The sequence below is a fragment of the Salinibacter grassmerensis genome (genome assembly GCF_947077765.1).
GTDB lineage: Bacteria > Bacteroidota > Rhodothermia > Rhodothermales > Salinibacteraceae > Salinibacter > Salinibacter grassmerensis.
This window is the reverse complement of sequence record NZ_CAMTTF010000007.1, coordinates 1-114,372: the sequence shown is the minus strand read 5'-3', so window position 1 is coordinate 114,372 and position 114,372 is coordinate 1. Positions and strand designations below refer to the sequence as shown.

At 65.4% G+C, this 114,372-nt stretch carries 100 protein-coding genes, 1 tRNA gene and 2 pseudogenes (1 of these 103 only partly in view); 56 read left to right on the top strand and 47 right to left on the bottom strand.

Going from position 1 to position 114,372, the window contains the following annotated elements; all coding sequences use genetic code 11:
* A protein-coding gene (locus OJB03_RS13605) for a sodium-translocating pyrophosphatase (RefSeq protein WP_263788380.1) crosses the window boundary here: on the bottom strand, positions 1–413 show its 5' end (the start). Its footprint begins 1,717 nt before the window's first position; only the first 413 of its 2,130 coding nucleotides appear in the window; it begins with the start codon at positions 411–413; the stop codon falls past the left edge of the window.
* 358 nt (positions 414–771) lie between these two features.
* Here OJB03_RS13605 and sucB point away from each other — a divergent pair, with 358 nt between their 5' ends.
* Together sucB and mscL are read left to right on the top strand one after the other, a co-directional pair.
* Positions 772–2,592: a 2-oxoglutarate dehydrogenase, E2 component, dihydrolipoamide succinyltransferase gene (gene sucB, locus OJB03_RS13600; protein WP_263788377.1), complete on the top strand. Its 1,821-nt coding sequence runs from the start codon at positions 772–774 to the stop codon at positions 2,590–2,592.
* Between the two features lie 60 nt (positions 2,593–2,652).
* On the top strand, positions 2,653–3,126 hold the full coding sequence (gene mscL, locus OJB03_RS13595) for a large conductance mechanosensitive channel protein MscL (RefSeq protein ID WP_263788415.1): 474 nt from the start codon (positions 2,653–2,655) through the stop codon (positions 3,124–3,126).
* Between the two features lie 126 nt (positions 3,127–3,252).
* Here mscL and OJB03_RS13590 read toward each other — a convergent pair whose 3' ends face one another.
* Entirely contained in the window at positions 3,253–5,037 is a 1,785-nt protein-coding gene (locus OJB03_RS13590; RefSeq protein WP_272507333.1) for an SLC13 family permease, read from the bottom strand.
* Positions 5,038–5,384: 347 nt separating this feature from the next.
* On the opposite strand from OJB03_RS13590, the gene OJB03_RS13585 reads away from it, so the two are divergent.
* From OJB03_RS13585 to OJB03_RS13575, 3 genes are all read left to right on the top strand, one after another.
* Entirely contained in the window at positions 5,385–6,245 is an 861-nt protein-coding gene (locus tag OJB03_RS13585) for a hypothetical protein (RefSeq protein ID WP_263788372.1), read from the top strand.
* Between the two features lie 40 nt (positions 6,246–6,285).
* A complete protein-coding gene (locus tag OJB03_RS13580; RefSeq protein WP_263788370.1) occupies positions 6,286–7,164 on the top strand; it encodes a mechanosensitive ion channel family protein in 879 nt (292 codons plus the stop codon).
* 123 nt (positions 7,165–7,287) lie between these two features.
* On the top strand, positions 7,288–7,968 hold the full coding sequence (locus OJB03_RS13575; protein ID WP_263788368.1) for a transporter: 681 nt from the start codon (positions 7,288–7,290) through the stop codon (positions 7,966–7,968).
* Between the two features lie 153 nt (positions 7,969–8,121).
* Here the strand turns inward: OJB03_RS13575 and OJB03_RS13570 are convergent, their stop codons facing one another.
* From OJB03_RS13570 to OJB03_RS13545, 6 genes are all read right to left on the bottom strand, one after another.
* The gene (locus OJB03_RS13570; protein WP_263788366.1) at positions 8,122–9,195 is read right to left on the bottom strand and encodes an OprO/OprP family phosphate-selective porin; all 1,074 of its coding nucleotides are present in this window, start codon (positions 9,193–9,195) and stop codon (positions 8,122–8,124) included.
* A gap of 157 nt (positions 9,196–9,352) precedes the next feature.
* Positions 9,353–10,147, bottom strand: a complete 795-nt coding sequence (locus OJB03_RS13565; protein WP_263788365.1) for a mechanosensitive ion channel family protein — start codon at positions 10,145–10,147, stop codon at positions 9,353–9,355.
* 47 nt (positions 10,148–10,194) lie between these two features.
* The gene (locus tag OJB03_RS13560; protein WP_263788364.1) at positions 10,195–11,433 is read right to left on the bottom strand and encodes a hypothetical protein; all 1,239 of its coding nucleotides are present in this window, start codon (positions 11,431–11,433) and stop codon (positions 10,195–10,197) included.
* A 74-nt stretch (positions 11,434–11,507) separates the two neighbouring features.
* Entirely contained in the window at positions 11,508–12,080 is a 573-nt protein-coding gene (locus tag OJB03_RS13555; RefSeq protein ID WP_263788363.1) for a hypothetical protein, read from the bottom strand.
* Positions 12,081–12,197: 117 nt separating this feature from the next.
* Positions 12,198–13,280, bottom strand: a complete 1,083-nt coding sequence (corA, locus tag OJB03_RS13550; RefSeq protein WP_263788362.1) for a magnesium/cobalt transporter CorA — start codon at positions 13,278–13,280, stop codon at positions 12,198–12,200.
* 87 nt (positions 13,281–13,367) lie between these two features.
* Entirely contained in the window at positions 13,368–14,432 is a 1,065-nt protein-coding gene (locus tag OJB03_RS13545) for a calcium/sodium antiporter (protein ID WP_263788361.1), read from the bottom strand.
* Between the two features lie 363 nt (positions 14,433–14,795).
* Between OJB03_RS13545 and OJB03_RS13540 the strand changes: the two genes are divergently transcribed.
* Positions 14,796–15,743 (top strand): site-specific integrase, encoded by a 948-nt coding sequence (locus tag OJB03_RS13540; RefSeq protein WP_263788360.1) that lies wholly within the window; start codon positions 14,796–14,798, stop codon positions 15,741–15,743.
* A 66-nt stretch (positions 15,744–15,809) separates the two neighbouring features.
* Here the strand turns inward: OJB03_RS13540 and OJB03_RS13535 are convergent, their stop codons facing one another.
* The gene (locus tag OJB03_RS13535; protein ID WP_263788357.1) at positions 15,810–16,712 is read right to left on the bottom strand and encodes a universal stress protein; all 903 of its coding nucleotides are present in this window, start codon (positions 16,710–16,712) and stop codon (positions 15,810–15,812) included.
* Positions 16,713–17,063: 351 nt separating this feature from the next.
* Here OJB03_RS13535 and secA point away from each other — a divergent pair, with 351 nt between their 5' ends.
* Both secA and recN read left to right on the top strand, forming a co-directional pair.
* Positions 17,064–20,546, top strand: coding sequence for a preprotein translocase subunit SecA (gene secA, locus OJB03_RS13530; RefSeq protein WP_263788356.1), 3,483 nt, complete (start codon positions 17,064–17,066; stop codon positions 20,544–20,546).
* 140 nt (positions 20,547–20,686) lie between these two features.
* On the top strand, positions 20,687–22,405 hold the full coding sequence (gene recN, locus OJB03_RS13525) for a DNA repair protein RecN (RefSeq protein ID WP_263788354.1): 1,719 nt from the start codon (positions 20,687–20,689) through the stop codon (positions 22,403–22,405).
* Between the two features lie 68 nt (positions 22,406–22,473).
* On the opposite strand, the gene lat is transcribed toward recN, so the two are convergent.
* Both lat and OJB03_RS13515 read right to left on the bottom strand, forming a co-directional pair.
* Positions 22,474–23,862 carry an L-lysine 6-transaminase gene (lat, locus tag OJB03_RS13520; protein WP_263788352.1) on the bottom strand — a complete coding sequence of 463 codons (1,389 nt, stop codon included), beginning with the start codon at positions 23,860–23,862 and terminating at the stop codon, positions 22,474–22,476.
* 82 nt (positions 23,863–23,944) lie between these two features.
* A complete protein-coding gene (locus OJB03_RS13515) occupies positions 23,945–25,660 on the bottom strand; it encodes an amidohydrolase (RefSeq protein ID WP_263788350.1) in 1,716 nt (571 codons plus the stop codon).
* A 255-nt stretch (positions 25,661–25,915) separates the two neighbouring features.
* Here OJB03_RS13515 and OJB03_RS13510 point away from each other — a divergent pair, with 255 nt between their 5' ends.
* From OJB03_RS13510 to OJB03_RS13495, 4 genes are all read left to right on the top strand, one after another.
* Positions 25,916–26,470, top strand: coding sequence for a GNAT family N-acetyltransferase (locus OJB03_RS13510; protein ID WP_263788348.1), 555 nt, complete (start codon positions 25,916–25,918; stop codon positions 26,468–26,470).
* A gap of 248 nt (positions 26,471–26,718) precedes the next feature.
* Positions 26,719–27,717, top strand: a complete 999-nt coding sequence (lipA, locus tag OJB03_RS13505; protein WP_263788346.1) for a lipoyl synthase — start codon at positions 26,719–26,721, stop codon at positions 27,715–27,717.
* Between the two features lie 434 nt (positions 27,718–28,151).
* A complete protein-coding gene (locus tag OJB03_RS13500; protein ID WP_263788344.1) occupies positions 28,152–29,126 on the top strand; it encodes a DUF4097 domain-containing protein in 975 nt (324 codons plus the stop codon).
* 96 nt (positions 29,127–29,222) lie between these two features.
* Complete coding sequence (locus OJB03_RS13495; protein ID WP_263788342.1) at positions 29,223–30,083, top strand: DUF4097 domain-containing protein; 861 nt, start codon at positions 29,223–29,225, stop codon at positions 30,081–30,083.
* Here OJB03_RS13495 and OJB03_RS13490 read toward each other — a convergent pair.
* Together OJB03_RS13490 and OJB03_RS13485 are read right to left on the bottom strand one after the other, a co-directional pair.
* Entirely contained in the window at positions 30,080–30,454 is a 375-nt protein-coding gene (locus OJB03_RS13490; RefSeq protein ID WP_263788339.1) for a hypothetical protein, read from the bottom strand. The genes OJB03_RS13495 and OJB03_RS13490 overlap by 4 nt on opposite strands.
* A gap of 68 nt (positions 30,455–30,522) precedes the next feature.
* Positions 30,523–31,083, bottom strand: a pseudogene (locus OJB03_RS13485) (ABC transporter ATP-binding protein); the annotation flags it as partial.
* 1,177 nt (positions 31,084–32,260) lie between these two features.
* Between OJB03_RS13485 and OJB03_RS13480 the strand changes: the two are divergent.
* The 10 genes from OJB03_RS13480 to OJB03_RS13435 all read left to right on the top strand — a co-directional run bounded on the left by OJB03_RS13480 (position 32,261) and on the right by OJB03_RS13435 (position 45,244).
* Positions 32,261–33,046, top strand: coding sequence for a glycogen/starch synthase (locus OJB03_RS13480; RefSeq protein ID WP_263788335.1), 786 nt, complete (start codon positions 32,261–32,263; stop codon positions 33,044–33,046).
* Positions 33,047–33,256: 210 nt separating this feature from the next.
* Positions 33,257–34,594 (top strand): hypothetical protein, encoded by a 1,338-nt coding sequence (locus tag OJB03_RS13475; RefSeq protein ID WP_263788331.1) that lies wholly within the window; start codon positions 33,257–33,259, stop codon positions 34,592–34,594.
* Positions 34,595–34,642: 48 nt separating this feature from the next.
* Entirely contained in the window at positions 34,643–35,986 is a 1,344-nt protein-coding gene (locus OJB03_RS13470; RefSeq protein WP_263788329.1) for an outer membrane protein transport protein, read from the top strand.
* A 134-nt stretch (positions 35,987–36,120) separates the two neighbouring features.
* Positions 36,121–37,476 carry a tetratricopeptide repeat protein gene (locus OJB03_RS13465; RefSeq protein WP_263788326.1) on the top strand — a complete coding sequence of 452 codons (1,356 nt, stop codon included), beginning with the start codon at positions 36,121–36,123 and terminating at the stop codon, positions 37,474–37,476.
* Between the two features lie 260 nt (positions 37,477–37,736).
* Positions 37,737–39,026, top strand: coding sequence for a phosphopyruvate hydratase (eno, locus tag OJB03_RS13460; RefSeq protein WP_263788324.1), 1,290 nt, complete (start codon positions 37,737–37,739; stop codon positions 39,024–39,026).
* A 15-nt stretch (positions 39,027–39,041) separates the two neighbouring features.
* Complete coding sequence (locus OJB03_RS13455) at positions 39,042–39,338, top strand: FtsB family cell division protein (protein ID WP_263788322.1); 297 nt, start codon at positions 39,042–39,044, stop codon at positions 39,336–39,338.
* A gap of 88 nt (positions 39,339–39,426) precedes the next feature.
* Positions 39,427–40,410 (top strand): ROK family protein, encoded by a 984-nt coding sequence (locus tag OJB03_RS13450; protein WP_263788320.1) that lies wholly within the window; start codon positions 39,427–39,429, stop codon positions 40,408–40,410.
* Positions 40,411–40,500: 90 nt separating this feature from the next.
* On the top strand, positions 40,501–43,416 hold the full coding sequence (locus OJB03_RS13445) for a putative LPS assembly protein LptD (protein WP_263788318.1): 2,916 nt from the start codon (positions 40,501–40,503) through the stop codon (positions 43,414–43,416).
* Positions 43,417–43,627: 211 nt separating this feature from the next.
* Positions 43,628–44,293 carry an SAM-dependent methyltransferase gene (locus OJB03_RS13440; protein ID WP_263788315.1) on the top strand — a complete coding sequence of 222 codons (666 nt, stop codon included), beginning with the start codon at positions 43,628–43,630 and terminating at the stop codon, positions 44,291–44,293.
* A 48-nt stretch (positions 44,294–44,341) separates the two neighbouring features.
* Positions 44,342–45,244 (top strand): universal stress protein, encoded by a 903-nt coding sequence (locus tag OJB03_RS13435; RefSeq protein ID WP_263788312.1) that lies wholly within the window; start codon positions 44,342–44,344, stop codon positions 45,242–45,244.
* A 346-nt stretch (positions 45,245–45,590) separates the two neighbouring features.
* Here OJB03_RS13435 and OJB03_RS13430 read toward each other — a convergent pair.
* The 10 genes from OJB03_RS13430 to OJB03_RS13385 form a co-directional block, all read right to left on the bottom strand.
* A tRNA-Arg gene (locus OJB03_RS13430) sits at positions 45,591–45,665 on the bottom strand.
* 157 nt (positions 45,666–45,822) lie between these two features.
* Positions 45,823–46,260, bottom strand: coding sequence for an NUDIX domain-containing protein (locus tag OJB03_RS13425; RefSeq protein WP_263788310.1), 438 nt, complete (start codon positions 46,258–46,260; stop codon positions 45,823–45,825).
* Positions 46,261–46,307: 47 nt separating this feature from the next.
* Positions 46,308–46,919: a class I SAM-dependent methyltransferase gene (locus OJB03_RS13420; RefSeq protein WP_263788307.1), complete on the bottom strand. Its 612-nt coding sequence runs from the start codon at positions 46,917–46,919 to the stop codon at positions 46,308–46,310.
* Positions 46,920–47,044: 125 nt separating this feature from the next.
* Positions 47,045–47,884 carry a sulfite exporter TauE/SafE family protein gene (locus OJB03_RS13415; RefSeq protein WP_263788306.1) on the bottom strand — a complete coding sequence of 280 codons (840 nt, stop codon included), beginning with the start codon at positions 47,882–47,884 and terminating at the stop codon, positions 47,045–47,047.
* A 61-nt stretch (positions 47,885–47,945) separates the two neighbouring features.
* On the bottom strand, positions 47,946–49,604 hold the full coding sequence (locus OJB03_RS13410) for a S41 family peptidase (RefSeq protein ID WP_263788303.1): 1,659 nt from the start codon (positions 49,602–49,604) through the stop codon (positions 47,946–47,948).
* Positions 49,605–49,646: 42 nt separating this feature from the next.
* Complete coding sequence (tatC, locus tag OJB03_RS13405) at positions 49,647–50,507, bottom strand: twin-arginine translocase subunit TatC (RefSeq protein ID WP_263788301.1); 861 nt, start codon at positions 50,505–50,507, stop codon at positions 49,647–49,649.
* A 57-nt stretch (positions 50,508–50,564) separates the two neighbouring features.
* Positions 50,565–51,173: an orotate phosphoribosyltransferase gene (locus OJB03_RS13400; RefSeq protein WP_263788299.1), complete on the bottom strand. Its 609-nt coding sequence runs from the start codon at positions 51,171–51,173 to the stop codon at positions 50,565–50,567.
* 97 nt (positions 51,174–51,270) lie between these two features.
* On the bottom strand, positions 51,271–52,569 hold the full coding sequence (gene glyA, locus OJB03_RS13395) for a serine hydroxymethyltransferase (RefSeq protein ID WP_263788296.1): 1,299 nt from the start codon (positions 52,567–52,569) through the stop codon (positions 51,271–51,273).
* A gap of 150 nt (positions 52,570–52,719) precedes the next feature.
* Positions 52,720–53,046, bottom strand: coding sequence for a DUF4359 domain-containing protein (locus OJB03_RS13390; protein ID WP_263788294.1), 327 nt, complete (start codon positions 53,044–53,046; stop codon positions 52,720–52,722).
* A gap of 52 nt (positions 53,047–53,098) precedes the next feature.
* Positions 53,099–53,791, bottom strand: coding sequence for a DUF4159 domain-containing protein (locus tag OJB03_RS13385; protein ID WP_263788292.1), 693 nt, complete (start codon positions 53,789–53,791; stop codon positions 53,099–53,101).
* Positions 53,792–53,934: 143 nt separating this feature from the next.
* On the opposite strand from OJB03_RS13385, the gene OJB03_RS13380 reads away from it, so the two are divergent.
* The 6 genes from OJB03_RS13380 to OJB03_RS13355 all read left to right on the top strand — a co-directional run bounded on the left by OJB03_RS13380 (position 53,935) and on the right by OJB03_RS13355 (position 57,562).
* Positions 53,935–54,123, top strand: a complete 189-nt coding sequence (locus OJB03_RS13380; protein ID WP_263788290.1) for a hypothetical protein — start codon at positions 53,935–53,937, stop codon at positions 54,121–54,123.
* 41 nt (positions 54,124–54,164) lie between these two features.
* Positions 54,165–54,350, top strand: coding sequence for a zinc ribbon domain-containing protein (locus tag OJB03_RS13375; RefSeq protein WP_263788288.1), 186 nt, complete (start codon positions 54,165–54,167; stop codon positions 54,348–54,350).
* Positions 54,351–54,407: 57 nt separating this feature from the next.
* Entirely contained in the window at positions 54,408–55,592 is a 1,185-nt protein-coding gene (locus OJB03_RS13370; RefSeq protein ID WP_263788286.1) for a ribosomal protein uL16 3-hydroxylase, read from the top strand.
* A gap of 36 nt (positions 55,593–55,628) precedes the next feature.
* Positions 55,629–56,189 (top strand): DinB family protein, encoded by a 561-nt coding sequence (locus OJB03_RS13365; RefSeq protein WP_263788284.1) that lies wholly within the window; start codon positions 55,629–55,631, stop codon positions 56,187–56,189.
* A gap of 111 nt (positions 56,190–56,300) precedes the next feature.
* Positions 56,301–56,864 carry an LOG family protein gene (locus OJB03_RS13360; RefSeq protein ID WP_263788282.1) on the top strand — a complete coding sequence of 188 codons (564 nt, stop codon included), beginning with the start codon at positions 56,301–56,303 and terminating at the stop codon, positions 56,862–56,864.
* A 41-nt stretch (positions 56,865–56,905) separates the two neighbouring features.
* The gene (locus OJB03_RS13355) at positions 56,906–57,562 is read left to right on the top strand and encodes an alpha/beta hydrolase (RefSeq protein WP_263788281.1); all 657 of its coding nucleotides are present in this window, start codon (positions 56,906–56,908) and stop codon (positions 57,560–57,562) included.
* 28 nt (positions 57,563–57,590) lie between these two features.
* On the opposite strand, the gene OJB03_RS13350 is transcribed toward OJB03_RS13355, so the two are convergent.
* A complete protein-coding gene (locus OJB03_RS13350) occupies positions 57,591–58,781 on the bottom strand; it encodes a M20 metallopeptidase family protein (RefSeq protein ID WP_263788279.1) in 1,191 nt (396 codons plus the stop codon).
* Between the two features lie 195 nt (positions 58,782–58,976).
* Between OJB03_RS13350 and OJB03_RS13345 the strand changes: the two genes are divergently transcribed.
* Positions 58,977–60,434, top strand: coding sequence for a sodium-dependent transporter (locus OJB03_RS13345; protein ID WP_263788277.1), 1,458 nt, complete (start codon positions 58,977–58,979; stop codon positions 60,432–60,434).
* Positions 60,435–60,437: 3 nt separating this feature from the next.
* A complete protein-coding gene (locus OJB03_RS13340; protein WP_263788275.1) occupies positions 60,438–60,764 on the top strand; it encodes a DUF8026 family protein in 327 nt (108 codons plus the stop codon).
* Between the two features lie 79 nt (positions 60,765–60,843).
* Here OJB03_RS13340 and OJB03_RS13335 read toward each other — a convergent pair whose 3' ends face one another.
* Positions 60,844–61,692 (bottom strand): ParA family protein, encoded by an 849-nt coding sequence (locus OJB03_RS13335; RefSeq protein WP_263788273.1) that lies wholly within the window; start codon positions 61,690–61,692, stop codon positions 60,844–60,846.
* 165 nt (positions 61,693–61,857) lie between these two features.
* Here OJB03_RS13335 and OJB03_RS13330 point away from each other — a divergent pair, with 165 nt between their 5' ends.
* Both OJB03_RS13330 and OJB03_RS13325 read left to right on the top strand, forming a co-directional pair.
* Positions 61,858–62,472 (top strand): Maf family protein, encoded by a 615-nt coding sequence (locus tag OJB03_RS13330; protein WP_263788271.1) that lies wholly within the window; start codon positions 61,858–61,860, stop codon positions 62,470–62,472.
* A 178-nt stretch (positions 62,473–62,650) separates the two neighbouring features.
* Positions 62,651–63,436 (top strand): type 1 glutamine amidotransferase, encoded by a 786-nt coding sequence (locus OJB03_RS13325; RefSeq protein WP_263788269.1) that lies wholly within the window; start codon positions 62,651–62,653, stop codon positions 63,434–63,436.
* Positions 63,437–63,443: 7 nt separating this feature from the next.
* On the opposite strand, the gene folB is transcribed toward OJB03_RS13325, so the two are convergent.
* From folB to OJB03_RS13305, 4 genes are all read right to left on the bottom strand, one after another.
* Positions 63,444–63,890 carry a dihydroneopterin aldolase gene (folB, locus tag OJB03_RS13320; protein WP_263788267.1) on the bottom strand — a complete coding sequence of 149 codons (447 nt, stop codon included), beginning with the start codon at positions 63,888–63,890 and terminating at the stop codon, positions 63,444–63,446.
* 59 nt (positions 63,891–63,949) lie between these two features.
* Positions 63,950–64,888, bottom strand: a complete 939-nt coding sequence (locus OJB03_RS13315; protein ID WP_263788264.1) for a PfkB family carbohydrate kinase — start codon at positions 64,886–64,888, stop codon at positions 63,950–63,952.
* A 249-nt stretch (positions 64,889–65,137) separates the two neighbouring features.
* Positions 65,138–67,372 carry an ATP-binding protein gene (locus tag OJB03_RS13310; protein WP_263788262.1) on the bottom strand — a complete coding sequence of 745 codons (2,235 nt, stop codon included), beginning with the start codon at positions 67,370–67,372 and terminating at the stop codon, positions 65,138–65,140.
* A gap of 342 nt (positions 67,373–67,714) precedes the next feature.
* Positions 67,715–68,113 (bottom strand): hypothetical protein, encoded by a 399-nt coding sequence (locus tag OJB03_RS13305; RefSeq protein WP_263788259.1) that lies wholly within the window; start codon positions 68,111–68,113, stop codon positions 67,715–67,717.
* Positions 68,114–68,413: 300 nt separating this feature from the next.
* On the opposite strand from OJB03_RS13305, the gene OJB03_RS13300 reads away from it, so the two are divergent.
* The gene (locus tag OJB03_RS13300; RefSeq protein ID WP_263788258.1) at positions 68,414–69,076 is read left to right on the top strand and encodes a DUF3267 domain-containing protein; all 663 of its coding nucleotides are present in this window, start codon (positions 68,414–68,416) and stop codon (positions 69,074–69,076) included.
* Positions 69,077–69,412: 336 nt separating this feature from the next.
* The gene (gene bioB, locus OJB03_RS13295) at positions 69,413–70,492 is read left to right on the top strand and encodes a biotin synthase BioB (RefSeq protein ID WP_263788256.1); all 1,080 of its coding nucleotides are present in this window, start codon (positions 69,413–69,415) and stop codon (positions 70,490–70,492) included.
* A gap of 65 nt (positions 70,493–70,557) precedes the next feature.
* On the opposite strand, the gene OJB03_RS13290 is transcribed toward bioB, so the two are convergent.
* A complete protein-coding gene (locus OJB03_RS13290) occupies positions 70,558–70,875 on the bottom strand; it encodes a hypothetical protein (RefSeq protein ID WP_263788254.1) in 318 nt (105 codons plus the stop codon).
* 258 nt (positions 70,876–71,133) lie between these two features.
* Here OJB03_RS13290 and OJB03_RS13285 point away from each other — a divergent pair, with 258 nt between their 5' ends.
* The 7 genes from OJB03_RS13285 (at position 71,134) to OJB03_RS13255 (ending at position 78,526) form a co-directional block, all read left to right on the top strand.
* The gene (locus OJB03_RS13285) at positions 71,134–71,343 is read left to right on the top strand and encodes a hypothetical protein (protein WP_259117817.1); all 210 of its coding nucleotides are present in this window, start codon (positions 71,134–71,136) and stop codon (positions 71,341–71,343) included.
* A 226-nt stretch (positions 71,344–71,569) separates the two neighbouring features.
* Positions 71,570–73,783, top strand: a complete 2,214-nt coding sequence (locus OJB03_RS13280; protein WP_263788248.1) for a TonB-dependent receptor — start codon at positions 71,570–71,572, stop codon at positions 73,781–73,783.
* Positions 73,784–73,873: 90 nt separating this feature from the next.
* Positions 73,874–74,716: a tetratricopeptide repeat protein gene (locus OJB03_RS13275; protein ID WP_263788246.1), complete on the top strand. Its 843-nt coding sequence runs from the start codon at positions 73,874–73,876 to the stop codon at positions 74,714–74,716.
* Between the two features lie 43 nt (positions 74,717–74,759).
* The gene (locus OJB03_RS13270) at positions 74,760–75,722 is read left to right on the top strand and encodes an ABC transporter ATP-binding protein (protein WP_263788244.1); all 963 of its coding nucleotides are present in this window, start codon (positions 74,760–74,762) and stop codon (positions 75,720–75,722) included.
* Positions 75,723–75,808: 86 nt separating this feature from the next.
* A complete protein-coding gene (locus tag OJB03_RS13265) occupies positions 75,809–76,546 on the top strand; it encodes an ABC transporter permease (RefSeq protein ID WP_263788241.1) in 738 nt (245 codons plus the stop codon).
* A gap of 43 nt (positions 76,547–76,589) precedes the next feature.
* Positions 76,590–77,729: a sensor histidine kinase gene (locus tag OJB03_RS13260; RefSeq protein ID WP_263788240.1), complete on the top strand. Its 1,140-nt coding sequence runs from the start codon at positions 76,590–76,592 to the stop codon at positions 77,727–77,729.
* A 50-nt stretch (positions 77,730–77,779) separates the two neighbouring features.
* Complete coding sequence (locus OJB03_RS13255; protein ID WP_263788238.1) at positions 77,780–78,526, top strand: LytR/AlgR family response regulator transcription factor; 747 nt, start codon at positions 77,780–77,782, stop codon at positions 78,524–78,526.
* Between the two features lie 42 nt (positions 78,527–78,568).
* Here the strand turns inward: OJB03_RS13255 and OJB03_RS13250 are convergent, their stop codons facing one another.
* From OJB03_RS13250 to OJB03_RS13235, 4 genes are all read right to left on the bottom strand, one after another.
* Positions 78,569–79,099 carry an RrF2 family transcriptional regulator gene (locus OJB03_RS13250; RefSeq protein WP_263788236.1) on the bottom strand — a complete coding sequence of 177 codons (531 nt, stop codon included), beginning with the start codon at positions 79,097–79,099 and terminating at the stop codon, positions 78,569–78,571.
* 73 nt (positions 79,100–79,172) lie between these two features.
* Entirely contained in the window at positions 79,173–80,681 is a 1,509-nt protein-coding gene (locus OJB03_RS13245) for a nitronate monooxygenase (RefSeq protein WP_263788234.1), read from the bottom strand.
* A gap of 48 nt (positions 80,682–80,729) precedes the next feature.
* On the bottom strand, positions 80,730–82,112 hold the full coding sequence (gene hemN / locus OJB03_RS13240) for an oxygen-independent coproporphyrinogen III oxidase (protein ID WP_263788232.1): 1,383 nt from the start codon (positions 82,110–82,112) through the stop codon (positions 80,730–80,732).
* A gap of 43 nt (positions 82,113–82,155) precedes the next feature.
* Positions 82,156–82,860 carry a hemerythrin domain-containing protein gene (locus tag OJB03_RS13235; protein ID WP_263788230.1) on the bottom strand — a complete coding sequence of 235 codons (705 nt, stop codon included), beginning with the start codon at positions 82,858–82,860 and terminating at the stop codon, positions 82,156–82,158.
* A gap of 227 nt (positions 82,861–83,087) precedes the next feature.
* Here OJB03_RS13235 and OJB03_RS13230 point away from each other — a divergent pair, with 227 nt between their 5' ends.
* The 4 genes from OJB03_RS13230 (at position 83,088) to OJB03_RS13215 (ending at position 86,291) form a co-directional block, all read left to right on the top strand.
* Positions 83,088–84,563 carry a phytoene desaturase family protein gene (locus tag OJB03_RS13230; RefSeq protein ID WP_263788228.1) on the top strand — a complete coding sequence of 492 codons (1,476 nt, stop codon included), beginning with the start codon at positions 83,088–83,090 and terminating at the stop codon, positions 84,561–84,563.
* A gap of 38 nt (positions 84,564–84,601) precedes the next feature.
* Positions 84,602–85,651 carry a Brp/Blh family beta-carotene 15,15'-dioxygenase gene (locus tag OJB03_RS13225; protein ID WP_263788226.1) on the top strand — a complete coding sequence of 350 codons (1,050 nt, stop codon included), beginning with the start codon at positions 84,602–84,604 and terminating at the stop codon, positions 85,649–85,651.
* Positions 85,652–85,715: 64 nt separating this feature from the next.
* Entirely contained in the window at positions 85,716–85,934 is a 219-nt protein-coding gene (locus tag OJB03_RS13220; protein WP_263788224.1) for a hypothetical protein, read from the top strand.
* Positions 85,935–85,979: 45 nt separating this feature from the next.
* Complete coding sequence (locus OJB03_RS13215; RefSeq protein ID WP_263788223.1) at positions 85,980–86,291, top strand: 2Fe-2S iron-sulfur cluster binding domain-containing protein; 312 nt, start codon at positions 85,980–85,982, stop codon at positions 86,289–86,291.
* 8 nt (positions 86,292–86,299) lie between these two features.
* On the opposite strand, the gene OJB03_RS13210 is transcribed toward OJB03_RS13215, so the two are convergent.
* The gene (locus OJB03_RS13210) at positions 86,300–87,181 is read right to left on the bottom strand and encodes a fructosamine kinase family protein (RefSeq protein ID WP_263788221.1); all 882 of its coding nucleotides are present in this window, start codon (positions 87,179–87,181) and stop codon (positions 86,300–86,302) included.
* Positions 87,182–87,271: 90 nt separating this feature from the next.
* Entirely contained in the window at positions 87,272–87,796 is a 525-nt protein-coding gene (locus OJB03_RS13205; RefSeq protein ID WP_263788219.1) for a low molecular weight protein-tyrosine-phosphatase, read from the bottom strand.
* Positions 87,797–88,040: 244 nt separating this feature from the next.
* Between OJB03_RS13205 and xseA the strand changes: the two genes are divergently transcribed.
* Positions 88,041–89,270, top strand: a complete 1,230-nt coding sequence (gene xseA / locus OJB03_RS13200; protein WP_263788217.1) for an exodeoxyribonuclease VII large subunit — start codon at positions 88,041–88,043, stop codon at positions 89,268–89,270.
* A 288-nt stretch (positions 89,271–89,558) separates the two neighbouring features.
* Entirely contained in the window at positions 89,559–90,635 is a 1,077-nt protein-coding gene (locus tag OJB03_RS13195) for a YjbQ family protein (protein ID WP_263788214.1), read from the top strand.
* Between the two features lie 9 nt (positions 90,636–90,644).
* Here OJB03_RS13195 and OJB03_RS13190 read toward each other — a convergent pair whose 3' ends face one another.
* On the bottom strand, positions 90,645–91,418 hold the full coding sequence (locus OJB03_RS13190) for an SDR family NAD(P)-dependent oxidoreductase (protein WP_263788211.1): 774 nt from the start codon (positions 91,416–91,418) through the stop codon (positions 90,645–90,647).
* 177 nt (positions 91,419–91,595) lie between these two features.
* Here OJB03_RS13190 and xseB point away from each other — a divergent pair, with 177 nt between their 5' ends.
* Positions 91,596–91,799 (top strand): exodeoxyribonuclease VII small subunit, encoded by a 204-nt coding sequence (xseB, locus tag OJB03_RS13185; RefSeq protein WP_263788210.1) that lies wholly within the window; start codon positions 91,596–91,598, stop codon positions 91,797–91,799.
* Between the two features lie 110 nt (positions 91,800–91,909).
* Here xseB and OJB03_RS13180 read toward each other — a convergent pair whose 3' ends face one another.
* On the bottom strand, positions 91,910–92,356 hold the full coding sequence (locus OJB03_RS13180; RefSeq protein WP_263788208.1) for a PEGA domain-containing protein: 447 nt from the start codon (positions 92,354–92,356) through the stop codon (positions 91,910–91,912).
* A 1,041-nt stretch (positions 92,357–93,397) separates the two neighbouring features.
* Between OJB03_RS13180 and OJB03_RS13175 the strand changes: the two genes are divergently transcribed.
* On the top strand, positions 93,398–93,592 hold the full coding sequence (locus tag OJB03_RS13175) for a type II toxin-antitoxin system Phd/YefM family antitoxin (protein ID WP_263788207.1): 195 nt from the start codon (positions 93,398–93,400) through the stop codon (positions 93,590–93,592).
* 50 nt (positions 93,593–93,642) lie between these two features.
* Here OJB03_RS13175 and OJB03_RS13170 read toward each other — a convergent pair whose 3' ends face one another.
* Complete coding sequence (locus OJB03_RS13170) at positions 93,643–94,242, bottom strand: biotin transporter BioY (protein WP_263788206.1); 600 nt, start codon at positions 94,240–94,242, stop codon at positions 93,643–93,645.
* Between the two features lie 281 nt (positions 94,243–94,523).
* Between OJB03_RS13170 and OJB03_RS13165 the strand changes: the two genes are divergently transcribed.
* Together OJB03_RS13165 and hisG are read left to right on the top strand one after the other, a co-directional pair.
* Complete coding sequence (locus OJB03_RS13165) at positions 94,524–94,787, top strand: phosphoribosyl-ATP diphosphatase (protein WP_263788205.1); 264 nt, start codon at positions 94,524–94,526, stop codon at positions 94,785–94,787.
* Positions 94,788–94,904: 117 nt separating this feature from the next.
* On the top strand, positions 94,905–95,756 hold the full coding sequence (gene hisG, locus OJB03_RS13160) for an ATP phosphoribosyltransferase (RefSeq protein WP_263788204.1): 852 nt from the start codon (positions 94,905–94,907) through the stop codon (positions 95,754–95,756).
* A 27-nt stretch (positions 95,757–95,783) separates the two neighbouring features.
* Here hisG and OJB03_RS13155 read toward each other — a convergent pair whose 3' ends face one another.
* The 3 genes from OJB03_RS13155 to OJB03_RS13145 form a co-directional block, all read right to left on the bottom strand.
* Positions 95,784–97,133, bottom strand: coding sequence for a TolC family protein (locus OJB03_RS13155; RefSeq protein WP_263788203.1), 1,350 nt, complete (start codon positions 97,131–97,133; stop codon positions 95,784–95,786).
* A gap of 109 nt (positions 97,134–97,242) precedes the next feature.
* Positions 97,243–100,383 carry an efflux RND transporter permease subunit gene (locus OJB03_RS13150; RefSeq protein WP_263788202.1) on the bottom strand — a complete coding sequence of 1,047 codons (3,141 nt, stop codon included), beginning with the start codon at positions 100,381–100,383 and terminating at the stop codon, positions 97,243–97,245.
* 121 nt (positions 100,384–100,504) lie between these two features.
* Complete coding sequence (locus OJB03_RS13145; protein ID WP_263788201.1) at positions 100,505–101,620, bottom strand: efflux RND transporter periplasmic adaptor subunit; 1,116 nt, start codon at positions 101,618–101,620, stop codon at positions 100,505–100,507.
* A 359-nt stretch (positions 101,621–101,979) separates the two neighbouring features.
* Between OJB03_RS13145 and OJB03_RS13140 the strand changes: the two genes are divergently transcribed.
* The 4 genes from OJB03_RS13140 (at position 101,980) to OJB03_RS13125 (ending at position 105,810) form a co-directional block, all read left to right on the top strand.
* The gene (locus OJB03_RS13140) at positions 101,980–103,362 is read left to right on the top strand and encodes a TIGR01777 family oxidoreductase (RefSeq protein ID WP_263788200.1); all 1,383 of its coding nucleotides are present in this window, start codon (positions 101,980–101,982) and stop codon (positions 103,360–103,362) included.
* Positions 103,363–103,814: 452 nt separating this feature from the next.
* A complete protein-coding gene (locus OJB03_RS13135) occupies positions 103,815–105,068 on the top strand; it encodes a protoporphyrinogen/coproporphyrinogen oxidase (protein ID WP_263788198.1) in 1,254 nt (417 codons plus the stop codon).
* A 10-nt stretch (positions 105,069–105,078) separates the two neighbouring features.
* A complete protein-coding gene (locus tag OJB03_RS13130; RefSeq protein ID WP_263788196.1) occupies positions 105,079–105,513 on the top strand; it encodes a hypothetical protein in 435 nt (144 codons plus the stop codon).
* 45 nt (positions 105,514–105,558) lie between these two features.
* Positions 105,559–105,810: a hypothetical protein gene (locus tag OJB03_RS13125; RefSeq protein WP_263788193.1), complete on the top strand. Its 252-nt coding sequence runs from the start codon at positions 105,559–105,561 to the stop codon at positions 105,808–105,810.
* Positions 105,811–105,869: 59 nt separating this feature from the next.
* Here the strand turns inward: OJB03_RS13125 and OJB03_RS13120 are convergent, their stop codons facing one another.
* From OJB03_RS13120 to OJB03_RS13100, 5 genes are all read right to left on the bottom strand, one after another.
* Entirely contained in the window at positions 105,870–108,437 is a 2,568-nt protein-coding gene (locus tag OJB03_RS13120; RefSeq protein WP_263788191.1) for an ATP-dependent helicase, read from the bottom strand.
* Between the two features lie 96 nt (positions 108,438–108,533).
* Positions 108,534–110,087: an HAL/PAL/TAL family ammonia-lyase gene (locus OJB03_RS13115; RefSeq protein ID WP_263788188.1), complete on the bottom strand. Its 1,554-nt coding sequence runs from the start codon at positions 110,085–110,087 to the stop codon at positions 108,534–108,536.
* Positions 110,088–110,501: 414 nt separating this feature from the next.
* Positions 110,502–111,014 (bottom strand): single-stranded DNA-binding protein, encoded by a 513-nt coding sequence (locus tag OJB03_RS13110; protein ID WP_263788186.1) that lies wholly within the window; start codon positions 111,012–111,014, stop codon positions 110,502–110,504.
* 170 nt (positions 111,015–111,184) lie between these two features.
* Positions 111,185–111,703, bottom strand: a complete 519-nt coding sequence (locus OJB03_RS13105) for a 3'-5' exonuclease (RefSeq protein ID WP_263788185.1) — start codon at positions 111,701–111,703, stop codon at positions 111,185–111,187.
* A gap of 234 nt (positions 111,704–111,937) precedes the next feature.
* Entirely contained in the window at positions 111,938–112,759 is an 822-nt protein-coding gene (locus OJB03_RS13100; RefSeq protein WP_263788183.1) for an uS10/mL48 family ribosomal protein, read from the bottom strand.
* Positions 112,760–113,440: 681 nt separating this feature from the next.
* Here OJB03_RS13100 and OJB03_RS13095 point away from each other — a divergent pair.
* Positions 113,441–114,372 (top strand): annotated as a pseudogene (locus tag OJB03_RS13095) (methyl-accepting chemotaxis protein); the annotation flags it as partial.

Here is a 114,372-nt window from a genome sequence, read left to right as displayed (position 1 = left end):
GAGAAACCCATTGTGGAGCCGCCCGAGTAGGCGATATTCAGCGCCTTGGCGAAACTAGTCTGCGCGGCGTGGGCCGTGCGCCCGTTCGACTTGGTAGCAATCCACATGCCGATCCATCCGGCCAATCCCGAGGCCACCGTTCCGACGAGAAACCCGATCGTCGTTGGGAGTCCGGTCTCCGGCATGGAGTACAGCACCACCGCCACGACGACGGCAAAGATGCCCAGGTACCGGAACTCACGGGTCATGAACGTTTTGGCTCCAGCCTGAATGTCGCGGGACAATTCCTGAACGCGATCGTTTCCGGCATCTTGGCGGAGAATATACCGGACGAGATAGAAGGCAAAGGCGAGTGCAAGGAGCGATGCAATGCCCGCAACGAGAGGGGCGTTGGCGACGACAAGCTGCTTCACGACAAAAGAGAGACTGTGATCGGTTTTCGAACAAGGCTAAGGGCTAAGCCTCTGGACCACGTCCGGAGGCCCCACGACAGACACGGAAGCGCGATGCTTGCACCCCGAACATACGGACAATGCTGTACGGCAGTAACGCTTCTTAGGATCTTTGCTGGCGACGAAGAACGCAACCGACAGCACTGATTCTTCCGTTTTTTGCCATCGTTTCTTTCCGTGCCCTCCCATTTTCCACATACCCCAGAACCGTCCCACTATTTGATTCGTGGGCCTCATTCCCTACATTGGAAGTCCTTCCATGCGGCGTCTCCCCTGACCGCCCCCACACATTCTCACTGCACGGCACACGACCGAAATCATGGCACAAGTTGACGTTGAAATGCCCAAGATGGGCGAAAGCATCACCGAAGGCACCGTCATTGCCTGGCACAAGCAGCCCGGCGACGAGGTGGAGCAGGACGAGATTCTGCTTGAGATCGGGACCGACAAGGTCGATACGGAGGTGCCCTCCCCCAAGGGCGGCGTGCTTACGGAGACGCTCGTCGAGGAAGGCGACACGGTGGAGGTTGGAACCATCATTGCGACGCTAGACACCGAGACGGAGGCCGCCGAGGTGGACGCCAGCGACGAGCCCCCCGCCGAGGCACCGGCCGAAGAAGAGGCGGCCGGGGCGGAGACCGGCGCCTCCACGGCGGTCGCTGAGGAGGAAGACGGAGAGACCGCTCCGAAGACGGGCTCGGAAGAAGCCCCCTCTCCGGCCCCCTCCGGCGACGAGGTCGAGGTCGTGATGCCCAAGATGGGCGAAAGCATTACCGAGGGCACCGTCGTCGCCTGGTACAAGGACATCGGCGAGGAGGTGGTCATCGACGAGATCCTCCTGGAGATTGGCACCGACAAAGTGGACACGGAGGTGCCCTCCCCCGCCGAAGGGGTGCTCACCGAGAAGCTCGTCGACGAGGGAGAAACCGTCGAGGTCGGCACGGTCGTCGCCCTCTTGGCCTCGGAGGCGGAAGCCGGGGCGGTGGAGCCCCCCGCGTCCGACGAGCCCGACGAGATGCAGGAGGCCGCCCCCGGAACCGATGAGGCGGAACTGCCCTCCACGCCGCCGTCCGGCGACGGCGCGGTGCCCAGCACCGACGAACCGCAGCGCGCACCCGAAGAGACAATCAAGCGCCGCGGCGACGATGGGCGATTTTACTCGCCCCTCGTGCGCTCAATCGCGAAGGAGGAAGGCCTTCACATGAGCGAGCTGGAATCCCTGGAGGGCTCCGGCCGGAGCGGTCGCGTGACAAAGGAGGACGTGCTTGCGTACCTCGAGGAACGCGAGGAGGCGCCCGCAGCCCCCACGACCGCTCCCGAGCGGCCGCCGCGCCCCAGTCGTGCGGATGAGACCCCGCCCGCCCGCGGCGACTACACGGTCGACGAAGGCCCGAGCGACGAGGAGCTGCGCCAGCAGTACGGCGACCGCATCGAGGTGCAGCCCATGGACCGGATGCGCAAGATGACCGCCGAACACATGGTGCGGTCGAAAGCCACGTCCGCCCACGTGACCTCCTTCGCCGAGGCCGACGTGACGGGCCTCGTCCAGCTCCGAGAGGCCAACAAGGAGGCCTTTCTGGAGCGCGAGGGCGTGAAGCTCACCTACACGCCCTTCTTCGTGAAGGCCGCGGTGGAGGCGCTTCGCGACCATCCCCTGCTCAACGCGAGCGTGGAGGGCGACAAGATTGTCATCAAGCACGACTTTCACGTCGGCATCGCCGTGGCCATCGGCAACAAGGGCCTCCTCGCTCCGGTCATCCGGAACGCGGGGGACTACAACGTGTCGGGACTGGCCCGCAAGGCGGCAAGCATGGCCGATCGTGCCCGCAACAAAGAGCTTCAGCCCGATGAACTGCAGGGCGGCACCTTCACCGTCACCAACATCGGCTCGCTCGGCTCCCTGATGGGCACGCCCATCATCAACCAGCCCCAGGTGGGCATCCTCGCCACCGGGGCCATCCAGAAGCGGCCCGTCGTCGTGGAGAACGACGGCCTCGGCGACGCCATCTCCGTGCGCCACATGATGTATCTCTCCCTCAGCTACGACCACCGCATCATCGACGGCGCCATGGGATCCAGCTTCCTGCAACGCGTGGTCACGGAACTGGAATCCTTTTCCGCGGACGCAGACCTGTTCTAACGGAGCACGCCCGTTCCGCTCAGATCGGTCGCGCCGTCCCGTCCTTGCATCGTGCCGCCCATGCTCGAGGAGTACAAGAAGTTTGCGATCCGCGGCAACGTCATCGACATGGCCGTGGGCATCATCATCGGCGGGGCATTCGGGACGGTCGTGCAATCCCTCGTCAAGGACATCCTTACGCCGTCGCTCGGCCTACTGACCGGGGGCATCGACTTTGCAAACTTGTTCTTCGTTCTTCGGGAGGGGACGCCCGGGGCCCCGTACACCACCCTGCAGGCGGCCCAAGACGCCGGGGCCGTCACGGTCAACGTTGGGACGTTCATCAACGCGGTGGTCAGCTTTCTGATCGTCTCGTTCGCGGTCTTTCTGCTGGTCCGCTACATCAACCAGCTGCGCGAGCCCGACGAAGGGCCGTCGCCCCCGAAGACGATCAAGAAGTGCCCGCACTGCGTCTCCGACGTGCCAGTCCAGGCCACCCGTTGTCCTCATTGCACGTCCGATCTTCCGGAGCCCAGCGAGGCGGATTCTGCATAGGGCGGCCAACGGAAGGTGGTTCAGAACACCTCCAACTACACGAGGCGGCCAGTGCGATCGGCAGATGGGCCCCGAATCGGGTGGAGAGCGGCGGGCCTGGGAGAGGTAAAAGGTTGACCTCCGCCCCTACACCCCCCACAGCAGCCAGATGCCCCCGCAGGTGACAATGGCGAGCAGCACCTGCAGCGGCGCCCCCATCCGCAGGAAGTCGGTAAAGCGGTACCCGCCCGGCCCGTACACCATCAGGTTGGTCTGGTAGCCGATCGGGGTGAGCAAGGCCCCGCTCGCGGCGAACGTCACCGCGAGGACGAACGAAAACGGATCCGCCCCCGTCAGCTGGGCCGCCTCCACGGCCATCGGAATCATCAGAATGACGCTGGCATTGTTGCTGATCAGTTGGGTGACGAGGCTGGTGAAGACGTAGAAGACGAGCAGCAGCGCGAAGGCGGGAATTCCCTCCGACACGGCCGTCACCCCGTGGGCTAGGTACCCCGCGGTGCCGGACCGCTCCATGGCCATCCCCAGCGGAATGAGGCCGGCCAGGAGCACGATCACGCTCCAGTCTACCGCCTCGTACACTTCGGTGGGCCGCACGCAGCCCGTGGCCACCATGGCCACGACTCCGCCCAGGGCCGAGACGAGGATGGGCATCACCTCCAGGGCCGCAAGCCCCACCACCAGCCCCACAATGCCGAGGGCAAGCGGGAGCTTCTCACTCCGAAAAGACGTCTCCTCGTCGTCCTGCACGACCACGAAGGTTCGGTTCCGCTCGAATTGTTCGACGGCGGGAACCGAGGCCTGGACGAGCAGCGTGTCGCCCCCACGCAATGGCATCGCGTCGATCTCGTCGTAGAGCAGTTTCCCGTGCCGCCGAATGGCGAGCACCAGCGCGTCGTACTGCTGCGCAAACCGGACCGACCGTAGCGTCTCACCGAGGAGCGGATTGTCCGACAGCAACACCACCTCGATGAGCACCTCCTTCTGCTGCTCGATCTCAACGTCATCCTGCGTGATCTTCGTATGCACCACCGGCTCCAGTTTCTGGGCCTGCATCAGCTCCACCAGCGAATCGCGACTCGTCCGCAGCAGGAGCACGTCGCCCGCGCGGAATTGCTTGGGCCCGAGCGGGGCGGCAAACGCCTCCCCATCGCGGCGCATCTGCATGACGTCGATGTCGAGGTCCAACGCGGCTAGTGCCTGCCGGACCGCAACCCCGACCAGGGGAGATTCCTCCGTCACCACGACCTCCGTCAGGTAGCCGCTCATCTCAAACTCGTCGGTCAGGTCCTCCTCCGGCCTGATGCGCTCCGGCAACAGCCGGTGCCCCACTGCCATCAGGTACACGACGCCCGTTGCCAGCACGATCGCCCCCAGCGCCGTAAACTCAAACATCGAAAACGGATGCCCAATCAGGCGCGCGCTCACGTCGCTCGCCAGGATGGAGGTGGAGGTCCCGATGACCGTAAGCATTCCGCCCAGCATCGACGCGAAGGAGATGGGCATCAACAGTTTCGACGGCGACATCTTCGTCTTCCGGGCAATGTTGATCGCCATCGGAATCATCATCGCCACGACGGGGGTGTTGTTGATGACGCCCGCGGTGGTACCGGAGAGCCCGACCAGCGCTCCGTACTGCTTGTAAAAGCTCCCCTTCGCCCAGTCCACGATCCAGTTTCCAATCCGCCGAAGCACCCCTGTGCGCCGGACGCCCTCACTGAGCACGAACATCGCCAGCACCGTGACGGTGGCCGGGCTCGCAAAGCCCGATATGCCGTCTGTCGGCCCTACGCCCGTCCACGGCTCCAACAGCACGACCGCCACGATGACCCCGAGGGCAGTCATGTCGATCGGGATGGCTTCCGTGATGAACAGGACGAGCACGACGGCGATGAGCCCCAACACGACGAACATGTCTGGGGTAAAGACGGGCGCCGCCTGAGCAAGAAGGAGCGAAACCACGAGTGGAGAAGCTGGGGCGGGGTGAGTATTTTGAGCACGGATACACACATAGTGAGGAGCCGTCCCCAGAGACACAACCACCGGGGCCACGCCTCCCGGAATCCTCTCGATTTTACAGAGAATCTGGGGCTCATGCCTCGCGGCCTCGCGTGCGCTGCATGGCTGTGCGGTTGCCGCGCCAGAGCTGCCGCCCTAGTTGTTCAAAGACAACTTCACCCTTACTTTGGGGCGTGCGTTTTCGAAAGAGCCCTCTGGTTTCGTGGGGCGCCCTGCTCTTCTCGCAACCCTTCCCCTAAACCATGGAGCCCTCCGAGCCCGACGCGGACCCGACGCCGTGGTGGGGCACAGTCTCCCTCGACGTGCACACCGGCGGACGATGGGCCGTCGGCCCGTCGACGCTCTGGCTCTACCGCACAGACCGCGAGTGGCGGGTCATTCACCAGCCCTCGCCCAACGACGAGGCCGCAGATCCGCTGACCAACCGGAGCGGCGTCACGACGTCCCTTTCGAGGGAGGAGATGGCGCCTGTTCTCGATAGGGACGACGAGGCCCTCCACACCAACCGCTACGGCTTCAAGGACGCGGAGCCACGCATCGCACTGCAACCGGCCCTGGCCGACCGCCCGGTCGTTTCGCGCCCCGAACATCCGCTGTACGTCCCCCCGAGGGAGTCAGTGACCCTTTACCTGAGCACAGCCCTCTGGATTCGGATCCTGCTTCCGGACTCGGGGCGCCAACTGCAGGAGATGCCGTCCTTTCGCATGTCCGACACATGGTTTGGGGCCTCTACCACCGACGGCGAGTTCTGCTACGCGACGCGCACCGCCGGGCGGCTCCGCCTCAACCGCCTGCCTCGTCGCTTTCACCGGGCGGTCACCCCGCTTCAGATTCAAAACAACGCCCCGGACGCGTTGGCCCTGGAGCGGGTCCAGTTGCCGGTTCAGCACCTCGCCCTCTACACGACCCCGACTCACCAACTCTGGACCCCGGCCGTCACGATGACGCACTCAACGAATCAGAGCGGGGCCGACGTACAGGTGCGGAGCGGTCCCCCCAGCGACGCCGACGAGGCCGAGCTCCTGCGGGAGCCTCGCGAGCACACGAAGAAGGGACTCTTCACAAGCACGTTCAGCGCCGTGGGCACGCTCTTCGCCCCGTAACGCCTCCCCGCAGCTCTCTCTTTTCCAACCGAATCGTCCCATGGAGCAGTGGTGGACCCTTGCCGTCGACTACGTAACGAGTCCGCAGGCCGCAAACGCCCTCAAGGCCCTCGTAAAAGTACTCGCCGGCCTTGCGCTAGGCCGCCTGGCCGGGAACGGTCTCGCTCGCCTCTTCGCGGAGGAGGACGCCCAACGCGCCATGATCATCCGGCGGGGCGCGTTTTACGGCATTGCCGGGCTGTTCACGGCCTCGGCCCTCATGGAGCTCGGGTTCGACCTGAGCGTGCTGCTCGGGGCGGCCGGCATCCTGACCGTCGCGCTTGGGTTTGCCTCCCAGACGTCGGCCTCCAACGTCATCAGCGGCCTCTTTCTGCTGGGCGAGCGCCCGTTTTCGGTCGGCGACGTCATCCGCGTGAACGGCACCACCGGCGAGGTGCTGTCGGTCGACCTCCTTTCGGTCAAGCTTCGTACCTTCGACAATCTGTTCGTCCGGATTCCGAACGAGACGATGATCAAGTCGGAGGTGACCAACCTGCGCCGCTTCTCCATCCGGCGAATCGACCTGCAGATCGGCGTCGCCTACAAAGAGGACCTGCGGGCGGTGCGGGACGTACTGATGGAGGTGGCCGACCGCAATCCGCTGTGCCTGGAGGAGCCCACTCCCAGCGTCCTCTTCGACGGATTTGCCGACTCGTCGATGAACTATCAGTTCCGCGTGTGGGCCAAGACCGAGAATTTTCTCGACCTCCGGAACAGCATCCCGGTCGAGATCAAAGACGCCTTCGACGAGCACGACATCGAGATTCCATTTCCCCACCGGACCCTCTACACCGGCAGCGAGACGACCCCGTTTCCGGTGCAGCAGGCGGGCGATGAGGGCGACTCGTCCCCCTCCACTTCTAACCCGGAACCGACCTAGTCTCGGTGGTTCTTATTGGTCCATGCTCATTCGTTTTCTTTCGCACACGTCCCTCTCCGACGCATGAAAAGCACTTCGATACGCATTGCTCTCGCCCTGTTCCTCCCTTTCGCCGTTGTTCTGATGGCCCCCTCGTCCGCGACGGGGCAGATCTCCGCGGATCGTCCCGGGTTCGGGGACGGCACGGCGACGGTCGCGCCCGGCACCTTCCAGGCTGAGCTCGGGGCCGCTGCGGCCAACGATGACTTTGGCACCAACGCCGAGCTCGGGCAGCTGCTGCTGCGCTATGGCGTGGCCGACATTCTGGAACTGCGGGGCGGGGTGGGCTCCGCTGCGCTTGACGCCCCCGATACTGAGTATACCGGCACGAGCGTCGGCGGGAAGCTCCGTCTCGTCCAGTCGTCTCTGTCTGCACTCAGCGTGGTCAGCACCTGGGACTTTCCCACCGGATCGGGCGCATTCGAGAACGACCGTGTGTCTCAAACACTGGCGCTTGCCTTCAACGGCGCCCTCGGGGAGGGCCTCGGCCTCTCGGTCAACGCCGGCACCTCAGTCCCCTACGGCGGCGACGCGGATCCGTCGTACCTCTTCATTCCGACCCTGAGCTTCGACGTTGCGGACCGCGTGGGTGGGTACGTCGGCTACGCCGGCTTCTACTCCACAGGCCTGAACCAAAACTACGTGGAGGCGGGCCTGACCCTCCTGTCGAGCCCGGACACCCAGCTGGACGTCAACACCGGGCTCCAGGTGGACGAGAACCGGAGCGCGTTCTTCGCCGGCCTCGGCCTGGCCCACCGTTTCTAGCAGATACGGCGGGGACAAGTCCCTCAAGCACGTTTCCTTCCGCTCCTCCAAGATAAAACGAACCAATGGGGACATCGGCCCGTCGCGCTGTTCGGCGCCGGCCGATGCCCCCATTGTTTGTGAGTGCGAGGCGTTCGGATTCGTGTTTTCGGCCTAGAAGGCCACCTGCAGTCGCCCCGTGAAGAAGCCGTCGGCCACGTCCTCGGTCGACGCCTTATAGTTCACCACCACCCGCAAGACCGACGAGGCGTCGTAGTTGTATCCGAGCACAAATTGGTCGTCCGGAGTCCGCCCGGCCGAATCGGGGTCGTAGCCCTCCAGTCGCGCGAGCACTTGATGCCCATCGGCGACATTCAGCCCGGCCGTCGCGTAGTAGCCGAAGGGAGACTGGGAATTTATTCCGGTGGCGGGGTCCTCGTCGTCGTACTCCAGGTCGGCCGCGTGAAGGGCCCCGGCCAGCAGCCACCGGTCGGTCTCGTACTGGGCGTCGGCCTGGAAGAGAGCACGGGTGCCCGTGAACGTGGACACGGTGTTCGGAAGCGTATTTGGAATCGACACTTGGCCGTCGATGCTGTAGCCTCCGCTCGCCCCCACGTCGAGCGTGCCGGGTCCGAGGGGCGCGCTCCCGGTCAGGCGCCCTAGGTAGAGAAGGTTCTCGTTGTCGTTCGTGCTGAGGCCTCGCGTGCCGTTGAAGGCCCCGAGGGTGGCCGTTACCTGTGCATCACTCGCCTCGGCCGTCAGGTCTCCCGTGAGCTGAACCCCGGCCTGTCGGTTCGGGGCGAGGGCGTTGACCACACGGGCCCGCTCGGCGAATCGGATGCGGGGACGCGGCGCCAGAAATTCGGCGCTGTACGGCGTTTTGAAGAGTCCTCCACGAAGCCGGAGCCGGTTGGCAAGCGGGACCTGGACAAACGCGTCAAGAAGTGAGCTCGGCGCTTCACGGCTCGACGACGTGAAGTCGGTCTGCACGACGTACGAGAGCCCTTCGGCCTGTCCCCCGAGCCGAAGCCGCGCACTTCGGGCCCGGAAGCCGTCGTTGGGACCGGCCTCCCGTCCCAGGTAGGCATCCGCCTGCACGAGGCCGCCCACGCGGAGGGCATCGCCGGCCCCAACCGTAACCCCGGCTCCTCCAGGCGACTGGGCGGCTGCCGGATGAGCCCCCAGCCCGATAAGCAGCGCAGCAAGTCCCAGAGCAGATCGTCTCAAGACGGTAGCAAACGACGTCATAGTGGAGTGTCACCAGTAATAAAACAGAATGGACGAGTGGCCGACCGTCCCTCAAAGGGTGTGGGACCGGTGTGTATCTTTTCTTCGGCGAGGCCCTTGTTCCCCGCGACCTTGCGGCCCGGACGGGCAGGTGGGCCGCTTGCGCTTCGTTCCGCCGTCACTCGACAAGGCCCCGAACCTGGGCCGGCGAGACCTCCGCCTCCCGCAGCGCTGCTTTTCCCCGCACCGTCAGGTCGGTCGTGAAGCGAAACTGGTCACGGGGATCCACCGGATACGCCTTCAGGCGATAGTGCGTCCCCCAGGGCCGCTCCGTCGCGACGACGTCGACGGGACGCTCAATCTGTAGGTAGGGACTCGTGAGGGCCACGTCGTGTAGGAGGGCCCGCACCTGTTGGCCGTCGTGCTTGGGGTCGAGGTAGAAGTCCGTTACGCACTGCAGGTCCTGCGTCCCGTCGTTGGCGTTGTGGATAGGGTTGGTCCACAAGGCCTGGTGCGGCACGACAACGACCGTGTCGTCGGGCGTCACCATCTCCATCGCGCGCATGCCGACGGACCGGACCTCCCCGTACTCGCCGTCCACCTCCACCCAGTCGCCCGGACGGTACGCCCCTTCGTAAACGACGACGATGCCCGCGATCAGGCTGCTCACGTACTCCTTGAGCGCAAACCCGAGCGCCACGCCCACCGTCCCCAGAACGGCGACCAGATTCTCGAAGGTCGGTTCAATCAGTTGTGGGATAATGAGCGCGAGGGCCCCCGCAATAATCACGAGGCGCAGCAGCGGCACCAGGGCCAGGACCGAGAGCCGGTAGCGCCCGGGCACCTGCTCCGCAAGCCGTGGGCCATAGCGCTGCACCATCAGCGTGAGCACCACGGCGCCCCCCAAGATGGCCGCGACCACCAGCAGGCCCTCGACCTGAATCCTTCGCAGTATGTCTGTTGTCCCGGCCATTACGAGAAGACTCCCACTGAGAAACAAGTATGACAGTTGGCCCTCGCCTACCGGACGTCCGGTCGGTCGGAAAGGTACGCCTCGTCGCGGAGCAGAGCACAGGCGACGGGATACCCGGCGGCCGTCACCTGCCAGGCCCCGTCGGCCTTTGTGAGAAGCCCCTCGCGGTGAAGCGTTCGCAGCCGCTCGCGGCGCTCGTAGCGCTCCACCGGTGTCACGTGGGCGAGGACGGCATCGGGGAGTCCACCGTGTAGCACCAGAGCATGTAGGAGAAGAAGGTCCGAGCCCTCAGGGGCGTCCGGGCGCCCGGGGCGATCAAGTGCCGGCCAGGGCGGGACCGTAGCCATCGTCGCGGCGGACGCCTCCGGGCCGGGTGCCTGCAGGCTCCGCCGCCAGAGGGCCCACGCCACCCCGGGATTCCCATCGCTGTGCGCCGCCAGCGACTGCAGGAAGGTGGACACCGTCGTCTCGTCCTCCGGGCTCGTCGCCCGCCCGGAGTTCCACTCGGGCCTCGGGAGCACGCGCCCCCCGCCGTCCTGTTCTTCGACCGTCCCCTCGGGCGCCCCGCCCTGGCGGGCCAGCCTCCAGAACCAGCGTGCCAGGGCCTCGCCCGATGGCGGGCGCAGGGTCACTCGACGACGCGCCTGACCCGGCCACACGTGCCGCAAATACCTCCAGGCGTGCCGGTCGACCCCAATCACGCCTCGTCCCAGCGTGCCCTCTGCCCAGGCGTCCAGGAGCGATCGCACGAAGGCCACGCCGTCCGGCGTGCGCAGCCACCAGCGTTCCAGACGGGGCAGGACCCAGGGCGTCTTCCCGCTCCGCTGTGCAGCCACCCACGCGGCCCCGTCCTCTTCCGCCAGACGATCGCGCGCCGGGGGATCCATGACCGTCGCGCCCGTGCGCGCCCCCCATGCTTCTACGATGGACGGCGCGTCGTGATGGCCCGCCTCGTGCACCAGGAGGGGCGCTCCGGCCTCCGAGTCGGAATCTATCACGTCGTCCAGCGCCTTCACTGCGTCGCGCCAGTCCGGGGACGGCGCCACCTGATCACGGAGCGCGTCGGAGAGGGGCGCGCCCGCCTCCAGGGCCTCGTCGGCACCAGGCGGCCCCGACACGGCCGAGGCATCCCCAGCCATCCAGGCCCGCAGCTGCGTCACGGCGGCCCGCACGGCCGACAGTCCCGTGTAGAGCTTCTCTTGGGCAGGCGGCTCCGGCCCGTGCGCCTCGCCGGGCGGCACGTACGCCCAGATCGACTCGTCCTCCGAGGTGGAACCATCAGCCATGACACCTGCGCACTAAGCCTGCAAAACCCAAAACGAAGAAGGAATATCGACGACGGTGCCCCGAGGCCGTGCCGCTACCGAAACTCCAACCAGAAAAGGATGGTGACGATGAGAATGGTCAGGCTGATCAGGAGATTGGTGGCCGTAATCCAGCCGTCACTGATGCGGTCAAGTTTGTAGAGACAAAGGTCGTAGGCGCGGTCGTACGTCCGCTTGATGCTCGCCAGAACGTGATCGGCGTTGTCCGCCCCACTGGTTTCGACCGTATCGGTTTTGGCGAAGACGAACGAGAGCTGCTCCACGTCCTGTTCGAACGCCCGCACGGAAGTACGCACCTCGTGAAGCTGGCGGAGGCGCTCCTGAAGCTGTCGCCGCCCGCCCCGGCTGTAGAAGGCCGGTTCAAGATCGTAGATCGCTTCGAGGAGATCGTCGACGTGCTCGTCCAGTTCGCTTCCCTCCTGAATCAGCGCCGCGAGCCACTCCCAGTACTCTTGCTCCGAGAGGTCGTACATTCGTGAGTCCTCGGCGGCGTCCCCCGACGACGTGGGGGCCGGACCACCGTCGCCGGTTGACTGGGCCGGTAGAATTTCGTTGAGGGCGTCCCCGCGCTCGTACACAGCCGGGTCGGCAGGGTCAGCAGAAGGCATCAGCAAGAAGGAGTGGTGCGGAAAGAAGTGTGTTCTGAAGCCTCATACCGCGTGACACGTCGCATGACGAGCGGGCCTGGTCTTCACGCGGCGAGGCGGAGAGTAAGCAATGTGCCCTCAAATCCATTCACGGCGGCGGAAGTAGAGGAGCAGCACCCCGGCCAGCGCAATCATCACGCCCCACGCGGTGGGGTAGGCCCATTTCCAGGCCAGCTCGGGCATGTACTCGAAGTTCATGCCATAGATGCCCGCAACGAACGTCAGCGGAATGAAGATCGTCCCGATGATCGTCAGCACCTTCATGATTTCATTCATGCGGTTGCTGATGGAGGTCATATGCAGGTCGTGCAGCCCGCTGGCCGTGTCGCGCAGGGACTCCACGAGGTCAAGCACCTGCACGACGTGGTCGTACGTGTCGCGTACGTAGGGCTGGTTGTGGTCCGCCCACAGGGACGAGTCGAGGCGCTCGAGCTGGTGGAGGAGCTCCCGCATCGGCCATGTCATCCGGCGCATGAAGATCAGGTCGCGACGCAGGTCGTGGATCTCGTCCTCCACATCGCCGGGCTCTTCGCCCATGATGTCGTCTTCGAGGTCTTCCGTGCGAGCACCGATCGTTTCCAAGACGACAAAGTAATGATCGACAATTACGTCTATGAGCGCGTAGGCGAGGTAGTCGGGTCCCCGATCGCGGATGTGGCCTCGGCCGTTCCGGATCCGCTTGCGGATCGGGTCGAAGACATCGCCCGGGTCTTCTTGAAACGAGATTAGGTTGCGCTCCCCCACCAGAAAGCTCACCTGCTCGGCCCGCAACTCGCCCCCTCGGTCCTCGTCGAAGTATAGCATCTTGACGACGAGGTAGAGATAGTCCTCCTGGGGGTCTAGCTTGGGCCGCTGGCCCGTGTGGACGATGTCCTCCTGGATGAGCGGATGGACGTGAAAATGATCCCCGATGGTCTGGATCACGGACTCCTCGTGCACCCCGGTGACGTTGATCCACGTGACGGGGGTGGTGTCCCGGTACTGGAGCACCTCGTCGAGGCCCTCGTGGTCGGTCTCAAGAAGGTGCTCCGGGCCGTACTCCAGAATCCGAAACTCAACCGGATCGGTCCGCTCCTCCCCCACGAACACGACCGAGCCGGGGGGCAATCCGGCTTTCTGCTCCGGATTCAGGGAGGTCAAATCGCGGTCGGGAAAAGACATGCGGACACCGGCTGGCGAAGACAAAATGCTTGCAGAGATCAACGGGGGGACTGCCTGAAGGATTCTCAAGCGTGGATGCCCGTATTGTTATTGGCCCTTGCTCCACCACTCTCGGATGGACGCCCCGAGCAAGGTCAGCGCCGTCAGGGGAAAGACAAAGCCCCACATCACCGTACTGAATGCGGACAGCGCATCGTGCTGCGTTGCGGCGAGGAGGAGATACCCCATGTACGCCCCGTAGTAGCCGAGGAAGAGTGCCCCCTCCCACCGGGCCACCACCTGTCCGGTGAAGAAAATGGGCAGGCAGGCCACGGCCGTCGCAATCATGACGGGGAGATCGAACCACAGGACCGACGGGGGGACGGGCACCCCACTGGGCGCCACGAGGGCCGAGAAGCTAAGCACAGCGAGAAGGTTGATCAGATTGCTGCCCAACACGTTGCCCACGGCCATCTCTCGCCGTCCCCGGATTCCAGCCAGCACTGAGGTGGCCAATTCGGGGAGGGACGTCCCCCCGGCCACGATGGTAAGGCCGATCACGAGCTCACTCACCCCGAGCCGCTGGGCGAGGTCCACCGCCCCCGTTACAATCCATCGAGCGCCGAGCACGAGGAGAACGAGGCCCCCGAGGATCAGTCCCCCGCTCCAAACCCAGCGTGGCGCCTTCGACTGTTCCGTCCCCGGCTGTTGCCCCGTGTCCGCCTCCGGACCTGCGCGCACTTCGTAGAGGAGCAGACTCGTGTAGGCCACGAGTCCCCCAATCAGGGCGAGGCCGTCGACGCGCCCGATGGTTCCGTCCATCGCAAGGAGCAGCACCCCCGTCGCGGCCCCGATGCCCAGGGGCACGTCCAGCCGCACGAGACGGGACGACACGGCGAGAGGCGTAAGGAGCGCCGTGAGGCCGAGGGTCAAAAGAACGTTGAAGATGTTACTTCCCACCACATTGCCCAGCGCCATTTCGGGCTGTCCCTTTAGGCTCGCCCCCACGCTTACCGCCCCCTCCGGAGCACTCGTCCCCAGCGCCACAACCGTAAGCCCCACTACGAGCGGCGAGATGCCCAGCCCGGTTGCCAGCCGCGACGCGCCCCGCACGAATCCTTCGGCCCCTACCACCAACAATACGACTCCCGCAACGAGAAGAAAAGAGGCCATAGCACGGACAGACGCGACGTGTAGGCGTTCTCGAGATCCAGCCGATGAAGATAGCGCAAGACGACGGACTTTCAAATCGTGCCTTTTTGTTTCCCACTTTCAGTACAGCAGGCCTCTCGTCCACGTTCAATCGTTTCTTTGCTTCTCTACGGATTTGCGGTGATGGACCCAACGAGCGTCTTTTCCCTTCAGCACCCGGGCAAGGGCTGGGACTTCGACGTTCAAATCTTACCGGGCTGGTAGACGACGCCCCCTGCCCAGACCCGCCCAGAAGAGCATTCGGTGGGCTTCCGTTATTGACACCGTCCGGCGTGGGCCGTTGATTAAACAATGCGGCTCCTCCTTGACTCTCTCCTGTTGCCCATGCCCGACGACGCCCCTTCCCCCAGTCCGGAGCTCGAGCTCTCCCTCCGAGAATTGCGCGACCATCTCCAGGCCTTCCAGGACGACTACCTAGAGGAAAAAAGTGACGAGACAGTGGGCACGTACCGCCGCTCGCTGAACTCATTTGAGAAGTGGTTCGTCCAGCAGAACAACTTCCGGTTCACCGAGGACGGCGTGCGCGAGTACAAGCGCTACCTCATGGAGGACCGCGACCTAAGCCAGGTGTCCGTATCCACGTACCTCACGGCCCTGCGGCGCTTCTGCCAGTACCTTACCGACATCGGCGACCTGACCGAAAACCCGGCCACGGGCGTCAAGGGCAACCGGCGGCCCGAGACGCACTCCCGCTCCGTGCTCACAGAGTCCGACATCGAGAAGCTGGAGGAGGTCGTGGACGACGCAACCCAGATCGACAAGCGCGACCACGCGATTGTCTCGCTCATGCTCTACGCCGGCCTCAGCGAGATTGAAATCGTACGGGCCGACGTAGAAGACCTAGAGCACACCCTTATGGGCCCGGTGCTTCGCGTGCAGGGCAAGGGGCGCGAGGTAAAGGACCAGGAGGCGCCGCTCGACCCGCCTGTTCTGGAGGCCGTGGAGGCGTACCTGGACACCCGGACGGACGTGCACCCCGAGGATCCACTGTTTGTGTCTCACGGTCACCGGTCGAAGGGGAAGCGGCTCAAAACCCGGTCGGTGCGGAGCCGCATCAACGGCTACCTCAAGGAGGCCGGAATCAAGCGCAAGGGGGTCACGCCGCACAGCCTCACCCACACAGCGGCCCTCCTCTGGCTCAACGACGGCATGCCGCTCGAAGAGGTGAAGGAGCGCATGCGTCACGGCACCCTGGACACGACCATGATCTACTACAAGAAGCAAGGTCTCCTCAAGCGCGACCCCGAAGAGCTGGAAGAGCTAGACGTGTAGCGGCGTGTGGGCCCGGACACGAGGAGGAGTCGGCTTTGAGCGTGCCCGGAAGGCACGCTGTGCTGCTCAGTCGGCGAGCGCCCGGATGGACCGGCCGTACGTCCGCACCGTGAGCACGGGACAGGGCACGTGCCGGATCACGGCCTCCGCCACACTGCCAAGCAGGAACCGCTTCAGCCCCGTCCGGCCCCGGGGGGACATGACAATGAAGTCCGTCTCCTCGGCCTCAACGAATTCAGTGATCATGGGCGCGGCCGCGCCGGTCCGGGCGTGAACCGCCACCGAGACGCCCAGCGCCCCCAACTCCCGGCCCATCGTCGCCAGTGCCTGGCGGGCCTTTTTCTCGGAACCAGCGTGCTCCTCGTTCGGAACGGACGATGCCTGTTCGGGGGGCGGCGCCGAACGGCCCGTCACGACGTGCAACAAGTCCACCTGTGCGTCGAAGAAGCGGGCCCACTCCGCCGCGGTGCGGCTGGCCTCCTGCGCATGCTCCGAAAAGTCCACGGGCACGAGGATGCGGTCCAGCGTTCCGGGCACGGGCGGAGCGCCGGCCCCCTCCCCACGCAGGGCGAGCACCGGGCGTTCGGCACGACGAATGACCGTCTCCCCCACGCTCCCGAGGAGAAAGCGACGAGCCCCTTCCCGGCCGCGCGTCCCGAGGGCGATCAGGTCGATCTCCTCCTCGTCGGCGAACTGGCAAATGGTCTCCGCCACCCCGCCATCTTTGCGGGACCGTCCCTCAATGGGGACCGCGTGCAGGGCTTCCGCCGAGGCCACCCCGGCCCGTCGCAGTTTCTTCCGGACGGCCGGCAGGTCTCGGGCCGGATAGGGGGCGTCGGACCGATCGGTGACGTGAAGCACGTAGAACCGCGCCTTCATCTTTGCGGCGAGGGCAAAGGCGTGCGGCAGCACCCGGGCCGAAGCGGGCGTGAAGTCGTGGGGCACCAGAATTCGGTTGACGCCGGTCATGACCTAGCGGATGCAGGGGACGAGCTCGGGGGCCTTCTTCGGAGGCCGGTAGCGTTTTCCGCTTTTCATAGACGGACGTTTTTCATCCGCGTCTTTAGAAACCCCCCAGGGCCCGTTGGGTTCGGGGGCCATTCCATCGCAGCCCCGCGGCAGGCCTTCTGGCCCCCGGTCTCTCCAAGGACCCTGGGCGCACGCATCGAATCGAGCGGGAACGCAACCCGGCGCCTTCCGTGACAACCGTGATGTATCTCGTCGCCGCCCCTCACTCGGGCGGCGCCGGCGCAGCGGACGCCGCCGCTGGAGCATGCCACTCGTCGTCTCTCTTCCCAGGCACGCGCCCTCTTCGCACATATGTTTGAATGGATCAAAAATCTGTTCGGCGACCCGAATGAGCGGGAGCTCAATAAGCTCTGGCCCATCGTCGAGGAGATCAACGACCACTACGAGGAGCTACAGGACCTCACGGACGACGAGCTCCGCGCCAAGACCGATTCGTTTCGGACGGAGATTCAGGAGGCCGTGGCCGACATTGAAACGCGGCAGGACGAGATTCGCGAGAAGCTGAAGCGGGCCCCTGGACTGGAGGGCCCCGTGGGCGGGGACGGCCAGGTGACCGAGATGGAGGGCGAGCCCCTCTCCCTCGAAGAGCGGGACGCCCTGTACGACGAGTTCGACGAGCTGGAGGAGGAGTGGCAGGACCTCGTCGAGGACAAGCTGTGGGAGCTGCTCCCCAAGGCGTTCGCCGTCGTGAAAGAGACGTGCCGCCGCATGCTCGGCGAGACGTGGATGGCCGGCGGCTCGAAGATTGAGTGGGACATGGTACCCTATGACGTACAGATCCTGGGGGCCATCGTGCTTCACCAGGGCCGGATCGCGGAGATGAAGACCGGCGAAGGGAAGACGCTGGCCGCCGTGATGCCCCTTTACCTCAATGCCCTGACGGGCCGGGGCTGCCAGCTCGTGACGGTGAACGACTACCTCGCCGAACGGGACACCGAGTGGATGGGGCCCATCTACGAATTTCACGGCCTCACGGTCGACTGCGTCAACCGCTACGACCCGCACACGGAGGGCCGCAGTGAGGCGTACGAGGCCGACATTACGTACGGCACCAACAACGAGATCGGCTTCGACTACCTGCGGGACAACTCGTTCGTCGTGCGCCCCGAGCAGTTGATGCAGCGGGGCCACCACTACGCCATCATTGACGAGATCGACTCGGTTCTGATCGACGAGGCCCGCACGCCGCTCATCATTAGCGGCCCGGTGCCCGACCAGGAGAACGACGAGTACCGGGAGCTGCGCGACCCGGTGGAGCAGCTCGTGGAGGCCCAGCGCCGCCTCGTGCGGTCGTTTGTGAAGGAGACGCGCGAGCTGCTGGAGGAGAAAGAGGCAGCCGAGGACGAGGGCGACTCGCGACGGGCGCAGGAACTGGAAGACGAGGCGGGACTCGCCCTCTTCCGCGCCTCCCGCGGCTACCCCAAGAACAGCCAGCTCCAGAAGCTCCTCAACGAGCCCGGCATGGAGCGCCTGCGGCAGAAGACCGAAAACTTCTACCTGCAGGAGAACGCCAAGCGCATGCCGTTCGTCGACGAGGAGCTCTACTTCTCGGTCGACGAGAAAAAGCAGACCGTGGAGATGACGGAGAAGGGCCAGGAGTACATCGCCAAAATCATGGACGAGTCGGAGGACATGTTTGTCCTGCCCGTCGTCGGCGACAAGATTGCCGAGGTTGAGAACGAGTACCAGGAAAAGGTCGACGAACTGGAGGAGGCGCTCCAGGAGAAGGGCGACCTGTCGCAGGAGAAGCGCGAGAACCAGTACATGGACGACAAGCGGGAGCTGGAAAAGGAGCTCCAGGAGACGAAGCGTGAGATCTACAACACGTACTCGGAGCGGGCCGAGCGCGTCCACGCCATCGAGCAGCTTCTGAAGGCGTTCACCCTGTACGAGCGCGACACCGAGTACATCGTGCAGGAGGGCAAGGTACAGATCGTCGACGAGCACACCGGACGCGTCATGGAGGGACGCCGCTACTCGGAGGGCCTTCACGAGGCGCTGGAGGCGAAGGAGGAGGTCGAAATTCAGAACGCCACGCAGACCTACGCCTCGGTCACGCTCCAGAACTACTTCCGCATGTACGACAAGCTGTCCGGCATGACCGGCACGGCGGAGACGGAGGCCGAGGAGTTCAACGAAATCTACGACCTGGACGTAGTGGTCGTCCCCACCCACGAGCCGGTGCGGCGTGATGACAAGGACGACCTCGTCTTCCAGACGAAGCGGGAGAAGTACAACGCCATCGTCGAGAAGGTAAAGGAGTACAACAAGCGCGGCCAGCCGGTGCTCGTGGGCTCGGCGTCGGTGGAGGTGTCGGAGACGATCAGCCGCACCCTCAAGCAGGAAGGCATCCCCCACAACGTTCTCAACGCCAAGCAGGACCAGGCCAAGGAGGAGGCCCAAATCGTGGCCGAGGCCGGGCAGAAGGGCTCCGTCACGATCGCGACGAACATGGCGGGGCGCGGGACCGACATTCAGATTACCGATGAGGTGCGCGAGCTTGGCGGGCTGGCCATTTTGGGCTCGGAGCGCCACGAAAGCCGTCGCATTGATCTTCAGCTGCGCGGCCGCGCCGGGCGCCAGGGCGACCCCGGCGAGAGCCAGTTCTACGTCTCTCTCGAGGACGACCTGATGCGCCTCTTCGGCTCGGACCGGGTGGCGAAGGTCATGGACAGCATGGGCATCGAGGAGGGCGAGGTCATCACGCACCCGTGGATCAACAAAAGCATCAAGCGGGCGCAGTCGAAGGTGGAGCAGAACAACTTCGCCATCCGGAAGCGCCAGCTGGAGTACGACGATGTGCTCAACTCCCAGCGCGAGGTCATCTACAAGCGCCGCCGCGAGGCCCTCACGGGCGAGCGGTTCCACGGCCAGGTCCTCAACATGCTTCACGAGTACATCGAGGCCCTCGTGGGGCGGCACTACGGGCAGGGCAACATCGCGGGCCTGCGGGAGGACCTCCTCCGCACCCTCGCCTTCGACCTGGAGATGGACCGGGAGAAGTTCGTCCAGCTCGGGGAGGACGGCGTCGTGGAGCATGTCTACGACGTGGCCACCGACTACTACCGGCAGAAGCGTTCCAACATTGCCCAGCCGTTCTACCAGACACTACGCGACCTGAATCAGGAGCGCGGCGACGACATGATCGAGCAGGTATTCGTCGACTTCACCGACGGCCAGGATGCGATCCGGGCCGTCGCGGACGTGGACGAGGCCCTCGAGACGAACGGGCAGGAGATCAACGAGGCCCTGGAGCGCACCGCCATGCTCCAGACGATCGACGAGAAGTGGACCGACCACCTGCGCGAGCTCGACGAGCTGAAGGAGGGCATCGGCCTCCGCTCGTTCGGGCGCAAGGACCCGGTCGTCGAGTACAAGATGGAGGCGTTCGACCTCTTCTCCGACATGATGGCCGAGATTGGCCAGGAGGTCGTCTCCATCGTCTTCCGGGCCGGGCCGGTGGTCGACGACGAGGTGCAGACGGAAGGCCAGGGCCCGCGGCGTCGCCTCAGCCAGCGCAACGCCCAAACCCAGCACGACTCCGCCCAGCCCGACTACAGCATCGACACCGACGGAGAGGGCGGCGGACAGGAGGGCGAGGCCGCCGAGCGCGACCCCACCGTCGACGAAAAGCAGCCGGTGACCGTGGCCGACGAGCCGGGCCGCAACGAGTACGTGACCGTCCGCAACAACGCCAACGGCGAGACCACGGAAATGAAGTGGAAGTACGCCAAGAAGAAGATCAGCCAGGGCGGCTGGTCCCTGGTGTCTTGATCCGGCCGTCTCGTCACGGACGATGGCCGTGCTTCGGCCGGGCGATCCCTCTTCCACTGAAGATTACAGATTGAGGACGGGCGTTCGGGCTTTGTCCCCGGCGCAGTCTTCAATCCGTAACTTGAAAGCCACATTCCGCCATGCTGCAGTCGTTGTCCGTTCAGGACTATGCCCTGATCAAGGAGCTGGAGATGGAGTTCGAGAGCGGGCTGAACATCATCACCGGGGCCACGGGGGCCGGCAAGTCGATCCTGATCGGGGCGCTGCGCATGATTCTAGGCGAGCGGGCAAACACCGACGTGGTGCGGGAGGGCACCTCGAAGGCGGTCGTGGAGGGCATCTTCGACGACGCGGACACCGAGCGCATCCGGGCCGTCCTCAGGGAAAACGAGATCCCCACCGGCCCCCTCCCCCGTGTCATCCTGCGCCGCCGCATCACGGATCGGGGCAGCCGCGGCTTCGTGAACGACACCCCGGCCACGCTCGACGTAATGCGGGCAGTGGCCGGCGAGTTGATCGACCTCCACGGGCAGCACGAGCACCAGAGCCTCCTCCACACCGAGACCCACCTCCGCCTGCTCGACAGCTTCGGCGGGCTGAGCGGGCTCGTCGAGAGTTATCAGGAAAGGCGGAGCCGGGTGGCCGAGCTCGTCAAGGAGCGCGAGGCGCTGGCCGCCCGCGAGCGGGAACTGCGTCAGCAGAAGGAGCTCTACGAGTTTCAGATCGAGGAGATTGACGCCGTCGACCCGCAGCCCGGCGAGGAGGACGAACTGCGGGCCGAACAGCGCGTGCTCGAAAACGCCGAGCACCTCTACGCCTCCACGAAGGAGCTGTACGAGCGCCTCTTCGAAAGCGAGGATGCCCTCCACGATCAGCTCGTGATCTCGCGCAACGACCTGCAGGACCTCGCCCGCATCGACGACGCGTTTGAGGACCACGTCGACGAGGTCGAGTCGGCCCGCATCATCGTCAGCGAGCTGGCCAACTTCCTACAGGACTACAACGCCCACGTCGAGTTCGACCCAGAGCGCCTGCAGGAAATTCGGGAGCGCACCACGGAGCTCGAGAAGCTGAAGCGGAAGTACGGGGGCAGCCTGGAGGCCGTTCTGGAGCACCGGCAGGAGATCGGCGAGAAGTACGAGTTGGCTCAGGACTTTGAGGGCAATATTGAGCGCCTCGACGCGCAGATCGAAGAGGCAAAGACGGACCTGACGGACGTGGCACAGCGCCTCTCCCAAAAACGCCGCGAGGTGGCCACCCGCATCGAAGACGCCATTCTCGACGAACTGGCCACGCTCGGGATGCCCAACAGCCAGTTCGAGGTGCGCTTCACCCGAAAGGAGGACCCCGACGGATGGATCCAGCCCGACGACGCAGACGCCAGCTACCAGGCGTTCCAGAGAGGCGTGGACCAGGTCGAGTTCTTCATTTCCACCAACGTCGGCGTGTCGCCCCTGCCCCTCGCCGAGGTGGCCTCCGGCGGCGAGATCAGCCGCATCATGCTCGCCCTCAAGACGATCCTCGCAAAGAGCGAGCGGCTCCCCATCCTCGTGTTCGACGAGATCGACGTGGGCATCTCCGGCAACATGGCCCGTCGCGTGGGCGAGAGCATGCACGACCTTGCCCGCTACCACCAGATCGTCACGATCACGCACCTGCCCCAGATCGCCGCCCTCGGGGACTCCCACTTCAAGGTGGAGAAGGTCGTGGAGGACGGCACCACGCGCACCACGCTCCACCGGCTCGACGAGGATGAGCAGGCCACGCAGGTCGCCTCTCTCATCAGCGGCGAGGACATCACCGACGCCGCCCTCGAGAGTGCCCGTGAGCTGATGGCTGCCGGCGAGCGCGAGGAGTAACCTCTGTCGGGGCCTGCCAGGACGCCGGGCCAGCGATTTTGTCCCGGCGTGCCCGGCCCCAAAGCGCCCTACTGGGCGTGAGACCGTGTCCCGTCGGCGTGTGGGCCGTGCTCCGTCGCCATCATCTCCAGGGCCTGCCGGATGCAGGCCATCCCCTCGTCGACCTCATCCTCCGTAATGGTGAGCGGCGTGCGGAAGCGGATGGACCGGTCGCCGCACCCGAGAATGATGGCGCCCTCCTCGTACGTTTTCTGGGCCACGTGGTCGCGGTACTCCGTGCTCGGAAGCGTGAAGGCCGTCATGAGGCCCTCGCCCCGCACGTTGGACACGGCCGGAAACTCCTCCGCCAACTCGTGCAGCCGGTGCTGGAGGTGCGTCCCCACCCGTCCCGCGTGGTCCACGAGCTGATCCTCCTCCATGATTTCGAGAATGCGGTCGAAGCGCACCATGTCCACGATGTTGCCCCCCCACGTGGAGTTGATGCGGCTGGGGGTCTCAAAGACATGGTCGTCCACCTCGTCGAGCTTGCGCCCCGCCAGGATGCCGCAGACCTGCGACTTCTTGCCAAACGCCATGATGTCGGGCTTTACGCCGAGGGCCTGGTGCGCCCAGAACTCGCCCGTGATGCCGACCCCGCTCTGCACCTCGTCGAACACGAGCAGGGTGTCGTTCTCGTGGGCCAGGGCCTTCAGCTCCTTCAGGAATGAGGGCCGGAAGTGGTTGTCGCCCCCCTCCCCTTGAATTGGCTCCAGGATGACGGCGGCAATCTGGTCCTCGCGCTCGTGGAAGTGGCGCTTGGCCTGTCGAAGGGCCTCCTCCTCGTGGGCCCGCACGCGCTCCTGCTCGTCGGCGTCGAGCGGGAAGTGGACCTTCGGATTCGTGATGCGGGGCCAGTCAAACTTCGGAAAGTACATCGTCTTCCGCGGGTCGGCCGTGTTCGTGAGGGACATGGTATACCCCGTGCGCCCGTGGAAGGCCTGATCCAGGTGCAGCACCTGGTGGCCCACCTCGCGGCGATACCCCTTCTGGTGATTCTTGCGCACCTTCCAGTCAAAAGCGGTCTTCAGCGCATTCTCTACGGCCAGGGCCCCGCCGGAGATAAAGAACGTGTACGGCAGGTAGTCCGGAATGCCCACCCGGTCGAAAGTGTCGACGAACCGCGCCATGTGCCCGGTCATGACGTCGGAGTTGGTCACCTTGTTGAGGGCCGCGTCCACCAACCGCTCCATGAACGCCTCGTCTCCCCCCATTTTGGGATGGTTCATCCCCAGGGGGTTCGAGGCGTAAAAGCCGAACAGGTCAATGAGCGAGCGGCCGCTTTTCTCGTCGTGCAGCCGAACGCCCTGGCTCGCCTCCATGTCGAGCACCATGGGCATCATGCCCTTCGTCAGCATGTGCTCGGACAGAAGCTCTTTGACCTCAGCAGGACGAACCGAGTTTGGGGAAACCGCTTCCATAAAGAAGAGGGATTCGTGAAAACGACCAAGTGGAATGTAGAAATTCGCCAGTCGTCCGGACGTTTCCCTCCGTCCGAGATCGTCACTCGTTGGCGTAAGCTACGTCCCCCCCGACGATGGTGTAGTCGACCGTCGCCTCTTGGAGGCGCTCCGCCGGGCCTGTGAGGATGTTTTGGGACAGCACCGTCACGTCGGCCAGTTTCCCGGGCGTGAGAGTGCCCTTCATGTCCTCCTCGAACGCCATACGGGCGTTGTTGATGGTGTAGGACTTGAGCGCCTGGCGACGTGTGAGGGCCTCTTCGGGGGTGAACGTCGTGTCGCTGCCCGGGACCTGACGGGCCACAGTGCAGTGAAGACTCGCGAGGGGATTGATCTTTTCGACGGGAACGTCGGTGCCGTTGCCCACCACGGCCCCATCCTCCCATAACGTATTCCAGACGTAGGCCCCCTGGTTCACCCGCTGGGCCCCGAGGCGCTGGTAGTTGTACGGCGCATCGGAGCAGGCGTGGATGGCCTGCATGGAGGCCATGACGCCGAGGTCTGCGAAGCGAGAAATATCGTCCGGATGAAGATGCTGGGCGTGCTCGACACGCCAGCGACGCTCCGCCCCGCTTCCCTCGGCCGCCTCAAACAGCGACGCGTACAGGTCGAGCGTCTCTCGATTCGCACGATCCCCAATGGCGTGGACCGCGATTTGGTAGTCCTCTTCGAGCCCGATCTCGGCGATTTCTCGCACGCGCTCCATCGGCGTCACGTTGATGCCCGTGTCGTTGGGGGCGTCGTCGTACGGCTCCAGCATCCAGGCGCTACGCGAACCGAGGGCCCCGTCGACCGTCACCTCCCCGATGGACCGCACGGTGAGGTGCTGATCGGCGGCCCCGATTGCCCGCACCTCCGCGAGGCGATCCTGGGTTTCGCGCGTGACCTCGCGCTGCGAGACCATCGCGTACATCCGAATGTCCAGGGCCCCGCGCTCGGCCATCTCGCGGTATAGACGGATGGTCTCGAAGGACGCCCCCTGGTCCTGGAAACTCGTCACGCCGTTGGCGAGTGCCTCCTCGGCGGCAAGCCGCACCTGTCGCTCACGGCGGGCGCGGCGTTGCTCCGGGCTCATGTCACTCCGCGACGCGTTGAGGACCTCCTGCACCCGTCCCTCCGCCGTTTCGAGGAGCACACCGGTGGCCCGCCCCTGCGCGTCCCGCACGATGGTGCCCCCCTCCGGGTCGGGCGTATTCGGCCCAATCCCCGCCGCCTCTAGGGCCGCGTCGTTGGCAATGGCCGCGTGGCCGCTGGCGTGGGTCAGGTACACCGGGGTGTCGGGCGCCACCTCGTTCAGCCGCGCATTCGTCGGAAAACCGCGCACCATCCGCTCGGGGGTCGAGGTCCACTTTTCTTGGTGCCACCCTCGCCCCTCCACCCATGCCCCGGAGGCCGCCTCGTCGGCGGAGGAGTCCACCTTCGACACGATCAGCCCCCACGATGAGGTGCCCAGAAGATCGAGTTGCATCTGTGCCTTCCCCATGCCCATATAGTGCCCGTGTCCTTCGATGAAGCCCGGAACGGCAAGCCGCCCTCCGAGGTCGACGACGCGCGTGTCGCCTCCCACGTAGGCGTCAATCTCCTCGGCGCTGCCAACGGCCAAGAGGGTGTCGCCCGCGGCCGCCAGCGCCTCGACCCGCCCGTGCTCGTCATCAAGCGTGGCGACGGTTCCGTTCGTCAAAACCAGGTCGGCCGTCGGTGGGGACGAACAGCCCACCAGGGCAAGGGCAACGAAAAGAGCAGTTAGTCGGAGGGACATGGGGCAGCAGCGGGTCAGTCAATAAGGTTGGAAGGGTCTCCGTCCCGACCTCGGAGCGGCCTTCACAGTCTCGCGACTCCGGGACACCTTGTCAAGGCACGCAGGCCTTGCACCTCCGCCACGGGGCCTCCGTTTCCCAACCAGCCCCGGTGCCACCGTGCGACGTGGTGTTCGTGGCCGACGTGGAACTCGCGGAGCACGGGCGTCCTATTCGCGTCTCACAAAGCACATCGTTTCTCGCAAAGACCCGCGCTCATGAACGAACTGGCCCTCGATGACGACTTCGTCCTCTCCAGCGTGGAGCGGCGGGACAGGGCGGCGGTGGTCAGGCACCTGCAGGAGAAAGAGATCTGGAAGAACACCCTCTACATCCCGTGGCCCTACACCAAAGACGACGCCGACGCCTGGATTGAGGGCCGGATCCAGCACCGGGCCGAACAGCCCAAAGAGACAACCTTCGCTCTTCGCCGGGCCGACGGACAACTCGTCGGCGTGGTGGGCGCCGATGACCTCAACGTCGGGGCCTCTCACCGCGCCCGGATCGGCTACTGGCTCGCGAAGCCCTACTGGGGACGGGGCCTGATGACCAAGGCAGTTGCGCGGTACGTCGACTACGCCTTTGCGAAGCTGGACGTGGTGCGGATCACGGCAGAGGTCTTCGACTGGAACGAAGCGTCGGCCCGGGTTCTGCAGAAGGCCGGGTTCACGCAGGAGGGCCGCCTGCGCAAGCACCGCGAGAAAGACGGCACCCTGGTGGATGTGCGCTACTTTGGCCTGCTGCGCTCGGATCTCGACAGCGCCTGCGACTGACCACCGCTCTCGTCCGGCCCAGCCGGTCGCCCTTTCCTTCGTTCATTTTTTGCCTATCTCTCTTTTTCTCACCAAAGTCTACGTCTCTGTTATCCGTCTGCCAGGGGCAATCGCCGCCCGCCTGGTCGCCCCCGAGGGAGGAACGGGCAGCATGGCCCCACGTATTCCTTCTCCCATGTTCTCATGCCGGTGCCAACAGGCCACTTGCCTGGCCGCATGGCCGGCTAACTGATCTTTCTCTCCTGCGTATGTCCACCACCGAGACCCGCGATCCGGAGACCTCCGAGAGCCAGCCTACGATGCCCGGCGAAACGGACTTGGGAGCCGTAGAACCCGACCCCATTGGCCCGTCGGGCGACGGCGATCCCGGGTTCGTCGAACTGCCCGTCGTCGAGAACACGAACAAAAACAAACGGGGCGAGCGCCCGGAATGGCTCCGCGTATCCCTCCCGCAGGGCGAATCGTACAAAGAGGTCCGCGAGACCGTGGACGACCACGACCTGCACACGGTCTGCGAGAGCGCCAACTGCCCCAACATGGGGGAGTGCTGGAGCCGCGGCACGGCGACCTTCATGATCCTGGGCGACGTGTGCACCCGCTCCTGCGGCTTCTGCGCCGTTAAGACGGGACAGCCGCAGGACGGCCTCGACTGGGACGAGCCGCGCCGCGTGGCCGACGCCGTCGGCAAGATGGACCTCGAGCACGCCGTCATTACCAGCGTAAACCGGGATGAGCGGGAGGACGGGGGCGCGCCCATCTTTGCGGAGGTCATCGAGCGCATCCACAACCAAGGCGCTACCTGCGAGGTCCTCACGCCCGACTTTCGCGGCATGCGGGATCCCTGTGAGACGGTCTTTGAGGCGGAGCCGGACATCTTCAACCACAATGTGGAGACGGTGCCCAGCCTTTACCGCCGTGTCCGTCCTCAGGCCAATTACGAGCGCTCTCTGAAGGTCCTCCGGTGGGCCAAGGAGGAAAACCTGCGCACGAAGAGTGGCATCATGGTGGGCCTCGGCGAGTCGAAAGAAGAGGTGCTGGAGATCATGGATGACTTCGTCGAGATTGGCCTCGACGTGATGACAATCGGCCAGTACATGCAGCCGACCGACCATCACCTCCCCGTCGAGGAGTGGGTCGAGCCCGAGGTATTCGAGTGGTATAAGGAGGTCGGGGAAGACAAGGGCATCGAGCACGTCGAAAGCAGTCCGCTGACGCGTTCGTCCTATCACGCTGAGGAGCACGTATAACTCTCGGGTCCGCCGCGCGGTCGTCCTGAGAACAGGGTACTTTGCACCCGGCGTTCTTGGGAGGCCAGCGTGTGACGGGCAGGCACTGGGACGAGGGCCGGGGTTTCACACGGCGGTGCCCTCTCTGTGCTACGCAACATGTAGCTCTCGTCTACGGGTGCCCCACAGTATCCGTGTGGTGTATAAGTCGTCGCCCTCGCGGGAAGCATACGTCTGCGAGGGGAGGCACGGCCTCCGTCCAGACCCGAAGTCGGATCGCGCTCTCGCCGCCTCCCGCGAGAAGAACTGGCACCACAAACACGGCTGCTCCCTGGCCCACTGCGGATCAATCGGAGACGGGTGCAACGGATTGGCGGATGCCCCTGTCTGGTAGGATGCCCCCGCGGTCTTTTGCGGGTCCTTCCGAGACCTGTTTCGCAACGCTTCTGCCTCTCATGCTCCGATCCGCACCCGCTCTTCGCCTCCTGCTCGCCGCCACCATCCTCATCCTGGTTGCGGCCCCCTCCGTCGTCGCGCAAGACCCGGCCCGCACCGTGGGTGACGCGGTGCCCCTCGCCGCCGACGGGGAGGTCACCGTCGGTAACCATGAGGGCACCATCACCGTCACCACCTGGGAGCGCGACCGCGTGCGGTACGAGGCCGAGATTATGCCGACCGACGAGGACCCCGACGCCGAGAAGGTGACGATCCGGACCCGCACAGGCGGCGATCGGTTCCGGATCGCTACAGACCATGAGGACGGGGACGACGAATCGACGGTCTTCGGCTTCGACGAGGACGGGTTTCGGTGGGGCGGCATCGACATGCCGGCCGTCCACTACACGATCAAAATGCCGCGGTCTGCGGCCCTCAGCCTCGACGATCACGAGTCGACCATCGAGGTGACCGGCCTCTCAGGGGAGCTCCGAATCGACACGCACGAGGGCTCGATCACCATCGCCGACCAGAGCGGTGCGGTTGCAATCGACAGTCACGAGAGCTCGATTGCTATCACGAACCAGAACGGCGACGTCACGCTCGATACCCACGAGGGGCGCATGGATCTCCGCAACATCACCGGCCGCCTGTCGGTGGACACCCACGAGGGGGACCTCGCCGTCGAGGAACTGGATGGCAGCCTTCGGTTCGATGCACACGACGGCACGGTCTCCGCGTCGTTCGCAGCAATGACCGACGATGTGCAGATCGACACCCACGATGGCAACGCGACCCTCACTATTCCTCCCACCTCAGGATTCGACCTCAACACCGACTTCGACGACGACGTGGATCTGAGCTCTGATTTTGACCTCTCCGCGATCCGGATCGGAGAGGAGGACGAGCCCAACTACCGGGGCGACGTCAACGGGGGCGGGCCCGAACTGTACCTCGAGGCCGACGATGGAGACTTCGCCCTCCGTGCCCGGTAGTTTCGGCCCGGGAGACAGGGTGCTCAAAACCGGTTGCGTGGGTGTCGTCTGTTGGGTAGGGTAAGACAAGAGCCAATCCGTCAACTTCGCCTCGTCATGTCTCCCCCCGTCGTTCTATGGAGCGCCGTCTTCGGGCTCATGCTCGGCCTCGTCGGCGTCACAGGTGCTGCCGGACAGTCTTCATCTCTGGACCCCGTACAAGACACAATCCGCCTCGCCCCCGACGGGGCTGTTGAGATCGACGACACCTACAAAGGAAGCATCACCGTCACGACGTGGGAACGCGACCAAGTCGCCTACAGGATTGCCCCGGCAAGTAGCGAAGACTCGATGGTGGTGTCGAACGCCATCGTCCGTCGGACCGATCAAGGCGTCTCGATCGACCAGGACGGCACCTCTTGGTCGATTCGCATTCCGGGGCTCCTCCGCATCTCTCCGAGCGGGGGAGGCAATTTGGCCGCCCGCTACCACGTCACGATGCCGAAAACGGCCACGTTAGAGATTGACGACTATGCCTCCACCATCGACGTCTCTGACGTGGAGGCCAACGTGGAGATCAATACCCACGAGGGCGTCGTGGTGGTCGACTCGACCGACGGCATGCTCAACTTGGGAACGCACGAGGGACGTATCACTGCGACCGGCATTCGCGGGGGAGTCGCGCTGGATACCCATTCCGGGAACGCATCCGTCGCCTTCGAGGACTTTTCCGCGTCGAGTACGGCGGAGACCCACTCGGGCACGCTGCGCTTCTCTTTGCCCGCGAAGACCGGGTTCGTGCTCCGGACGGACCTCGACAGCACCGACCTCACTATCGATGAGGCCTTCGGCTCCCCTTCAACGGAAGATGAGGGCCGCGCCTTCAACGGCGGCGGGCCGACGCTCACCCTCGATGCCCCTCCTGAGGCCGTCACGGTGCGCCCTCTTGAGGCGTACGAAGGCTCCGAGCAGCGTTAAAAGTCGTCCAGGGTGCGCTCGTCCACCCGCTCCATCTCCCCCTCCTCCATCCGCAGCATGCGCCACGGCTCTTTGGCCTGATTCAGGTAGCAGAGCACCTCGCCCCCGAGCACCTCGTGGGCGGCCCGGGCGCATTCTTGGATGCCGTCCCACGGCAGACGGGGCGCGTTGAACCAGATGCTGGTGTACGGCCCGTTTTTCACCCGCTCGGTAATCTGGACCGGAACAGCCTCCCCGTCGTACTGACCCTCATAGGTGACGATTGGCGCCTCCTGCACCTGGTCCAAGTCCTCAAAGACGCTCGCCAACCAGTCGGCGGCCGACTCTTCGGAGAGATCCCGTACGTAGATTTCGGTCGTGTCGTGGGCCATGTCCGGAGGGAATACACACTTGGAGAAACAGAACGCGTGGAGGGGCGCCCCAACGGACGCCTCCTTCGCTACCGGTGGTTCTCAATGCGGAGCTGTCGGTCGTGCCGCTCCGCCTCATCGGGTCGGTTCGTCGCGACGACGAGGAGCCGTCCCTGTGCCCGCCACGCCTCCGTGATCGACGCAACCATCTCCCGCCCCGCCGCGTCGAGATTCGCAGCGGGCTCGTCGAGGAGTAGGAGCGGGGGGGTGGTAAGCAGGGCGGCCGCGTATTTCACGCGCTGCCGCATGCCCGAAGAGTACGTTCCCACCCGGTCGTCGGCCCGACTGGCAAGCCCGACCTGAGCGAGCACCTCGTCGATCCGGGCCACGGGATCCGGTATCCCCCTCGCACGCGACAGAAAACGAAGGGTCTCTCGCGCCGTGAGCTCTTCGTAGACGCCGACGGCCGGGGCTACGAGCCCGGCCCGAAGCGAACGCTCCTCGTCTGGCACAGGGTTTCCGTTTATGGTAAGCGTCACGCGGCCGGTGCGGGGCGTGAGCAGCCCGGCCAGGATGCGGAGAAGAGTCGACTTGCCTGCTCCATTGGCCCCGGTCACCGCCAGCGTCTCCCCCGGGTGCAGGGTGACTGAGAGCTTTCGGAAGAGCAACAAGCGCCCAAAGTGGTGCCCGACGTGCTCGGCCGCAAGGGTCGGCATACGGCGGCAAAAAAGACTCGTCGTGGGGGTAGCTATCAGTTAAGAAAGATACGGCCCTCTTCGACCAACCCCAAAGAAATTGCCAGCCAATCCGCGGCACATCTCATCGGCCAGCTGGCGGACCATTCTTTTATACACCGAAAGAAGAGGACCTCTTCCCTGTGGATCCGTCGGTACGACGCCCCGCCGGCTCTTCTCCAACCGGCCGCTCCACGGCCCGCACACTCGGCTTATCCAATCTCCCACGGCGAATTGCGCCGAGCGGTCACAAGGGACCACCCGATTTCAGGTCGTTCGGCCCCGCCTCAGTGCTCATTTTATTAGGTGTCTGTGCTTCGTGCAGGTTCTATTCCCTCGAATTTCTCAACTAAACATCGTTCCCGATCAGCTGGTCGATGTAGTGGTGGCTGGTACACACTTTGCGCTGGTGACTGTATGGCCCAGTGTAAACCGCGGGAGGCTCCGTCCGGCCCCTCGGCGCACCTTTTCCTCTGGAATACAGGGCCAGGGGAGCACAGGGGTGTTGGCATGACGTCGAAGGGCCGGACGGAGCTTCTCTGAGAACTTGGGCTTCGACCGGTCAAAGGTTCTTTTCGATGTGGAAAACATCAAGAGAGCCCCCCTCGCGGCTCCCATGCCGTTCTTCAGGCAGCCCCCCCACGCCAGACGAACAAGTTTTTGGTGTGAGGTGAACGCAGACGGTCGTTTTGAGCCTCGGGGCCCCAATCGGTGCCTGACCAATTTCAGTTTTTCACGTTTTTGACGCGACTTCTTCGGGGCGCTAGTTTTTGAAGTTGATTTCCGAGGCAAACAGCGATATGTTTACTTTTACGAAAAATACACTATTGACTTACTGAATCCACTGACGCAGACTCTGTGAATCGGCACTAAGATACAGAGCATTCATGGCCGTCGCAGTTTTCGGGCCAGTCTCCTCTTCCAACCCGGGGTTTTTCTTTCGATGCATCCCTTCGTTCTTGCGCTCCCCTGAGGGTGTCCCGGCTGCACCTCGCTCCACCGATTGAACGAGAGCCGCTCGTCTCGGCATTCGTCCCGGGCAAGCTGCACTTCGTTCGAACCCACCGTTGTCTTCCTAAACTTCTCGATGCACATGGCCTCCTCATACCGTCTCCTGTACGTCGCCGAAGCGCTCGCTCCGTTTACTGAGCGTTCACCACTCGCCAATCTTACCCGGTCGCTTCCCGAGCAGGTGCAAAAAGCTGGGGACTTCGAAGTACGAATCATGATGCCCTGCTACGGGGACATCAGCGAGCGAAAGCACAGCCTCCACGAGGTCATTCGTCTCTCCGACACAGACGTACCGATGGGGGCGGACACCGAGTCGGTTTCCGTGAAGGTGGCTTCGGTACCGGACGCGCAGTTGCAGGTCTACTTCATGGACCACGAGGGCTACTTCGGCCGATCGGGACGCGCGACCGATGGCGATGGCAACACCTTCGACGACAACGCAGACCGGGCATTATTCTTTAATCGCTCCGTGCTAGAGACGCTGCGGGAACTGCGCTGGGGCCCGGACCTCGTCCATGGCTTCGGGTGGATCAGCGGACTCCTTCCGACGCTACTCTCCACCACCTACGCGGACGACGATCTGCTGGGCGGCACGAAGTCTGTCTTCACGCCCGGAGGGCAGGCGCCGGAAACGACCCTCCAGGCTTCGTTTGCCGACGCGATGGACCTTCCAATCGACGGCAACGCCGGGGCGACGCTCTCAGAGGTCGGCCGCGTCCACGCGGACGCCACAATCCTTCCGCCGAACGGAACGTTGGCGAACGGCACGCAGGCTGAGGACGTCTCGATATTTCAGGCCGACACTGAACCGCGCACCGAGCAAACGGTGGCGCTCTACGATCAAATGCTCGGTGAAGTCCCTGCGTAGCATTCGCCTGCCTAGAAACACCCTGCTTCTAGGCGGCATTCAGGGACCCGATTCAGGGATGGATCCATGCTCTTGGCGTCGCACTCTCGGATCTTCCCCCATGGTGTTGTACCTCCCTGGACGTTCTACGTCAATACGTCGTGCATCCAGGGGGCTCTCTCCCCGACTTTCGTACCGAACCGGCGCTCGCCGCTCGCAATGCCGATGTTTATGAAGCGTTCCTGGCTCCCCGCGCTCCTCGTCGGGGGCGCTTTGCTCGTCTCGCTTACCGCCTGCAGCGACTCATCGGATGTCGGGTTGGGGGTCGGCTCTGATCCCTTACGGGGAGGAGATCCAGTCACCCTCGACGTGACGCCTACCCTGGACACGACCCGGACCGCCCCCGTCACGGGCGACAACGCCCGGGAGCGTCCCCCATCCCAAGATGCGTGGCGGTTCCTGGTCGGGAGCGTCAACGACCCGACAGAAGGCACGGGCGTCCTGGAGACACAGGGATATGTTGACTTTGCGGGGCGGAGCAGCTTTCCCTCCGAAATTGCGTCGGCCGATCCAAGCTCGCTAACCGCCGAACTGCGCCTGACGACGGACTACTTCCACGGCTACTCTACTGAGTCGATGGATGTGGAAGTGTACGACCTGACGTCGGAGGCCGAGATGGACTCCGCCCGAGCGACGGCGATCTTCGACGCCGACCCCTCTCCGGTGTCTGTGGACACGGCCACAATCAATCCGTCCGACTCGCTGGTGACCATTCGGCTCCAAGAGTCTTGGGTCAGCGGGAACATCGGGACGCTGCGCAGCACAGGAAATGACGGGGCAGACTTTGAGGACGCCTTCCACGGCTTTAGGATCGTCATGCCGAACAGCGAGGCCGTCGTGGGCTTCTCCTCGTCGACCGCCGCCCTGCGTCTTCGAACGGTGTCCTCCAGCGACACCACCACGGCCGACTACCCAGGCCTGAAGACCTTTACCCATATTGAACAGACTGGTGCCGGTGATCCACCGCCCGGGTACCGACTGGTGCAGGACGGCATCGGGACGAGGTTGGAGATGGAATGGGACTTTGATACAAATCCGCTCGACTCTCTCGAGAGCGCTCCTCTGAACCGGGCTGAGATTTTCGTTCCGAACGACACGAGCGCGTTGGGGACTTCTTCTGGCTTCGAGCGGTCTCAGCCACAGGGCTACCGCATCGTCGCCGCCCGCGCCTCGGGGGCTCCCTCCTGCTCCGCGGTGCGTTCCGTGGTGGTTTCCGATGCGAACAGGACCTGCGCCCTCCCACTGGTTCCCTCCGCAGCCCCCGCGGCGGCCCTCGTTCCGGACAACGTGTCGTCTCCCACCTTTCAGCAGTCGCTCCGGCGCGTCCGCAATGGCCAGCCTCCCGTCTTTACCACGTTCCGCGTCTCCGTCGCCGATCGGGAAAATACGTCCGTAAACAGGGCCGCTACCGTTCAGCCCGGCCTGCCCACTACGCTGCCCGCCCTCGTCCCCGTCGACGGGACCGAGCCGGGCCCGCCCCGCGCCACTCTGACCGTAACGCCGCTCTAGACGATGATTGCCGCTCGGCCTCTTCTCTGTATACTGCGCGACGGTCTCATGCGAATACCACGACTCCCGCACTTCCTCGCCTGGGGCGCCTGCGCCGCCTTCATCCTCCTGGGTTCTACCTCTGCCGCGCACGCTCAGTCCAACGGCGAGGGCACGATCTATTCCCGGTTCGGGATGGGCACTCTAGTCGAGTTTTCCTCGTCTCAGAGCGACGCGATGGGGGGTGGCGGCTACGCGCTTCGCTCCCTCAATTACAATCCCGACGCCAACCCGGCCCTCTGGAGCGACCAGGTGTTCACCCGCCTGTCCGGAAGCGCCGCCTACCGCTCTACCAACGCGGAGGACGGCCAGGGCAACTCCGGGCGGCTCAGCTCCGGCAACGTACAGGCCCTTCAGTTCAACTTCCCGCTCTACCAGCGCTCCTTGGGCGTCGGCGTCTCCTTCCAGCCGTATTCCCGCTCCAACTACAACGCCACCCGAACGGGGCAAGAACCAATTGGTCCTCGTCAGGACGCGGAGGCAAGATACGAGACTTCTTTCTCCGGGTCCGGTGGTCTTCACCGACTGCGGGGCGGGCTGGGGTACCGGGTCAATGACATGCTGAGCGTTGGGGCCACCGCCGACCTCCTGTTCGGCACCCTCGAACGTCGGCGGCGCACGACGTGGACGAACACCCAAGCCCTCCGCAACACCATCGTCTCCGACGGCGTGCAGCTCTCCGGCCTAACCAGTACGCTTGGCGGCCACCTCGCCCTGGCCGACGTGTTCGCCGAGGACGACGCCTTCTCCGTCGGGGCCTCCGTAACCCTTCCGGCCAACCTCTCGGGCGAGCGGTACCGTACCCTCGACGAGGATCTCGCCCGAGACACCCTGTCCACCGAGCGGGGAGACGTCACGCTGCCCTGGAAAGGCCGCCTGGGACTCTCTTACCAGCCCAACGCCCGCTGGACGTTCGTCCTTGACGGGGCCTTCGATCCCTGGAGCACCTTTTCGAGTGATTTCCCTACCGGAGCCTCCGAGGGATCCCCGGCCCGCTTTCCGGCCGGCGGCACGGGCACCCTCGCGGACCGATGGCGCCTCTCTACGGGGGCCGAAGTGGTGCCTGCCGGCGACGATCAGTTGTCTGGGTACTTTGCCCAGGTGGCCTACCGCTTTGGGGGATACGCCGAGCAGATGTACGTGCGCCCGGATCAAGAAACGACGCTCCATGAACTTGGCATCACCGCGGGCATCAGTCTCCCCACCTCCCTCTCTGGCACGCGAATTGACTTGAATACGATTGCCGGAACGCGAGGGACGACCACCAACTCCCTCGTCCGCGACCGGTTCTTCGGGGTCTCCCTCCACGTGAACTTCGGAGAACGTTGGTTCCAGCGGCGCAAGCTCCGGTAGGATACGCCAGGATCCGCGGGACATCCCCTCACCGAACAGGCCCCGCCACGGGATCATCTTGACTGAAACTCAACGCTGAACGTCTAGTCTAAAGCCCTAGCCTGTTCAAAATATCGGACAGAATTGCCCCCAACATGCTTCAATCTGCCCCCGTTCTCCGATTACAGTCCTTCGTCATCGGCGCTCTCTGCGCAGGGCTTGCCCTCTTTGTAGCGGTTCCGCCGGCCTCGGCCCAGGACAGCGAGCCGAGCAAGCGGGAGAAGCTGATGCACTACAGCCTCTACTACGAGAATTACAAGAACGACAACTTCGAGAGCGCGCGGAGCGATTTGCTCTGGATCCTCGACAACGCCCCTGGCGTCCCCGACGGCGATGACGACAACTACCGCCGAGTGATTCGTCTCTACGAAGGGCTCGCCGAGCAGGCTACGGAGGAGGACGTCCGGAAGGCATACCTAGACACCGCGGCGACGTACCTGGCCTCCGCCTCGGAAAACATCGAGCAGTACGGCCTCGAGTATACGCCGTACAAGTGGGAGCGGCGCAAAGGGCGGTTCCTTGAAAAGCATCAGGGGTCTCTTCCGGACGGGGTTGAGGGGCTCGACACGCCGACGACACACTACCGACGGGCCTTTGAGCTTGCCCCGAAGGAGCTGGACCCCTACTACATCCAGCAGGTACTGCGGTCGCACCTCGACAACAACGACCTTCAGAAGGCCCTCGACTTCGCCAACACCGTTGAGTCGAAGCGGGGCGACGACGAGGAGGTGGCCGGGATGATTAGCTCGATCCGTGAGGATGTATTCGGCAAAAACCCGCAGGCCAAGATCGCATATTTGGAGGAGCAGGTTGAGCAGAGCCCGGATAGCACCCAGTTGCTCACGGAGCTCTTCGACGCGTACAACCAGCAGGGCAACGTCCAGAAGGCCTCAAAGCTTTCGAAGCGGCTGATCAAGATGGAGCCGTCGGCCGAGACGGTCCGGCAGATCGCGCAGATGCGCCTCGAGGACGGGCGGCCGGAGGCCGCGCTTCAGGCGTACAAGCGGGCGGAGACGCAAGGGGCTGAGCTGAAGGCCGAGGATCACTTCAACCGAGGCACAGCCTACCAGAAGATGGAGCAGTTCCCCCAGGCCCGCCAAGCCTACCAGAAGGCCATCGACACGAAGGACGGCTTTGGACGAGCCTACATTGCCATCGGGGACCTGTACGCGAGTGCTGTGAACCAGTGCAGTGGAAACGAGATGGCCCGGAACGACAAGGCCGTGTACTGGGCCGCCGTGGACAAGTACCGGCAGGCCAAGGAGGTCGACTCTTCTATCTCCTCCGTCGCGGACAGTAAGATTCAGACGTACCGGGGGGTCTTCCCGACCAAGGAAGACATCTTCTACCGCGAGGACTGGGAGAGCGGAGCGTCGTTCACAATCGACTACGGATGCTACTCGTGGATCGGCGAGTCGACCTCCGTCCGGTCGGCCCCTTCGTCGGGTTGATTCGGATACCTTTGGAGAAGCAAACGGGCCGGCGCGCCATTGAGGCCGTCGGCCCTTTTCTTTGTCGCGGGCGAGGACTGGGCCCACGTCCGGATACTGGTCGTCTGCGAGCACAGCCAGTGATTTTGAACGCCCTTGTTGATTCGGTCTTGTGGTTCTGGACGCCGACCACGTAGTTAACGAGTGCGCGTCGTACCCGTCTCGTTGCGGGGCGCGGGCCTTGTCACCGCCTGTCTCAGCATTTCGCGTTTCCGTCCCGTATGGCTTCGATTCAACGTGTCACTGCCCGCCAGATTCTCGACAGCCGCGGCACCCCCACGGTCGAGGTCGACGTCACGACCGAGGAGGGCGTGCTTGGCCGTGCGGCCGTTCCGAGCGGGGCGTCGACCGGCGCGTACGAGGCCGTTGAGCTGCGCGACGGGGACGCCGACCGGTACCACGGTCAGGGTGTGCTCCAGGCCGTGGGCCACGTCAATGACGCGGTTGCCGACGCGCTGCACGGCATGAGCGCCCTTGAGCAGGTGGCGATCGACGATGCGCTCCAAGCCCTCGACGGCACAGAAGACAAGTCGAACCTGGGGGCAAATGCCATCCTCGGGGCCTCCCTCGCCGCCGCGAAAGCCGGTGCCGCCACCCTGGGCGTGCCACTGTACCGCCACCTGGGACGGGCCACTGCGCGCACCCTTCCGGTACCGCTCATGAACATCCTCAACGGGGGCGAGCACGCCGACAATAATGTAGACATGCAGGAGTTCATGATTGCCCCAGCGGGGGCGACGTCTTTCTCCGAGGCCCTCCGCACCGGCGCAGAAGTCTTTCACACTCTCGAGTCGGTGCTCCAGGACCGCGACTACAGCACCGCCGTGGGGGACGAGGGCGGCTTTGCGCCCGACCTCGGCTCGAACGAGGAGGCCGTGGAGCTCATTCTCGACGCCATCGAGAAGGCGGGGTACACCGCGGGCTCGGACGTCTTCGTGGCCCTCGACCCCGCCGCCGCCGAAATGGTCGAGGACGAGGCGTACGTCTTCTGGAAGAGCGACCCGGACACCGAGCGGTCGTCGGAGGACATGGTCGAGTACTGGGCCGAGTGGGTCGATCAGTACCCCATTCTCTCGATCGAGGACGCCATGGACGAGGACGACTGGGACGGCTGGGCCATGCTGACCGACGCGATTGGGGACGAGGTCCAGCTCGTGGGCGACGACCTGTTCGTCACAAACACGGAGCGCCTCTCGCGGGGCATCGAGGAGGAATGTGGCAACTCCATCCTGATCAAGCCCAATCAGATTGGGACGCTGACCGAGACGCTCAACGCCATCGAGACGGCCCACAAGCACGGGTTCACGGCGATCATCAGCCACCGGTCCGGCGAGACCGAGGACACGACGATTGCCGACCTGGCCGTGGCCACCGAGACGGGCCAGATCAAGACCGGCTCGGCCAGCCGGAGCGACCGGGTGGCCAAGTACAACCAGTTGCTCCGAATTGAAGAGCAGTTGGGAGCGACGGCCCAGTATCCTGGCCTCGACGCCTTCCCCCTCACGAACTAAGCGGCCTCGGCCCCCATGCCCGACTCCACGTTCTCCGGTCGTCGCGTGCGGTGGGGAATCGGCCTCCTGGTGGGTGGCATGCTCATCTGGGTCGCGTTCTTCGACAGCCACAGCCTCTGGCAGCGATACCGCTGGCACCAGGAGCTGGAGGCTACCACCCAGGAGAACACCGACCTCCGTGCCAAGATCGAGCGCCTCCGTTCTCAGCTCGACCGCCCCTTGTCGGATAGTGTCGTGGAACGGATCGCCCGTGAGGAATACGGCATGAAGCGACCCGGCGAAACCATCTACCGCGTCGAGCCCGGCGAGTGAAACGTGACGCCCCCGCGCCGGACGACCGAGGGGCCTTCTGATCCTTCAAGACTCACCCAGTTGCCCATCATCCGCTCCACGGACTAGCATGAGCTCGTACGCCGTTGGGGTTGACATTGGGGGGACGAACCTGAAGGCCGCCCTCGCCGACCACGAGGAGGGCCTGCTTGAACAAACCCAACGCCCTACGAAGGCCCAGAAGGGACCCGAGCACGTCAAGTCCCAGATTACGGCCCTCGTCGCGGACCTGATCGACGCGGCCCCGTCGGACGCCGTGGCGGGCATTGGCATTGGTGCGCCCGGTGCCGTGAACTGGGACCGCACGACGGTGTCTCACCCCCCCAATATCGAAGGCTGGGAGTCCGTAAATCTACGCTCGGCCCTCCAGTCGCGATTGGACAGCTCCCTCCCCGTCATCGTGGAGAACGACGCAAACGTGGCGGCCCTCGGGTCTGCCTTCCACGGGGCCGGCCGGCACGTCGACTCGTTCATCATGATCACCCTCGGCACCGGCGTGGGTGGGGGCATTATATACCAGAACAAAATCTTTCGGGGAAGCACCGGCGGGGCGGGCGAGATCGGACACATGACGGTCGACTACGAAGGGCCGTTCGCAAACACGGGCGTGGGTGGGGCCATCGAAGGATACCTCGGCCAGAAGTTCTTGACCCGTCACGCCCGCGACCGGATCATCAACTACCCCGAGAGCAGCGTCCGGGACCTCGTGGGGGGCGACCTGGAGCAAATGTCGCCCCGCATTCTGCACGAAGCGGCGACGCAGGGCGACGAGTTTGCACAGGACATGCTGGCATGGGCCGGCCACAAGCTCGGGTGCGTGCTCGGCTCCGCCGTAAATCTTCTAGACATTCGAACCATTGTGGTGGGCGGGGGCGTTTCTGCGGCCGGAGATTACATCCTTGATCCTGCCCGCGATGTCCTCCCCCGCTTTGTCACGCCGGGCCTTCGGGACGACCTCCAGATTCACCGAGAAGACCTCGGGAACGAGGCCAGCCTTCTCGGGGCGGCCCGCCTCGCCTTTGAGGGTAAGGACGCCCAGGTTGGAACTCGATAGTCGTCGGCCCGCACATCCGCCGCTGCACGCGACTCGCGTGTCGGCTCTCCGGGGCGGGACGATTCGTGTCTACCCCACCGCCTGGTGACTGTGCTTCGCTCCTTCCGACCGGACCGATTGACCGTTGGGCTCGGGGCCCTGCTCCTGCTCGTCCTCCTGGCCCGTCCGAGCACCGCCCAGAACCGCCGCTCCGTCCCCGACTCGGCCCGCCAGTCTCAACGACCGTCCGCGTCGGGGGCGGCCCGTCCAACTGCCGGCTCCGAGGACGCTGCCGGCGTGGAGTTCGCCGCGTCGGACTCGCTGGTCATCGTCACGCCCCGAGACTCGACGGACCATGGAACCCTCCACGGACAGGCGCAGATGTCGTACCAGGGCGCGACCCTGAAGGCGGGCACCATCGAGATGAATCTCGAGACGAGCGTCCTCGAAGCATTCGGCTCCCCCTCCGACACCGCACAGACGCGCCCGACGTTTGAGCGGTCCGGGGGCCAACAGGGGGGCGGCCGGGGCGGCGGCCAGTCGTTCACCGGAGAGACCCTCTCCTACAGCCTCCGCACCAAACGAGGCCGGGTCGTGACGGCCCGCACGCAGCAGCAGGACGGCTACGTGCAGGGCGATGCCGTAAAGGTCTTCGAGGACAGCACCCTATTCGTGCAGGAGGGCAGGTACACGACCTGTGACTGCCCCCCCGGCGAGACCCCGTCCTACTCACTGCGCTCGAATCAGATGAAGGTGGACGGGGAATGGGTTTACACCGGCCCCATTCACCTGTACCTGTTTGACATCCCCACCCCCTTGTGGCTTCCGTTCGGGTTTTTGCCCAACGTGTCGGGCCGCCGGAGCGGCCCCCTGGCGCCGAACTACGGCCAGGACCGGGAAAAAGGGCTCTTTCTCCGCAACTGGGGCTGGTACTTCGCGATGAACGCCTACACGGACCTGCAGCTTCAGGCCAGCGTCTGGTCGAAGGGGAGCTTCGAGATCAACCCCATATTCCGGTATAGCAAGCGGTACAACTACGACGGGAGCGTAGACCTCACCTACCGTCGCACCCAAATTGGGGAGGAGGAGGACCCCGACTTCACCAACCGGCACCGGGGGCAGCTCAAGTGGCGACACAGCCAGGACCTCTCCCCCACCGCGTCCATCCGCGGCGACATTAACCTGGCCACCTCCACGAACTTCGCGCGCCGCAACAGCAACAACTACAACGACGCCGTCAGTCAGGAAATTTCGTCGAACCTGCGCTACAGCAAAAGCTGGCCCGGAAGCGGAAAAAACCTAAGCCTCAGTGCCAACCAGCGGCAGCAGCTTCAGAGCGGGGAGGTGTCCATGACCCTCCCCAGCCTGAACTTCTCGCAGCGCTCGTTCAAGCCCTTTGAGGTAGAACAGGCGGTGGGCGACGACCGGTGGTTCGAAAAGATCACGACCTCCTACGACCTGTCGGTCGACAACAGCTACTCCTTCTCCCCGCGAGACGTCGATCAGCTCCGCGAGCAGGGGGACTCCCTGGAGGCGGATCGGGTTTCCGACATCGCCTGGTATGAGGCGCTCGTAGACCGGGAAAAGTATCGGACCGCCACCGGCGATGATGAGCAGTTCGACTTTAGCGCGACGCACCAGATTCCGGTGAGTGCCTCCTTCCGGGTCAACCGCTATAACCTCGGCCTCAGCCCCAATTTTCGCTACAACTCGGACTGGCGCATCAGCACCCTCCGCCAGGTCGTCGATCGCGACACGACCGAAGAGGACACCACCCGTACCACGGAGGAACGGCGGGTTCAGGGCTTTTACGCCCGGCGGGACTTCTCAACGGGCGTCTCGGTCAACACGGAGCTGTACGGCCTTTTCCCGATCGGGATTGGCCCTTTTCAGGGCCTTCGCCACCGGGTGTCTCCCTCCCTCTCGTTCAGCTACAGTCCCAACTTCAACGCGCCCTTTTGGGGGCGGACACGCCAGCTCCGCTACGCGAACGGAGACCCTGTGCTCAACGACGACGGGGATCCCGTCCGGTACGACATTCTCAACGGAAACCGGGTGCGCGGGAGCAACGAGCAGCGCACCTTGAGCTTTCGGCTCGACAACGAGCTCGAGACGAAACAGGTACGCGTCGACTCGACCGGGGAGACGGACGAGGAGAAGATTAAGCTGCTGGACTTCGACCTGGATACCTCCTACAACTTCACGGCCGACGCCTTCAAGCTCAGTGACATTGGCCTCCGGGCCCGCACCTCGATCCGCGACTTTAGCGTCCGGTCGTCCATGACTTTTTCCCCGTACGCACTCCGTCCTACCGGGAGCGACGACGGCCGCCGTCTCCGGCGCGTCGACCGCTACATGTTCGCAGAAAGCCCGCTCACACCGGTCCGTCTTACCCGCTTCAGCCTCAACCTTAGCAGCTCGTTCGATGGAGACGGCGGCGGCAGCGGGGTTGGCACTCGTCCGGGCCTGCAGTCGGGCAGAAGAGGAACCACAGGCCGCCCCGGGCCACGACGCCCCGAGCAGGGCCGCTCGGCGGGCGGCTCCCGCTCTCGGCAGGAAGGTAGTACCTCCGGGCCCCGTCCTCAACAGGGCTACCTCGGCACGGATATTCCCTGGACGCTGAGCTTCGACTTCAACTACAGCTTCCGCAAGCCGCGGAAGCAGGTTGAGGGCCAGACGGCAACGCTCAACACCCAGTTCAGCCTTGACGTCACCCCGCGGTGGTCCTTGGAGGGGCGGACGGGCTACGACTTTGTCCGGAACGAACTGGCCACCACGAGCATCAACCTCAACCGCGACATCGGGCGCTGCCGGTGTTGGGTGATGTCCTTCAGCTGGGTGCCCTTCGGGTCGCGCCAGTCATACAGCTTCAGCCTCCAGGTCAAGAGCGGGCAGCTGTCCCAGTTGCTCCGGCTCCAGATTCCAAACTCGGGTCAGGATGGCCCGCTGGGTGGCTTCGGAAACCGTCTCCGCAACACGGCGGGCAGTGTTGCCGGGGGAGGAGCACCCGGCAGCTCCTTCCCGTGAGTCATCATTGTCGTGAGCGGTGTGATGGCGACCTGCTCGTCTATGCGCTCGGGCACCAACGCACACCCGGAGTCCATGCGGCGGATGGACCTCCCCCTCTCGCCTCCCGTTCGCGTGCAGAGTATTTCTGGAACGCCCCTTTCGTTTTTCTGGCCACCAGCGCGCTCCCCGGACCGCGATGCCCGCTCTGGCGCCTCCGCTGAAGAGACGAATGCGTTCGGTCCTCCTGTTCGCCGGGGTGGCTTTGGGGAGTGCGACGGGACTGCTGCTCGGCTGCAAGGACACTGAGACCGATCCTCCCGCCCCAAAAGCCCGGGTCGAGGTCGATTCCCCAACGGTCGAGCCTCTGGACGTCACGCTGAGCGATCGCCTCGACGCGGACGTCCCCTACGCCCCCACCCCGATGCCCGTGGTGGACCAGATGCTGGCCATGGCAGAGGTGGACACAAACGACGTGGTATACGATCTGGGCAGTGGGGACGGCCGCATTGTGATCCGGGCGGCCAAGAAGTACGGCAGCCGCGGAGTGGGGATCGAGATTGATCCGGAGCGAGTCGCGGAGGCCCGAGCAAACGCCCGGGAGGCGGGCGTTCAAGACCTCGTGGAGTTTCGGCAGAAGGACCTGTTCGGGGCCGATATGCACGAGGCCACGGCGGTCACTCTTTACCTCCTGCCCGACGTCAACCTCGATCTTCGTCCTCTGCTGTTCGAGCAACTACAGCCCGGAACGCCGATTGTCTCTCACGGCTTCGACATGGGTGAGTGGAAGCCGGACGCCACCGACACGGTGGATACCGACACGGTATACCGCTGGACCATTCCCGAAACGATTCCTTCCCATCTGCGAGAGGCAGCGGAGACGACATCCTCTCGATAGTTCACTTCGATGCTCTGGAAGCCGATACGCTAACCTCTCCCCCGTCTCATGTTTGAACTCCACGACCTTCTGCTCGCCTTCGACTTCTCCCCCTCTTCGAAGCGGGCCCTCGCCTACGGCGCCGGTCTCCTCCGGCGAACCGATGTCCAACTGCACCTAATGCATGTCCAGGAGGTGCCACAGGGCCCCTTTCAGCGGGAGTCGCGGTCGCCCGTACCGACCTATAAGCTCGAAGAAGAATTTAGGAAGCGCTGCCAGGATGTCCTCGCATCCCATAGCCTCGACGCAGGCAACGACCGTCTCACGTTCAACGCCGAGCGGGCGGACGCCGTCGCCCCTGCCCTCGTGCGGTACGCCGAGAGCAAGGACGTCGGCATGATCGCGATGGGCACCCATGGGCGTCGAGGCGTCGAGCGGGCCTTCTACGGCAGCGTGGCGGAGGAGACACTGCGGACCGCTCCCACCCCGGTCTTTACCGTGCAATCCCCCGACGACGAAGAGGCGGCCACCTCCGTCGAACGGATCGTGGCACCGGTCGATTTCTCAGACCCATCGCAGGGCGCCCTGCAGCAGGCCGGTCGTCTCGCGACGATCTATGAGGCCCCCCTCAAGCTGGTGCACGTCGTCGAGACGCCCGATACCCCATCGGTCTACGGCCCAGAGTCCCCGACGGTCACGAGTCACAAGACGAAGGAGAAGGCGGAAGCGGCCCTCGAAGACTGGGGCAGCAATCTCGCAGAGGGGGACCTGGAGGTGTCCTATGTCGTGCACCGGGGCGAGCCGGCGCCGAGCATTCTTCGAAGCGCCCCACACGAAACCGATCTGATCGTCATGGCCACCCGCGGTCTCCGGGGCGTCCGGCGCGCAATGCTAGGGAGTGTCACCGAGGAGGTACTTCGGGAGGCGAGCGGGCCGGTGCTTGCGGCCCGCGATTTCCCGACGTCGGATTAGAGACGAGATGCGTCGGGGGCGCCCCCACCGAGGTCCTGTACGGCAAACTCGTCAGCGTAACCCCTCAACCAAGACGACCCAATTCCAGGGGTGGCCGGGGGTGCTGCTGCCACATCGATTTGATATGCTGCTCGTGGCCTGGGCAGGAGGTCGGCTCGTCCTTGTGGGACGGGTCTCGACTCTACAAGAGCTCGATTGGCCCACGCACCCGGTCTGGTCTACCCGTGCGAAGGCCGTTTCTGGAACGAAAGAAGTGCTCCGGGCCATCGACACTGGCGACGCGTTGTGGGCGCTAGCACAAAAACCCGCCTCCAGCGACACTGAAGGCGGGTTCGAGCATAAAAGGCGGGCCCGGGAGGATTCGAACCCCCGACACTCGGCTCCGAAGGCCGATGCTCTATCCAGGCTGAGCTACAGGCCCTTTTTCAAAGCACGGTCTATACACGCGCCACCGGGGCGGGATCCTGGATTGCAGCCGATCTGCCTCTAAAGAAACGGGGAATGCACGACAACGACTCGAGCGAGGACACTCTCGTCCTCGCTCTGCGAGGCCCGAGTGGCCTGGCGGCCCGCAACAATCAACGAACAGTGGACGCCCACCACGGCGCGCCCCCCTCGTCCGGCCCCGCCAGCAGGACGCGTAGGGGCGGCGGCTGCAGGGAGATGCGGTCGAGTTGGTTGACGGGGGCCCAGGCAAACGACAGGTATCCCTCCTGGGCCTTCGGGGACGTGTCGACCGTCAGCGCCGAGCTCGCGGCCGCGTAGCAGTGGTTGATCTCGTACTGGCGCTCCCCTTCCCGCATCCACTGGTGCTCCACGGCCCCCAGGTAGCGCCCCACCTCAGCACGCACGCCCAGTTCTTCGTCGATCTCGCGACGCAGACATCCCTCCAGGCCCTCCCCCGGCTCCCGATGCCCGCCCGGAAGAAACGTGTGCGGCTGTCCCTCGGCCTGAACGACGAGTACGTGGTTGGCTTCCCGGAAGACGGCACGCGCAAGAAGATGGACTGTAGGCATCGACAAAACACTAGGTCTATGGGCAAACGCTGAAGCATCCCCCGGACTCACTTCGTCGCCGTCCCGACGATGTGCGGAGACACCGGCGGGACCCCGACGTCGAATCGTTCAATCTCGACCGTCGAGAATCCCGCGCGCCGGAGCTGCGCGCCGGTATCGCGATCCGGACGGCACCCGTCGGCCACGGCCTGCCATACGGGCCGAATCCCCTGCTGAAACCAGCAGAGGGGCGTGTGCCGCTCCGCCGCGACGTGCTCGATAAACAAGAGACGCCCACCGGGCCGCAGGACACGCCGAAGTTCAGCCAGCGTGTCCATCACGTCGGGGACGGAGCAGAGGACGAGCGTGCTAACGACGGCGTCCACGCTCTCATCCGGCAGGCTCGTGTCTTGTGCTGAGTCGGTACGAACGTCTGCGTCGAGGTCGCATGTCTCCAGCTGCTTTCGGATGTACCCGTGCATGTGCGGATTGGGCTCCAGCCCAATCCACCGGACATTGTCGGGAAGGTAGGGCAGGTTAACGCCCGTACCCGGCCCGATCTCAACCACAGTGCCCTCCAGGTCCACAAAGAGCCGGCGCTTGTGGTCGCCGTAGAGGCGGTCCTGGGCGTCGTCGCCCCAGGCCAGCGTGTGCGCAAAAAAGCGTTGATAGAGAGACATGGGCAGTCATGGGAGGAAGGCATCAACAAACTCAGGGACCGGTCATCCCCCCTGTCCCGGGCGCAAAGAAATCTCTAGAACGCGAAGATCGGTGGGCCGTCGCCGCTGCTCTCTCCAGTCATCCCTCAAACGACAGCGCCCCATACCAGCCGCCCCGCCACGACGAGCGCAGTCAGGGCAAAGCTCCACCGCAGCCCCCACGTCTCAAATCGGTGCGCCAGTGCAGCGCCGCCCTGTGCCCCCACCACGGCCGGTCCGGCCAGCAGAACGCCCGTCCCAACATCTACGTAGCCAAGCGCAAGCTCAGGGCGCCCGGCCTCCCCCAGCCCGAGCACAACGTACGCAATCGCACTGAGTCCCGAGATGAGGACAATGGTCGCACTGGACGTACCCACCGATCGGTGCATCGAATGCCCCGACCAGCGATGGTAGGCCGGCACGAGGACCACGCCGCCCCCCACCCCAACGGCGGCCGCCACTGTCCCCGCCGCGGTGCCGGTTCCGATCCAGTGCCCCCACCACCCGTGTGGGGCCTCTTCCTCACTGGCGTCCACGGACGACGATCCTCCTGCTGAGCCCCGTACCATCCGAGTCGCGACGACGAGCAGCACGACCGCGAACAGCACCCGAAAGGTCGCCGCGTCGTACCAGGGCTGTACGACGACGAATCGCGAGACGGTGCCCACGACCCCCACACTCGCCAGGCCCACCCCCAGCGCCATGCGCCACCGCACCGCGCCGCGCCGGGCGTGATGGACGGCGCTCGTGCCCGCCACCAGTCCCGTACAGAAGAGCCCCGTCCCCACCGTCAGGGGCGTGCGGGCGCCCGCCGGGACGCCCAGCATCCCGTACACGACGAAGAGGACGGGCGTGAAAATGACTCCGCCTCCGACGCCCACGAGACCAGCAACCAGGCCGGCTCCGAGCCCCGCGATACCCAGCAGTACGGTCTGGAGGATGGTCATCGATGATCGCGAGTGGATGCCGCTCGCCTCTCTGCCAGGTCGTCGCTTCGTATTCCGTCCGTCACTGCTCGTCCTCCGGGGCCAAGAGCCGCTCGTAGCGGTTCGCGTTGTGGAGGAGATCCGTCGCCGCTGTCACCTGCTCATCTGCCGGAAGCAGGGCCTCGATGCGGCGACGGGCACTGACGTACCGGGCCAAAATTTCGCGCTTGAGATGACGCATCAGGGCCGGGGCGTGTCGCTCGAACGCCGCTGCTTTCGTGTCGTCCAGCGCCGCGTCCAGCGCCGCCGCCTCGTCCCGAAGACTCTCGTAGTTGTTAGCCTCCACATGTGCGCGGAGGGAGTCGAGGGTCCGCTCCACCCGGAGGGGATACTCCACGTTCTCGCGGTCGAGCCACGCCCGGAAGGCCTCCAGGTCGGACTCGTCGACCGAAAAACCAGTGGCGAGCGTGTCGTGGGTGGCGGCGTAGTGGTTGGCGTAGCGGAAGAAGGCGCCCCGCCGCGTCAGGGCCTGCTCCAGCGCACTCAAGGACGGGGACGCCGCCTGCACGTCCGGACGAATGCCGTGTCCATCGCGCACGGTCCGGCCTCCCGCCGTCTCGTGCACCCGGGACGGGACTGCCGCCGCGGAGTCCGGCTGTGTTGCGTCGAGGCGCTGAATCGTACGGCCGCTCGGGGTGTAGTACTGGGCCGTCGTGATTTTGAGGGCGGTGTTGTGGGGCAGGGATCGGACGTTCTGCACGAGCCCCTTCCCGTACGTCGTCGTGCCCATCACCACGCCCCGATCGTGATCTTGCAGGGCCCCCGCCACGATCTCGCTCGCCGAGGCGCTCTGGCCGTTCACGAGGACCACCACCGGCGTCTCGGGCAACAGGGGGACGCGGTCGGTCGCGTACGATTTGGTCTTGGCGTCGCTGCGCCCCTGCGTAGAAACCACCTCGGTCCCCTGCGGCACGAAGAGCGCCGTGATCCGCACGGCCGCCCGCAACAGGCCACCCGGGTTGTCCCGCAGGTCGAGCACAATCCCTTGGAGGGGCCCCGTGTCCCGAAGCTCATCGAGCGCCGCTTCCATAGCCCCCGGCGCGTCGCGGGTAAAGCGCTCCAGCCTCACGTACCCAAGCTCCCGCTCCGCCCCCACACGCCCCTGGTACGTCACGTCCGGGAGCTCCACCCGCTCTCGGGTCAGCGAAAAAGTTAGGGGATCAGCGCGTCCCGTTCGCTTCACCGTCACGGGGACGGTGGTCCCGGGCTGCCCGCGGAGCAGTGCCTCTACGTCTTCGACCGACAGCGAGGCCGCGGGCTGGCCCGCCACCTCAGTAATCACGTCCCCCGTTCGCACCCCCTGTTGATACGCATCGGCGCCCGCAACGGGCGACACCACCGTCAGGTCGCCGTTTCGGCGCCCCACGTCGAGCCCCACGCCCCCGTACTGCCCTTCCGTGATGATGTCGATCCGCGCGTTCTCCGACTCGTCGACGTACGTGGTGTAGGGGTCCAGCTCGTTCAGCATGGCGTCGACCCCCACGCGCACAAGGTGCCCCGGGTCCACCGGCTCCACGTACCCGGTCACCACCTCCTCGTAGACGGCCCCGAAGATGCGGAGGCCCTTGCGGAGCTCGAACAGGTCGTCGTCCGGTCCCCAGAACCCGACGAGCACACCAGTGCCCATCGACACGGCGAGGGCCATCCCCAATAGCGACACCTTTGCGCGGGATAGACGCATGTGGGCCTCCGATGAGGACTGATACGGGAGAACGCGACAGCGCTACTCGTCCGCCATGCCAAGCGCCTGGGCCCGGCCCCGCGCAACCCATTTGGCCACGTAGATCGACAGCTCGTACAGGCCCAGCAGCGGCACGGCGACGATGATCTGCGAGATCGGGTCCGGCGGCGTCAAGAATGCCGCCACGCCGAGCACCGCGATGAGCGCATACTTCCGGTACGTCCGCATCGCCTCCGGGGTCAGGATGCCCACCTTCGCCAGGAAATACACGATCACCGGCAGCTCAAAAAGAAGCCCCGTGCCCATCGTCCAGAACGTCACCATGCTGAAGTAGGTCATGATGTCGAACTGGTTGACAATCTGCTCCGAGAGGGTGTACTGGGCAAAAAATTGGAGGGCCAGTGGGGTGAGGATGAGGTAGCCGAAGCCCGCGCCGAGCAGAAAAAAGAAGGTGGCAGAGACCGCCGAGAAGCGCATGCCCTGCTTCTCGCTGGGGTAGAGGGCCGGCTCGATAAACCGCCAGAGATAAAAGACCACGACCGGCGACCCGGTGATGAGCCCCACGACGATGATGGTCCCGACGTCCGCGAAAAACTGACCGGTGATCGTCCGGTTGAGCAGCTCCAGGCTCTCCGGCTCCAGAGCCAGCACGTCGTACATGAAGAAATCCGGCCGTGTGGGCCCGATCAGGACACGGTCCACGATCCACTCGCTGAAGAACGCACACGCTGCGATGGCAACGAGTACGCCGGCTCCGGCCTTGATCAGGGTCCAACGCAGCTCTTCGAGGTGGTCCAGGAATGACATGACCCCTTTCTCGTCCGGGGGCGCCCCGTTGCCTGGGGCCCCGTCCCCCTGCACCCCGGCGGGCGTGTCCGTCTGTGAGGATGGAACCTCGGGCATACGACCGTGACTGCGATCCAGCGAAAGCGTTCGTCTTGAGCTGTTGTTGCCTCCTCTCTATGCGCTGTCGGACCCGCTGCCGGTGCCTTCCTGCAGGTTGAGGTCGAGCAGGGAGTCGACCCAGAGGCCCTCCGCCTCGATCCGGTCCTGGCCGTTGCTCCACGTGAAGTTGAAGAGCGTCAGGAGCCCGTCGACCGCGAACCCGGCACTGCGCACGAGGCGAAGGGCTTCGGACGCACTGCGGCCACTGTTAATGATGTCGTCCACCATCACGACGGGCTGGTCGGCGTCGATGGGCCCCTCCACGAGCCGACGCCGCCCGTGCTCCTTCCGTTCTTCCCGGATGAGCCCGCCCTTGAACTCGTCGCCCTCGCTCACAGCCAGAACGCTGCAGACGAGGGGATGGGCCCCAAACCCGTATCCCACCACCTGCCGGGCGTCCCGCTCCCGGAGCCGCTCGGCGATCACCGACCCGACCTCCGTGAATAGATCCCCGTCCAGCGTCGGCACGCGCGTGTCCAGGAGCCATCCGATTGGCTGCCCCCGTGGATCGGTGATCAGCTCGTCCTCCCGGCGCACCAGGGCCTGTTCGTAGAGCTCGCGGCCGATTTCAATAAGCTCGGCTCGGGAGGAAGAGCTAAATGTACCGCGATCCATCGACGGCATGGGACGCACGCAAGTCGTCAGGTGAACGGAACGGGCGATTTCGTGTGGGAATTTGGTACTGGATCTCGAACCGTCGGACGCGCAGGGTCGTTCCCGCCTACGCCATGGCGACGTCGTACAGCGGGTGCTGATCGCAGAGGGCCTTTACCTCCCGCTCAACCGTCGCCCGCGTGTCCTCGTCCTCAGGGTTTTGGAGAACCCGGTCGATCATCTCTGCCACGTGAGCAAACGCATCCGGCCCGAAGCCACGGGTGGTCATCGCGGGCGTTCCCAGACGCAGTCCGCTCGTGACGAACGGGCTCTTGTCATCGAACGGCACCATGTTCTTGTTGGCCGTGATGCCGGCCGCTTCGAGGGCCTGCTCGGCCTCCTTGCCGGTGAGTCCCTTGTTGCGCAGGTCGATGAGGACGAGGTGGTTGTCCGTCCCGTCGGAGACGAGGTCGTAGCCTCGCTCTCGGAGCTCCGCCCCCATCGCCTTTGCGTTGTCGACGACCTGCTGGGTGTACTCGGCGAACGAGGGCCGGAGGGCTTCCTTGAAGCCAACGGCCTTCGCGGCGATCACGTGCATCAGCGGGCCGCCCTGCGTGCCGGGGAAGACGGCCGAGTCGAGCAGCTCGCTCATCATCTTCGTACGGCCGCTCTTGCGCGCCGTCTTGCCCATCGGGTTCTCGTAGTCGTCGCCCAGGAGAATCATGCCGCCGCGGGGGCCGCGGAGCGTCTTGTGGGTCGTGGTGGTCACCACGTGGGTGTGCGGCATCGGGTCGTTCAGGACTCCGCCCGCGATGAGCCCCGCCGTGTGTGCCATGTCCATCCACAGGAATGCGCCCACCTCGTCGGCGATCTCGCGGAAGGCCTCGTAGTCGAAGTCGCGCGGGTAAGCGCTTGCCCCGATGGAGATCATCTTCGGCTGCACCTCCTTCGCCCGGTCGCGCACCCTGTTCATGTCAATGCGGCCGGTCTCCTTCTCTACCCCGTAGTACTCGGCCTCGTAGAGGATGCCGGAGAAGTTGACGGGTGAGCCGTGCGTGAGGTGGCCGCCATGCGACAAGTCGAGCCCCAGAAAGGTATCCCCGGGATCGAGAAGGGTCAGATACACCGCAGAGTTGGCCTGCGCCCCGGCGTGGGGCTGCACGTTCACCCAGTCGCAGTCGTAGAGCTCCGTCGCTCGTTCGCGGGCCAGCTCCTCGGCACGGTCGACCACCTCGCACCCGCCGTAGTAGCGCTTGCCCGGCAGGCCCTCCGCGTATTTGTTTGTGAGGGCCGTGCCCATCGCCTCCATGACGGCCCGGGAGGCGAAGTTTTCGGACGCGATGAGCTCCAGCCCCTCGTTCTGGCGCTGAACCTCCTTCTGAATGACGTCGTGGATCTCAGGATCTTGGTTGCGGAGCGCGCTCATCGGAACAGGAAAAGTTATGGAAGCAACGATGCAGGGCGGCCCCGACAACCAGTCGCCGGAGCCCTCTCAACGTATGGAAGCATAGACAGAACGTGAATGGAGAAGACGGGGTTCACCCCGACCTCTTTTCTCGGGCGGCAGGCCTACTGTTCAGTCGTCCACCGCAAATTCGTCGATCACAATGAACTGATGGGCCACCCCGAGCACCCGGCCGTCGGCGTCTCCGTCCCGGTCCAGGTCCGTGGTGTAGACACTGCCCACGAGGTACGAGCGCCGCTTCGTGAACGCCGATGCGTTGCCCGCAAGGACCTCCCCACCCGCCTCACCCAGCAAATCCGCCAGCGCTCCCGCCCCCAGCTCGCGCTCGATGCGATCCGCCGCCTGGGTTCGGACGAACGACTGGAAGGCCTCCATGCCTGGGTTTGTGGCAATCAACCCTCCCGCCACCACTACGATGGACACGAGGAGCGTTTTCATCGCAACTGGGAGTGGCGAGTCGAGTGGAGCGGCACGGTAGCTATCTCTGTGTTCAGTGCGTCATGGCATACATCAGAATGTTGGTCCCCATCCGAAGGGCCGCCCGCCGCTTCTCTGGGGGATTGCTGTGGACCGGAGCCGGCTCCCACCCATCCCCCAGGTCCGTCTCGACAGTGTAGAACACCATGAGACGGCCGTTATCGTCGAAATAGCCGTATCCCTTCGGGGGATCACCGTCGTGCTCGTGGATTTTGGGAAGCCCGTCCGAGAAGTCGTAGGGCGTGGTGTAAACGGGATGGTCGAAGGGCACCTCCACGAGCTGTTTCTCCGGGAAGACCTTCGTCAGCTCGGGACGGATGTGCTCGTCGAGGCCGTAGTTGTCGTCGATGTGGAGGAAGCCGCCCCGCCGCAGATACCGCCGCAGGCGATCGGCCTCCGCCCCGGAAAAGGTGATGTTTCCGTGGCCGGTGAGGTACAGGTACGGAAACGCAAAGAGCTTATCGGTGGTGAGCTCGACCGTCTCCTCCTGCGGCCCCACGTCAAGGAGCGTGTGCTGACGCGCAAACGCGAAGAGCTCTCGCAGCGACTCCTCATCACTGTACCAGTCGCCCCCACCGTCGTATTTGACCCGGGCCACGGGGATGGACGCGTCGTCCTGTGCTCGGGCTTCGGTCGCACTCGCGACAAGCCCTGCGAGGCCGAGCCCGACCACAATCAGGAGGCGAACCAGGAAAGGACGCAACATGAACATCGACGGACGATGGGATGCCGAATCACTTGACCTCACGAACCTGCACGACCCGGTTAGGTTCGGCTTGACTGGAGAACTCCCCCTCCCTCGTCCCGTTGATGTCACCCAATCGTTTCTCGCTCTGTTCGCCTATTGCCATGTCCAAGTTCACGAAGGCCCTTCTTTTCTCTGCCGCGGCCACTGGGGTGGCCGCCCTGCTTCTCGACCCGCTTGACCTCGATGCGGCCCCGCCGGAACCGGACCCCGGCTTCCCCGGCCCCAACCCCGACGACATCGCTGAGGAGGACGTGGAGATGATGCTGAATGAGTTGGCCTCGCAGCTTTAGCATACCCCCGATCGACGCCTCGAACCTGAAGGCACCCCACCATGTCGTCTCATCGGGAGTGTCCCGCCTGCGCCCTCGAATTTGAAGACACCGGGGACGTGAAAGAGTGCCCCTACTGCGGCTACGAATTCCCACAGCGCAGTGCCAGCGTACGGTGGGTCGCGTGGGGCCTCGCACTGCTCCTCCTCTGGCCCGCCCTTGAGGGCCTGATGTACCTGTTCGGGTAGGCCGGCACGACAGCACTCGACCTACCCGCGCACTCCGTTCAAAACCCCCTTGTCTCCATGCAGCCCACTACTCCTACGTCGTCCGTACTGGGCGACCGCTCGCCCGCTGACTTTCTCGACACCTACTGGCAAGAACGGCCCCTCGTGGTCCGCGATGCACTGCCGAACTTCCAGTCGCCCCTTTCCCCCGAGGAACTGGCCGGCCTGGCCTGCGAGGACGGCGTCGCGAGCCGGCTGATCCTGGAAGAAGGGGGCGAATACCCGTGGGAGCTTCGGCACGGCCCGTTCGCGTCGGAGGATTTCCTCGGCCTGCCGGAGACGCACTGGACGCTTCTCGTGCAGGAGGTGGACCGCCTGATTCCGGAGGTCGGCGCCCTGCTCGACCGCTTCCGCTTCCTGCCCGATTGGCGGCTCGACGACGTCATGGTAAGCTACGCCCCCACGCACGGGACCGTCGGCCCTCACATCGACAACTACGACGTCTTTCTACTGCAGGGGGCGGGGCACCGACGCTGGCAGATTGGCACCGAGCCGGTGGAGGACGAGGAGATCGTGCCGGACCTCGACGTGCGCATTCTTGCCGATTTTGAGGCAGAGGAGGAGTTCGTGCTCGGCCCTGGCGATCTGCTGTACCTGCCGCCGCGCGTGGCCCACTACGGCGTCGCCACCGACGACCAGTGCATGACCTACTCGGTCGGCTTCCGGGCCCCGCGGCACCAGGACCTCGTAGGCAACTTTTTGCAGTGTGCCATGGATGAGATCGGCTCGGACGCGCGGTACAGCGACCCCGACCTGTCGCCGGTCGACCACCCCGGCGAAATCCACGACGACGCCCGTCGGACGGTGCGGCACCTCCTTCGCGATCTCGTGCGTGACGACGCCGCCATCGATCAGTGGTTCGGACAATACCTGACGCGCCCCGGCCGGGACCGTGAGGCCGTGCCCCCGGAGACGCCGGTGGCGAACGACGAGCTCATCGATACGCTCCGGGCCGGTCGCGGGCTGCGGCCGGGACCGGTGTCCCGGCTCGCCTTCATCGAGCACGACGACGGGTCGGCCACGCTCTTCGCGAACGGTTCGTCCATCGACCTGTCCCCCGACCAGGCCTACGCGGCCCGCCTCGTGACGGGGCGCCAGCAGATTCCGAGTGATGTGCTCACCCCTCACCTCGAGGACGACGCGTTCGTTGACCTGCTCGCGGACTTGATCAACGACGGCCTTCTGGAGTGGGACGCGGCGTAGGCTCCCACCGATCGCCTCCTTTCTTTTCCCTCACTGATGCACCCTCAGCTCGACGAGTACCGCACCGGATTCGTCGACCTCAAGGACGAGGCGACCGCGCTCGTGACCGACGTGGACGCCGCCACGATGCGGCGCCGACCGGATCCGGACGCGTGGTCTGTCGTCCAGTGTATCGATCACCTGAACACGGCCGGGTGGCTGCTGCTGCGGTCGATGGAGGACGAGATTCGACGGGGACACGCCGAGGGGCCATACGGCACGCCGCCCTTCGAGTATGGCGTCGTCAGTCGCTGGTTCGCGCACGTTCTAGAGCCGTCCTCGGGCTGGACTTTCGACGCGCCCTCCCTGTTTGAGCCGGACGCGCCCAACACGCTCTACCCCAATGAGGCGGTGGACGAGTTTTTGGGCCTGCAGGATCAGTTTGCGGACTGTGTAGAGGGCGCGGAGGGCCTGGACCTGCGCCGAATTCGTTTTGGCTCTCCTGCCGTTCCCCTCCTCCGCGTCAGCCTAGGGGCGTGGTTTGAGTCCACCCTGGCCCACGAGCGCCGACACCTGGAGCAAGCCCGACGGACCCTGCGCACCGTCCACTCGTCTTAACGTGGCGTTCCGGCCTACCCGGGTCGCGACCTTCAAGGCCCGTCGTCAGTTTGCCGGGCTGCTCCATCCTCAGCACGCGCCCTTTCCCTTCACTCTCCCTTACGGTCGCCCATGTCCTCCATCTGCGTCTACTGCTCCTCGAGCAACGCCATCGCCGATGCCTACCCTCCGGTGGCGGAGGCGCTTGGGCAGGAGATGGGCCGCCGGGGCCACGAGCTGGTCTATGGTGGCGGCGCGGTGGGCCTGATGGGCGTGCTGGCCGAGGCGGCCCACGAGGCCGGGGGGACGGTAACGGGCGTCATCCCCTCAAAACTGCAGTCGCGCGAGGGCATTGCCTACGACGCCGACGAGCTCATCGTGACCGACACGATGCGTGAGCGCAAGCGAATCATGTACCAGAACGCGGACGCGTTCGCCGTGCTGCCCGGCGGCTACGGCACCCTCGAAGAGTTCATGGAGGTGCTCACCCTGAAGCAGCTCGGCTACCACGACCGCCCCATCGCCATTCTGAATGCGGACGGCTTCTACGACACGCTCTTCTCCTTCTTCGAAGAGTTGCGGGACGGCCGGTTTGCCCGGGCCGCCGCGACCGACCTGGTTGAGGTGGTATCATCCGCCGAGGCGGCGCTGGACCGGATCGAGAGGGTGGCGGCCTCCGACGGCCAAGTCACCTAAGCTCCCTTTTTCAACGCATCACCCATCGAATCGAACTGCCCGTGTCCGCCGAGCCCCGCCTCCACACACTTGAGGTCTCCCGCACGGCCCGCGTGGCGACCCTCGGGACGCCCGCAACCGCCGCGTCGTGGTGGGTGGTGCTACACGGCTACGGCCAGCTCGCCCCCGACTTCGTGTCGGCGTTTGAGCCGATCGTGACCCCCGATCGCTGCGTCGTCGCGCCGGAGGGGCTGTCCCGATTTTACGTGGACGGGATGGACCAGCATGAGCAGGTGGGCGCCTCCTGGATGACGCGTGAGGCACGCGAGAGCGAGATGTCCGACTACGTCAACGCCCTCGACGCTACGGTCCGCCACCTTGCCGACGACACCACTCCGTCCCTCCACGTGCTGGGCTTCTCGCAGGGAGCCGCCACCGCCAGCCGGTGGGCACTGTGGGGCACCACGGCCGTCGACCGACTGGTGCTCTGGGGCGGGGCCCCGGCCCACGACCTCGACCTCGCCGAGCACGCCGCCTCCCTGCGCGCCCTGGACCTCGCCCTCGTTGCCGGCACAGAGGACCCGTACGTGACCGACGACCGATGGGCCGCAGTCCAGAACCGGCTCCAGGCCCACGACATCCCGGTGACGACGCACACGTTCGAGGGCGGGCACCGGATCGATCCCGATCCCTTGCGGGCGCTGGTCGCGCCGGCCTGAGGCGTTTTTCCTCTCGGTGCGCGTGCTCCTAGTCCTGTACGTGCTCGCGACCGTAGCGCCACGCCAGGTACGCCATGAATCCGGTGCCGGTGCGGAGCGCCTCCTCGTCCGGGTTGAACCGAGACGTGTGGAGGCCGTGCTCGCTGCCCACCCCAAGTTGGTAGAAGGTGCCCGGGCACTCGCGCAAGAAGTAGGAAAAGTCTTCGCCCGCAAACCACCGATCCGCCTCCACGGTCCGCTCCGGCCCCACGTATTCGCGGGCGGCCTCCTGGACGAGCGTCGTCGGCGCCTCGTGGTTGTGAAGGGCCGGGTATCCTTCACGCACCTCCACCTCGGCGGTCGCACCATGCGCCTCGGCGGTCCGGCGCACGAGTTGACGGAAGAGGGCGTGTGCCCGAAAGCGCCACGCCTCGTCCATCGCCCGGAAGGTGCCCTCCAGATGGGCCGCCTCGGGAATCACGTTCGTGGCCCCGTCCGCCACTAGGCGCCCGATGGTCAGCACCGACGGCACCCCCGGCGGGCACCGGCGGCTGATGAGCGACTGGAGCGCGCCGACGATTTCGCTGGCGACGTAGGTCGGATCCACTGCCTCGTGCGGATTTGCCGCGTGCCCGCCCTTGCCCTCCACCGTTACGTATACCTCGTCGGTCGAGGCCATGAAACCGCCGGGCCGTACGCCGAGGGTGCCGGGGGGCAGACTCGGCTTCACATGCTGCCCAAAGGCAACCTCGGGGGCCGGCGTGCCGTCCGTCTCGTCGAGCACGCCCTCCTCAATCATGAATTTGGCCCCGCCGGGAATCCGCTCCTCGTGGGGCTGGAAGCAGAATCGCACCTGCCCGTGCACGCTTTCACGGTGACGTGCCAGAATCATGGCCGTGCCGAGAAGCGAGGACGTGTGGAGGTCGTGCCCACAGGCATGCATCACCCCGTCGTGCTCCGAGGCAAAGTCGAGGCCTGTCTCTTCCTGGATGGGGAGCGCGTCCATGTCCGCCCGCAGCAACAGGGTTGGCCCCGGCTCGCCCCCGTCCAGGGTGGCTACCACCCCCGTGTCGTACACCCCCGTGCGGATGTCGAGGCCGAGGGCCGTCAGCCGCTCCGCCACGCGCCGCGCGGTCTCGTGCTCCTCGCCCGACAGCTCGGGCCGACGATGCAGTGTGCGGCGGAATTCGACGACCTCCGAGTACACGTCGTCGGCGTCAGACTTAACGGCGTCGAGCATCAGGGCAGACAGGATGGTTGGCAGAGAGACGCGGTATTGATTCGCAACGTATCCGGCAACCAACGCTTCTCTCGAAAGGTTCGCCCTCGGCGGGCGGGCGGCCGCTCGTTCCCCCTCCTAGTGAGCGTTCGAAATTTCGATTCGTTGTTCCTACCTTAGGTCTGCTCACGCTTTTTACACAGTGACAACGCGTTGATGCCCGACCAAGACGTTGAACTCTCACGCGCCCAGTGGGGATCGCGCTTCGGGTTTTTGATGGCGATGCTCGGGGCCATGGTGGGGGCCGGCAACATCTGGCGCTTTCCCTACGTGACCGGCGAAAACGGAGGCGGGGCTTTTCTCCTCGCATACTTTGTGCTCCTGCTCGTGCTCGCCATTCCCGGCCTCATCGCCGAAGTCGCGTTTGGGCGCTACGCCGGGAAGGGGGTGGTGGGGGCCTTCCGCAAGGTGGCCTCGTCACGAGGCGTGGTGGGGCTGGGCGTGGTGGTGCTGATCGTGAACGTCGCCCTGATGTCGTACTACGCGCCCGTCGTGGGGTGGACGCTCTACTACGCCGTGCACTCGCTGCTCTTTACATTCACATCGGCGGGCTTCGCGCCGGAGGCATTTTGGGAAGGCTTTCGCGCGAGTGGCGTCCTGTCCATCGGCAGCCACACGGCCGTCATGGGCCTGGTCGCGGCCATTCTGTACCTCGGCATCCGGCGGGGCGTAGAGCGGCTCGTGATCTACGCGGTGCCGGGGCTCGTGCTCGCCCTCGTCGCAATCATGATCCGCGCGCTCACGCTGCCCGGGGCAGCCGAAGGCCTCGCATTCACGTTCGGCATCGAGTGGAGCAAACTTGGGCTCGGCCAAACCTGGATTACCGCCCTCGGCCAAGTTCTCTTCTCCACCGGTCTCGGGTGGGGAATTGCCCTCACGGTCGGCAGCTACCTGCCAGACTACGACGACATCCCGATCGGCGGGGGCGTCTTTACCGTCATCGGGAATTCGAGCATTGGCATCCTGGCGGCGTTCGCCATTTTCCCGATCGTCTTCGCGTTTGACCTGGATCCGGGGTCGGGGGCCAGCCTAACGTTCGTGTCGCTGCCCCAGGTCTTTCCGCAGATGGCGGGGGGCGCACTGTGGGCCATCCTGTTCTTCCTCGGCTTCTTCCTGGCCGCGTTCACCTCGGCCATCCTCATCACGGAGGTGAGCGTGACGACCCTCAGCGAGGAAACGAGCCTGAGCCGCGAGCAGACGGTGGTGGGCGTGTGCGGGGTCATCTGGCTTCTGGGGCTCGGGAGCGCGTACTCGCCCGGCGTGCTGAATTTCCTCGACTTCGTGTTTGGCAACTTCGGCCTGCCCCTCTCCACACTTGCCATCATCGGTGCCATCGGCTGGTCGATGGGGCACCTCGGCCCTGAAAAGCTCCGGGTGCTAGAAATCAACCGCAACGCTGGGCTGTACGTGGGCTCGATCTGGGGACCGGTCGTGCAGTACGTGATTCCGCTCGTGATGCTCTTGATCGTCGCGAACTACGCCTGGACCAACTTCGGCACGCTGAAAATGATCGGGGGGGTCGCCGTCTTCTTCGGGATCCCCCTCTTGAGCTACGTGCTCGTTGCGCTCGTGGGGGACCGCTCCGATTCTTTCTCACGCGAAAACACCCGATGACCCATGCTTGGACTGCCCGCGGACGTGTGGGCCACGATGGCCTTTTGCGTCCTGGCCTTCTTCGGCGTCTCGATCCTGACGCTCATCTACACGCTCCGTCAGGAGGAACGGAAGATGGCTCTGCTCAAAACCGAGAGCGACCTCGATACGTACTCTCCACGTGCGTTGAATGACCTCGGATACTGGATCGAGACCCACCCAGATCCGACTCATTCGGACGTGGAGGCGGCCCGGTCGGCCTACAACGACTGCGTGGACACCCTCCGCTCCACGGACCGCCACTTCTACGGCTGGTCGAGGGCCGAGATCGACCGCCTCGACACGCTCTAGGGCCATGAGACGGGGCTTCCGTTCCCCGGTCGGCGTGTGTCCCTCGGAGGCGCTTTGCGCTGGGAGGGGCGTTGCGGGATCAAGAGTTCAGCATCTCACTGACCTCCGGGGCGGCCTCCGCCGAGAGGTCGTTCGGGGCGGCCGCCGCCTCCGGGCCCGCCTCTTCGGAGGCCGCCCGCAGGCGCGCCATAAGTTCGTCGGTGGCGTTGGCGTAGTCGAGCGCTCCGCGAGAACTGGAATTGTGGTCGAAAACCGTCGTCGCTCCGTCTCGCGTCTTTGCCAGCGACGTGCTGGTGCGGATGATGGTGTCTAGCACCTCCTCCCCGTACTTCTCTCGGATGTACTCACGGTAGGTTTTGTGGATGCGCTTTCGTGCGTCGACCTGCGTGAACAGGAACTGCCGGGTATCGAGGCGCGGGTTGAGTTTGTTCTCGACGAGTTGCGTGGTCTGGTAGGTCTGCTCGCCCCCCACCACGGACTGGTACTCCGGCAGCACAGGGATCAGCACGTGCTGGCTCGCGACGAGCGCGTTGAGGCTGTAGACCGTCACGGCGGCAGCCGTATCGAAGAGCAGCAGGTCGTACTCCAGGTCAAGCCGTTGGAGGGACTCCCGCACCCAGAGGACATCGGTCGGCTTGTTGAGGTCCCGCATGCGACGGGTGAGGGTACTGGAGGACGGGATGAGGTCGAAGCCTGCGGCCTCCTGGATCGGAATGCGCCCCGGATCCGCGTCGGCGTCGAAGAAGGCCGCCACCGACTGTTCGGGAGACGGCTCCTCAATGCCCATCGTATGCGTGAGAAAACCCTGCGGGTCGAGGTCAATGACGAGCGTCCGCCAGCCCGACAGTCCCAGCGCCGCCGCGACGTGGAGGGTCGTGGTGGTCTTTCCGGTGCCCCCCTTGTGGTTGCAGACAGACAGGACGGTCATAGCACAAACGGCCGGTGGAAGTAGAGGAAAAAAAAGTAGCTGCTTTCCGGACCGGTGTCAACCCCAGTGCGGGCCCTCGCCCGACTTGGTGAGAGGAGGGCGTAACTTTTGCCTCTTTCACGTTCCTCCCAGCGTACTTTTTCCGGTCAAGTTTCGACACGTACGATGAACCCACTACTGCAACTTTCCTGCCCGCTTCTTCTGGCCTCCCAGTCGCCACGGCGACGCGCCCTGCTCGATCGCATCGACGTTTCCTTCGAGGTTCTGGTGAGCCCCGCAGACGAGACGCTGGAGACGTCGGCGGCGCCCGCTGAGGCGGTCCGGATCCTTGCGCGCCGGAAGGCTCGTCCGGTGGCGGCCGGCCGGCCCTCCGCCCTTGTCCTCGCCGCCGACACGGTGGTCGCCCACGACGGAGAAATTCTCAATAAGCCCGAAGATTCGTCCCACGCGAGAACCATGCTCCGTCGGCTCCGCGACACGGCTCACGCCGTCTACACCGGCTTATCTCTCATGCATGCCGGGTCGGATCGGACGGCCACCGCAGTGGAGGCCACCGACGTGGTGCTCGCGCCCCTCTCGGACGCAGAGATCCAGGCCTATGTCGCCTCCGGGTCGCCGATGGACAAGGCCGGGAGCTACGGAATTCAAGACCATACCGCGCCGTTCTTCGTCGAGCGCATCGAGGGCGACTACTACAACGTCGTGGGCCTTCCCCTTCGCCGGCTCTACCGCATGCTCCACTCCTCTTTTGCCGACCTCTTGGAGACCCCGTCCGCCTAGCAATGCCCGTTTCATCAACCTTTTCCGGGGGGCGGCGTATGAAGTACTATTACAACGCATCGCATTCTTGCTCATCGAGGGCCCTTCACCGCAGGGGCCTACCGCACCCATGGTGGACTCGCCCCTAACGTCGTCGTCCCTCTGCGCTCTCCTGGTCCAGTGCCGCAGTGCCCCCCGAATGGAGACCCAAGAGCAAACGTGCTTCCTGGAGCGGACCCGTCTCCATCCCGATCAGTTGCGGACCGTCAACGTCGCCCGGGGCGACGACCCCACCTCCATTCCGCTCGACGAGGTAGACGCCCTTCTCATCGGCGGCGCCGGCAAGTACTCCGCCACCCAGACCTACCCCTGGACCGAAGGGCTGCACGACCTCATTCGTCGCGCCGCCGACCGGGCGCTGCCCACACTCGGGTCGTGCTGGGGGCACCAGGTGCTGGCCCGTGCACTCGGGGGGCGTGTGATTCACGACCCCGACCACTCCGAGTTGGGCTGTGGATGGGTGGAGCTCACCGAGACCGGGGCCGCCGACGCCCTCTTCTGCCAGTTCTCGTCCCGCTTTCAGGCCAACATGGGCCACCACGACCGGGTGGTCGAGCTTCCCCCCGGCAGCACGGAGCTCGCCCGCAATGACCAGCCGCACCAGGCCTTCCGCCTGGACGACGCGCCGGTCTACGGCACGCAGTTTCACAGCGAGCTCGACGCGAAGCGGGAGCGGGAGCGCATCCTCGTGTACCGCGAGTACTACCGCTCGGCCCTTCCCGACGCAGAAACCGTGCAGCGCGTGCTTGACACCTTGGCGGACACCACGGAGGTAGACAACCTGCTCTACGACTTCCTCGTGACCTTCGTCGCCCGCCCCCATCCGTCGGTCGCCCCCGTCACCCTCCACCCCAGGGACAGCACGGGGGCGTTCGACCTCGCCCCCTCCGCCGACCGACGCCGGTCGTCCCCGCGTCCTGCATGACCCTGCGTCACGTGCCGGGATCGTCGATGGTGTAGGTCGCCTCGGCCCGGTCGCACGTCCCGCCGACCGGTGGATCCGGCTTCCGAACCGTGACCTCCACGCCCTCCAGGTCGGGGTAGGTGTCCAGTACCTTGTGCGCGATGCGGTACGCCAGCTTCTCGATCAGGTAGAAGTTGTTCTCCGTTACCAGCCGCCGGACGAACTCGTAGACCTGTTCGTAGTTGACCGTGCGATCCAGGTCGTCGTGCAGGGCTGCGTCCTCGAAATCAAGCCCCACACTCACGTCCACCTCGTACCGGCCGCCGATGCGATGCTCCTCCTGCATGACGCCGTGGTGGCCGTAGAAGACGGCATTTACGAGACGAACCGTACCGGTAGTGGTGTGGTCAGCCGAGGGAGATGCCTCAGACGTAACGTCGGGGGCAGACTCAATGTCGGGAGCAGACTCAGACATGGAAGACAGAATGCGACGGAGTGACGAGAATGGAGCGGGCCGCTTGACCCTTTCACGCGCTACACCAGCTGCTTGTCGAGTGGCACCAGGGTGGGGATGGCAGCCAGTTCGCGGAACGAGCGGGCCCGCTCGGTGATGTCGGTATGGGTAAGGTCGAGCAGCTTGTCGGGGCCGTAGCGCTGCACGACGAAGGACGCCATCACGCTTCCGTAAATCACCCCGCGGCGGAGGGCCTCCTGGTCGAGGCCGCCAGACTGATACGCATGCCCGGCGAGGCCGCCCGCAAATGCATCACCGGCCCCCGTGGGATCCTGAATGTCGTCCAGCGGGTAGGCAGGCGCGCTAAAGACGGAGTGGTCGGTGAAGAGAAGCGCGCCGTGCTCCCCTTTTTTGATGATGAGCGTCTCGGGGCCCATGTCGCGGATCAGGGACGCGGCCCGGACCAAGTTGGGCTCGTCCGCCAGCTCGCGGGCCTCGGCGTCGTTGATTACAAAACAGTCGACCTGCGAAAGGGTCTTGCGGAGGCTGTCCGGGGTGTTCTCGATCCAATAGTTCATCGTGTCGGCCATCACGAATTCGGGATCGTCCACCTGGTCCAGCACATCGCGCTGGATGCCCGGCTCCAGGTTGCCGAGGCACACGATGTCGCTGTCGAGGTAGCTCTCGGGCAGGTCCGGCTCGAACGAAGCGAGGACGTTGAGCTGTGTGTCGAGCGTGTCCCGCTCGTTCATGTCGTAGTGGTACTCGCCGTGCCAGAAGAACGTCTCGCCGTCTTCGTCCACCTCAAGGCCTTCGAGGTCGACCCCCCCATCGGCCAGCGTCTGGCGGTACTCATCGGGAAAATCGCCCCCGACGACGCCCACGAGGCGAACGTCGTCGCAAAAGTGACGGGCGGCGAGCGTTAGGTAGGAGGCACTGCCCCCCAGCACACGCTCGGCCGATCCGAACGGTGTATCGATGGAATCAAAAGCAACAGTCCCTACGGCAAGGATGCTCACGGGCAAATGGAATCCTTCTGTACGGCTTATGAACAGGGCGAAATGTAACCACGCGGCCGCATACTCAACACGTCCCGCGTGCGAATTCTATGACAAGGCGACCCATTTTTCGCCTTTCAAGTCCGTAGGCCCTGCTTTGCTTTGGAGGAGACTGTCATCGAAGTGGAGCCGGACTGGTTCCCCCACGTGTGTGAGGGAGGCGGAACGTTCAGGAAGACGCGGTTTCGCCCGTAATCGGGATGGGCGCGCCTAGGTCTCTGTCGTGGCCTTCTCGTGCGCATCCGCCTCCGGAAGCCGCACGGTAAAGCACGAGCCTTGTCCCTTCTCCGTTTCCACCTCAATCACGCCGCCCATCTGCTCAACGGCCTCCTTCGTCACTGCGAGCCCGAGTCCGGTGCCCTCGTATTCACGGCCCATGCCCTCTGATTCCTGCCGGAAGGGCTCGAACAACCTCTCGGTCCGCGCCGGGTCCATGCCCACCCCCGTATCTTCAACCTCCAGAACGGCAGCCTCGTCTCCCGTCCGGACGCGGACCCACACGTCGCCGCCGGGCTCTGTGTACTTTACCGCGTTGGAGATCAGGTTCTGTACGGCGATCCGGAGCCCTTCGCGATCGGCATGCGTCCAGACCGGTGCCCCGTTCGTCTTTGTGCGGAGCGTGATGTCCTCCTCCACGGCCTCGGGATAGAACTGGTCGGCGGCCTCCTCCGCAACAGTAATCATGTCGGTGGGCTCCGCGGAGCGCCTCATGTCCCCCCCCTGCAGGCGCGACAGGTTCAAGATCGCATCGAGGGTACTCAGCAAACGATGCCCGCTGTCTTCGATGTGGTCGGCGAACCGGCCGATCGGAGAGTCGTCGTCCTCGGCCATGGTCGCGATCTCCTCCGCAAATCCGATGATGGACGTCAGGGGCGTGCGGAATTCGTGGCTCGTGTTCGCCAGAAGGGCCGACTTCATCTGACTCGCTTCCTCGGCCTCCTGCTTCGCCGTTCGGAGCGCCTCTTCCTGGTCGAGCCGATCGAGCACCACGGCGGCGTGGGCCGCAAGCACCTCAATGAGACCGCCGTCGAATGAATCGATGGCCCCCTGCTCCACGTCTCCGACTGAGATGGTGCCGTGCCTCCCCACCGGAAAGAAGGCCGCAGTGCAGGCATCTCCGTAGTCCACCGGATCGTCCACGGCCTGCAGATCGTCGACCATGTTCGGCTCTTCGTTCTCGTACGCCTCCGCGATGAGACTATCTCCCTCAAGGTCAACCGGAGGCCGAGATGGCATGCGCTCCGACACCTTCGGGGAGTGCCGAATCGGGACGAGGGCTCCGTCATCGACAAACCGCACCCCCACCAGCGGGTACCCAAACACCTCGTTCACGAGCCGAAGCACGACGTCGCCCACCTCCTCCCTGTTCTGCGCCCGTAGCAGCCGGCTGATGGCCGCGTAGAGGGCCTCCACCTTTTCCTGCCGGTCGCGCAGGGCTCGCTCGCGCCGCTCCCGCTCGGTGATGTCGGAGAGCACCACCACGTCCCTCCCACCAGTGGCCCCCAGGCTCGTCTCGACGATTCGGTAGTAGCGCGGGGCCGATCCGTCAGTGGTTTCCAGCAGGGGACGGTCCGCTTTGAGTTTTTGTGCCAGCTCCGGCAGGGCCGCCCCCAGGGGCTTTCCGATCGCAGATCGGTCCTCCATCTCCGGAAACAGTTCGATGATCCGCCGCCCGTAGTCCTTGATGCGCCCGTCGGCACTGAGCATGATGGTGGGGGCCGAAAGGCTTCCTGCCAGCCGGACGGCCTGAAACTGGTAGCTGTACACGAACAGGACGCCGATGGCGAACACCGCCACGCCCAGCGGCTCGTGGGTGATGTCTTGCAGGGTCGGGTTGACGTGCCCCGCAATATTGAGCACCGCCGGAAGCGCCGTGAGCGCCGTGAGCGCCGCCAGCGGCCCCGTTCGGGTCTCCGTCTTCCAGAACATCTCGAACAGCATCAAGTAGCCGGCCGTCGCTAACGCGTAGGCCACGCCCATCACGACCCAGTAGAAGAGCCCATGGCGGACGACGAGATCAAAGACGCCTCCCTGCCCCGGCTCCAGCGTGTAGTAGAGGTGGTGGAGGGGATTCGTCACCTTCAGCAGGGTCACTCCCCCGTACACCACAATCGCAAACCACTGGGCCGAGGCGTTGCGATGGATCGCCCGTCCGGTATACGCGGAGCAAAACCACAGCCACGCCCACACCGTGCCAAATCCCACAACCAGACTTACCTGGTAGAAGAAGTGTTTGGCCAGGGGAGACACCGGAAGGAGAAATCCGATGTACGACCCTGCCCACACGGCACTGGTCAGGAAAAACGCGAGAAGGCTGTGCCGCGTGCCGGCGTAGGGGATGTGCCACGCGCGCCAGGCAGCCCCTAGACATACGAGGGTCGCGGCAACGAACGCCAACAGATACCCCCAAAACACTGGCCCCCCTGACGGAACGGATAAAGACATAGCCGGGATCTACGACGGTACACAACGGAACGAATTTCTCCTTACAGGAGGAATCCACATGCTCTGATTTGAAGGCACTCCGAATCCGCCCCCGCGGACGTCCTAGTGCCTGCATCTCTCGACGAGGCATGCCCGTTTCCAGGGAAATGCGCCCGCAGAACCGAATCGTCCAGGCGCAACAGGATCGATCCCCAGACGAGGCGAGGATACGCCAGTGGATTGCCCACAGTGGAAACTACCGAATCGGAAAACACCCAAGGGTGGAAAACCACCGAGAGCAAGTACTATTCCACCCCTCTCTGTGGCCCCGTCGTTTCCACCGACCATCGGGCCGTTCCGAACTCACAGCTCATCGTCCGTCCACTTCAGCAGTAGCTGTAGGGTGAGGTCCCCGTCGCTCAGCCGAACGGTGCGGGCCGGGGCGGAGGCGGGGCGTCCGTCGAGGATTCGATCCGGGGCAAACTCTACGCACCCCACGACCTCGTCCTCGATCAGATCCGCGTCCAGCAGTCGCAGGACGTGCCACCCGGCTTCCCGCAGGGCGAACTCGGCGTCCAGGGTCACGGGGAGATCACGCGGGCCCACATCGTCGGCCACCGCACTGGTGTAGAGGCACGTCCCGTCGGGATCGTACACCTCGTAGTAGAGGTCCGGCCCCGAGAACAGGTCCCAGCGGCCGTCACGATCTCCGGGGCTGAAGGGAACGACCTGGACTTCAACTTGCGTCAGGGTCACGCGCATCAGACGAAACAGGCGTGGGGAGAAGAGAGATGGGGGCTAGGCACTTGCCGGACACGGCGATTGCCACGCAGATATTGTGTGCACCCCTCATCGAAATTCCCGGCGACACGGTCGTTCCAATCTCGTCACCGAAGGAGAGAAGGACGTCGGTCTGGCGCATTTTTTGCCCCATTCTGTTCTAGAGTGTCCGGCCATGGGACGACGCGATTTCTTCGTTCTCGCTCACGCACTCCGCTCGTCTACATTAGCGACTCCGGTCCGCTTTCGTCCCCCGACGCTCCGCATCAGCCGCGCCGCGCCGTGTTGCCCCCGACTGAGGCCCAGGCCCGGGGCGCAGCCCTCCTCGCCCCCATCGCCCTTCTCTCGCTGGGGCCGTACCTTGCGCTTTGGGGCCCGCCCAATCCGCCGTTCCCCACCCGCGCGGCCGGCATTCTACTGTTCCTCTCTGCCTTCACGGTCGGCGTGGTGCTCCACGAGGCCCTCCACGGCCTCGGGCACGTGTGGGGCGGGGCATCCTGGGCGGACGTCCGGTTTGGCATGCACTGGACTGCCCTCACCCCCTTCGCGCAGTGTACCGTTCCCACCCGGGCCCGCTCGTACCGGCGTACGCTCGCCCTGCCCGGCCTGGTGCTGGGCGCAGGTCCGTTGACCATCGGACTGGCTGTGGGGATCTGGCTTCCAGCATTCTACGGGTTTTTGATGTTGGTGGCCGCGGCCGGGGACTTTCTCATTCTCTGGATTCTCGTGGGGGTTCCCGCCGACGCTTGGGTGCAGGACCACCCTCAACGAGTCGGCTGCCTCGTCGTGGACGATACCGGATCCGACCGCCCGCCCCCCGTTTCACAAGAAGACCTGCCGGACGACGCGACGATCAACGATTCGCCCTCGTTTGTCCGACTCCTGCTTCTCGCGATTCTCTCCGCCGTCGCGGCAGCCATTGGGTTTGTGATCGCCATCGGGTGACGTCGGGCGCTTTCGGTCTCCACCGTGTGGCTCGTCGGCACGCCCGATGCGCCGATCGATGTCTCGTCCCCACTTCTCTCACACAAAGAACCCGGGCCTCCTCCACCGCCGGATCGCACCGGCCAGGCCTCAAACTTCAACGGGAAATTGTCGTCCGCCCCACGTATTCGGTTGTATTTTTTGGGCACAATCCCAATGGTAAGAATGGGATTCTTTAGAGGCAGGAGTACAGGGTCGAACAAAGTTTCCTGACCTTAACGTGACCCGGCGGAGAACACGGGAGGGACGCCGTCCCCCGAGCCCTTATGCTTTTTTACGGACAACACCCTGGTGCCCATGACAGCCTGGAGAACACTGGCCACCCAAGTACTCGAAGGCTCTCCCCTCTCTCCGTCGCAGGCGCTCGACGTCGTGCACGCCGGCGACGATGAGCTGCTCCCCCTGCTCGACGCGGCCTTTCGCGTCCGGCGGCATCATCACGGGCGGCGCGTGCGCATTCACGTCCTTCAAAACGCCAAAAGCGGCGTGTGCCCGGAGGACTGCGCGTTCTGCAGCCAGTCCCTCAAGTTCGACAGCGACCCCGAGCAGTATGGGATGCAACAGGTGGACCAGATCATTGAGGGCGCCGAAGCCGCCTGGGACAAAGGGGCGGTGACATACTGTATCGTCACCGCAACCCGGGGCCCCCACTCCAGCGAGGTCGACGTCGTCTGCGAGGCCACACGCCGCATCAAAGAGAAGTATCCGATGGACGTGTGCGCCTCCCTCGGGCTGCTCGACGAGGAGCAGGCCGAAAAACTTGCCGATGCAGGCGTGGATCGGTATAACCACAACTTGGAGACGTCGTGCGACCACTTCGAAAACGTGGTGACGACGCACGAGTGGAGTGACCGGGTTGAGACTGTCAACCGGGCCAAGGCGGCCGGCATGGAGGCATGCTGCGGGGGAATCATCGGGCTCGGCGAAGCCCCGAAGGACTGGGTCGACCTGGCCATGGCGCTCCGCGAGATTGGCGTGGAGTCGGTCCCGGTGAACTTCTTAAACCCGCGTTCCGGCACCCCCCTGGAGGATGTGGAGAAGGTGCGCCCCCAAGAGTGCCTGAAGGCCCTCGCCATGTTTCGGCTCGTCCATCCGGAGGCAGACATCCGCATGGCCGGCGGACGCGAGGTCGTGCTCGATCAGATGCAGCCCCTGGCCCTGTACGCCGCCAATTCCTTCTTCACCGACGGGTACCTGACCACGGGAGGGCAGGGCGAATCGAAGGACTACCGGATGATCCAGCAGGCCGGATTCGAGCCTGTGATCGTCGAGGACGGCCCGGAGCGGCAGGTGCCCGTACAGGCCGATGGCACATCTTCTGGGGACCCCGACACGGCCCACCGGAAGCATCAGCCTTCGACGAGTCCTGCCAACTGATTGCTTCCGTACTCGACGGTCCCTGCACTTTTGCGCGTCTTCTCCGCTGGCGGCGGCGAACAGACTCACCCGCTCCGCGCCTGCGACGAAGCAGGAACTGCATCGGGCGCCGCCGGCTCCGGCTCCCACCATCCGTCTTCCACAAGCCGGGCAACCGTTCGCTTCGGCCACGCCTTGTAGCGGAGCTCGGGCCGGTAGGGCACCGCCTGCCCGTTCTCGGTAAGCCACTCAAAGCAGACGCAGGTCGAGGTCTCGAAGAGCACACCCAAGGTACACCCCTTCCCTCGAAGGCAGTACTTGTAGCATGCCTGGCCGGGGCGGTCGCGTACCGAAAAATCGCTGGGGGCCTCGCGTTCGATTTCCTCCAGTTGCATGGCGAACATTGGCTTTGAAGGCGTGCCTTGTTTGTATAGAGTCTAAATAAACCGCCCACTCTAGAACGTACAACGTCTCTCCGTGAAATTTCGGACGAGACCGGCCCTTCCCCCACGCTTTGTGCTTTGCAGGCGACGCACAGACCGGTCGGAACTGGATTTAGATCGACTCTAAATTTTGTCTGCAGTGGACCCTTCCTCGCTCAGGGATGTTCGGGCTTGTGAAGTTTGTCGATAGATCCGCACAAAAGACAGGGAGCGGCAGCCATGGCCCACGATATCGAATCAATGTGCAAGTCCTGCACGCATCTCGACCGCGACCGCGACGACGAGGCGGTTTGTGAAGCCTTTCCGGAGGGCATCCCCGAGGAGATCTGGCGAAACCAGCACGACCACCACGAACCGTATCCGGGGGACCAGGGCGTGCGATTCGACGCCATGCCGGTCCCCGAAGAACAGGCGGAGGTCGTCGCCTGAGTGTGCATTCATCCAACTTGTTTTGGGCCGACTCGTCAACCGGCGGGTCGGCCTTTCTTTTTTGACGGCACTTTTCAGCGTCGAGCCTCCTGCTCGCTCGTCGGCGCGACTCGCGGCCCGACGAGGGCAGACGCGACTCGTCGAGATCCCCCAAACGCGAACCCCAGGCGGTGAATAGGCGAGGATGCCATTGTGGACGAACTCATCCTCACCCGCCAATCTCACCATGCGTCTCCGACTCATTGGGGCACTCGGCATCGTACTCACGCTCATTCCTGCCGTGGCCCCGGCCCAGCCTGCCGTGGTGAAGGGCCTGGTGCAGGACGGGCGCGACGCCGTTGGTGTGCCCTACGCCAACGTGCAGCTCAAAGGAACGACCATCGGCACCGCTGCCGGGGAGAACGGCCGCTTTCGTCTCGAAACGACACGCACCGGATCGGTTGTCCTGCGGGCTTCGGCCGTCGGCTACGATCCCGTAGAGCACTCTCTCCGCCTCCGGGCCGGCGACACGACCACCGTTCGCTTCGTCCTCCGGGCCGAGCGCGTTGAGCTCGACGGGGCCGTCGTGACCGGCGAGGCCTTCTCGACCGGATCGCCCACGGAGTCTACCTTGGGCTCAACCGAGGCGGTGACGACACCGGGCGCCGCCGGGGATCTCTTCCGCGCGCTGCAGTCGCTCCCGGGCGTGGCTGCACCGGGAGATGGCGCCGGCCTCTTCGTGCGGGGCGGCGACGTGACCGAGACCAAAACGCTTCTCGACCAGGCGACGGTTCATCATCCGTACCGCTACGAGTCTCCGGCGGGCGGGTCGTTTGGCGCCGTTCGCCCCTTCCTCGTCGGCGGCACCACGCTTGCCACGGGCGGCTTCTCGGCCCAGTACGGCGACGCGCTCTCCGGCGTCCTCGCGATGGAGTCGAAGGATCGGCCGACGGAGTCCAGCCGGTACGTGAACCTCGGCCTCGCCGCCGCGTCCCTCGCCCTCGATCAGCCGCTCGTGGAGAATACGCTCGGCCTGCGGCTCTCTGGCAATCGCTCGTTTACCGGGCTTCTCTTCCGCGTCAACGGCCAGCACGGGGACTACGCCACCGTCCCGCAGGGCCTGGACGGCAACCTAGGCCTGACCTGGGACTACGGCCCCACCGGACAGCTCAAGCTCTTCGCCTTCACCCGCCACAACCGCATCGGCGTGGAGGCGACGGAAGGCGCCTATTCCGGCGTCTACCGCGGCCAGACCACGAACCAGCTCTACAGCCTGCAGTGGACGAGCCAAATACGCGGGTGGACCGTGGAGTCGAGTGCCTCCTGGAACGCACACACGTCGACGAAGAGTCTCGGCGCGCTCAACCTATCGCCGACCGACCAGGCCGCCAAGCTTCGTGTCGACGCCACGCGCAAGACCGACGACCGGACGCTCCGCGCCGGCGGCACCCTCGAGCGGCGGCGGTACCGGTTCGACGGCACGGTTCCGACGCAGCCGGACGTCGTGACCCCGGACGCCCCCACGCGTTCGATTGATCAATCGCTCCCGGCCACGCGGGCCGGCGGATACGCCGAGATCGAGTCCAGCGTCCTTTCGTCGCTCGTCGCCCGGGCCGGGCTGCGCGCCGACGTCCACAGTCGTGCGGGCCGACCGGTCGTCGATCCACGGGTGGGCCTGTCCTGGCGGGTCGCGCCGAACACCCATCTGCGGGCCGCCTGGGGGCTCTACCACCAGTTCCCGGAGCTCAGCACCTACGGCGAGCACGCCGGCGACAATACGCTCGGCGCCCAGAGCGCGCAGCACGTGGTGGTGGGCCTGCGCCACGAGCGAGAGAACGTGCTCCTGCGGGCCGAGGCCTACCACAAGCCGTACCGCGACCTGGTCGTCCGCACCGGGCCGTCCCGCTACGCAACCGATGGAACGGGGGCCGCGCGGGGCGTCGACCTTTTTGCCAAGTACGGATCGTTTCTGGGGACCCGCTTCAACGGATGGACCTCGTACAGCCTGCTTCGCTCCCATCGCACCCAGCCCCGGGACCGCGGGACGGACCTGACGCTCGAACAGGGACCGGCCCCCTACGACCTCACCCACCAGATCACGGCGGTGGGGAAGGTGCGTGTCGTGGACGAGATTCGGGTTGGCGGCACGTACCGGTATACCACTGGGCAGCCCTTCACGCCGGTCGTGGGTACTGAGCAATTGGAAACCGGCACGGTCCTGCCGGTGGACGGGCCGGTGGGGAGCGAGCGGCTTCCGGCCTACCACCGCCTCGACCTGCAGGTAAGCTACTTCTGGCCCTTCAACCGCCAGCAAAATGTGGTCGTCTACGCGGCGCTCAACAACGTCCTCGACCGGGCCAACGCCGTCGACGTGACCTACTCGCCCGACTATTCGACCCGCCGGTACCGACGGACGGACTTCCGCCGGTCGGTGTACTTCGGCCTCACCCTCACGCTTTGAGACGGCTTTTCTCCTCCTACCGTGCATCCGACCGCGATCGGCACGCGCGACGCACCAACGTGTCCTTCCTTCTCATCTCCCAAATCTCTCATGCTCCCGATCTCATCAAACGCTCTCCAATCCTCGGTCTTCTTCTCCACCGCCTGCATTCTGCTCATCGGCCTTCTCGCATGCGGGGCGAGCGGGCCGGCGGCGTCCACGACACCAGCGTCTCCTGCCTTCGGGCCTTCGGCAACCGACTCCCTCCTTCGAGAGGTCAAGACCCAAATCCGTAGCGCCACCGACACGGGCTCGATCGATTCCCTGAGGCAGGCTCGTGCCCTGGCCAAGCAGGCCACCAACAGCGCCGACCGCGCGGCGCTGGCCCACTACTACGCCGCCCTCGCCGACTACCGGATCGTGAACCGGCTTTCCGAAGACGCCGAGGACCGTCGCGAGCAGGTCCTTCAAGACGCCCTCACCCACCTCAAGCGCGCCACGGAGCTCGACTCCACGATGGCCGACGCCTGGGCGCTATTGTCGGGGTGCTACGGGCAGATGATGGGCATGAACCCGATGCAGGGCATGTCGCTGGGCCCGAAGGCCAACGAGGCCATGAAACAGGCCAAGGAGCACGGCGCCGACAATCCGCGCGTGTGGATCATCGACGGCACATCGGATTTCTACGCACCCAGCATGTTTGGCGGCGATGAAGAGAGAGCCCTGGAGAAGTTCAGGAAAGCGGCCCGTCTCGCCGAGCAGGCGCCCGCCGACGACCCGCTGATGCCCAGCTGGGGCCACGCCGAGGCGCACGCCTGGATCGGCCTCGCTCATCTGGAGGCCGGGCGGTACGACCAGGCCCGCACGGCCTTCGAGACCGCGCTCGACCTCAATCCCGACTACGGCTGGGTGCAGTCCGTCCTCCTACCTCGCCTCAACGAACAGACCGGGTAGGGAGCCTCTCGCCCCTCACTTCTCGTCCTTCATCGTTCTTGCCATGGACACTGCTCTCGCCATCGATGGCCTTCGAAAGGCATACGGCTCCACGGTCGCCGTCGACGACCTGTCCCTAAAGGTCGAGACGGACGAGATCTTCGGCCTCATCGGCCCCAACGGCGCGGGCAAAACAACCGCCGTCGAGTGCGCCCTGGGCCTGCGCCGACCCGACACGGGCACCGTGCGCGTGCTCGGCATGGACCCGCAGCAGGCGTCGCCCAAGCAGTTTTACCGTCGGGTTGGGGCTCAGCTGCAGGAGGCCGCCCTGCCCGACCGCATCACGGTCCGTGAGGCCCTCGATCTCTTTGCCTCTTTCTACCCGACGACGACCGACCCTGCCACACTCCTCGACCGCTGGGGCTTGACGGACAAGCACGACGCGGCCTTTGGCGCCCTCTCCGGCGGCCAGAAGCAACGGCTCTTCGTAGCCCTCGCGCTGGTGCATAATCCCGACCTCGTGGTGCTCGACGAGATCTCGACGGGGCTCGACCCGGAGGCTCGTCGGGGCACGCAGGAGCTGCTGCGCGAGGTCCAGGCATCCGGCACCACCGTCATTCTCGTCACGCACTTTATGGACGAGGCCCAGGCGCTCTGCGACCGGGTGGCCATGATGGATGAGGGGCAGTGTGTCGCCCTCGATACACCGGAGGCCCTCATCGATCGGCTCGACGCATCGTACCGGGTCTGGTTCGACGCGCCGTCCGATTTGGATCCAGACTCCCTGCGCACGACGGACGGCGTGCAGAGCGTGGAGGTCGTGGACGGCCACGTGCAAGCGCGGGGCGGGGATGACCTACTAACGACCGTCGTGCACCGTCTCGCCAGCGCGGACGTCCTCCCGAACGACCTGCACGCCGAGCGCGCCACCCTGGAAGACGTTTTCTTCGCCCTCACGGACGACTCGTCCGCGTTCTCCTCCTCTGAGGCACACACAAAAAAGCGGTTCACTCCACCCCCCTCGTAACGCATCATGTCGCATCTCTCCCCTCAACCATCGGGACGAGTTGCCCCCTCCACCCGCAGTCTCGTCCAACCGATACGCTCAAGCCGATGAAGGCCTTCCTCACGCTCACCTGGACCGAGTCGAAACTTTTTCTGCGGGAACCGTCCGCCACGTTTTTCACGCTGGGCTTCCCCCTGCTCCTGCTGTTCGCGTTCGGTGCCATCTTTGGCAACGGCCCCGCCTCCGCCCCCGGCGACGTCGGCTATACCACGCGCGCTATTCCCGGCTACGTGGCCCTTACGATCGGCTCCCTCGGCCTACTAAGCCTGCCCATCACGCTGGCGACGCAGCGCGACCAGGGCATTCTCCGCCGATTTCGCGTAACTCCGCTCCGTCCGACGACCGTGCTGGGGACACAGGCCGCCGTGAACCTCGTGATGCTACTCGTGAGCACGGCCCTGCTCCTCGTCGCCGCCACCATCGCGTACGCCGTGCCCCTGCCGTCCTCTTTTCTGCTGGCAATCGGTGCGCTGCTGTTCGCCGGCATCGCCTTCCTGAGCCTCGGTTTCCTGCTCGGTGCCCTGATGCCCACAGCCCGCGCGGCGCAGTCGGTTGGCATGGCGCTCTTCTTCCCCATGCTGTTCCTCTCGGGGGCGGCCCTTCCGCAGTTTCTCTTCCCCGACTGGCTGGTGACCGTGAGCCTCGCCCTGCCACTCACCCACGTCACCCGCCTCCTGCAGGACGCCTGGCTCCACGGCCAGTGGAACGGGACGGCGGGGCTCGTCCTTGCAGGAATGGGCCTCGCGAGTGCCGTCGTGGCGGCGTGGGCCTTCCGGTGGTCGTAACGCACCTCGACGAGACGACTCCCTCCCAATACACTGAGCAGACATGTCGTCGGTGCCCTCTTCAACCGACCTCGATGCCTCCCTGGAGGACATCGACACCCAGGCCCCACCCAAGCCGCACATCACCTGGACAGGGATCGGACTGGCCGCGGTGGGCTGGACGCTCTACGCGCTCCTCTACACGTTCTTTATCGCTCAGCAGGAGCCCAACGCCCCCTTCGTTGGCCTCCTCGCCGGGCAGATTGCCTTTGTTCTTATCCTCGGCCTTTACAGCGTACCGGTCTGGTGGGTCACGGTGCGCGAAATGGATCGTACGGGTTGGGGATGGGTGCTCGGCGCGCACCTGACCCTCGGCCCCCTCTACGCCTGGGGCGGGCTCGAGTCGTACCTGTTCGTCGTTCGGGCCGTGTTTGCCCCCAGCATCGCGGCGGAGATTGGGGCCCAGTACCAATGGGTCCTGTTCGGCAACCTGACGGTCTACGCCATCCAGTTTGCCCTCTACCACCTGGTGCGGAACGTCCAGCGCCTCCGGCAGAAGGAGCGGCAAACCACCGAGCTTCTGGCCATGGCCCGCGAGCAACAGGTCGCCGCCCTCAAGGCCCAGGTCAACCCGCACTTTCTGTTCAACACCCTGAACTCGATTAGCGCAACGCTCCGCCGGGACCCGGAGCAGGCCCGGAATATGATCGCGAAGCTCTCCGGCATGATGCGGTACGCCCTCGAGGGCCCGGATCGTGAGTTCGTTCCGCTGCGGGAAGAAATCGCCTTCACCCGCCGGTACCTCGACCTGGAGCGGCACCGCTTTTCGGATCGGCTGCGGGCCCGGATGGACGTCGACGCCGACACCGACGCCCTGGACACGCCGGTGCCGCCGATGGTGCTGCAGCCCCTCGTGGAAAATGCGCTCCGCCACGGCATTGCCCCGAGCGAGGAGGGCGGCTCCGTCACGGTGGAGGTAACCGCCGAGAACGACGAGCTCGACGTGCACGTGGCAGACACCGGCGTGGGCCCCGACGCCGAGGACCCGCTCTCGGGCTCGACGGATGGCACCGGCCTCGCCACCACCACCGCACGACTGGAACACACCTACGGCCCCGACGCGGCCCTCCGCACTGCCCAGAACAACCCGACCGGCTTCAGGGTCTGGTTCTCCATCCCCCGAAACGGCACCACCGATTCTTGACCATTCCTCACCTCACCGCGCCTCCCTTTTTCTAGTCTCCGCCCGAGCCTGTGCGCACCCTCATTGTCGACGACGAACCGCCCGCCCGCAGCCTGATTCAGGAGTACCTGCAGGAGGTGGACCGCATCGAAATCCTCGGCGAGTGCGGAACGGGACGGGCGGCCATTGAGGCCATCAACGAGAAGGCCCCCGACCTCGTCTTCCTCGACGTACAGATGCCCGGCCTCGACGGCTTTGACGTGCTGGAACGGGTCGACACGCTGCCGGACATCATCTTTTCCACCGCCTACGACGAGTACGCGATCGAGGCCTTTGAGGCGGGGGCAGTGGACTATCTTTTGAAGCCGTACACCAAGGCCCGCTTCCGAACCGCCGTGGAGCGGGCGCTGGAGCGCCACGACCGGGACGACGACGCGTACGCCGATCAGCTGGCGACGCTGCTGCAGGAGGCCAGGGCCGACGCCGACGAACCGCCCGAGCGGCTCTACGTGCGCCGCGGCGACAAAATCATCCCGGTCGACCCCGACGACGTTCGATGGGTGGAGGCGGCGGGCGACTACTCGAAGCTCCACACCGACGAGACGACCCACCTGTCGTCGATGGGCATCGGCGCGTTGGAGGACCGCCTTGCCCCAACGCGATTCATGCGCGTCCACCGCTCTCACATTCTTGCCTTCCCGGCCATCGACCACCTCTACAGCGACGGCTCGGGTGGGTACAAGGCCGTGCTCGACGACGGCACCACCGTCCGGGTGAGCCGCTCCTACGCCTCTGAGATTCGCGACCGGCTCGTATGAGACACGGGCTAGACATGGGCTCCGCCGAAGCACGCGGCAGGCCTACGTCGAGGCCTCTTCGGCCTCCGCCAGGTCGTCGATGAACGGCGTGAGACGCACGTCCGGCACCTCGCTCAGCGTCGTCCGCTGAAAGGTTGTCTTCATGCGGTCGCGCTCCTCGGTCCAGTGCTCGTGGAGGGGGCACGGCTCGGCCTCCCCGCAGCCCGGCAGGCCCAGCACGCACTCCTGAAACAGGTCATTCCCGTCGATGGCCACCACGATTTCGTACAGACTGGTAGCGCCCGGCGCACGGGTGAGGGCTACCCCACCGCCCGGGCCACGCTTCGAGGTCAGAAGCCCCGCATCGTTGAGCTGCTGGAAGACCTTCGTCAGGAACGAGAAGCCGATTTCCAGGTCGTCGCTGACGGTCTGGATCGAGACGTACTCACGGGTGGCGCCGGAGCCCTCATCCGCCTCTGCTGCCTCCTGATCGAGGGTCCCCAGGTACAGCATCGCGCGCAATCCGTACTCACAGCTTTTTGAGAGCAGCATCTGGACGTTGGGGCCGTGAAAGGAGCGCTGCGGAGTCGACACGGGACGGGTGCATAACATGATACGCACCGGTCCACTCTGTCAGCGTTCCCCATCCAGGACGCCTGAGCCCCCGTCAATCGGCCGGCTGCGGCCGTCGTAACGGGCTCGACACACGAGGGGGGCGAACGTCTTCGTACAGATAGTTGAGCACGTCGTCTGCGTCGTACTGCGGATCCTCCGCCGACCCGAGCGGGAGGTCTTCCAGTGCGTCGCCCCCGGTGAAGAGGGGCGGCTCCGCACGGGTCCCGCGCTGCTGCCCAAGCCCGATGTTGGCCATCAGTGCGTTGCAGAGGCAGGCCCGGCCCTCCGTCTCCTCCCGGTCGCCCCCGCGGCTGGTATAGGTTTTGACCGGCTCCGCGGGACACCGGCCCATCAGGCGTCCCTCCTCGTCGAGGTACGGCTCGCGCAGGTAGCCGAGGTCGCAGATGCGGGCCCGCCGTTCGCGTACCTCCGCGTCGGCCAACGTGCCGTCGGCGGTGAGCACCTTGAACGGAAAGCCGGTGGAAGAGGCGCGCCCGTCGGTGCTGACCTCAATCTCCCCGTTGTGCAGCCCCCGAATGAGGCGGCGCGTGGTGCTGGGCGGGTAGCCGGACTCGTCGGCGAGGGAGAAGAGCGATCCCACCTGGATGCCGGCAGCCCCGGCCTCGTGGGCAGCCCGGAGCCCCTCGGGCGAGCCGTATCCGCCCGCGAGGTAGAACGGCTTGCCGAGGGATCGGATCGCCTCCAGGTCCGCCTCGTCGCGCTCGTCGTACAGCGGCGTGCCGTCCTCGGTGTAGTTCTTGTTTCGAGGTGGGGCATTGTGCCCGCCCGCTACGGGGCCCTCCACGACCCATCCATCCACGCGCTCGTCCGGCAGCTTGGCGTCCATGATGCGGGCCAGCGCGTCGGACGAGATGATGGGTAGAAACAGGGGACGATCGAGGGTCGGGGGCGCGGGCCCGAGCACGTCGGCCGGGTCGAACCGGTACACATAGGTGTCGTCGGCGGTGTCCTCGCCATCCGGCGCCTGGCTCGTGTCCACGTCCAGCCGCAGGGCCGCCGGCTCGCCCGCCGCCAGCTTCGGGATTTGACGGGCCTCCTCCAGGGGGATCCCCGCCCCGATGGAGACGATGTCGACGCCCGCCAGCAGCGCGCCGTAGATGCAGGGCAGCGTGTAGCGCTTCAGCTTCGCCAGGAGGTTCATGCCGACCGTTCCCTCGTGCCCCTCCGCCGCGAGCCGGACTTCCGTGTAGGTCGCCGCCGCGAGGATGCGCTGGGCGCGGATGGAGGGCTCGAAGCCCTGCATATTGAGCAGGTCGTAGGACTCGCCCGGCGGCATCCCCTCCGGCCGGTAGAACCGGTCAATCAGGTGACCCGCGATCTCGTCGTCGGGGTACTCGGCAAGCATTCGGCGCCGGTCGTGGGGGTCGCCCTCCTGGAGCTCGCGCACGACCACGGAGTCGATGCCGGTGCCGGATATGACGCCAATTTCGCCCCGCCGGGCCACGCGGCGGGCGAGGCGCCAGCTGGAAACTCCGATGCCCATCCCGCCCTGAATGATGTTGGGCGCGGTGGACGGGGCAAGTGCGGTGGAAGCGGTCATTGGGAATCAGGTCAATGTGGAAGCAGAAGCGTGAGTGGACTGTGGGCGTCAAACGCTGTCGGAATAGGCGGGCTGCGTGTCTGGAGCGGCGTCGTGCAAGTACGCGTCGAAGGCCGCGGCCACGTTGCGGACCAGCAGGCGCCCCGGCGGACGCACACGGATCGCGTCTGGGCTCAGCGCGACGAGCCCGTCCTGCTCCAGCGGGTGCAGGCGGTCGAGGGCCTCGCCGAAGTGGGCGTCGAAGTCGACCTCAAACCGAGCCTCGACCGCCGCCTTCTGCACCTCGGCGTTGCACATGAGCTGCATGATGACGTGGCGCCGCAGGCGATCCTCCGGGGTCGGTCGATAGCCCCGGTAGACGGTCAGCTCGTCTTGGTCGATCTGGTCGTAGTACGTGCGCAGGGTCTTCGTATTCTGGGCGTAGAGCCCCGAGAGCTGGTGAATGCCGGAGAGGCCGAAGGCGTAGACGTCGGCCCCTGCGCGGGTGGAGTAGCCCTGAAAATTCCGACGGAGTGTGCCATTGTCCTGCGCGAGCGCCAGCTCCTCGTCCGGCTTCGCGAAGTGGTCCAGCCCAATGAACCGGTAGCCAGCACTCGTCGTCAGCGTCTCGAGCGCCTGCTTGAAGAGCCCCAGCCGAACGGCCGGGGCCGGGAGCGCCTCTTCCGGGATGAGGCGCTGGTGCTCCAGCACGGACGGGACGTGCGCATAGCTGTACAGCGCAATCCGGTCCGGGTCGAGATCAACAACCCCGCCGAGCGTCTCGGCCATCGTGTCGGGCGTCTGGTGGGGAAGGCCGTACACCAGGTCGAGGTTGACGCTGTCGATGCCATGGTCTCGGGCCCACTGCACGGCGGTTCGCGTGAGCCGCTCCGGCTGCACCCGGTTGATGGCCTCCTGCACCGTGGGGTCGAAGGACTGCACCCCCAGGCTCAGACGATTCACCCCGATCTCGCGGGCCGCCACGATGTGGTCTTCCGTCAGGCCGCGGGGGTCGGCCTCGATGCTGATCTCGGCGTCGGGCGCCACCCGGAAGCGGTCGCGGAGATGCCGTCCCAACCCCCGAATTTGCTCCGGAGACAGCAGGGTGGGGGTGCCACCGCCCCAGTGCACCTGGGTGACGGGCCGCGCCGACGACAGCATTGGGGCCAGCAGGTCAATCTCGCGCTTCAGGTAGCGGAGGTACTTCGCGATGCGCTCCGGATCGTGCGTCACCTTCATGTGGCACCCGCAGTAGTAGCAGAGCTGTCGGCAGAAGGGCAGGTGCAGGTATAGCGACAGCGGCGCTTCGGGCGACGACGTGTTTGCACGCCACACCTCCGCCCGGAAGGTCTCCGGCCCCACGGCCTCTCCAAAGTGTGGAGCAGTCGGGTAGCTCGTGTAGCGGGGAAGCGACTGGTTGTACTGGCGAAGGAGATCGAGGTCAACATTCATGGCGGGAAAAGTCTGCAGAAGCAGGCGGGTGCACGGCCGGGGATCAGAGGAGCGATTCCGCGCGGGGAAGGAGGATGTGGAGCTCTTCGTGGAGGTGTCGGCGCAGGTCCACCTCCAGCTCGTGCAGTCGATTCAGTACGTCTTGGAGGACCTGGTCCGCCCCCTCCGGCGCCTGATACCCGTCCGTCAGCGCTCGGAGACGCTCCAGCTTCGTCCTCGTGTCGTCGTGCTGGTCGGCCATGTCCCGGAGCGTCTTTTGGCTCGGCGTGGACCCGTCGGGCAGCACCCGTCCCTCGGCCACGGTCCGCAGGGCGGGAAACACGTACTCTTCCTCCCGCCGGAGGCCCGCCACCAGGTCGGACCTTAGCATTTGGAAGGCCTCCTGGACCCGCCCGAGCCACTGGGGCGTCTCCGCGCCCAGGTCCCGGCCCGCCGTTTTCAGGCGCCTTGCGAGGCGGGGCAGGGCCCGCCGCAGGTAGTCGTGATGGGTCGACTGGATGTGGTCCAGTAGGTCTGGCAGGGACACGGATAGCCACTCCGGATTGCCCTCGGTGGGCACCGTCTCGACCGCAACGTCAAGCATCCGGGCGACCGTTTCGGGATCAAGCCCCTGCGCCTCGCAGGCCTCCGCAAGGGAACGTCCGCCCTCCCGGCCACAGTCGATGCCGAGTCGGTCGAGAATTTGGGCACGGGTGGGCCGCTCGCCCACGAGTTCGACGAGAAGCGTATCGGGAGAAAGAGCAGGCATGGGCCAGAAGCAATGGTGAGAAGGATCACGAACGAGACTCAGAAGCAGTACCGGCCGGGGTGGACGCCGACGCGTCACTACCAAGGGTAATGGAGGAGTCCGGCCTTCCCCAGCGCAGAACGTTACATTGGAGAAAAGAAGATGTTTTTATCCGAAATAGGGAATCTTCTCTTTTCGCTCACGAATAGAGATAGTGCTACGTTGACTCGCCCTGTGCCCCAACAGTCATGACGGTTCCGGACTCTGTATCCATCGTGGGCGGCGGCATCGGCGGACTCTCGGCAGCGTGTCACCTCGCCGACGCCGGGGCCGACGTCACCCTGCTCGAACAACACGACAACCTTGGAGGCGTAGCCGGCTCGTTTAAGTCCGGCGGGTTTCGCTTCGACTCGGGGCCGTCGTGGTACCTGATGCCGGAGGTGTTCGAGCGCTTCTTTGAGTCATTCGGCACGTCCGTCGACGCGGCGTACGACCTGGAGCGCCTCGACCCGAGCTACCGCGTCTTCTGGAAGGACGGCGACCGGCTCGACGTGCCGGCCGACCCGGACGCCCTCGCGCCAAAGCTCGAGGCCTACGAGGATGGGGCGGCCGATGCATTCCACCAGTACCTCGACCACGCCGAGGCCGTTTATGAGCTCGCGATGGACCGGTTTGTCTATCCCCGCCGGGCTCGCCTGCGAGATTGGCTCGACGGGGACGTCCTGCGCGCGGCATGGGCCCTGCCCTTGCTTCGCCCGATGGACCGTCACGTCAAGGGGTATGTGGAGCACCCGAAGCTGCGCCAGCTTCTGGAGTACAAGCTGGTCTTCCTCGGGGGCTCCCCCTACAACACGCCCGCCCTGTACACGCTGATGAGCCACGTCGACTTCAACCAAGGCGTCTTCCACCCGATGGGCGGAATGCAGGTACTCGTCGACGCCCTCGTGGACCTCGCCGATCGCCTCGGGGTCACCCTCAAGCGCAATACCCCCGTTTCGAGAATCCACTCGAACGGCGGTGGCGTGCGGGTGCGCACGAATGGCGACACGCGGACGTCCGACTGCGTCGTGGCGAATGCCAGCCCGGCCCACGTGGAACGGACGCTCCTCCCGCCCGACCAGCGTGATCACGGCGACGAATACTGGAACGGGCAGACCTACGGCCCGTCCGCCTATCTGCTCTACTTGGGCGTAGAGGGGGATGTCGAGCCACTGCGCCACCACTCTCTCGTGCTTCCCGTGGACTGGGACGCGCACTTCGAGGCGATTTTTGACGAGCCCGGGTGGCCCACCGATCCATCCTACTACATTCACGTCCCCTCCAAGACCGACCGCTCCTACGCCCCGGATGGCCACCACTCGGTGTTCATTCTGGTCCCCATCGCGCCGGGGCTCAACGATGGCCCGGCCCGTCGCGCCTGGATGCGTGAGCGGGTGCTGGAGGATCTGGCCGAGCACGCGGTCGACCTTCGGGGCCGCATCACGGTGGAGCACGAGGCCTGCGTCTCGGATTTCGCGAACCACTTCGGGCAGCCGAAGGGCAACGCCCTCGGCCTCGCCCACACGCTGTGGCAAACCGGGCCCCTGCGCCCCAGCCACCGGGCCGACACGGCGTCGGGGCTCTACTACACCGGCGCGGACACGCAGCCGGGCGTCGGACTGCCGATGTGCCTGATTAGTGGCAGGCAGACCGCCCAGGCCATTGCCGCCGACACTCCCGCGTAAACGTCTCACTCATTCTATCAAGTGGCTTTTTCGACCCCATGGCTACTCCCGCTGCTTCGTCGGTTTCTGCCCCCCGAAGTCAGGCCTCGGCGCGGTCTCCCTCGGCCCTGGCCGTCTGGGGCTCGCGCATCGCCCTTGGGGCCCTGGCCGTCGGGGGAGTCCTTGCGGCGTTGCTCAACGTGTCGCTGTCGATGGAGGCCCAGATGATCGGGTACCTCATCGGAATGGTGGCCCTCAACCTGCCCCACGGCGGCTACGAGCACTTTGAGAACCTGCGCCACCGCCGCGTCTCCTTCAGCCTGCGGTACGTCGTGCTGTACCTTGCCTTCCTCGTCGGCTTCGTGGGGTTCTTCTTCGTAGCACCCGTCGTGGCGCTCGGGTTGGCCTTCTCCACGGCGGTCGTGAAGGGTGGGCACGGCGGGGTGAAGGTGATGGATGCCCTGTGCGGGACCGAGCACCTACAGTCGTCGTGGCAGCGCGGCCTGGCGGCCTTCGTGCGGGGCGGCGCCATCATGCTGGTGCCGTTGCTGGCCTGGCCCGGCGTCTACGTCACGTTCTCCACCTACATGGTGCATATTTTCGGCGCGGCGGGCCCCCTCCCGCTGACCACGCGCCTCTCGGACGTCCAGATGGCGGTGGGCACGGTCTACGGCCTCGCCCTCGTGGCTCATCTCGGCGGGGGGCTGTATACCGGGGGAGTGTCAAAGGACTGGCTCACGGATTTTGCCGAGACGACGCTCCTGGTTGTCTACTTCACGTTCGTCCCCATGATGCTAGCGGTGGGGCTCTACTTTCCGCTCTGGTACACCCTGCGTCAGACTGCCCGCACCACGGCCGTCGCCTCCGACGACCCGGCGCCGGATCGGTTGTCGCTCCCCCTCACCTGGGCGGCGATGGTCGTGGGGGCGCTCGTCACGTTCGGGCTCATGGCTGGCTTCTACGTGCTCGTCCCGAACCCCCTGGGCGGCGCCGGGCTGCTCGGCGGGGCGGTGGCCTTCTACACCATCTTCGTCTGCCTTCTGGCGCTGCCCCACATTGTCGTGGGAGAGTGGCTGGACCCGGTACGGGGCATCTGGTACGTGCCGTAGCCTCATCCTCCGTTGCGCCCTCCTCGAATCGACTGCCTGCTCAACCGACCCCGCGCTTATGTCCATGGATGCCGACCAGATCATCGTCCGCGACTCCATTATTTTCGCCGTGGCCCTCCTGTTCGTGGCCGCCGGCCTCGCCGACGCCGTCCACATTCTCACCGGCCTCTCGTGGTGGGGCGCCGCGCCCCTCGGGGCACTCCTGTGGGGCACCGCCGCCACCCTGCTGTACCGCCGGGTCCAGTACCAGCTGGCCGATCCGCCCAGCGAGACGGTGGCCTGACGCCCACACTCCCCCTCATCATACCGGCCCACTTGCCACATTGACATGAGCATAACCGCCTCCGCAACCGACACCCATACAATCACGGTACAAACCGAGACCGGCCGGCACGAGATCGAGGTCGAGCCGGGCATCACGCTACGCCAGGCCCTGCGTCGTCATGGGCATTCGCCGCACAATGCCGTTACGGACGTCGCCAACTGTGGGGGGCGGGGCCACTGTGGCCTGTGCGTGGTCGAGATCACGGAGGGTGCCCCTCCTCCCACACAGGCCCTCGACAGCACGCTCAGCGGCATGGGCATGGGACGCCTCTCCTGCCTCGTGACGGTCGATCACGACATGACCGTCCGCCTGTAGCTCCCCGATCACTTCAGCTCGCTGAAGGGGCGGAGGGTCTTCTCCACCTGTGCGGCGTAGCCGCCCCCGAAGAGATTGAGGTGATTGATGAGATGGTACAGGTTGTAGACATCGCGGCGCGTCTCGTATTCCGGTGCCAGCCCCCACGCCGACCGGTAGGCATCGTAGAAGCGATCGTCGTACCCGCCGAAGAGCTCGGTCATGGCCAGGTCCGCCTCGCGGTGGCCGTAGTACGTAGCGGGATCGACGAGGGCCGGGTCGCCGACGGCGGTCACCATGTAGTTGCCCTTCCAGAGATCGCCGTGCAGGACGGACGGCTCGGGCGATTTGGGGAGAATGTCCGGAAGGCGCCGGTAGAGGGTGCTAAGGGCCTCCCCCCAGCCGTCGCGCCACCGGTTGCGCTCCCGCGCCATGTCCACCTGCGGCGCCAGCCGCTGCTCCCGAAAGAAGGTGGGCCAGTCGTCGGTCCACGCATTCGACTGCGGCAGACGGCCGATAAAGTTGTCCTGGTCGAACCCGTGCGCGTCGGCGGTGTAGCGGTGCAGGGCCGCAAGCCCCTCCCCAAACCGGTCCCAGAAGCGTCGTCCCTCGCGCCCTGGGTTGACCCATTCCATGACGAGAAATCCCGGGCGGGCATCGGTGGCGGGCGCAGTGTCGTGGACGGACGGCACCACGAGGGGACTATCGGCCGCGCCGAGGGCCTCCAGGCCGGCGGCTTCGCCGGGAAAGGTGCGCGCCACCTCGTCGGGGCCGTACTTTAGAAAAAACGGTGCGGCGTCGGTTTCGAGGCGGCACGCGTTCGCGATGCATCCGCCACTCACGGACACCACCGACTCAATCGTTGCGTCGAGTCGCTCCTCCAACGCGTCACGGAGCGCGTCCGGCAGCATACTACTGAGTGTAGGATTGGAGGCGTGAACGAAAAGAGCGCGACGGATGGCACCGTCGAGTCGAGCTGGGGTCGGGTCCGCGTCCGCACTTTATTCTTTCGCCTCCTCCTGCTCGTCCCCGACGTCCACCAGATCGTACTCGTCGGCGAGGCGGTGGAGGAGCATGTCCGCGGTCCGCTCAACGATCTCGTAGACCCGCTCAAAGCCTTCGCGCCCCCCCTGATAGGGATCCGGGACCTGGTAGTCGTCCGGTTTCGGATCGAACTCGCGGAAGAGCCGCACCTTACCCCCGTGCTGGTCGTCCTCGTCGAGGTGAAGGACGTCGTTCAGGTTGCTCTTGTCCATCACAAAAATGTGGTCGAACCGCGCCAGGTCTTCGGCCTCAAACTGCGACGCGCGGTGGTCTTCCAGCGACAGGTCATTGCGCTGAGCGGTCCTGCGCATCCGGTCGTCCGCCTTGTCGCCGACATGCCAACTGCCGGTGCCCGAGGACGAGATCTCGAAGTGCTCCTCCAGACCGGCCTGCTGTGCCTTGTCGCGGAAGACGGCTTTCGCAAGGGGACTCCGGCAGATGTTGCCGAGACACACGAACTGGATGTGGATGGGGTCGGACATGAAGCCTGCACAATGTGTCGAGAGGAGCGTACGGACGGAATCAGTGTGCTGTACGGGGCGGCACACACGGTGTGCCGGCGGCGCGGCCCCGGAAGCCCCTGCGTTCAAAAACCTCTCACGTAACATTTCCCTCATCGGGGCGATCGGACTGAATCTCTCCGCCCCGTCCCCACATTCCTCCATGAGCCGCTACGCTCCGGCTTCCACGATCTACTTTGTTTTCCCGCAGCCGTTCTCGTAACCGATGTCCCCCACGAACAACACTGCCGACGACTCCGTGCTCAGCGTCGCCGAACTGACACGGGGACTCAGCGACCTGGTCGAAGATCATTATGACGACGTATGGGTGGAGGGGGAGCTGTCCGATTTCACGCGGGCCGCATCCGGCCACTGCTATTTTAGCCTGAAGGGGGAGGACGCGCAGATCCGCTGCGTGATGTGGAAGCACCTCACGCAGTACGTCTACTTCGAGCCCGAGGAGGGCATGCAGGTTCGCGTAAACGGCCACGCCTCCGTCTACGAGCGGCGGGGCGACCTGCAGATTCAGGCGCAGGCGATGCGGGAGGCGGGCAAGGGAGCGCGGCAGAAGGCGTTCGAGGAGCTTAAGCAGAAGCTGCAGGCGGAAGGGCTCTTCGCCCCCGAGCGCAAGCAGGCGCTGCCCGCTTTTCCCGATACCATCGGCGTCGTCACGTCGGGCCAGGGGGCGGCGGTCCACGACATCCAGTCGGGGCTGGCACGCCGGTTTCCACCGGCCGAGGTGGTGCTGTGCCCGGTAAAGGTGCAGGGCCTCGATGCCCCCCAAGCCATCGCCGACGCGGTGGCGGCCTTCAACGACCTGCCCGCCGGCGATGCTCAGCGGCCCGACCTGCTAATTGTGGGACGGGGCGGTGGCTCCACCGAAGACCTGTGGGCGTTCAACGAGGAAGTGGTGGCACGGGCGCTCGACGCGTCCGGCCTGCCGGTCGTGAGCGCCGTGGGGCACGAGTCGGACGTGACCATCGCCGACCTCGTGGCCGACGAACGGGCCGCCACGCCGTCCACGGCGGCCGAGCTCGTGGTGCCGGACCGACGAGACGTGGCCGAGCGCGTCCATGCCCTCCACGACCGTCTCCACTCTCGGGTCACGGGCCGCCTCCAAACCGCCCGTCAGCACGTCGACGCGCTCGTGTCGTCGCGGGCCTTCCACACCCCAACCCGCCACCTGGAGCAACACCGACAACGCCTCGACACCCTCGTGGACCGCCTGGAGCGCGGCGGCGTCCGAGCCGTCGATCAGGCTCGTCGTCGTGTCACTCGTCTCCGCGACCGCCTGCAGGCCCTCGACCCCGAGCAGCCCCTGCGCCGAGGCTACGTGCACCTCACCCAGGACGGCACGTCCGTCCAATCGGCCGAGTCGCTCCAGGACGGCGACCGCGTGCGCCTGCACTTCCAAGACGGGCACCGCGACGCCGAGGTGCTTCCGCACGACGAGTAGCCGTGGCGGTCCGTCTCTGCACGTGCCCGGACCGTCGGCAACACGTCCGACTGCCCCACCCAAGATGTCACGGCATCGTAAAGTCGAGGTCCCAGGTCCCGCCTGCACGAGACGATTGCGGGCAGACAGCACGAGGCCTTGACCAGGAACCGCCCTGTTTGTAGGCTGTACATCCGACCGCTCTACGCTGGGGACCGTTATTCTCTCCTCCGACGACGGCCCGGCACGCCCACCGCCTTCTCGCCTCTCTGCTCCACGGCCGGCCCGACTGTCAACGTCCTGCGATCTATGGCCTCGGATCCGACCCAACTTACGATTCAGTTCCAGCCGGAGCAGCGCGTGGACGTCATTGACGTAAATCAGCACGTGGAGGAGGAGGCTGAAGGGTTCTTGCGCGACCACGAACAGGCCCTCTACTGCTCGTACCACACGACGGCCGGCTACCTGGAGGAAACCATTTGCAACCGGCTTGACCAGTGTCAGGACCAGGTACACGAGTTCTTAGATCCATTCCAGGAGCTCTTTCCGTACGGAGCCGACTACCAGCATGACCAACTCCACCTTCGGAAGGAGCTGAGCCCCAAACAGCGCCGCACGGAGCCCCGCAACGCCGACTCCCATCTCACATTCATCGGCTCGGGGCTCGAAAACTGTGTCACGTACCCCAGCACGCCCGCCCGACCGGTCTTCTTCATTGACCTCGACGGGGTGAACAAAGACAACCAGGACCGCCGCGAGCGCCGCACGACGGTCATTGGGTACGACAACGAACGGATCGTCGACCAGACGGAGCTCGAGGTCCCGGTCTCCGACCACTCCATCGATTCGGTGAGCCTGCGCGACCCTCGGCTCGGCGTCTTCAAGAAGCTCCACGAGCGATTGGCCGCACACGGGGTCAGCACAGGCCGCGTCCATCTCGAGTTGATTCCCGAGGAGAAGCATGTGGGGCTCACGGTCAACGAGTACGAAACCCTCCTCATGAAGCACGACCTGGTGGAGGTGCTCCAGGACCCACTTCAGTTCATGGCGCGGAAGGGCCGCAACATGCTCCGCGACCCCGGCGCCATCCCCAATAAGGCCAAAAACTATGCGAAGTACGACCTCGTCCGGCTCGTCAACAAGGTGGTGGACACGCTGGGCCTGAGCGAGTCTCTAATCGAGCGCATCATCGATAAGTGTCTCGCGGTGCCGGCCGAGCGGTTCCTACGAATGAAGCGGTCGGTCAGCCTGCTCGTGACCGAGGACGAGGCCAACGGCGAAGGGACGATTGAGCAGGGCCGCTACCAAAGTCCCATCCTCGTGCAGTGGCGCACCTCCGAGCCGCAGACCCGTCGCGTCCGGGCCACCCTCACCCGCTTCGAGTAGCTGCCGATCCTAGATCAGCGACTGGCTCTGGCCGCCATCTACGTTGATACAGGCGCCGGTGATGAGGCTGGCTCGCTCGGAGCAGAGGAACGTGACGGCGTCGGCCACCTCCGTGGCGCGCCCAAACCGCTCGATCGCGATGTTCTCCTCGACGAACTGCTCCATCTCCTCCGGGTTCTCCTTCACACGCCGGTCCCAGCTGCCGCCCGGGAAGCGGATGGACCCCGGTGCCACGCTGTTGACGCGGATCTCGGGGGCAAGGTCTTGTGCCATCACCTTGCTTACACTGATGAGGGCCGACTTGGTGGTGTTGTAGAGGGACAATCCTGCGCCGCCCAACTCCCGCCCGAAGATGGATGAGATGTAGCAGATCGAAGCGCCCTCTACCTCCCGCATGTGCGGGACGGCTGCCCGGCTCACGCGGACGTGTGACATGAAGTTCAGGTTCATCAGGTCCTCCCAGTCGTCGTCGGACAGCTCCTCGAAGCTCCCCCGTCGGTTGCCGCCCACGTTGCCCACGTACGTATCGATGCGTCCAAATCGGTCGTAGGTCTCCTCAACGAGGCGCTCCGGCTCCCCTGCCTCCGTCACGTCCATGGGCAGAGCAAGTACCTCCGCCCCCTCGTCCCGAACCTCTTCTGCGGCCCCTTCAAGGTCCGAGGCGGTGCGTGCACAGATGGCCACGTCGCATCCCTCGCGGGCGAGGGCCTGCGCAATGTATTTGCCGATGCCGCGGCTCGCGCCGGTGACGATGGCGGTTCGATCCTGAAGTCCGAGGTCCATGACGGAAAAGGAAATTGTGCGGGAAAAGAGCTATGCCCACCGGATAGGATAGACACCGCCACGGTCCCCGTCCATCTCTTTCTCCCGAACCGACCAGGCTTTCAATACATTTGGACAGGGATCCTTTCTTGATTCTTTCGTCTTCCCGCTCGCACCACCGTACCATTCCAGCGCCCTATGCCCGACGCGTCCGATCCCACCGAGCGCACGTTCGAAGACACCCTGGACCGCCTCGAAGACATTGTTGACACTCTCGAAGACGACGCCCCCTCGCTAGACGAGGCCCTCGACGCCTATGAAGAGGGGGTGGCCCTGGCCAACGAATGCCTGGACCGACTCGACGAGGCCGAGCAGCGCGTGAGCGAACTGTCGATTGACTAGCCCTGCCGATGCGTTTCCGTTCTGAGGACGCCCGGGCACGAGCGTCAGGCCCGAAGCGCCCCCCGACGCCCTTGTTCTCCGCATGAGGGCGAGGCTGTCCAGCGCACGCGCTACAGGGCTCCTCCTCCCTCCTCGTCGGGCATGGGTGGGTCAACCGCGCTTGAGTCTACGGGCTGCAGCTCGGGCGCCACAGTGCCGGGGTCAAGGGAGTAGAGCGCCCCGGTGGAGGCGTCCACGAGAAGGCCCGGAACGAAAAAGTTTAGCAGGTTGACCGTGGCCCAGAGGCTGCGTCCCGGACGGAGGGTGGTGTGGTGGGGCTCGTACCCTTCCTGGTAGATGCTGATGGAGTACTCGCGGTTCCGCTCCAGAACCGTCGTCGTGGGCGTCTCCCCCACAGGGCGGCCGTTCACCTCGACCTCCGCCTCGGAGGGTGTAGACTCCACCACAACCTCTTGCGAGGAGCCGTGAATAAGAGTGGCGCATCCTACCATTCCCATGGATGCAAGGACGAGAAGGCACCGCACGGTGCCGGAAGCAAACGAAGTCGGTGGGGGCATGAGGTGGCGGTTTCTTCGGGGGAGAGCTACCCAGTACCACTGAACAAATATTATGCCCGTCTCGGTACGGCCGAGCATCTTTCAGACGCCCAATCGGTCGGCTGCGCCGCTTAGAGCGTCATCGTCGTGTGGTACTCGGCGGCCTGCCGCACTTCGTCGTCGCCCTCACCGAACAGGGCCACGGCGCGAGGCGCGACGCCTACATGCCTCCAGCCTTCACACAAGGCTTGTAAATCACAGCTCCATCGAGGGCATCCTTCGCACGAGGTTCTTCGGGGACGGCGTTCACAGCCGTCAGTTCTGGCATCCCGAGCTTGACGAGATCGACGTAGTCAGAGGCACCGAGATAGGTGCCACGCTGTCCGTAAGGCTGCGGGCCCACTCTCATGAGTGGTAGTGCGACCGTCGTGCCATTGCCTCGCCCAATCGTAGTGAGGACGTGTCCGAAGGGATTCCAACCGGGAGATATGGGATCATATAAGATCAGGGTTGGAGGCCCGCATCGGTGGTCGAACCCCGAACACCAGGCCCATTCTGGGTACCCGCGTTCCGGTGCTGGCCTGGGTGTGGGCAAATCAGTCACCGGGCACCGAGCGTTCGTTGAATAGATACACTCGTGTCGTTTGGTCGGCGGGTTTGACAAGGGAGACCCGTCATCGCAGAAAGAAGAAGCAGCTCTCGTTGCTTAACTCGCCCCCTTCATGCCGGTTGAGAAGGACTCACGCCTACCGGCTCCATCCTCTGGAAGTGGCGTGTGTGACAAGAGTGACCAACGGCTTAGACGTGAGTGGGGGATGCGTACATTATAACATTCCCAAAAGTCTCTCTTCGCACTTCCACGATGACCGACGCATTCTCCGTTCTTTTTCCAACCCATCTTTTTTCTTCTCTGGTCGGGGATCTTTTGCAAAGTAGTGAAGTAGTTTCTGCTAGAATAGCGGGATAGACTTTGCATCTTCAACCAACAGACATCCATGTGGGTCTGTATTTGCGCTCCCGCTTTCCTGTATCACCACCTCTCATACAAACTCCTTCCCACCAATGTACAATACTGAAGGCGTAGACGCCGTCGCGACCATCACCGAGTTGCGGTCGGAGACCTCCGATCTCATTGAGCAGGTCCAGTCGACGAACAACGGCGTGCTTATTCAGAAAAACAACGAGCCACACGCCGTGCTCATCTCATGGGACGTTTACAAGGCCATCAAGGAGCAGGTTGACCTCAGCGACCTGTAGGGACGCGGAGGTCTTGTCCGCGCCGGTCTCCCCCCACCCCGGCTCAGGCATCACCCCTCGTCACGGGCCAGGTACCGCGTCCCGTTGTAAAGAAGGCCGACGCCAATCACCTTCACCAAGTCGATCACCGCAAAGCGAAGGAAGCCCTTGTCGATTGACTCCATCCAGGTGCCATGGCCCGCCGCGTAGTGCAGCCACACGACGCCGCACACGAAGACGAGCCCGGCCCCAACCATCGAGGCAAGCGTGCTCCCCGAAAACGCCTTCCACCGCTTCGAGAGGGCCCCAATCACTGCCGCGGCGAACGGATAGGACAGCAGGTATCCGGACGTGGCGACCCCGAAGAGGTAGCTAGTGCCGTGTCCGTCCCCGACGAACACCGGCAGAAAGAGACCCAGTCCCAGGTACAGTGCCTGCGCAAGTAGTCCATTGCGCCACCCGAGGTACAGCCCACTGGCGTAGACCGCCGCCGTCTGCAGGGTAATGGGCACCTCCCAGAGATAGACCCGGAAATTCACCTGTGCCGCGGCAGCCGTCAGCAGGGCAAAGCCAACTACCCCAGCCACCTGAAGAAGCGCAGACGCCCGCTCCTCACGGAGCGTATCGACGAGGGCCGTGTACGAGGACCGGAGCGATAGCAGATTGGACATGGGTGCGGTGGAATAAGCTTATCAATTGAGAAAAGTTCTATGGCCAAGAAGTATACCAAATCAGGCCGACAACCCCCAAGTCCACCGAATTCCCCTTCCCGAATTTTTACGGTCGTGCACCTTTCGGGCAGTCCTTCCCACGACCACAGCGTTACGGCCTCCGTCGGCGATTTAGGACACAGACGGCCCTGAATTCTTCGCCAATCACTCATCACGTCGTTTCCGAGGGCAGGCCCGTCCCATATTCTATCGTTGATGTCCTCTCCCGACTCTCTCACGCTATGAAACGCTTTGAGGAACTGTTTGCCGAACTCGCCGACAAGGTCGACCGACAGGACCCGGACTCGGGGACCGTCCAGGCGGTGCAGGAGGGACGCCACGCCATTGGCAAGAAGGTGATCGAGGAGGCCGGAGAGGTGTGGATGGCCGCCGAACACGAAAGCCCCGACCGCACCGCCGAGGAGATTTCTCAGCTCCTTTACCACCTGCAGGTTCTCATGATTGCCTGCGACCTCGACCTTGAAGACGTCTACGAACACTTGTGACACCGGAGCGCACGGTGTCGATCGGGTACGCAGGCGCCTCGGTGCGCTGCCCTGCACCCCCTGTGTAGCGCAGGCCCCGGACGACAAGCCATTTTCATCCATTAAGCGACTTTTCTAATGCTACAAATCGCTCTCCCCAACAAAGGCGCCCTCGCGGACGGCGCCGTGACCCTGGCCGACGAGGCCGGCTACAACTGTCGCCGCCGCGGCCGCGAACTCTCTGTGCGCGACCCCGACTACGGCGTCGAGTTCGTCTTTCTGCGGCCCCGCGACATCGCAACGTACGTGAGCAGGGGCATCATCGACCTGGGCGTAACAGGCCTTGACCTCACCTACGACAGCGGGGCCGACGTGACCCGCGTCCTGGACCTCGGATTTGGTGCGGCCCAATTCTGCTACGCTGCGCCGAAGTCCAGTACCCTGACGCCCGACGACTTCACCGCCGATACGCGCATCGCCACGTCCTACGACACCCTCGTGCGCCGCGACCTCGAGAAGCGGGGCGTGGACGCTCGCGTGATCTCGCTGGACGGGGCCGTCGAGATTTCGATTCAACTCGGGGTCGCCGACGTGATCGCCGACGTGGTCCAGACCGGCCGCACCATTGACGAGGCCGGGCTCATGACGATCGGCGATTCCATCCTGGACACGGAGGCCGTGCTGGTCGCCCAGAATGGACACACGATGGAGAAGGACGCCGCACAGCACTTCGCGGAGCGGGTGAAGGGCATCATCGTGGCCCGGGAGTACGTGGTCGTGGAGTACGACCTGCCGAAAGAAAATCTCCCCCAGGCCCGCGAGATCACCCCGGGCATCGAGTCCCCCACCGTCTCGCCCCTCAACAAAGACGGATGGGTGGCCGTGAAGGCGATGATCGCACGCGACGCGGTGAATGAGGTAATGGACGACCTCACCGAACTGGACGCCCGGGGCATCATTGTCACCGACATCCGCACCTGCCGGATGTGACTTCTCCGTTCGGGGCCCGGTACGTTCCTAGTACCGGTCGAGCAGCTGGCCGCTGAGGCGGAGGAGCTCGACCTCCGCCTGCTTCGCCTCGAACTGCACCGTCAGGAGCCGGCTCTCGGCCTGGATGAACTGCTCCTGCACCTCGCGGAGCTCAATGCTCGTGATGGTGCCCTGCTCAAACTGCTCCAGGGCCACGTCCACGTTCGCCCGCACGGCCTTCAGGGTCTGCCGTTCGAGGTCCACGAGCCGGAGGCGGTTCTGATACCGCTCGTACGCGTTCGTAAGCTCGGTGACGAGCCGCGACCGTACGTCTTCCACGGCGAGGCGGGCGTTGGTGGCGCGAACCTCGGCGTTCTGGGTGCGGCGCCACCGGTTCAGCCCGTCGAAGAGATCGAGCGTGAGCGAGACCCCGTAGGTAAACTCTGTGCTCGTGTTCTCCTGCACAAAGCCGCTCTCGGCGTTGAGCTGCGAGTAGCTGAGGCCCGCCGTCAGGTCGACCGTGGGGAAAAAGTCGGCCCGCAGCTCCCGCTGCTCGGCCCGGGCTGCCTGCAAGGCCTCTCGGGCCTGGGCCAGGGCGGGACTCTCCTGGAGCGCCGTCTGCTGGGTGGCCGTATACTGCAGGCTCGTGTCCACCTCAATTGCGGATGCGACCGCGTACCGGGTGGAGGCGTCCTCGGGGCGGGCCAGAAGCTGGTTAAGCTGGCTCTTCGCGTTGGTGAGGGCCACCGCCTGCCGCAGGGCCTCCGTCGAGTCGGCATTGAGGTCCACGCGCGCCCGGCGCACCTCCAGGTCGGAGGCCGACCCGAGGTCCCGCCGAAGCTCCACGATGCGCAGCCGCTCGCGGGAGATGGACACAGCCTCCCGCAGCGCCTCAAGCCGTCGCTGCTGCCGTGCTACATCGTAGTAGCCCTCGATGACATCGGCCACCAGGGTTTCCACCTGCTCTTCGGTCGCGGCCGCCTGCCGGTCGCGCTCCGCCCCGAGGCGGTCGTACGTCGCGAAGGGCCGCAGGCCGTCGAATACGGTCCACCGCAGGTCCGCCCCGGCCCCGGACCGTGTCGACTTCGCCCCGTCTGTGCTCTGCGTCTCGCCGGACAGAAAGACCTGCTCCGAGTTGGAGCGGGTTTCTGAGTAGTTGGCCTGTCCCGAGAGGGTGGGCAGGAAGCCGGCATTCCCGAGCGAGACGTTGTTCTCGGCGATATCCGTCTCGCGACGCGCAATGCGGGCCTGTCGGTTGTCGTCGAGCGCCCGCCGGACCGCGTCGGCCAGCCGGAGGGTGTCCCGCGGCGCGGACGACTGGGCAGACGCGAGCGAGGGCCCGAGGACGACTCCAAGCAGTAGACACAGAGCCGGGACGGACGTAAAACGAGGGATCATGGGCGAGGATCTTGAGACGTGTAACGCGTGATGTGCGTGGCGGACATCGTGTTGCGCCGGTTACGGGACCGGGTGCCGATCTGACCGCAACACGTGAGAGGGACCCCGTCTACGACGCCATCTGCTGCTGGGCCGCCGCCTCCTCGTCGGGCAGCCCATCCCCACCGGCCCCGCCGTCGCCCACCAGTACGGGGCCGGCGTCCTCGCTCGTGAGGTAGGTGTACGTGGCAGGGATGACGTAGAGCGAGAGAAAGGTGCCCACGAGGAGCCCGCCAATCACAGCCACCCCCATCGGGATGCGGCTCTCCGCCCCCGCCCCCAGTGCCAGCGCAATCGGCAGCACACCGAGGATCGTGGAGAGGGCGGTCATGAGGATGGGCCGGAAGCGCACCGCCGCCGCCTCTTCGATCGCCTCCCGGATTGACAGGCCCGCGGCCTTGCGTTGGTTCGCAAACTCGACGATGAGAATGCCATTCTTCGCCACCAGCCCGATCAGCATCACCATGCCGATCTGGCTGAAGATGTTGATCGTTTGGTTGAAGTACCAGAGGAACAGCATCGCCCCCGCCAGGGCCAGCGGCACGGTAAAGAGAATGACGAGCGGGTCGCGGAAGCTCTCGAACTGGGCCGCCAGGACGAGGTAGATCAGGACGAGCGCCAGACCGAAGACGTAGACCAGCTGGTTCGACGTCTCCTGGAAGTCGCGCGACTGGCCGGTGAGGGTGGTCGAGAACGCCGGACCGAGCACATCGTCCGCCACGCGGTCCATGGCGCCGATGCCGTCCTCAATTGTGTTGCCGGGCGCCGGGCGCGCGCTGACCGTGGCGGACATGTAACGGTTGAAGCGGAAGATCTGGGGCGGCGTGGCCTGCTCGCTCACCGACACGAGGTTGTCGAGCGGCACCGGCTCTCCACTCGCGGACCGCACGTAGAGGCTCGTCAGGTCCACCGGCTCGTCGCGGTCCTCCTCGTCGACCGTCGCGAGGATCTGGCGCTGCTCCCCGTCCCGCACAAAGTAGCCCACCCGCTGCTCCGCGAGGGCCAGCTGCAGCGTCTGCGCCACGTCGAGCGGGGAGACGCCGATGTTGTCGGCCCGGTTGCGGTCGATCTCCACCTGCAACTCCGGCTTGTTGAACTTCAGGTTCACGTCCACGACGCCCAGCTCCTCCTGTTGGCGCGCCCGCTCCAGGAAGGTCGGCAGCGCCTCGCGGAGGTTCTCGACGCTGGAGGTCTGCAGCACGTACTGGACGGGCAGCCCGCCGCCCCCACCGCCCACCGAGATGGTCGGCTCCTGCGAGACGAAGGTGCGCGCCCCCTCCAGCCCCCCAAGCGCTGCCTGCAGGCTGTCGGCGTACTGCATCTGCGAGACGTCCCGCTCGGAGGGCGGCACGAGGCGCGTGAACATGAACGCCGAGTTGACCGAGCTGGCCGCCCCGAAGCCCGGCGAGGTGACCGAGATGGTGGACCGCTGGTGCTCGGCCGGGACGGTCTCGTTCAACGCCTCGTACATCCGGTCGACGTACTGGCTCATGTAGTCGTAGGTCGCCCCCTCCCGGGCCGTCGCGTTCATGCGCACGAGGCTCCGGTCCTCCAGCGGGGCCAGCTCCTGCGGCAGCGTAAAGTAGAAGGACGTGATGACGACGCCACACCCGGCCATGATGACGAACGCCGCCCAGCGGTACTCCATGAACGCCTCCAGCGAGCGGCGGTAGGCGTCGGTCAGGGACTCGAAGACCGGCTCCGTCTTGCGGTAGATCCACGGCTTTTCGTCCCGCTGCTTCAACAGGCGCGTCGACAGCATCGGCGTGAGCGTGAGCGCCACGAACGAGGAGAAGGCCACCGCCCCGGCGATCACCATCCCGAACTCCTGGAAGAGCTGGCCGGTGAGCCCCCCCATGAAAATGATGGGCGCGAAGATAATCACCAGCGACACGGAGGTCGCCACGACCGCAAAGAAAATCTCACGCGTGCCCTCTAAGCCCGCGACCATCGTGTCCTTTCCCTCCTCGATCTTCGCGTAGATGTTCTCCAACACCACAATCGCGTCGTCCACCACCAGCCCAATGGCCAGGACGAGCGCGAGCAGCGTGAGCACGTTGATCGAGAAGCCCATCGCGTACATCACGAAGAACGACCCGGTCAGCGCGATCGGCACCACGATGAGCGGGATGATTGTAGAGCGCCAGTCGCGGAGGAAGAGGAAAATGATCAACACCACGAGGAGGAACGCGATGACGATCGTCTGCTGCACCTCGCTAATGCTGGCGCGGATGGGCTCGGTGTTGTCGAAGCCGATGCCGAGCTCCAGGTCGCTCGGGAGCTCCGCCTCGATGTTGTCGACCCGGCGGTAGAACTCGTCGACAATGTCGATGTAGTTTGCCCCCGGGAGGGGCCGCAGCACGACCCCCACCATGGGCACATTGTCACGCTGCAGGAGCGTCCGCTCGTTGAGCGGCGCAATGTCGGCCTTCCCCACGTCCTCCAGCCGAACAGTCTGCCCGCCGGGGCTCTGCTTGAGGATGAGCGAGCGAAAGTCCTCGACGGTTTCGAGGCGGCTCTTCGTCCGCACCGTCAACTCGATTGTCTCGCCCTCGATGCGGCCCGACGGCAACTCGACGTTCGACCGGTCCAGCGCCTGGCGCACGTCGAGCGGCGTCAGGTCGTAGGCCGCCAGCTGCTGCGGATCGAGCTCCAGACGCATCGAATAGGTCTTCTCGCCCCAAATGTCGACACGGCTCACCCCCTCGATCGTCTGAAGGCGTTCTTTGAAGCGTTTGTCCGCGATCTCAGTCAGCTCCATCAGGCTCCGCGTCCCCGACTCGATGTTCAGAAACACGATCGGCGGGGCGCTGGCGTCGGACTTCGACACGCTGGGCGGCTCGGCGTCGGGCGGGAGCTGTTGCTGAGCACGGCTGACGCGATCGCGCACGTCATTGGCCGCCCGTTCCAGATCGGCCCCCAGGTCAAACTCGACGGTCACGGTGGACTGCCCCCCGCGGCTGACGGACTCGATGGTGCGGATGCCGTCGATCCCGTTGATCTGTTCCTCCAGCGGCTCCGTGATCTGCGAGTCGATGACGTCGGCGTTGGCGCCCCGGTACTGGGTGCTCACGCTGATGATGGGCGGGTCGACGGCCGGGTACTCGCGCACGCCCAGAAAGTAAAACCCCACCGCCCCAAAAATCATGATGAGCAGCGCAAAGACCGTCGAGAGGACGGGCCGCCGGATGCTGAGGGAGTAGAGGCTCATGGATTGTGAAGCGGAGCGGGCGGATGAGCGTTCGGGGATGGAAACGAGCACGTGTGCTGGGGCGCTGAGGGGCCCGGCACAGGATGGCGTGGTCGACGAGTTGCCAGGGGGGCGCCCCGGGCTACTCCAGGGTTTCGATGCGGATGGGCAGGCCGGTGCGCAGGCTCTGAATGCCGGACGTGATGACCGTGTCTCGGAAGGAAAGGCCGTCGGTCACCTGTACGGTCGAGTCGGTGCGGACGCCGAGCGTGACGTTGCGGGGCTGGGCAGCGCCATTTTCGGCCACGAAGACGCGCTGGCCGTCGAGGGTGGGGATCACCGCAAACGACGGCACAATGATCGCGTCCGTCACCTGCCCGAGGGGAACGGTCACGTCGGCGAACATGCCGGGGCGGAGTGCGCCGTCGGGGTTGGGGGCACGGGCCCGCAGCTGGAGCGTGCGGGTGTCGGCATTGACCTGCGTGTTGCTGGCGTAGACGGTTCCCTCCAATGTCTGCTCCATGCCCCGCACGCTGAACGTGACGGACTGGCCCGGCTGTACGCGGGAGGCGTACTGCTCGGAGACCGAAAAGTCGAGCTTGATCGGATCGGTCCGCTGCAGGGTCGCGATCGTCGTCTGCGGCGACACATAAGCCCCCGTGCTCACCTCCCGCAACCCCACGACGCCACTGAAGGGCGCTCGAATCTTGGTCTTTTCGATGCGGGCCTCCATGAGATCCAGCTCCGACCGAAGCACCTCCACCTCGTTGACGGTGGCGTCGTACTCTTCTTGACTCACCCCGCCCTCGTCCAGCAGCTCCTTCTGGCGCTCCGCCCGATCGGTGGCGAGCGACAGGCGGTGCTCCAGTCGCTCCTTTTCGGCCTGCAGCTCCGCGTCGTTGATCTGCACAAGGAGTGCTCCTTCGTCTACGCGGTCGCCTTCCTCAAATCGGATGTCCGTAATCTTGCCTCCGGACTCCACGGTTAGCTCCACCGATTCGTCTGCGCGCAGGGCGCCGCTCGTGCGAACCCGCTCGGTCACGACGCCGGGCTGGAGCGTAGTCGCGTCCACCCGCGTCGGGGCCTCGTCTCCACCGCCGCCGTCGGACGACTCGGACCCGCTCATCTTGGGCAGCGCCAGTCCCACGACCACGAGCACAACCACCCCAAGTGCCACGAACCGCTTGGTTCGGGACGTCCATCCGGACTCGGGATCAGGATCCGGTGAGGAGCCAGAGGAGGAGGAAGCGTCGCTCATAGCGGGCAGAAATGATCCGGAGAGGCCCGCGTTGCCGCGGGCATCGGGGACACGATGGGACGAGAGACGAATAGGAGAAAAAGTCCTACCCGGCGAGCGGTTCTTGGTTCGACGGGCGATGTGCTTTGCGGACGAATCACGTCCTCGCGTTGCGAATCGCTCGGATTCCGGAATCGCCCACGGACGGAGCGGGGGGGCGCATCGATCGCACATGCATCAACCTCCAGTCTGAGCCGTGGTCACCTGACGCGATTCCCTCAGGAGACGCCCAGTCCCGCGGCGGCCTGAAACTGCCCCCGCCGTCCACGAGTCCGTTACATGCTTCCGTTTTTCTTCTTCGCCGACGCCGTTCCGCCGCGATGAACACATTTACCGCCTCCAGCTCGCTCGGCGTGTCCGCCGACGCCCTGTTCACCTGGCACAGCCGCCCAGGGGCCTTTGAGCGTCTGACGCCACCGTGGGCGCCGGTGCGGCTCGAATCGTTCGAGGGGATCGGGGAGGGCGACCGGGCTGTGCTGCGCATCGGCCCGGGCCCGCTGGCGGTGCGGTGGGTGGCCGAGCACCACGACGTGGAGCCCGGCCGGCAGTTCTGCGACCGGCAGGTGCAGGGCCCCTTCCCCCACTGGGAGCACACACACCGGTTTGAGCCCACCGCGGACGATGCGGCGCGCGCCACCCTAACGGACCGCGTCGAGTACGAGCCGCCGGGCGGGGCTCTAGGCCGACAGGCGGCCCCATGGCTGGAGGCCGAGCTGCGCCGTCAGTTTGCGTACCGCCACCGCATCACGCGCCGCGACCTGTCGCTGCACCGGCAGTACAATCCCGACGAGCAGTCCTTGACAATCGCCGTGAGCGGGGCATCCGGCCTCGTCGGCTCAAATTTGGGGCCCTTCCTCACCACGGGCGGCCACGCGGTGAAGCGCCTTACGCGCTCCGCCCCCACGGGCGCGGATGAGATCCTGTGGGACCCGCGCACCGACCGGGTGGAGACCGACAAGCTGGAGGGCGTGGATGCGGTGATTCACCTGGCGGGGGAGAACGTGTTCGGCCCTTGGACGCCCGCAAAGAAGCAGCGCATCTACTCCAGCCGGGCGGACGGGACTCGGCTGCTGGCCGAGGCGCTCGCCGGGCTCGACGATCCGCCCGACGTGCTCGTCTCCTCCTCCGCCGTCGGCTACTACGGCGACCACGGGACCGACCGCATCATCGAAGAGGATGAGGCGCGCGACGCGGGCTTTCTGAGCGAGGTGTGTGAGGCCTGGGAGGCAGCTACCGAACCCGCCGCGGCCGCCGGCATCCGCACCGTGCAGATGCGCACCGGGATCGTCCTGACCCCCGCCGGCGGAGCGCTTCGCCTCATGCTTCCGGCCTTCTGGCTCGGCCTCGGGGGACGGGTGGGGGCGCGCGACCAGTACTTTCCCTGGATCACGCTCGACGACGTGATTGGCGGGATCTACCACGCCCTCTGGACGGACGCCCTGGAGGGCCCGGTCAACCTGACCGCCCCGTCCCCGGTCACGATGGAGGCGTACACGAACACTCTGGCCGACGTCCTGCGTCGCCCGGCATTCCTGAACGTCCCGTCGTCCGTCGTGCGCACCGTCGGCGGCGAGATGGCGGACGAAATGCTCCTCACCAGTACCCGCGCCGTGCCGCAGCGCCTGCAGGACACCGGCTACGACTTCGGAGCGTCGGCGCTGGAGGGCGGCCTGCGCCACGTGCTGGGGCGGACTGATCCGTGATTCGCGGGGCGTAACTGCGCGGATGTCGTCCTCCGGCAGGGCGTCCTCCTCCCGGTGCGCAGTCGTCTCGCGGACCGTCTCGTGGGTCAGATCAACGCTCTGCCCCCGTGCACGCCGCCCCTGTCTTCGATCCGGAAGCGCTCTTTGCTCCACGGTGCTGACGCCGCAATGCGCCTCCCCGTCGGCTAGCGCATCCCGCCTGGGCCCGCAGATCGGTCGGCAGGGTCGGGGCCTCACAGAGTGCCCAGATTCGGGTGTCAAAGTCGGCGTGGGGGGACTCGATCTGGACCGCAGCGTCGGGACGGGCGGCGGGTGTGGAGGACGAGAGCCCGTTCGACGAAATGTAGGAAGACGATGTGGATCGTCGCGTTGGCTCGGGATCTTGCTCGAACGGACGGGCCGGTGGGACGTTGCTTGTTCTCCATGTTCACCTCATGCACCCTTGCTCCCTCATGGCGACCCCCGACGTTCTCGTGATTGGGGCCGGGCTGGCCGGCTTGAACTGTGCGCGCCACCTCCACGAGCGCGGCCTCAACGTGCAGATGATAGAGGCCACGGACCGGGTGGGTGGGCGTGTCCGGACCGATACGGTCGACGGCTTTCGGCTCGACCGGGGCTTTCAGGTGCTCCTCACGGCCTACCCTGAGACGCAGCGCGAACTGGACTACGACGCGCTCGACCTCCACCCCTTCCACGACGGCGCCCTGGTGCGCTACAACGGCCGCTTCCAGCGCGTCGCGGATCCCCGACGACACCCGTGGGACGCCCCGCGCACCGTCTTAGCGCGCATCGGCACGCTGGCCGATAAGCTGCGGGTGCTGCGCCTGCGCCAGGCCCTCGCCGGCCGGTCGATCCCGGAGATCATGGAGCAGCCGGAGCGCCCCACAATTGACGTCCTTCGGGAGCGCTGGGGCTTCTCCTCCATCATGATCGACCGCTTCTTCCGGCCTTTTCTCGGTGGCATCTTCTTCGATCGGGCCCTGCAGGCGTCAAGCCGTATGTTCGAGTTCGTCTTCAAGATGTTCGCGGAGGGCCGGACGGTACTGCCCGCCGGCGGCATCGACCAGATTCCAGCACAGATGCGCCGCGACCTGCCAGACGAGGCCGTTCGCCTGAACACACGCGTCGAGGCAATCGACGAGCAGACCGTGACGCTCGCAACCGGCGATGCCGTGGAGGCGCCCCACGTGGTGGTCGCGACGGAGGCGCCGGAGGCGAATCGGCTCGTGGGCGACGTGTCTCCAACCGAGGGCCGGTCGACCGTCTGTCTCTACTACAATGCTCCTCAGTCTCCACTCGACGATCCGTTTCTCGCCCTCAACGGCGAGGGCGTCGGTCCCATCAACAACCTCGCGGTGCCGTCGGACGTGGCCCCCGGTTACGCGCCGGACGACCGTGCCCTCGTATCCGTCGTGGTGGTGGGCACGCCCGCAGAGGACGAGGCGGCCCTCCAGCGGTCGGTGCGGGCCCAGCTGATCGACTGGTTTGGGCTGGAGGCGGGCGGCTGGACCCATCTCCAAACGCAGCACCTTCCCTACGCCCTTCCCGAGCAGGCCCCGCCGTTCCTCTCCCCCCACGAGCGGTCGGTACGCCGACGTCCCGGGCTGTATATGTGCGGCGACCATCGCCGCACCGCGTCGCTGAACGGCGCCCTCGCCGCGGGCCGGGCCGCCGCCGACGCCGTCTGGACGGACCACATGGACTGAGCCCCCTGTCATGATCCTCCTTCCCCTCCACGCCGCGGCCACCCTGGTCATGTTCGGGGTGATCCTCATTGTTCAGCGCGTTCACTACCCCCTCTTCCGCTACGTCCGGGCGGCCGACTACGAAGAGTTTCAGGCGGCCCACATGCGGCGCATCACCTGGATCGTGGGCCCGGCCATGGCGGTGGAGCTTGCCACGGCGGGGTGGATCGCCTGGGCCCCGCCGCCGGGCCTGCCTTCGTGGATGGGCTGGACGGGCCTGGCGCTCGTGCTCGTCATCTGGGCCACCACGGGGCTCGTGCAGGTGCCCCTCCACGCACGGCTTACACGGGGCTTCGACGCCACGGCCCACCGCCGCCTCGTCGCGACCAACTGGCTCCGCACGGCCGCCTGGGCGCTCCGGGCGGGACTCGTGTGCTGGATGACCGGTCGGGGCCTGGGGGCCTAAGGGCCATCGCCTCCTCCGCCAAACAAAACGCTACTCTCAGCAGGCATGCAGACAGATAGCAAATGGTCGTTCATCCTCATCCGGGGTGTCCTCTTCTGGGGCTACCCGACGGGCCTGATCGCGAAATCGATTGAGCTCTGGCCCCCTGGGTTGCATCTTCCGCGGTTCGGGTCGTTGACCGAGGTGGTCATTTTTATGGCGATCTGGACCGTCGGGGGTGCTGCGTTCGGCAGGTGGATGTGGGGCAAGCGCTCCACGACGGACCGGCCCCGCGAGGATGCGACCGGAACCTCCTGACGCCGGGCTGTTCTCGACGGAACCGGGCGCTGTCCACATCCGGGAAGCCCAGATGCCCGTCATTCCACCACGGTGCCCTCTTCGCCGTCATCGTTCGGGGCGCCGTGAGGCCTTTTGTCGGAGGCGTTGGCGGCATCGGCCGCGTCGTGGCCCCGCCCGAGGGCGTCCTCCACCACCTCACGACCGTCCTCGAACGCCGCCCGCAGCTGTTGGACTGTCGCCTCGTCTGCCGGCGCCTCCGTGGAGGCATCGGTGTCGCCTGCCGTCGTCTGTCCGTCGTGCCCGTTCAGCTCAGGGGAATCGCTCCCGTCTTTCTCGGGGGCATCGGCATCGTGCGCCTCGTCCGCCTGGGCACCGGGTTGGCGGGCGTACGCTGCGATCTCGGCGTCCGCCGCCTCTCGGAGTGTGTCCTCACGATCGAGGTGGGATGCCAGGGCGCGCCGCTGCTCGTCTGTGGGGGCCCACCACGTCTTCAGGTAGCGGCGGAGCTGCAATGCCCCGGCCCCAATGCAGAGCCAGGCCACGTCCGCGGCCGCCCAGTCGTCGGCCGGCCGGTGGGGCACCTGCCGCACGCGGTCGCACAGGGCGAGACGGTGCTCGGCGTCGGCCTCCGCCAGGAAGGGCGACGGCGGCTCGGTGCGGTCGTAGGACAGGTGCAGTTGCTCCTGTGCCCGCGTGAGGGCAACGTAGAACAGGCGACGCTCTTCCTCTCGGCGGGCGGGCGGGGCCTCGTCCTGGTCGGCGTCCTCGGACGTGGAGTCGCCGGACGCCCCCGTCGAATTCCCCTCGTCGGGGAGAGCCGTTTGGCTGTCGCTCCGCGACGTGGGAATCGTGCCGTCGTTGCAGCCCGGCACGAACACGACGGGCCACTCCCGACCCTTGGCCCGGTGGATGCTCCGTATTTCCAGTACGTCCGCCTGGGACTCGCGCTCAGGGCGGTCGACGGAAATCTCTTTGATCCGACGGAGGACCGACGCGACGTCGGGATGCCCCCGCGCAAAGTCGACGAGCGACCGGGCCGTCCGGATGCGCCGGTCGGCCAGCTCCTCGAAGGCGCTGTAGCGCCGGAGGTAGTCCTCGTAGCCGAGGGCCTTGATGAGCCAGTCGACGGTCCTGTGGGCCGGCTCGTCGAGCCGGTCCACGAGCTGATCCGCCATGTCCAGGAAGCGCTCCACCCGCTCGGCGGTCCGGTCGTGCATCGCGCCCGTCGAGGCGGCCAGGAGGTCTGTAATCGACGTCTCCTCCCCGACCGCCTCCCGGCAGAGGCGTGTGATGAGGTCTGTGCTAACGTACCGGTTCGGCTCCCGCATGAGCTTCTGGAACCGGTCGACGTAGCGCTGCGCGTTGCGACGGTGGTCGAACCAGTCCTCTTCGCGGACCGTCGCCTCAAGGGTGCCCCAGAACAGGTGCCGGAGCAGCACCTGGACCGGCCGGCGGCGGTAGAAGGGCACGTTCCCCACGATCCGGTAGGGCAGGTCGCGGTCGATGAAGACCTGCTCGAGGGACGGCGTCTGGGCGTACTGCCGGACGAGCACCACCATCTCAGACAGGGTGCGCCCCTTGTCGACCTGAGACGCGATGGCGCCGGCCACCCGATTGGCCTCGGCGTCGGTCCCGTCGGCGGCGTTGATCTGCGTGCTTCCACCGAAGCCACGGGTTAGATTGAGATGCTTCTCGCGCCGGTGGTCGTTGTGGGCGATGACCGCGTTGGCGAGGACGGTATGGGGCGCCTGCGACCGAAACGTATCCCGGATGAGGTACTCGTCGGCGTCGTACTCCTCCTGAAACTCCAGAATGAACGACGGGTCCGCCCCGCGCCACTCATAGATGCACTGGTCGTCGTCCCCCACGGCCATGTAGTTGCGGTGCGGCTCGGTGAGCACGTCGAGCATCTGATACTGGACGCGGCTGATGTCCTGGAATTCGTCGATCAGGACGTGCTCGTACGCCTGCTGCGCCCGCGCCCGCAGGTCGTCGAACCGAAGGAGGGCCTCCCACCCCTCCAGCAGCATGTCGTCGAACGTGACCCATCCCTCTCGCATCCGCTCCTCTTCGTAGTACCGGTAGAGGGTGACAAAGTCCTCGTTGTCGTGCTCGGCCTGGCGGGCCTCTTCGCGTGCCGCCGGCGGAAGGGCCGCCGCTTCAAGGTCGGGGTAGCAAAGCTGCGCCTTCCAGGCACTGACCTGGTCCTCCAGCTCGCCGCGATCGATGTCCAGCTCGTGGTCGTCAACGTCCCGCTCGCGGGCGAGCCGCGTGAGGGCACGGCCGGCCAGGACCGGGCCGAGACGGGATGGGTTGAGGTCTTCGTCCCCGAGGCGGCGCGACCAGTGGTGCTCCGCCTCGGCCCACTTCAAGAACTGTCGGCCCAGTGAGTGAAGCGTGCGACAGTTCACGCCCGGCAGCCCAAGCTCCGTCAGTCCCTTCTCTAGATCCTGGGCCGTGGCCCGGCTGAACGAGCTGGCCAGAATGTCGGCCGGGGCCACGCCCCCCTGCGTCACGAGGCGCGCAATGCGGTGGACCAGCGACGTGGTCTTTCCCGCCCCCGCCACGGCGAACACGAGGGCCGGCCCCCGGCCGTGCTGGACGATCCGGGCCTGCTCGTCGGTAAGTTGATCGCGGGCAATCATTGGAGGGGTACCGGTTCGGCTCGGCCGTTGGGAAGCGGCGGTGTGGGGCACAGGGAACGTGTCCCCACATCGTCCGCCACAACGTGTGGAAGAAGACTACGAAGGAGAAGGCACCACCCAGCGGTCGGTCAGATCCTCAATCTCGGCCCGGAGGGCCCGGTCTTCACGAATGGGATCGACCGCCGGCATCCACCCAGGCAGGTCGGGCGCCGGCCCGTCCGCACGCCCCTCCGCCCGGAGATGGATCAGCTGCCCCAGGGCCAACCCCAGGATCGACAGGATCGTGGCGAGATGGCGCGTCTGCCCGTGTGCTCGCCGGGCCGCAAGGGCGCCCATGGAGACGACGTCCTGGTTGTCTCCGTTGGTTGGGATCGAGGACGTGGCCGCCATCTGTGCATCGTTGCGCATCTCGGCCACCAGGGCCGTCGCGGTAAGCTGAGCACCGCCGAACCCGCTGTTGGGGCCCGGCTCCCAGGCCAGCAGCGGCGGGGCCCCTCCGTTCTGGTCCGGAGAGAGGAGGACGTCCAGTTGGCGTTCGGCCAGCACGCCCGCCTGGGTGAGGGCCTCGTTCAGGGCGTCGGCGGCGAACGCGATCTGTTGGCCCTGGAAGTTTCCCCCGTGGAGCACGTCCGCCCCGTCCGTGTCGAACACCGGATTGTCCGTGGCCCCGTTCAGCTCCACCTCGGCGAGATCACGGGCGTGCCGGAGCTGTTCGCGGACCGCCCCAAGGATCTGGGGGGCACACCGGAGTGAATACACTTCCTGGAGGGGGCGCTCCGCGGAGGGACGCGCTCCTTCCCGCGTCGCCACGTCCCGAATCGCAGCGGCACTCTGGATTTGCCCAGAGTGGCCGCGGGCCCGATGTAGGCCCTCGCCCAACGCCTCCCGCGAGCATCCCAGGAGCCGGTAGATCAGGCCCGTAAGCGCCTCGGCTCGCTCCAGCAGACGCCGGCCGCGAGCCACGGCGAGCGCCGCGTAGGCCGTCATGAAGGCCGTGCCGTTGACCAGTCCCAGGGCGTCGCGGCGCCCCAGGCGCACCGGGGCGCGCCCGATCGCCTCCAGGGCCTCAGCGGCGTCCCGAAGCTCGCCGTCGCTCGTCACTACGGACCCCTCTCCGGTGCAGGCGCGGGCAATGTGGGCGAGCGGAGTGAGGTCGCCGCTTGCCCCGAGGGACCCAATTTCGGGGACCGCCGGGATCAGCCCGGACTCAAAGACCTCCGCCACCGCGTCCACGAGGGCGGGCCGCACGGCCGAATGCCCCTGCGCCAGGGTCTGCAGCCGCACGATCATCGTACCGCGGACGAGCGGCGGAGGCGCGAACGACCCGGCTCCCGCACCGAGATGGGCGATCAATTTACGGCCACGGTCGTCTCTGAAGGAAGCCTCGGAGCCTGAGGACGACTCTTCCTCAGGGCCCACCTCCTCGTCCACGAGCGGCCCGAGGCCAGTCGTCACACCGTAGACGGGGCGTCCGGCCTCCCGAGCACGCTCCAGGGCCGCACGCGAGGACGCAAGGGCCGCCTCGGCCGCGCTGGTCGTCCGGAGCCTCGTGTGTTCGTCCCGGGACGCCGTCTCAACGTCTTCACAGGAGAGCGTGACGTCGGGGCCGATCCGCAATGCAGGCGTGTCCGGCGCGGAGGAGGTGGACATGGGCTGGCGTCGACTGGGAGGGACTCTGATGGCAAGAAGCACCGAGCGATACGGCTGGGTGGATGCGCCCGGCCAGAACAGGACCAGGACGGGAGACACGCCGATCTTGCAAAGCACACCGCTACGCTGACCGAGGATCCAAGCCCCCCTGCCTCATCGCATGGGACAGATCTGTTGCCGGCTCCTAAGGGATTCACCGACGAGAAGTGGCCTCCTTCAGCAGGGCCGCTTGTCGCTTTCAGGAAACCGCACTCAGCGTCCAGGGGCAGGACGCCTGCGTCAGGGTGCGCACACCGACGACTTATCGGTGGGGCCGATCGGTTCGGCGGTCTTGCTGCCGTCGCCCAAACACTCGCTGAAGAAGCAACTGCGTCCCTCCGTGTCGGCTACGCGTCATCAGACCGGTTTCCCCGCCTAGAAGGGGAGGTCATCGTCGGGCTCGAAGGTCTCGTCTCCACCCGGCTGCCCGTCTCCGCCGGACTGGCTCGGCGGCCCTCCGCCCGAAGATCCCCCTTGTCCACCGGAGCGTCGCTGACTGGGGGCAGGACTCTGGCCCTGCGCCGGCTGTCCGCCTCCCGGAACGGCCCCGTCTGGCCCCTCCCCGAGAAATGTGGCCTCCAGGGCTTTCACTTCCGTTGAGTAGCGGGTGTTGCCGTCCTGATCCTCCCACTGATTGGTCTCGATCTTCCCCTCGAAATACACCTGCGACCCTCGCTCGAGGTACTCGTTGCACACCTCTCCCAGACGGCCCCAGGCGACCACGTCGTGCCACTCGGTCTGCTGGACTTCCTCTCCGTCGTTGTTGGTGTAGGACTCATTGGTAGCAAGGCTCATGTTGCAGACGGCCGTTCCGCTGCCGGTGTACCGGAGCTCTGGATCGTCGCCGAGGTTGCCGATCAGAACGACTTTGTTTACGCTTCGAGCCATGGCGTTCAGTGGAGTTGTTAGGAGCAGTGTCGAATTCGCGGGGGCGTCCGGTCCGAATCGTCGCTGGGGCGTGGGGGCATGCCCCGGTGTGTGATCGTTTAAACGATTGAGGCCGCTCTGGTTGCGGAGCCCGTTTTGAACCGCGCCGTCTGGTTGGCCACGAGCCGCTCTCAGCTAGCGGCAGGGCGGCGGATGCGCGTCCACACCCGACGTGCAAGTTTGGCGTCGTAGAGGGCCCGGTGGTGATGCCCCTCTGTGGGAATTGCCACGTCCAGGCGCTTCGCAGCGTCGGTGAGCGCGACCCGTTCCGCGTCACCGAGGACACGGGTCGCCTCGGGTTGCAGGTCCCTCCACGTATTATTTTGAATCCGGCCGTGGGTGTCGGGACGCTCGGCCAAGGCTGCGGTCTGCAAGAGCATCCGCCGGTCGTAGGTTGGCCCAAAGGTCCACACGCACTCGGCATCGGCTAGGACCGTGTCCAACCGGTCGGCAACTGTCGGGAACGAGGGGGCCTCCGCCAGCTCTTCGTCCGTGATGCCGTGCACCCGGCGGGCGCCGTTGGTCACGGGGGCGAGGGGGGCCACCAAGGTGTGCACCAGCACTTCCCCTTGAGCCGTGACGACCCCGAGTTCGATCACGGCGTCCTGGGAGCCCGAACCGGTGGTCTCCGTGTCGAGAAAAACGTCCATTTTTGGGCAGTGAGTGGATTGAGCAGCGCTCTTTTAGTGGAGGACCCCGTCGGCAGACGGTGTCCCCACAGTACGTGCTTCCCGGGACTGCACCCCGCCGGCTTCGGCCGTGGTCCATGTGCCCAGGAGGAATCGACGGGTTCCCGCGGAGCTTCATGCTCCGCGACAGTTGCTTTTGAATCAACTTTTCGGGGATCAGAAGTGTTGGGGGCAAAAGCGATCGTTCCCCGCAGGTCAACTTTTGGCTTGTCGGACGGTGACATCCACGGCCTCCGGCAGCTGCACTTGGCCGAGCTGAGCGACCAGCTTGGGGCCCGCCTCCCACATCTCAATTGCCCGGTGGTGAATGTGCTGAGTGAAGGGCTCATCGCTGCTCGACTGTCCATTCGTCTCCCCTTGGCGTTCGTCCACGGAGGTTTTCTTGCCGACCGGGAGGGGCACCGCGACCGGCGGTCGGGGCTGACGGTCGGACACGAACTGGGTAATCTGACGGACGGCCCGGTCTACCATCTGGTGATCCGTGCTCGAAAGACGTATTTGGAGCACCGGTGGGTTCTTTCGTCCCTTTGGGGGAATCGAGTCCGGAATTGAGGAGGGCGCGAGGTTGATCAGGCGGCCCTGCCCCTGGTATCCGCCGGCTCGAAGATCGCTCTCGAGCTTTAGGAGGGCCCGGTCTCGCTCGTCGTGCTGCTGGTGCCAGCAGTCATGGGTCGGCCACGGCCAGCTCAGGTCCTCAAAGAGTGTGAAGGCGCCGCTGCCGTCGGTGTGCAGGTACACCTCCTCCGAACACCACCAGCAGTCGAGCCTGCAGGTAAGGGAGTGGTTCAGGTCCTGGAGGCTCCAGTTCTGAGTGATCTTGGGGACGGACCCGCACTCGTGTGGGCGCTCGGAAGAACCCTCCTCTGCTCCCGGCTCCAGAGAGCGCCAGGTCCCATCGTCGGAGCGGGCCATCCGGACCAGTTGTCCACACCGGCTACACGTCTTGAGGTACGACAGCCCTTCCGCATCGGCGGAACTGGGGACGTCTCGGGAAGGGGGCGGGGAAGAATTGGGCATACAAGAAATCAGTCTGTGGGGTGGGACCCTGTGGGAAAATACCAGTGCCTCCGTATCGCCCTTTCTGGGGAGGGAGGCGATTTCGCAGGCCGGGCATTGTTCGATAATGGGGACCATAAACGGGGCCGGGCGGGCTAGGGTCTCCACGCCACGCGTCTGTTTCGGAGTTTTTCACGTCCCCTGACGGGATGGCGCCTCCGACACTCCCACTCTCTACGGGGTTTTTCCTTCAGCCCGCGCATGCGGCCCCACCACATCCTGGCCCAGTGGAGAGCAGATGAGCGTGAAGAACGTTTCTGGATGGCATTGACGATGTGTCCCGAACCACCGGGCACCCTGCAAGGCAAGGCCGGGCGTCCGCCTCTGTGTCAGGAACAGTTCGTCTAGAACGACACCACGAAAAGGTGAGGGGCCGCTGGTCAAGGGTTTTCGTCACCGGATCGTGTGGGCGTTGTCCAGATCACGATCGGTGGTTCTCTTGCGGTCTTCTGTTAGATCCTGTGCGAAAGGTCTTTCCGTAAGGGGAGCCACAGGCTTAGTCCCTTCACAATTTCTGTAGGTTTAAAACCCAAACGTAGCGCTCCGATGACTACATGTGAAAAAGTAGAACTCTCGTTGGTTCGTCTACGCCAGCCGCTTAGGCGACACTCATTTTGATCTCACCGACTCCGCTCAGTTCTCATGAAGCTTTCCAAGATCACGCGTCTGGCCGCGGTCACGCTCACGGTGCTTCTGCTCATTCTTGGCGTGGGGCTGTACTTCAACGCCCGCTCCGCCGATGCTCTGAAATCATCGTACGAACGGCAGTACGCCTTCGAGGACCTCGGCCAGCAGGTCGCGAATGCCTCTGACTACCTGACCCGTCAGGCCCGCCTGTTTGCGGTCACCGGCGATGAAGAGCACCTCGACAAGTACTGGACGGAGGTCCAGAAGACGCAGCGCCGCAAGATGGCCGTTAATGAGTTGGAGCTGAAGGGCGCATCCGAAAAGGCGCTCCAGTTCTTGAAGGAGGCCAAGAAAGAGTCCGACGCCCTCGTAAGTACCGAGGTGCGAGCGATGCGCCTCGTGCTGGAGGCCAACGGCGTGTCGGAGGCAGAGATGCCCAGTGCGGTGGCGAAGGCAAAGCTGAGCGAGGCAGATCAGGCTCTGGCCGCCGAAGAGAAACGCGAAAAGGCCCAAGACCTGATGTTTGGGGAGGAGTATGCGGCGGCAAAAGAGAGGATTGTGGCACCGACTCAGCAGTTTCGCCGAACCATCGAGGAGCAGGCCGCTCAGAAGGTCGCGTCAAATCAACGTTGGTCGGCGACCGTCCGGTGGACAATGGTCGGCATCTTCGTCCTCCTTGCAGCGGTGGTGGGAGCGGTCCTCTACGTCATGCGCACCCGGGTCACCACCCCCCTCCGGTCCTTCGCCCAGCAGCTTGGCAGCAGGGAAGAGGAGAACGTAACCGTCTCCGTCGAGGGCGCCCACGAGATTACCGCCGTGGCCGAGGCGTTCAACCAGCAGCAGCGCCAGATCGCCGACGCCATGGAGGCCCTCGAGGAGGAGAAGGCCTCCGTCGAGCGCCGCGTCGAGGAGGCCGTCGAGGAGTCCGAGCGCCAGAAGGAGCGCCT

Excerpts from the sequence above, each read along its gene's own strand:
- OJB03_RS13350 (WP_263788279.1), bottom strand. The coding sequence starts at position 58,781 with ATGCTCGACGCCGTTAAGTCTGACGCCGACGACGTGTACTCGGAGGTC.
- OJB03_RS13575 (WP_263788368.1), top strand. The coding sequence starts at position 7,288 with ATGGCCCCCTCGTCCGCGACGGGGCAGATCTCCGCGGATCGTCCCGGG.
- OJB03_RS13345 (WP_263788277.1), top strand. The coding sequence starts at position 58,977 with ATGCCCGACCAAGACGTTGAACTCTCACGCGCCCAGTGGGGATCGCGC.
- OJB03_RS13260 (WP_263788240.1), top strand. The coding sequence starts at position 76,590 with ATGTCGTCGGTGCCCTCTTCAACCGACCTCGATGCCTCCCTGGAGGAC.
- OJB03_RS13285 (WP_259117817.1), top strand. The coding sequence starts at position 71,134 with ATGGCCCACGATATCGAATCAATGTGCAAGTCCTGCACGCATCTCGAC.
- OJB03_RS13265 (WP_263788241.1), top strand. The coding sequence starts at position 75,809 with ATGAAGGCCTTCCTCACGCTCACCTGGACCGAGTCGAAACTTTTTCTG.
- sucB (WP_263788377.1), top strand. The coding sequence starts at position 772 with ATGGCACAAGTTGACGTTGAAATGCCCAAGATGGGCGAAAGCATCACC.
- OJB03_RS13585 (WP_263788372.1), top strand. The coding sequence starts at position 5,385 with ATGGAGCCCTCCGAGCCCGACGCGGACCCGACGCCGTGGTGGGGCACA.
- OJB03_RS13360 (WP_263788282.1), top strand. The coding sequence starts at position 56,301 with ATGTCCTCCATCTGCGTCTACTGCTCCTCGAGCAACGCCATCGCCGAT.
- OJB03_RS13225 (WP_263788226.1), top strand. The coding sequence starts at position 84,602 with ATGGCTACTCCCGCTGCTTCGTCGGTTTCTGCCCCCCGAAGTCAGGCC.
- OJB03_RS13410 (WP_263788303.1), bottom strand. The coding sequence starts at position 49,604 with ATGCGTCTATCCCGCGCAAAGGTGTCGCTATTGGGGATGGCCCTCGCC.
- OJB03_RS13165 (WP_263788205.1), top strand. The coding sequence starts at position 94,524 with ATGAAACGCTTTGAGGAACTGTTTGCCGAACTCGCCGACAAGGTCGAC.
- OJB03_RS13400 (WP_263788299.1), bottom strand. The coding sequence starts at position 51,173 with ATGCCGTCGATGGATCGCGGTACATTTAGCTCTTCCTCCCGAGCCGAG.
- OJB03_RS13115 (WP_263788188.1), bottom strand. The coding sequence starts at position 110,087 with ATGTCCACCTCCTCCGCGCCGGACACGCCTGCATTGCGGATCGGCCCC.
- OJB03_RS13365 (WP_263788284.1), top strand. The coding sequence starts at position 55,629 with ATGCACCCTCAGCTCGACGAGTACCGCACCGGATTCGTCGACCTCAAG.
- OJB03_RS13150 (WP_263788202.1), bottom strand. The coding sequence starts at position 100,383 with ATGAGCCTCTACTCCCTCAGCATCCGGCGGCCCGTCCTCTCGACGGTC.
- OJB03_RS13105 (WP_263788185.1), bottom strand. The coding sequence starts at position 111,703 with ATGGACGTTTTTCTCGACACGGAGACCACCGGTTCGGGCTCCCAGGAC.
- OJB03_RS13425 (WP_263788310.1), bottom strand. The coding sequence starts at position 46,260 with ATGCCTACAGTCCATCTTCTTGCGCGTGCCGTCTTCCGGGAAGCCAAC.
- tatC (WP_263788301.1), bottom strand. The coding sequence starts at position 50,507 with ATGCCCGAGGTTCCATCCTCACAGACGGACACGCCCGCCGGGGTGCAG.
- OJB03_RS13535 (WP_263788357.1), bottom strand. The coding sequence starts at position 16,712 with ATGACCGGCGTCAACCGAATTCTGGTGCCCCACGACTTCACGCCCGCT.
- folB (WP_263788267.1), bottom strand. The coding sequence starts at position 63,890 with ATGTCTGAGTCTGCTCCCGACATTGAGTCTGCCCCCGACGTTACGTCT.
- OJB03_RS13580 (WP_263788370.1), top strand. The coding sequence starts at position 6,286 with ATGGAGCAGTGGTGGACCCTTGCCGTCGACTACGTAACGAGTCCGCAG.
- OJB03_RS13590 (WP_272507333.1), bottom strand. The coding sequence starts at position 5,037 with ATGTTCGTCGTGTTGGGGCTCATCGCCGTCGTGCTCGTCCTGTTCATC.
- eno (WP_263788324.1), top strand. The coding sequence starts at position 37,737 with ATGGCTTCGATTCAACGTGTCACTGCCCGCCAGATTCTCGACAGCCGC.
- OJB03_RS13170 (WP_263788206.1), bottom strand. The coding sequence starts at position 94,242 with ATGTCCAATCTGCTATCGCTCCGGTCCTCGTACACGGCCCTCGTCGAT.
- OJB03_RS13215 (WP_263788223.1), top strand. The coding sequence starts at position 85,980 with ATGAGCATAACCGCCTCCGCAACCGACACCCATACAATCACGGTACAA.
- OJB03_RS13540 (WP_263788360.1), top strand. The coding sequence starts at position 14,796 with ATGCCCGACGACGCCCCTTCCCCCAGTCCGGAGCTCGAGCTCTCCCTC.
- OJB03_RS13470 (WP_263788329.1), top strand. The coding sequence starts at position 34,643 with ATGCGAATACCACGACTCCCGCACTTCCTCGCCTGGGGCGCCTGCGCC.
- OJB03_RS13450 (WP_263788320.1), top strand. The coding sequence starts at position 39,427 with ATGAGCTCGTACGCCGTTGGGGTTGACATTGGGGGGACGAACCTGAAG.
- OJB03_RS13420 (WP_263788307.1), bottom strand. The coding sequence starts at position 46,919 with ATGTCTCTCTATCAACGCTTTTTTGCGCACACGCTGGCCTGGGGCGAC.
- recN (WP_263788354.1), top strand. The coding sequence starts at position 20,687 with ATGCTGCAGTCGTTGTCCGTTCAGGACTATGCCCTGATCAAGGAGCTG.
- OJB03_RS13385 (WP_263788292.1), bottom strand. The coding sequence starts at position 53,791 with ATGTTGCGTCCTTTCCTGGTTCGCCTCCTGATTGTGGTCGGGCTCGGC.
- OJB03_RS13435 (WP_263788312.1), top strand. The coding sequence starts at position 44,342 with ATGTTTGAACTCCACGACCTTCTGCTCGCCTTCGACTTCTCCCCCTCT.
- OJB03_RS13455 (WP_263788322.1), top strand. The coding sequence starts at position 39,042 with ATGCCCGACTCCACGTTCTCCGGTCGTCGCGTGCGGTGGGGAATCGGC.
- OJB03_RS13145 (WP_263788201.1), bottom strand. The coding sequence starts at position 101,620 with ATGAGCGACGCTTCCTCCTCCTCTGGCTCCTCACCGGATCCTGATCCC.
- OJB03_RS13140 (WP_263788200.1), top strand. The coding sequence starts at position 101,980 with ATGAACACATTTACCGCCTCCAGCTCGCTCGGCGTGTCCGCCGACGCC.
- OJB03_RS13325 (WP_263788269.1), top strand. The coding sequence starts at position 62,651 with ATGGAGACCCAAGAGCAAACGTGCTTCCTGGAGCGGACCCGTCTCCAT.
- OJB03_RS13330 (WP_263788271.1), top strand. The coding sequence starts at position 61,858 with ATGAACCCACTACTGCAACTTTCCTGCCCGCTTCTTCTGGCCTCCCAG.
- OJB03_RS13340 (WP_263788275.1), top strand. The coding sequence starts at position 60,438 with ATGCTTGGACTGCCCGCGGACGTGTGGGCCACGATGGCCTTTTGCGTC.
- OJB03_RS13515 (WP_263788350.1), bottom strand. The coding sequence starts at position 25,660 with ATGTCCCTCCGACTAACTGCTCTTTTCGTTGCCCTTGCCCTGGTGGGC.
- OJB03_RS13545 (WP_263788361.1), bottom strand. The coding sequence starts at position 14,432 with ATGGCCTCTTTTCTTCTCGTTGCGGGAGTCGTATTGTTGGTGGTAGGG.
- hemN (WP_263788232.1), bottom strand. The coding sequence starts at position 82,112 with ATGAATGTTGACCTCGATCTCCTTCGCCAGTACAACCAGTCGCTTCCC.
- OJB03_RS13275 (WP_263788246.1), top strand. The coding sequence starts at position 73,874 with ATGCTCCCGATCTCATCAAACGCTCTCCAATCCTCGGTCTTCTTCTCC.
- OJB03_RS13465 (WP_263788326.1), top strand. The coding sequence starts at position 36,121 with ATGCTTCAATCTGCCCCCGTTCTCCGATTACAGTCCTTCGTCATCGGC.
- OJB03_RS13270 (WP_263788244.1), top strand. The coding sequence starts at position 74,760 with ATGGACACTGCTCTCGCCATCGATGGCCTTCGAAAGGCATACGGCTCC.
- xseA (WP_263788217.1), top strand. The coding sequence starts at position 88,041 with ATGTCCCCCACGAACAACACTGCCGACGACTCCGTGCTCAGCGTCGCC.
- OJB03_RS13110 (WP_263788186.1), bottom strand. The coding sequence starts at position 111,014 with ATGGCTCGAAGCGTAAACAAAGTCGTTCTGATCGGCAACCTCGGCGAC.
- OJB03_RS13210 (WP_263788221.1), bottom strand. The coding sequence starts at position 87,181 with ATGCTGCCGGACGCGCTCCGTGACGCGTTGGAGGAGCGACTCGACGCA.
- OJB03_RS13495 (WP_263788342.1), top strand. The coding sequence starts at position 29,223 with ATGTCTCCCCCCGTCGTTCTATGGAGCGCCGTCTTCGGGCTCATGCTC.
- lipA (WP_263788346.1), top strand. The coding sequence starts at position 26,719 with ATGTCCACCACCGAGACCCGCGATCCGGAGACCTCCGAGAGCCAGCCT.
- OJB03_RS13135 (WP_263788198.1), top strand. The coding sequence starts at position 103,815 with ATGGCGACCCCCGACGTTCTCGTGATTGGGGCCGGGCTGGCCGGCTTG.
- glyA (WP_263788296.1), bottom strand. The coding sequence starts at position 52,569 with ATGAGCGCGCTCCGCAACCAAGATCCTGAGATCCACGACGTCATTCAG.
- corA (WP_263788362.1), bottom strand. The coding sequence starts at position 13,280 with ATGTCTTTTCCCGACCGCGATTTGACCTCCCTGAATCCGGAGCAGAAA.
- OJB03_RS13235 (WP_263788230.1), bottom strand. The coding sequence starts at position 82,860 with ATGCCTGCTCTTTCTCCCGATACGCTTCTCGTCGAACTCGTGGGCGAG.
- OJB03_RS13380 (WP_263788290.1), top strand. The coding sequence starts at position 53,935 with ATGTCCAAGTTCACGAAGGCCCTTCTTTTCTCTGCCGCGGCCACTGGG.
- OJB03_RS13415 (WP_263788306.1), bottom strand. The coding sequence starts at position 47,884 with ATGACCATCCTCCAGACCGTACTGCTGGGTATCGCGGGGCTCGGAGCC.
- OJB03_RS13570 (WP_263788366.1), bottom strand. The coding sequence starts at position 9,195 with ATGACGTCGTTTGCTACCGTCTTGAGACGATCTGCTCTGGGACTTGCT.
- OJB03_RS13310 (WP_263788262.1), bottom strand. The coding sequence starts at position 67,372 with ATGTCTTTATCCGTTCCGTCAGGGGGGCCAGTGTTTTGGGGGTATCTG.
- OJB03_RS13305 (WP_263788259.1), bottom strand. The coding sequence starts at position 68,113 with ATGCGCGTGACCCTGACGCAAGTTGAAGTCCAGGTCGTTCCCTTCAGC.
- bioB (WP_263788256.1), top strand. The coding sequence starts at position 69,413 with ATGACAGCCTGGAGAACACTGGCCACCCAAGTACTCGAAGGCTCTCCC.
- OJB03_RS13220 (WP_263788224.1), top strand. The coding sequence starts at position 85,716 with ATGGATGCCGACCAGATCATCGTCCGCGACTCCATTATTTTCGCCGTG.
- OJB03_RS13475 (WP_263788331.1), top strand. The coding sequence starts at position 33,257 with ATGAAGCGTTCCTGGCTCCCCGCGCTCCTCGTCGGGGGCGCTTTGCTC.
- mscL (WP_263788415.1), top strand. The coding sequence starts at position 2,653 with ATGCTCGAGGAGTACAAGAAGTTTGCGATCCGCGGCAACGTCATCGAC.
- OJB03_RS13560 (WP_263788364.1), bottom strand. The coding sequence starts at position 11,433 with ATGGCTGATGGTTCCACCTCGGAGGACGAGTCGATCTGGGCGTACGTG.
- OJB03_RS13195 (WP_263788214.1), top strand. The coding sequence starts at position 89,559 with ATGGCCTCGGATCCGACCCAACTTACGATTCAGTTCCAGCCGGAGCAG.
- OJB03_RS13555 (WP_263788363.1), bottom strand. The coding sequence starts at position 12,080 with ATGCCTTCTGCTGACCCTGCCGACCCGGCTGTGTACGAGCGCGGGGAC.
- OJB03_RS13440 (WP_263788315.1), top strand. The coding sequence starts at position 43,628 with ATGCGTTCGGTCCTCCTGTTCGCCGGGGTGGCTTTGGGGAGTGCGACG.
- hisG (WP_263788204.1), top strand. The coding sequence starts at position 94,905 with ATGCTACAAATCGCTCTCCCCAACAAAGGCGCCCTCGCGGACGGCGCC.
- OJB03_RS13335 (WP_263788273.1), bottom strand. The coding sequence starts at position 61,692 with ATGACCGTCCTGTCTGTCTGCAACCACAAGGGGGGCACCGGAAAGACC.
- OJB03_RS13120 (WP_263788191.1), bottom strand. The coding sequence starts at position 108,437 with ATGATTGCCCGCGATCAACTTACCGACGAGCAGGCCCGGATCGTCCAG.
- OJB03_RS13205 (WP_263788219.1), bottom strand. The coding sequence starts at position 87,796 with ATGTCCGACCCCATCCACATCCAGTTCGTGTGTCTCGGCAACATCTGC.
- OJB03_RS13480 (WP_263788335.1), top strand. The coding sequence starts at position 32,261 with ATGGCCTCCTCATACCGTCTCCTGTACGTCGCCGAAGCGCTCGCTCCG.
- OJB03_RS13370 (WP_263788286.1), top strand. The coding sequence starts at position 54,408 with ATGCAGCCCACTACTCCTACGTCGTCCGTACTGGGCGACCGCTCGCCC.
- OJB03_RS13175 (WP_263788207.1), top strand. The coding sequence starts at position 93,398 with ATGTACAATACTGAAGGCGTAGACGCCGTCGCGACCATCACCGAGTTG.
- OJB03_RS13190 (WP_263788211.1), bottom strand. The coding sequence starts at position 91,418 with ATGGACCTCGGACTTCAGGATCGAACCGCCATCGTCACCGGCGCGAGC.
- OJB03_RS13230 (WP_263788228.1), top strand. The coding sequence starts at position 83,088 with ATGACGGTTCCGGACTCTGTATCCATCGTGGGCGGCGGCATCGGCGGA.
- OJB03_RS13565 (WP_263788365.1), bottom strand. The coding sequence starts at position 10,147 with ATGGCCGGGACAACAGACATACTGCGAAGGATTCAGGTCGAGGGCCTG.
- OJB03_RS13390 (WP_263788294.1), bottom strand. The coding sequence starts at position 53,046 with ATGAAAACGCTCCTCGTGTCCATCGTAGTGGTGGCGGGAGGGTTGATT.
- xseB (WP_263788210.1), top strand. The coding sequence starts at position 91,596 with ATGCCCGACGCGTCCGATCCCACCGAGCGCACGTTCGAAGACACCCTG.
- OJB03_RS13130 (WP_263788196.1), top strand. The coding sequence starts at position 105,079 with ATGATCCTCCTTCCCCTCCACGCCGCGGCCACCCTGGTCATGTTCGGG.
- OJB03_RS13280 (WP_263788248.1), top strand. The coding sequence starts at position 71,570 with ATGCGTCTCCGACTCATTGGGGCACTCGGCATCGTACTCACGCTCATT.
- OJB03_RS13375 (WP_263788288.1), top strand. The coding sequence starts at position 54,165 with ATGTCGTCTCATCGGGAGTGTCCCGCCTGCGCCCTCGAATTTGAAGAC.
- secA (WP_263788356.1), top strand. The coding sequence starts at position 17,064 with ATGTTTGAATGGATCAAAAATCTGTTCGGCGACCCGAATGAGCGGGAG.
- OJB03_RS13490 (WP_263788339.1), bottom strand. The coding sequence starts at position 30,454 with ATGGCCCACGACACGACCGAAATCTACGTACGGGATCTCTCCGAAGAG.
- lat (WP_263788352.1), bottom strand. The coding sequence starts at position 23,862 with ATGGAAGCGGTTTCCCCAAACTCGGTTCGTCCTGCTGAGGTCAAAGAG.
- OJB03_RS13290 (WP_263788254.1), bottom strand. The coding sequence starts at position 70,875 with ATGTTCGCCATGCAACTGGAGGAAATCGAACGCGAGGCCCCCAGCGAT.
- OJB03_RS13500 (WP_263788344.1), top strand. The coding sequence starts at position 28,152 with ATGCTCCGATCCGCACCCGCTCTTCGCCTCCTGCTCGCCGCCACCATC.
- OJB03_RS13100 (WP_263788183.1), bottom strand. The coding sequence starts at position 112,759 with ATGCCCAATTCTTCCCCGCCCCCTTCCCGAGACGTCCCCAGTTCCGCC.
- OJB03_RS13180 (WP_263788208.1), bottom strand. The coding sequence starts at position 92,356 with ATGCCCCCACCGACTTCGTTTGCTTCCGGCACCGTGCGGTGCCTTCTC.
- OJB03_RS13245 (WP_263788234.1), bottom strand. The coding sequence starts at position 80,681 with ATGACCGCTTCCACCGCACTTGCCCCGTCCACCGCGCCCAACATCATT.
- OJB03_RS13510 (WP_263788348.1), top strand. The coding sequence starts at position 25,916 with ATGAACGAACTGGCCCTCGATGACGACTTCGTCCTCTCCAGCGTGGAG.
- OJB03_RS13125 (WP_263788193.1), top strand. The coding sequence starts at position 105,559 with ATGCAGACAGATAGCAAATGGTCGTTCATCCTCATCCGGGGTGTCCTC.
- OJB03_RS13155 (WP_263788203.1), bottom strand. The coding sequence starts at position 97,133 with ATGATCCCTCGTTTTACGTCCGTCCCGGCTCTGTGTCTACTGCTTGGA.